The organism is Bacillus sonorensis NBRC 101234 = KCTC 13918, assembly GCF_001592005.1.
In the GTDB taxonomy this organism is placed as follows: domain Bacteria; phylum Bacillota; class Bacilli; order Bacillales; family Bacillaceae; genus Bacillus; species Bacillus sonorensis.
Genome location: NZ_BCVZ01000017.1, coordinates 1 through 94,084, shown reverse-complemented (window position 1 = coordinate 94,084; position 94,084 = coordinate 1). Strand labels below are relative to the sequence as shown.

Here is a 94,084-nt window from a genome sequence, read left to right as displayed (position 1 = left end):
GGGGGTTTGTCGACACGCTGAAAGAGACAACCTAAACGGGTTGTCTCTTTTTGCGTTTACGCCTGGAACGATAAAGATGCCTCGGCAGAAACGGCGGCAGTCCAGACGTCTTTTGCATAGCGTCCTTCTGCTTGCAGATTGGAGAGCCAGTTTTGCGCCTCTCCTCTGCTTGCCCGATATACGTTTTCATATGCCTCGCACAGAGTACGCTCGACGTCCGGAGCCATTCGCGCGCCGTCTCCGCAAATATATAAGCGGGCACCTTTATCCAGGAGATGAATCAGCATTTCTGCGTCTTCCTTCATCAGATCCTGAACATATGTTTTCGGCCGGCCTTCCAGCCGCGAAAATGCAGTGTGCAGCTGTACGATCCCATCCCGCTCTGCTTTTTCTAATTCATCGCGATATAGATAATCCTCTTCCGGATGACGGCAGCCAAAATACAAATGGGCTTCGCCAAGCGTTGCCCCAGCTTCTTTTTGGACGCGGCGCGCCTGCAGAAAGCCGCGGTATGGTGCGACTCCCGTTCCTGGTCCGACCATGATGACCGGTGTTTCTGGATCATCCGGCAGTCTGAAGCCTGAAGAAGGCTTGCGGATAAAACAAGAAAGGCTGTCCCCCGGGTTGAGCTCCGCCAGATAATTTGATGCCACCCCGCGGTATTGGCCCCGTCCGCTCAGCGCCGGACCGCTCACAACCGCTACTGTGATGCTCGTCTTTTGTCCGTTTTGCCGAGGCGAGCATGAAATGGAATAGTATCTCGGCTTCAATGCAGGCAGGAGCGCCAAAAATCGGGCAAACGGCAGCTCACAGGCCGGATATTGCTCAAGCAGGTCAAGCATTGTCAAACGTTTCTGCAAAACCTGTGCTTTATAGGCCTCATCTTCCAACAGTTCTTCAAGCTCCCGCTTATGAGGCGGACACACCGTGTGGGCGGCCAGTTCACGAAGCTGGGTTCTCGTAGCCGGTTCCTGCAGTTCAACGCTGTTTTGGAACAGAGCTCTGAGATTGACCGGACGATCTAATGGCAAATGGGCGGCAGGGCGTTCTCCGCTGATCAGCACGTGTTCATTTCCGCTCAGGCCAAACCGCTTGAAAACCCGGCCGATCAGCGCCCTGCTGTTTTGCGGAAGCACACCGAGATGATCTCCTTCTGTATATGCAGCTCCTTCCGGTAAAGAGATGTCAATATGCCGTGTGCTTCTTCCGCTGTTTCCTCTCTGAAGTTCACGGTTGTCTAAGACATGCGCCGTAAACGCCTCATACGTTTTGACAAGGGGCGAGGCGGCCGGTGCGCTGATAAATTCGACGGAAAGCGCTTGTCTGTCAGCTTCCTGCTGCCGCTGCTCATCTAGAGAAAATGCTTTTCTTAAATTGGGCCACAGACCGTTTTGCCAAGCCTCAAAACTGCCTTCAAAATCATCGTTGGCGTCTCCTTCTCCAAGCTTGTGGAGCCTGCTGGCGCCTTTTTTCTCCAATGCGCTGTCAATCAGACGGGGAATCCGCTGGTAGGTGCTGGCCCAGCTGCTGTTCCCGCAGCCAAATACGGCATATTTGACGCCGTTTAAGTCTTTTTCATGATCCTGTTCAAGCCAATCGACGAATTCCTTTGCACGATCGGGCGGATGTCCGTTGTAAGAGGCGGTTACGATCAGCACCGCCCCTTCCTTCGGAATGCTGCCCTTATATTGATCAAGCTCGGCCGTTCTGGTTTGATAGCCTTGCAAAAGCGCTTCGTCTGCCAGCTGTCTTGCTGCATCTTCGGCTGTTCCCAGGTTCGAGCCGTATAGGACGAGCAGCGGAGTGCCGTGCCCATGCTCGGCGGCTTGCTGTGAATGGCCATCCTTTACGGCAGCGGTTTGTTTTTCTTGATGACCGGCCGCCATCATCGGCATGCTCTCTTTTCTCGGCCTTACCCGCATCGTAAAGTTTTCCGGTTTTATCGTAAGCGATTCTTTTATTTTCAGTTGATAATTCGTATGGTCTTCAAGTTCAAAATACTGAAGGATCATCCCGAGAACCATTGTCGCTTCATGAAGCGCGAACTGCATGCCGATGCAGGCGCGCTGGCCGTTTCCGAACGGTTTGTACGCGTTTTGCGGAATGCCGTCCATTTGTTCAAACCGCTCAGGCCGGAATGATTCAGCGTCATCTCCCCAGACGCTTCGATCCCTGTGCAGTTTTGGGATCAGAACTGATACGCTTTGCCCTTTTGGAATCAGGTATTTGCCGCCGATCACCGTTTCTTCCTTCGCATACAAGGAAAAAGAAGGTGCCGTCGGCCAAAGCCTCAGCGATTCGTTCAAAATCATCCGGATATATTTGAGCTGCTGAACCTGTTGATATGAAGGCACGGGATCTGTGAGCACCCGGTCAGCTTCTTCATAAGCCTTTTTAAGCACCCGGGGATGCTTAAGGAGAAAATAAAGGGCGAATGATAGTAAACCGCTCGTCGTCTCGTGCCCCGCGATCAAAAACGTGATGATCTGATAGCGGATGTTTTTATCATCGAGTTTTTCGCCGGTTTCAGGGTCCTTCGCATGAAGCATGAGGGACAGCAGATCGTTTCCGTTCCCGCCGCCGGTTTGTTTGCGTTCGGCGATGATCCTGTCGACAAGTGAAAACATCGATTCAACGTCATGGTTAAACTGCCGCCTTGTTTTGATCATCAGCCTATCTTGCAGCTCGAAGCGCTTCGTCTGTCTCATCGCTTCATTCAAACCGCGAACCATGCTCTCGATGAACGGATGCTGCCCATCCCGGTAAAAACTGTTAAAACGGTAGTTGAAGCCGCATAAGCCGATGGTATCCAAAGTGAGACGCGTCATATCATCCGGAACATCGATGCTTTCATTCTGATTAAGGCGGAGCCATTTTTGAATAAGCTGAACCGCAATATCCTGCATCATCGAGTGGTAGCCTTTCATCGCCTTTTGGCTGAAGCTCGGCAGAAGAATGTTGTGGGCTTTCCGCCAGTTGGGTTCATGCGTCCAGCTTGTGAACAGTCCGTCTCCGCTAAAATCGCGAACCTTCAAAAGCCCTTTCCCCATGTTTTTATCAAACCGGGATTCATCACAGACCTCTGACACCAGTTCATGGCTTGAAACAAAAACACCGATCGTCTCTGCAAACTTAAATTGAAAAATAGGTCCGAATTCATCCGCGATTTTCCAGAGCGATTGAGACACCTTGGTTTTATCAAGCAATGGAAGATTGCCGAGAGGGCCGAATGTTTTCGGGATTGGAATCGAGTTTAGCTTGTTCATCAAAATCATCCTTTCTATTGATCGAAGATCGGCATCAATTGTGGCGTTTAACGGCATGCCAAGAGCGTTCTCCAATTTCTTCCATCAAGCCGGAAGGGTCTTCAATTTCTTTGGCTTTGACCAGTTTTTGAATATGAACGAATGCTCCAAAAACAATCGCTGTCAAGATGTGTGACGGCAACGGGTGAATCATGTTTGCCTCCTTGCCTTTTTCAAAAAATAAATAGACAAAATCTAAAAGTTCATTCAGGACTTCCCGGCTCGTTTCCGTCAAATAGTGTGAAGTTTTGTTAATTTCCAGGAAGTAAAGCGCATGGATATTCTCCTGCGAAAACTCGTAAAGACAGCGGAAAATATGGTGAAATTGGCTGCGAACACTCTGATGCCAGGGGTAGCCTTTCTTTACCTTTTCTGTAAAACGCCTCACACTGTCCTGAAACAGTACATTGACAAGAGCCTCTTTGCTGTCAAAGTAGCGGTAAATGGTGCCTGCCCCGACGTTTGCTTTTTTTGCAATCATCGGAATGGTTGTGGCATCAAAGCCGCGGTCTGCAAAAAGGACGAGTGAAGCTTCAATGATTTTGTTATACTTGCTTTCCTGCTCCATTTATTTCGACCTCCGAAAGGTAGGAATGAACATTCATTCCGCAAACGTCTATGCCATTCAATTTTGACAGATGCTCTCAAAATTCCTTTTTTAATATAAATTTTTTTGAATAAAAAACAAAATGGGGAAAAACTGCCCATGTCGGTTCACAGTCCAAAATACACAAAAATCGCCTATCTGCTTAACGATTCAATGATCCTCATTTGATAGTATTCTTATATATTATTTTTTATGACTCAGGGTTGCTTGCCCAAACGGCGGCCATCAGCGGACGTCCGAGTTTTTCAAACCCTGACACATTTTGCTGTATAGCTCTGCCGAGAGATGCCTGTGAGATGTTCGATATATGCGGCCCCGCCCTTACAGCGACAGTGCGAAGATTCCATCCTTTTCGGCTTGATGCCACGATGCCTTCTGTGTATACTTTCGTTTTTTTTTGCATGTCGCCTTTCTGCAAAGTCCGCACGAATGGCATGCGTTTTATATTTCCGGAAAACAGACAATAACAGCACCATAACCGGCGCAAAAGCAGCAAAAAAAGAGCTGATTGAACATCAGCTCCCGGTCCATCAAACTATTTTGCCTTTTTCACGGTTGTTTTTCTCTCTTTGCTCATATTTCCTGCCTGGTCTTTCGCTGTGACTGATAATACGGTATTTGCCTTTTGCTTTTTTATTTTAATGGAGAAATCGCCTTTTTTATTCGCTTTGCCGGTGCCGATGGTTTTCTTGCCGGCTTTGACGATGATATTGGCATTCGCTTCAGCTTTACCTTTTACGGCCGTACTATTGCTTGACACGGTATACACTTTCGGTGCGGAAGGCGGGGTTTTGTCTATAACGGTTATTTTCGCCGTTTTGCTGGTGTTGCCCGCTTTGTCTTTTGCGGTCACACTGATGGTCGTTCCCGCTTTTTGCTTGGCGATCTTGAGACGGTATTCCCCTTTGCCGTTCGCTTTGGCCGAGCCGATCGTTTTTCCTTTTACCTTTGCCGTGACCTGTGCGCCCGCTTCGGTTTTGCCCTTGATTTCTTTGCTATTATCAGAGACCGGATTGATTTTAGGCGCATGCGGCGGAATCACGTCGGCGACCGTGATTTTGACTTCACTGCTTTCCCTGTAGGCATCCGCTGATGCGGTGGCATACAAAATCGTGTATTCTTTTTGTTTGGCGATTTTGGCTTTGAATGCTCCTGAAGCATCCGCTTTCGCTGATCCGATGATGTTTTTTGACTTATTTTTTATGTTGACTGTATAGCCTGCCGGCGCTGTCCCCTTCACATAGACATCCTTGTTGGTGACGCGCTTGACAGACGGTTTTTTCGGCCCTTTTTCCACGACGGCCCGAAGCGATGCCTCAGCTTGATGGCCTGTTGCAACGACATGGAGAACATGGTTCGCTGCCTGAGCCGGGATTTTTACCGAAAAGGCTCCTGATTTGCCCGCCGTTCCCGTTCCCAGCACTTTGCTTCCGCTGATCACTTTAACCGTTGATCCGCTTTTCGCGGTACCTTTGACAGCTCGATCATGGTCTAAAATCGGATTGACCTTCAATTTCAGCTCTAAAACACTTACCGCATGGTACGCATTCAATCTTCCCCATCCCGAGACAAAGTCATATCCTGGTGCCGGAGGCTCAGGCTCCATTCCATCGTCAAAATCAGAGCCCGGATTGTCCTGTTCCTCAAATGAGACATCAGCAGCCGTCTCCGTCAGCAGCTTTTCCACTTCCTTTGGTTTTAAAGACGGTTTTTCTGACAAAAGAAGTCCCGCAACGGCGGCAACGTGCGGCGCAGCCATTGATGTACCGCTCATATACGTCACATTTCCATCAGGAACAAGGCTTGGAATATCGGTTCCTGGTGCTACCATATCGAGTCCTTTTCCATAGTTGGAGTAGTCGGAGACAAGGTCAATCTGATTGGTCGCACCTACGGATAAAGCGTATTTTGAAGACGCCGGATATGATATTTCTGAAAGGCCGTCATTCCCGCTTGCAGCAACGACCGTCACATTCTTGTCCGCGGCATATTTCAGGGCGTATTCGATCACCCGGCTGTACGGTCCTCCAAGACTCAGATTGATCACTTTGGCTCCGTGGTCAACGGCATATATGATCCCGTATGCGATCTGCTCTGTGTCTCCGCCGCCTGAAGAATCCAGCACTTTCACCGGGAGAATTTTTGCGTGTGCATTGATGCCTGCCATTGAGTAGTGATTATCAGCCGCCGCTGCGATGATGCCTGACACATGTGTGCCGTGTCCGTTATCATCGATCGCATTTGTGTTGCGGCCGATGTAGTTGTAGCCTTCCTCATGTTTGACAACTCCGTTTAAGTCTGCAAGCGTATGATCGACACCGGTATCGACAACCGCTATGACCGTTTCGTTTAACGTTTTTCCATTCAGCAGTTTTTGAAGTTTTTCAAATTGGATGTCGGCGTTTGCGGCCCGGTCTTTGCCATTGTTTTTCAGCGACCATTGATAGGAGTACTGGCTATCGGCCGATAGTGCCCGATATTGGCGGACCTGTTCGACGAACTCCACCTCAGGAAGTCTGGACAGCTTGTCGGCAGCTGCTTTATATTTCTTTGCGGCGGCCTTGTATCCGTCTGAATCATGCCGGTCCAGTTCCAGCACATACATGTTTTCCAAAGCTGCTTTGCTTTTTTTGATGGAGTCGACGGATTCCGCGCCAAATGCCTTAGCTTTAGCTGCAAAGGAACTCAGTTTTTTGCCGTCTTTTAATTTCACAATATAGCGGTTTTCAGGTGCCGCTGATATGTTTGAATCTGTCAAACCGGCTTTTGCGAAAAGCGCTGATACTTTGCTGCCGGCTGTGTTTGCAATATCGATTTCTTCAGCTGTTTCATCAAGCTGTTTTTTTAAAGATTCGGGTACCGTTTCGCGTGCTGCCGAGTAAAGGCTGGTGATTGCTTTTTGATCTTCTTTTGTGATCGTGTATGTGCTTGACGATCCGTTTTTGGCGACATCGCCAAACAGTTTTTTCAACTGCACTAGATCGCGGTATACACCATTGCGCAGCGATTTGTCGAAGATCATTTTCGCACTTATGAAAGGAGCGGCTTTATAGTATAGAGAAGAGAGAGATTTCCCTTTTTCCGTTTTCGAGAGGACACCATCTCTAATCGTTCTTAAATCTTGCAGAATGCTTTTTCCGTTTTCCCTTTCGGAAACGCTTAATTCCGCAGGGCAATCCTCTTCAGCCTGCTGATCTGATGGCGGAAGGGTGACGCCTTCATAGCTGATGGTGTAAGAAACATCTGTATTTGACGTATTGTCGGTTTCCTCGTCATTGTGATTTTCCACTTTTACGTAGTAAGGTCCTTTCCAGGCAACCGGAAAATCAATGATTCCAGGATTTTTTTCGTATGAAAAGCCGTTGTACCGATCAAAAGTATGTCCCTCGGTTGCATTTTCCAAACTGGAGTAAATTGAAATATTCAATTCTTGATCTGATTGAAGCTTGAACCGAAAATGCGTAAAATCCGCAACATCTTTTTCAGAAGGTTCAACTTTATACCAGTGTGCTTCCTCATTGTTTTTAAATGCTGCTTTTACAGGGCTTGCGATCGTCAGCGCCGTCTCATCAACGGGTGCGTCAGCCGCAGCACCGGCTTTCACAATAGGAAGCTGGCCAAAAATCAAGGCGAACATGAGAATGAAAATAATAGAACCGCTAATTTTCCTTTTTTTCATAAAATACCTCCGCCAAATATAGTAAAAACGTTTACTTCGCTATTAAACCATGTTTATCAGTTGATTGGAATACTTTTCTTCTAAAAACAAAAATATGATATTTAAGCATCAACTTCATGATTTTTGCAATAGAAAAACCCTCTTATTTTGAGAGGGTTTTGTCATGGATCGTTCTCATTTCACTGCCGTAATGCAGCAATAATTTTTGTACATATGTACATTGATTTCCCGAAAGCGATTTTTTTCAAGCAGATCCCTGATCTGTTCTTCTGTATATAAAGTAAAATCTTTCGTTTTTTTTGATAATTTTATTTGTTCTTTGAGATGGACGGAAAGATATAATGTTCCGTCAATTTGCAAAACGCGGTAAATTTCTTTTAACGCCTGTCGGGCGTCCGTCCAAAAATAAACCGTATGCACGGAAAAAACCTTATGAAACGAGCGGTCGGCAAACGGTATGTTTTCGGCGCGGCCGTACTTAATCTCCGCTTTTCCTTCTTCTCTTAAACGCTCAGTCCGGCGCAGACTTTGTTTTATCATGCTTTTGGATGAATCAATTCCGCAAGCCCTTCCGCTTTCCAGCTTTTCCGCTATCCGGCTGAGAGCCGCTCCGCCGCCCGTTCCGATTTCAAGGATACGGTCATACGGCTGGATGTCCAATAACTGAATCGTCCATTCGTTTATATCATGATTTCCGGTTTCCATATAAGAAGCAACCCATTTTGATAAAATGCCTCTCGGACTCCGCAATTGTTTTCCAAGCCATTGTTCAAACACGTCAAAACACCTGCTTTAGTTCTTATTAGCCCGATTTTGATTTATGCAGTCAAGGACAAAACCGGAGGCAAAAACGGGCCCTTCTCCAATCATATCGGCCGTTAAACCGGGGATTAAAAGGAAATCGAAAAAATAAACCGGCTAAAAGGCCCGTGCCATAACTAGACGGCCTTTGCTATGAAAATGTTTCGCCTTAAAAAAAGAGTGGACAGGAGCCGCTTTTTGCTATGTGGTTGATTCGCCCTTTCCATTATCGTATAAGCGCATAGAATGTAGGGAACTTTCGTGAAAAGGTGGTGCTATTTATGGGCTTTGGCTATGGCGGTTTCGGCCGCTGGGGAGGCTGCTGCGGATATGGCTACGGCGGCGGCTACGGCGGTTTCGGTTATGGCGGCGGCTTCGCGCTTGTCGTGGTTCTTTTCATTCTTTTGATTATCATCGGCGCTAGCTACGTCTACTAACACAGCAGGAGGAGGAGTGTTCAGCCCTCCTCTTTTTATCTAGCCTCTAACATCCCGTTTTTAGAAGAACCATCCTATGAAAAGAAGCAGAAAACAATTGTTTTCTGCTTCTCTCTAATAATACCAGTATGGCGGCCAATAGCCGATTTGGCGCGCCTGAACCATTCTTTGGCGGCGGTACGGATTGCCGTAGCCATGCTTAAAGGAATGGGGCATTGAAGTATACCCGTGGCCGATAAAAGGCATTCTGCCATCTTTCTGCATATTCATCACCTGCACTTCTTGATTGCATTTGATTTATCGTATGCAGACAATCGCCGATTGGGACCTGTTAAGACCGGCTAAACCTGGTCCTTCTCCAGTGTGTAATGCGCCAATAATTCCTTTCTGTACATCATCATGATCATCTCCTCCTTTAATGTGTAATTTGGCCGGGGTTAACGCTGGCTGTTCATATAAAGATATTGTAGCTGGCGATCCCTCATTTCATTGTACAGCTGTTCGATCTCGTATTCTCGTTCGTATTCTTCCGGACTTTTAAATCGTTTTTGAATGGTCAATGTTAAGAAGAATAAATTAATTGTCATACCGCTCACCTCCTTTCAAGTTCGCTTTTACAAAAATAGCCCGCAGATTATTTGACAAACCTGCGGGCGCAAACAAAAACCGCCAGATAAAAACGTGTGTGTCTTTATCTTGCGGGAGGAGCAGCGTATTGTTTTCACTTCCCAACGTTTTCAGAGTGCTGTCAAAGCATCGGTTAAGGAAGGGCACAATGTCTCCCACAGGTTGAATGAATCATGATATTCACAGAGTCTAGTGTATGTAGCGATTGCATTTTTCATGTTCATCAACCTCCTTTGCTTTTTGTTTACTTTGTAAGTATATCCATCAAATTCCTGATTGTAAACCGCTTTTTCAAAAAATGGACACTTTTTTTCGTCTCATAAAAAAAACAGAGAACCGCTGATCCCGGTCCTCTGTTTATGATTCTTCCATTTCATCCAATTGTTTTTTATATTTGAGCGAGCGCTTCACACAAAAGAAGGCTGCCGCTAAAAACCCGCATGTCGCGAGCATCATCATCGTTTTTTGATCCATCCCAAGCCCTTCGTTAGGGATGACGGTGCCAATATATAAAAATGCGCTGACACTGAGAAGTGTAAAAGCGAATTGTTTATAGTCTTCCATCAAAGATTTAACCTTTTTCTTGCGCATGTCATGATCACCTGCCAGATTCATAATGGATATGAATTAGAATAACATAGTTTGACAGTTGACCAGACATGTAAATTCAGCCAATTTATGCGAGCGAATCAAGCGCTTCTTTTAAATCTTCCAATAGATCATCAATATCTTCGATGCCGACAGAAATGCGGATCAACCCATCTGTGATGCCGAGCTGAAGCCTGCGGTCGCGCGGAATCGATGCGTGGGTCATCCGCGCCGGCACCGAAATCAGGCTTTCAACGGCACCCAGACTTTCAGCGATGGTAAACAGCTTCAGTCTTCCCAGCACAAGGTCAACATTTTCTTCCTTGCCGATATCGAAGGAAATCATCCCGCCGAATCCCGTGCTTTGCTGTTTGGCGAGCTCATGGCCGGGATGGGATGGAGAGCCTGGATAATACACTTTTTCTACGGCATGATGGCCTTCCAAAAACGCGGCGATTTTGCGGGCGTTTTGTTCATGCGCTTCCATTCTCAGGCCGAGCGTTTTCATGCCTCTCATCAATAGCCAGGAGTCTTGCGGACCAAGGATGCCGCCTGTGGAATTTTGAATAAAGTGAAGCTCTTCCCCAAGCTCTTTCGTAGCGGTGACCACAAGTCCGCCGACGACATCACTGTGCCCTCCCAAATACTTCGTCGCACTGTGAAGCACGATGTCGGCTCCAAAGGAAAGCGGATTCTGGAAATACGGTGTATAGAACGTATTATCGACGATCAGCAAGAGACCGTGCTTTTTCGCCGTTTCAGAGACTTTTTTCAGATCGGTGATTTTCAAAAGCGGATTTGTCGGGGTTTCAACATAAATCGCTTTCGTGTTCGGCTTTATCGCTTTTTCGATGTCTCCGATGCTGCTCGTATCGCTGAAGGTCGCTTCAATGCCGATGCGGTTCATCACCTTGGTCATCACCCGGTATGTGCCGCCATAGACATCATCAGTCAAAATGATATGGTCGCCGCTGTTAAACAGCATCATAACCGCCGTGACAGCGGCCATTCCGGAGCCGAAGGCATAGCCTGCCGCTCCTCCTTCAAGATCAGCGATCAAAGATTCAAGGGCTGTCCTCGTCGGATTCCCTGTTCGTGAATATTCATATCCAGTATGCTGTCCGGCCCGCGGCTGTTTATAGGTGCTGACCTGGTAAATCGGAACGGAAACCGCGCCTGTTTGTTCATCTCCTGTAATACCGCCGTGAATCATCTTCGTTTTTTGCTTCATTTTATATTCCCCCTTCATATATTTTCTTGCTTAAATAGCGATCGCTGCCATCCGGGAAAACGGTCACAATGTTTGTTCCTTCCTTAGCTTTTTCAGCTTCTTTCAATGCCGCGAATAAAGCGGCGCCTGATGAGCTTCCGATCAGCAGTCCTTCCTTTTCAGCGGCCTCCTTTACGAGCCGGAACGCATCATCATCGGAAACGGTATAAATCTCATCAAAATGGCTTTGATCCATATATTCGGGAATAAACTCCATCCCGATGCCTTCGGTTTTGTGGGCGTGGACCTCTCCACCGTTTAATATGGAGCCTTCCGGTTCGACAATGACCGTTTTAATCGCCGGATTTCTTTCTTTCAAAAACCGGGCGGTTCCTGCAAATGTGCCGCCTGATCCGGCCCCTGCGACAAACACGTCTACCTGTCCGTCAAGGTCATTCCAAATTTCCGGACCGAGCGTTTTATAGTAAGTCAATGGATTTACTTGGTTTTTAAACTGCAAAACGCAATAAGAATCGGGCGTCTCCTTCTCCAGTTCAAGCGCCTTTTCAATCGCGCCTTTCATCCCAGCGCTTCTCGGCGTATTGACAATTGTTGCTCCCAAGGCTTTCATGATGGCCTGCTTTTCCATGCTGAAATGCTCCGGCACGCAAAAAACAGGAGTGATGCCGTGCTTTCTGGCAGCCAGCGCCAAGCCGATGCCGGTATTGCCTGCCGTCGCTTCGATCACCGTGCCCCCGGGTGTAAGCTTTCCCGAACTGAGCGCTTCGTCAATCAGCATCTCTCCCAACCGGTCTTTAATGCTTCCGCCCGGATTCATCATTTCGAGCTTTGCATATATGTTGACGCCTTTTGGCTGCTGGATATTCAGCAGCTGCAAAAGAGGCGTTTCTCCGATTAACTGTGTGATATCAGTCACCACATTCATGTTTCCTTCCTCCTTTAAGAGGTGCAAAACAGAGAGGGCGCGCCCCCCTGTTTTATTTGATTTGTTTGATCATGCGGAGCACAAGCTCTGTCGAATGTTTCGCAGCCTGCTCCAAAAATTTGTCAAATGATATCTCTGATTCTTTTCCGGCAATATCAGAAAGCGCTCTGATGACAACGAAAGGAATATCAAACTGATGGCAGACCTGGGCGACGGCAGCCGCTTCCATTTCAACGGCGCAGAGGTCTTTAAACTTGCCGCGAATGAAGGCCACACGTTCAGGATCGCTCATAAAGGAATCCCCGGTCGCTATTGTTCCTTTGACAACTTGAAAAGTCCCGAGATCAGACGCTTCCGCTTCCGCCGTCTTTACCAATTTGTCATCAGCGCGAAAAGCGGCTGGCAGATTTGGAACCTGTCCATACTCATACTCGAAGGCCGTCACGTCGACATCATGGTGGCGGACTTCAGTGGAAATGACGATGTCCCCCACATTAAGCGAGTGATGGAAGCCTCCGGCTGAACCGGTGTTAATGACAACATCGGGCTTAAAGCGGTCGAGCAGGATCGTCGTGCTCATGGCGGCATTGACTTTGCCGATGCCTGATTTTAAAAGCACAACCTCTTTTCCTTCATAGGTTCCGCTAGTAAATTCACAGTTTGCGATCACTTCCCGGTTTGTCTGCTCCAATTTGCTGCGCAGGATCGTGACTTCTTCTTCCATTGCTCCGATAACTGCTATCTTCATATCATAACTTCCCTTCAAATTTACAATTTTGCCGCTTCCATTACCCAGACAAAATCATTATGCTTTTGAAAGGCAACCCTGAATTGTTCTGAGGCGAAGATGGTTTCCATCTCGGAAATCGTCGGATAATGTTCCGTTTCAAGGTCCTCCGCCAATTGGCTAAAACTTCTGTTTTTTGCATTCTTAATGGCGGACATATGGGAATCGCGGTCCTTGAACACGGTATCAGCAAACACTATTTTACCATGCTCTGCAAGCATATTTCCATATCGCCTGATGGCTTCGCGCTTTTCCTCATTTGTCAAGTGATGAAAGGCGTATGAGCTGACAATCGTATCAGGAGAAAATGGCGGAGATGGGAAATCGAGAAAATCCCCGTCAGCAATTTCCGCGTCTTCCGTCAGCTTGTTTGCGGCGATATCTCTCATCGCTTGTGAAGGTTCAATGCCGTATACTTGTTTTCCGGCGGCGATGAGTTTTGCGGTCAGATTGCCTGTGCCGACGCCGAATTCGATCACCTTGTTCCCGGAACGCTTCACAACATCATCCAAAATGGCGTCATAGTTCCGGAATACGTCTTTATATTGAAGGTCATGCCCGACTACTGTATCATCATAAGAATTTGCCCAGTTCTCAAATAAAGAAATGAACTCTCTTCCCATTTATCGTCACTCTCCATTTATTTTTACAATTCCTATAAGTATAGTATGATTAAAAACTTAATTAGTTCTTATCCTAACATAAGTTCTTGATTTTTGATACAAAAAAGCCCTGGTGATATTTCCCTTGTCACACGGCTGCTTCTCTGTTTTAATTAGGATTGACTTGAACGAATGGAGGATTGGTTTATGAAATTTGAGCTTGACCTCATCAACGATAAAATCGAATTTTTTGAAGCCCAGACGATAGAGGAGCTTGAAAAGAAAGTCAATCAGCAGATCGAAAACAATCAGGCTCTTCTTCTCAGGGTTCACTCCGTTTCCCATCAGACGGCGGTTATCGATGGACGGATCATGTACAGCGCTGTCGTCCTTTTTAAAGCATAAAAAAAGCGGCCGGTTTCAATCACCGCCGCTTTTTCGTTTATTTTAGCTTTTCAACCTTTGTCGGTTTCCATCCTTTTCCATCAACCCATGTGATGGCCACTTGATATTTCACACCGCTGTCCTTCGTTCGAATCGTTCCTTTTGCATCTTGAGGACTGCCGTTGTTTCCGAGCCAGATCACCGTCATGTTGTCTTTGGAAACGCCTGTTGCGTAAGAGATCGCTTCAAGCATTTCCCCCCAGTCCTGGGATGAAGAATCATATGTTGCCGTATGCTCTCCGGTTTGTTTGGTGCCGACAGGCTTCCAGTCCGGATTGATGATCGTTTTTTCAACGTTGGCGCTGGAGCCGCCTTCAGTAATTTTTGCCCCTTCGAACGGATCATCTGATTTTGACTGATCCTCGTCTGAAGCTTTTTCTTTGTCTGAATCGCTGCTTTCTTTGTCATCTGACTCTGTTTTTCCTTTATCCTTGTCCTTGATGTCCTCGTCTGATGTCTGTTTTTTGTCATTCGAAGCAGGGGCTTCCGTCGTTTGTTCGGAATCGTTTTTTGAGACATCCTGCTGCGCTTGTTCTTTCGGGCTGTTCATCATCAGACTGCTGGCAACAACAACGATTAAAACCAATACAATGCCTATTAAAATGTTAAGCACAAGATTTGCTTTCCTGCGCTTATCACGGTTTTCAAATCGAGATTCCCTTGTTTCGCTCAATTCTTTGCACTCCTTTTTCCCTCTTGCCTCGCTTCCTATTTTATCATCACGTGAGGCATTCTTCTATGTCTGGTTCTTTTCAATTTCATATACTTTTTTAACAATATCATAAAATGCAGCATTTGTCGCAGCCTTGCCTTCCGGCGTGTCCATGTGGACGACGGCGAGCGCGTATTTTGGCTTGTCCGCCGGAAAATAACCGGCAAACCATTTATGATAGAGAGTTTTGTGATCCTTTGTCGTCCTGTCTGTCTGCGCCGTCCCCGATTTTCCGGCTACATCATATGGAAGGTCGCTGAAGCGTCTGCCTGTCCCTTTTTCAGATGTCACGACTTTTCTGAGCAGTTTTTGCAGTTTCTGTGCGGTGTAATGATCAATCGTTTTCCCCGGCAGCTCCTGATCTTTAAACGAAGCCATCAATGTACCGTTTTTGTATTCGATCTCGTCTGCGATTTTGACCTGTTTTTTCTCGCCGCCCCTGGCAATGGTCGCCATCATATTCGCGATTTCCAAAGGGGTGAGCCTGACGTTTTTTTGGCCGATGGCCGTTTGCGCAACCGCTTTTTTGACTTTTTTATCTTGTTCATCCCCCCAGATTGCCCCGGATACTTCATGGTAAAACTGCTTGAAATCCCGCTGGTGGTAAAGTCGTCCTTCCCAGCCGACCCGTCCTGTTAGTCCGAGCTTTTCCGCTGTATCCTCGATGATTGAGCCGTTCTTCTTGATCAGCTGATCCGCCAGGCTCGTGAATGTGTAATTGCAGCTTTCGGCAAAGCCGTCTTCCATATTCAGCCTCCCTTTGTCATCCCCCGGCTCACCGTAAAGGTTCAAGTTGCAGTTGAACGTTTTGGACGGGTGATCAAGGCCGTTTTCTATCGCCGCAGCCGCGATCACGGTTTTAAAAACAGAGCCGGGATACATCGGGGTCAGCATATAATTCTGCCTCGTTTTTTGTGAGGCCATATTTAAATCAGGCTTGCTGGCAATTGCCAAAACGCTGCTGTTTTCGATATCAAGGAGAACTGCGCCGCCCTTTTTCAGATGATGATCGTCCAGGATTTCTTCAAGCGATTGCTGGATCGTCTTATCGATCGTTGTTTTGACTTGCAGCGGATAGAACGGATTCGCATCTGCCGTATACTTGACGTCCATTCCGAACAAAGGGTTTCCCAATCCGTCAACATGATATAAAAGTTTTGTATCTTGTTCGGGCAGCAGGAATTCATCAAATGTCCGTTCAAGGCCGAAGGTGCCGATTTTCGTGCTGATGGACAGGCCGTCTTTATGCGGGTATTTTTTCCGAAGCAGCTCCGGATCCTGATTTGTCATGCCTATCGTATGTGAAGCTAGTCTGTTTTTTTCTGTTTCTTCTATGTATACGCCGTATATTCCCGGATATTTCAGTTTATTGATTTTTTCGAGCGCCGTTTTGGAAAATAGACCTTTGTCATTTTTCGTGAGAATCACGGGTTTTTTTGCCTTATCAAGGCTATGATTAAGCTCTTCTTTTGACATATGTAAAATGGCGGCTGCTTCCTCAATCGGCCATGATTGTTTTTTCAAAAACGGAAACAGCACGATGGCCGGCTTTTGGCTGACTGACAGCGGTTTTGCGCTGCGATCCAAAAAAGATCCTCTCCCGTCAGAAATCTGAACCTCCTCCGTGCGCTGTTTCACGCTTTCCTGAATTAAGTTCACATTCCATTTGGAAAAGGATTCGGTGAAAAACAATTGAATTTCCGCCAACCTGATGAGCAGAAACAAAAGTGCAGCCGACATCAAAATTGATATCCATTTCATGCGCTTGCGTAATTTCATGATAAAAAACACCTCATCCACATTGTGGACGAGGTGTTCGTCTGCTAAACAAACTTTATGAAATTTTCACAATTTTTACAAGCATTTCTCCGCCCGGTGTCTGCACGGTGACTTCATCTCCCACCTGTTTGCCGATCAGGCTTTTGGCGATTGGAGAATCATTGGAGATTTTCCCTTCAAACGGATCGGCCTCCGCACTTCCCACGATTGTGTAGGATTCTTCCTCTCCGTCGGGAAGCTCTTTAAATGTAACTGTTTTTCCAAGAGTGACGATGTTTGAATTTTCCCCGTCATCCTCGATGATCTTTGCGTTGCGAATCATATTGTCAAGCGCTGTGATGCGCCCTTCTACAAAGGCCTGCTCTTCTTTTGCTGAATCATACTCAGAGTTTTCAGAGAGATCGCCGAAGCTTCTTGCGACTTTGATGCGCTCAACAACCTCTTTGCGTTTAACCGTTTTCAAATACTCAAGTTCTTCTTCCAGTTTTTGTTTCCCTTTTTCTGTCATAGGAAAAACTTTCTCTTGTGCCATGTTCCTTCACTCCTTCTAGTTGGTCCCTCATCACTTGTATGTGAGAGTATAGACTTGAATATACAAGAATGAGGACAACCCATGTCCCCTTCTTCTCTCCCATATTTGTAAAGTATGTTGTAAACCGGATGGAAGGCTCCGGTAAATCGTGCTTATACAGTTAAAGAAGGGCTCAAGCGAGATCCCTTCAATTTCTATACATAATATGGTCAGAGTTGTCTTTGTCTATGCTATGTTATTATAAAATCGCGTTTTGTTCAAGAATTGTTTGTATTTTTGTAACCATCAAATCAATGGCGACGCGATTTTGTCCGCCTTCCGGAATTATGATATCAGCATAGCGTTTTGTCGGCTCGACAAATTGATTGTGCATCGGTCTGACGACGGAAATGTACTGTTCGATGACAGAATCAATCGAACGTCCTCTTTCTTTAATGTCGCGAAGCATTCTTCTGATAATACGAAGATCGGCATCTGTATCGACGTACAGCTTGATGTCCATCAAATCACGGAGCCTTTCATCCTCAAGAACGAGGATTCCTTCCAAAATAATAACATCTTTTGGCTCAACATGCACGACTTCTTCTGAACGCGTATGCAGCTTGTAATCATAGATCGGCTTTTTAATCGGCCGGTATTCGAGCAATTCGTTTAAATGCTCGATCAAATAGTCATTATCAAATGCAAGCGGGTGGTCATAGTTCGTATTCAGCCTTTCTTCAAAAGGCAGATGGCTCTGGTCTTTATAATACAAATCCTGCTCAAGCATTAAAATGGAGTGGCCTTTGAACTGTTCATAAATCGATCTGGTCACGCTTGTCTTTCCAGATCCAGAGCCTCCCGCTATTCCAATGACTACCGGTTTCTTTCCCATGCCATTACTGCCCCTTTCTCATCATGTTGCTTGGATAGATCTTCTTGTCCACTTTAAATTTGACGATTTGCAGGGGATGGCGGGCTGCATCTAACACATTGCCTTTTTCGTCCCAAATCGTTTCAATCTTAGTTGTGAAATTTTCAATTTCCGGGCCGAAAAATTCGACTTCATCTCCGGTTTTAAAAAAGTTTCGCTGCTGGAGCGTAACCATTTTTGTTTCTTCATCATAATCCAGCACGAGTCCGACAAAATCGTATGTTGTCTTTTTGCCGTGCACGCCGAACATTTGCTCTTCATATCCCGGCGTTCCTTCAAAGAAAGCAGGGGCCGTGTCTCTGTTTGCGCATTTGTCAAGCTCTTTCAGCCATTCTTCCTTGATGGTAAAACCGTCGGGATCTGCGCAATAGGCATCGATCACTTTTCGGTACACGCTGACGACTGTTGCAATATAGTGGATCGATTTCATCCGCCCTTCGATTTTTAAGCTGTCGATTCCCATTTCAATCATTTGCGGAATCGATTCGATCAGCTTCAAATCCTTTGGGCTCATGGCAAACGGCGCATCGTCTTCTCCATAAAGCGGCAGCGCGTTCGCTCCGTCCGTCTGATACAAGTCATAATCCCAGCGGCATGACTGGCAGCAGCCTCCGCGGTTTGAATCCCTCGCCGTCATGTGATTGCTCAGGACGCATCGTCCGGAGTATGCGATACACATCGCACCGTGGATGAAGGTTTCGATTTCGATATCTACTTTATCTTTCATTTCCCTGATTTCAAGCGCGCTTGTTTCACGTGCAAGCACGACTCGTTCCAACCCTTCTTCCTTCCAGAATTGGACGGCTTTCCAGTTTGACAGGGACTGTTGGGTGCTGAGGTGCACCTCAAGCTTCGGAGCGACCCTCCGGCATGTTTCAATGATCAGCGGATCGGCCACGATAATGCCGGATACGCCCGCCCCTTGCAAATCTCGTAAATAGTCATCAAGGCCGTCGATATTTTCTTCGTGAGCAAAAATATTTGTTGTAACATAAATTTTCGCTCCATACCGATTTGCAAATTCGACGCCTTCAGCCATTTCTTCAATTGAAAAGTTATCTGCGTTGGAGCGGAGTCCATATTCGCGACCGCCGATAAACACAGCGTCTGCTCCGTAGTGGACGGCGATTTTCAGCTTTTCCAAATTGCCCGCCGGCGCGAGAAGTTCAGGTTTTTTCGTGATGACGCGTTTTCCATTGATGATTTTGGAAATTTTATCTTGAACTGCAGTCATGGTTACCCTCCTTTTTAGTATACTGTCTCTTTGAAAAAGAATCCGGTATCGATGCTGCGGTTTACGGGCTGCAGGTCTTCGATCCGCTCAATCCATTGTTCTTTTTTATCTTCATACGCTTCCCTGTCCGTGATGCAAAGATCGATGGCCTCGCGGTACATGGCTGTAACCTGTACAAGATAGTCCGCGGATTTTAAAATCCCGTCGATTTTGAACGAATCGATTCCGGCATCGATTAAATCTTCGAGCTCGTCAATGATGCATACATCATTCGGGCTCATGATGTGCGTGCCGTTTTCATCCTCGAATATCGGATATTTATTGCCGCGTTCTTTGTCATGAAGGTACATGCCTTTTTCTTTTTTCTTGCCTTCGATATCCATGACCTTGCCCTGGTATTCAAAATAGTTGCCGATCAATGAACGTTTTGACTGGAACATGCAAGTCATCCCGTGTACCTGGATTTCGATTTCAACTTCGGCTTTCTCTTTTATTTCGATCATGCTGTCCATGTTGAGCTCTCTCGCCAATACCGCGCGCTTTGCTCCCTTGCGTCCCCAATAATTGCATGAATGGTGATTGGTTGCGGTTGTTTCCGTATTCCAGTGAAGCGGCATGTTTGGCGCGGATTCCCTCGCAGCCATTAGTACCGCGGGATCGCCGAATACGACCGCATCGGCGCCGGCCTCTTTTAAAAATGAAAGATAATCGTTCAATTCAGGTACTTTATCATTATGGAAAATCGCGTTCATCGCGACATACACTTTGGCGCCTTCCCCATGGGCCTGAAGGATCGCTTCCTTTACATCCGCTCTTGAAAATTCCCCGGCCAAGCGCAAACCGTACCTTTGCTCACCGATGATAAACGCATCAGCCCCGGCTTTTGCCAAAGGCTTAATATCGCTGACCGCCGTCGGTGTCACAAGCAGTTCAGGTTTTTTCATATCCGTTTCACCTCTTTTTTGCTAACGGCCAAGCCATCTCCTACCGGCAAAATCGTTGTTTCATAATCCGGATGCTCCATTAGCCAATGATTGTAATCATCTATTTTTGAGACAAGCTTTTTGATCCGTTTGCTTTCTATTTGACTGTGATCTCCGGCGACAAGTCCTTTGAAAAGGACGTTATCTGTAAAAATGATGCCATCGTCTGCCAGCATCTGTTCGTATAAGCTGAAAAATTTCTGGTACTGTCCTTTTGCAGCATCAATAAACAGCGCGTCATAGGGCGCCATCGATTGTACGGCGGCAGACGCTTCAAGCGCATCGCCGAAGAAAACGTGGATTCTGTTTTCAAGCTGGAAGGACTGAATGTTTTGAATGGCCTCATGATACCTATTTTCGTCGCGCTCGATCGTAAAAATTTCTGCTTCAGGGAGTTTCAGCGCCATTCGAATCGCCGAGTAGCCGATGGCGGTACCGATTTCAAGAATTTTTTTCGGATTTTTGAGCGACAGAAGCTGAAGCAGCGCTTCAATTCCGGTCGGTTCCATAATGGGCACCCCATGCGCCTCAGCATAGGCCTCAAGCTTCATAATTTCTTCCGGCCGCGGCTTTTGAAGCCGTTCCAAATAGCCGGTTAGTTCTTCGTGTCCGATCTTCACAGGCAGATGAGCCTCCCTTTCATAAAAAGAGCTTTAGGTCAGATGTGAGAACTCTCCTAAAGCAGTGAATGTGTTTTCTCTAATAAACAACCCGATATATTTTACCATAAAACCTTTGCTTTTGCGAATAAAAGGAGAGTAATTTTTTACTCTCCTTGACTGGCCGTCCAGGCTTTACTCGCTCTGGCCGTTTGTAATATATTTCGATTTTGCTTTATTATGCTCTTTCAGCGTTTTTGTAAAAACGACTTCTCCGTTTTTCTTGGCAAGGAAATAAACATATTCCGTTTTATCCGGATTTAATGCCGCTTCCCACGATGTTTCCCCTGCATTTGCAATCGGCCCTGGCGGAAGTCCCGTATTTGTGTACGTATTGTAGGGAGATTTCGCCTCAAGGTCTTTATATACGACGCGGTTTTTATGTTTTCCGAGCGCGTAGAGCACGGTCGGATCCGTCTGCAGCGGCATTTTTTTGCCTAAACGGTTATGGAACACACTGGAAATTTTGTGACGATCCGCTTTTTCAGTCGCTTCTTCTTCAATTAATGATGCCAATGTGAGCGTTTTGTGAACAGACATGTTTTTGCCCTTCATCTGTGACTGATATTTTCCGGCCACCTTATCGGTCTGTTTGATCATCGCTTCGATGATGGTTTCCAGTTTTGTCTGCGGATCATAAAAAGGGTATGTCGCAGGATAGAGATACCCCTCCAGCGGATGCTTGATGTTTTTGTTTAGCACATCATCCGTGATCAGCTTCGGATATTTCTTTTTCAGTTGGTTGATAAACCCTTTGTCATCAAGCTTTTTCATGATGTCCTTATTCGAATAATTGGTTTGGCCTGCGATAATGTCGGCGATTTCACTAAGCTGACGGCCCTCTGGAATGATGATTTTAAAGGCCGGTACATGTGAAGTGCTTGTCAGCTTCTCGATCAATTCAGCCGGCCCCATCGACTGGCTGAGCTGAAAGTTTCCCGCTTGAAAGCCTTCGGCATGCTTGAATTTTACATAGGCGATAAACACTTTTTCATTTTTAATTAAATCTTGTTTTTTCAGTTTGGCAGCGATCGTTGAAATCGTCGAACCTTTCGGGATATACACGTTGACCGCTTTTTCGCTGTTTTTATTGACCGGCTCAAGTGCGGATTTTACATAAAGCGATGCACCGCCTGCAATCAAAATGATCAGCGCTGCCGCAACAGCCGCCCAAAATTTGATTTTATGATTAAGGAGTTTTTTGATAAACGGTTTCTTAGTCTGATCTTCAAACATTTATGTCCTCCTCTCCTCCCATGCTATATACTACATGATTCGTTTTCATTCGGCAATTTATTACAAAAGGATTTCATAAAAAAAAGCCGCCGTGCGGCGGCTTTTTTATTCTTCGTCTTCCTCTTCATCCGCTAAAAACGTATTCAGCGTCTCTTCGATCATCTCCCATTCTTCCTCGGTTTCGATCGGCATCAACTCGCCGTCTTCGCCGTTTTCGTTCGGGATGAAGCTTGATGCGTGAATTTCAATTTCTTCTTCATCCTGTGCTTCAACCGGATAATATAGGACATATGATTTATTAAATTGATCGCTGTCAAATGTGAAGAGTACCTCACAAAGCTGTTCATTTCCTTTATCGTCTACAATCGTAATGTTTTTTTCACCATGTTCCATTTGATCACCTCATTAGTTTAGGCTGTCGAGATACCCTTGCAGGATCATCACGGCTGCCATTTTATCGATTACTTTTTTTCGTTTTTGCCTGCTGACGTCAGCTGAAATCAGCATCTTTTCGGCCGCCATCGTCGAGAGCCGTTCGTCCCAGAGCACGACGGGAATATGAAACGCGTCTTCAAGCACTTCCGCAAACTTCTGACTGGCTTCTCCTCTTGGACCGACGGAACCGTTCATATTTTTGGGAAAACCGAGTACAATTTTATCTATTGTATAGTCTTTCATTAACTCAGCCAAGCGGTTCAGACCGTAGTCGCCGCCCGCTTCGTCGATTTTAATCGTTTCAATTCCCTGAGCCGTCCAGCCCATTTCATCGCTCAGCGCAACGCCGAGCGTTTTTGACCCTAAATCCAGACCTAGTATTCGCATTCTTTTTTACGCCTCTTTATGCTGTTCTAAGTACGATTTAACCAATTCCTCGATTATCTCGTCTCTTTCTATTTTCCGAATCAAATTGCGTGCATCTCGATGCCTTGGAATATAAGCGGGATCACCTGATAGCAAGTATCCGACAATCTGGTTGATCGGGTTGTAGCCTTTTTCCTGAAGCGCGTCATGGACGGTAATCAGCACTTCATTTACATTCGTCTCCATTGAATCGTCGGAAAAGTTGAATTTCATCGTCTTATCAAATGAGCTCACCGTTTTGCACCTCTTTCCCAAATTCGCAGGCAAAGTTTTCAGCCTGAGTATCCTTCTCCTATGATCATTCTACACTACATCGGCTTTTTATAAAACGGATTTCACCCATTCTTCTGCAGAAGATAAAGCTTCTTCCAATTTTTCAGGCTGTTTTCCGCCGGCTTGGGCCATGTCAGGACGGCCGCCTCCGCCTCCGCCGCACGCTTCTGCAACTTGTTTGACGATTTTTCCGGCGTGAAAACCCCGCTCTATTAAATCTTTTGTAACTCCGGCGGAAATATTCACTTTTTCGTTTTGTACTGCACCGAGTACAATGACGGCAGATCCTAATTTCACCTTCAGTTCATCAACCATCGTCCGGAGGTGATTCATGTCTTTCGCATTTACTTGTTCTGCAAGCAGTTTGATTCCGCCGATGTCTTTCACTTTTTCCAAAATCTCTCCGGCCTCTTTATTGCCGAGCTTGGCGAGCAGGGATTCGTTTTCTCGTTGCGCCTCTTTTACATCTGCTTGAAGCGATTCGATCCGTTTCGGTACTTCTTTCACATTGGTTTTCAGCATATCTGCAGCATGTTCGAGAAGCTCAAGCTTCGCGTTCATTTCCTGATATGCGCCTTGTCCGGTTACTGCTTCGATGCGGCGTGTGCCGGCGCCGATTCCTGATTCGGAAACGATTTTGAAAAGGCCGATTTCAGCCGTGTTTTTGACATGGCAGCCTCCGCACAGTTCGAGGCTGTAGTCGCCGACTTGGACAACGCGGACAATGTCTCCGTATTTTTCGCCGAATAATGCCATGGCACCCATCGCTTTTGCTTCATCGATCGGTTTTAAGTCAATCTCGACCGGAATCGAATCCCAAATTTTCTCGTTCACAATTGTTTCGATCTGTGCCAGCTCTTCTTTTGTGACTTGTCCGAAATGTGAAAAGTCAAAGCGGAGACGGCTGTCGGATACGAGCGATCCGGCTTGGTTGACATGCGTTCCGAGCACATCTTTTAATGCCTGGTGTAAAAGGTGTGTCGCCGTGTGATTTTTAATGATGTCTTTTCTGAGGCGCTCTGTCACTTCAGCGGCCACGATCATGCCGTTTCGAACCGCTCCGCTTTCAACGATGCCCTCATGGAGATGCTGGCCATTGGGCGCTTTCTTTACATCTGTGATGCGGATGGCGGCTTCCTCGCTTCTCAGCCAGCCTTTGTCGCCGATTTGTCCGCCGCTTTCGGCGTAGAACGGCGTCTTCTCCAATATCAGCTGGACTTTGCTTCCTTCATGCACCTCATCGGTAAGCTCGCCATCCTGTAGGATCTCGGCGACTTTCGTGTCTGTTTTCAGCGTTGTATAGCCGACGAATTCGCTTTCCGTCTTGATATCGCGGAGTGCGCCGCCTTGAACCTGCATGCTGCCGACATCCTGGCGCGCCTGGCGGGCCCGTTCGCGCTGCTTGTCCATTTCGCGTTCAAAGCCTTCATGATCGACCTTCATGCCTTCATCTTCAGCGTACTCTTCAGTCAGTTCGACAGGGAATCCGTACGTATCATAAAGCTTAAAGACATCTGCGCCGGAAATTATGCCGTTTCCTTTTTCTTTCTCTTTTTGAATGACGGCAGACAGAATCGCCAAACCTTCATTCAGCGTTTCATGGAAACGTTCTTCCTCCGTTTTGACAACCTTGGCGATAAATTCCGTTTTTTCTTTGACTTCGGAATAAAAAGCGGCCATGATATCCGCTACGACAGGAACGAGTTCATACATAAACGGCCGGTTGATATTAATGGCCTTTGCATAGCGTACGGCGCGGCGAAGCAGCCTTCTGATGACATAGCCGCGGCCCTCGTTTGACGGAAGCGCTCCATCGCCTACTGCAAATGCCACCGTCCGAACATGGTCGGCGATCACCTTGAAGGCGACATCCTTTTCACTGGCTGTTCCGTAGGATTCTCCTGAAATCGATTCGGTCGCTTTAATGATCGGCATAAACAAATCTGTATCATAGTTTGTTTTGGCGTCTTGAATAACGGATACCATCCGTTCAAGCCCCATTCCCGTATCAATATTTTTCTTCGGAAGAGGTGTGTACGTCCCGTCGGGATTGTGGTTGAACTCGGAAAACACGAGATTCCAGATTTCCAGGTAGCGTTCATTTTCTCCGCCCGGATACAGTTCGGGATCCGCCGGATCGCTACCATAGGCTTCGCCGCGGTCATAGAAAATCTCCGTATTCGGTCCGCTCGGTCCTTCCCCGATATCCCAGAAGTTCCCTTCAAGTCTGATGATCCGCTCTTCCGGAATGCCGATTTTTTTCGCCCACAGGTCGTAGGCTTCCTCGTCTTCGGGATGCACGGTAACGGATAAGCGCTCCGGATCGAAACCGATCCATTTTTTGTCGGTTAAAAATTCCCACGCCCACTCGATCGCTTCTTCTTTGAAATAATCGCCGATCGAAAAATTGCCCAGCATTTCAAAAAATGTATGGTGCCGCGCTGTTTTTCCGACGTTTTCAATATCGTTTGTCCGGATTGATTTTTGCGCATTGCAGATGCGCGGATTTTCCGGCACCACCCGTCCGTCAAAATATTTTTTCAGCGTCGCGACTCCGCTGTTAATCCATAGCAGTGATGGATCTTCATGCGGAATAAGAGAGGCGCTCGGTTCGACGGAATGCCCCTTTTCTTTAAAGAAATCTAAAAACATTTGACGCACTTCTGCGGATGATAATGTCTTCACCTTTATTCCTCCTTTAATTGATCACATGCAATATAAAAAGCCCCCGCCCTATGCAAACCCGCGTATGCACAGGGACGAGAGCTCCTCTCGCGGTACCACCCTGATTATGGACAAGATTCGTCCATCACCTTGATATCCGTGTAACGCCGGATAAAGACGGCAGGATTTCGCCTGCACTCAGGACTAGCTTCTACTGCTCTTCTGCTGAAGCTCTTTCAGCCTAAAGGAGCTTCTCTCTGGTAAACAGGGCTTCAGTATACTCGGATCCGTCAGTCGAGATACGTATGTATGTCTATTTCGAAATTATAGACAACGAAAAGGGGAATGTCAATCTTCTCTGGGATCAGGCTTTCCTTGCAGCTAAAAAATGGGTGAACATGACCTTTAAAACGGCCATCACCGGAACCGCGAGAATCATGCCGATGATGCCGGCCAATTCGCCCCCGGCAAGAAGACCGAGCATAATGACGACAGGGTGCATGTGCAGGCTTTTTCCGACAACAAGCGGACCAAGAATATTGCTTTCGATAAACTGCAAAATCAGGATCGTGATGATCACAACAATGATAAGATTCGTCGACAAAGCCGCCGCAACCATAACGGCCGGAACCGCCCCGATGATGGGGCCGAAATACGGGATAACGTTTGTCGCTCCAATAATTAGGCCGAGTATCAGCGGATAAGGAAGTTCGAAAAACCAAAATGACAGGCAGGCCCCCAAGCCGATGACCATGCATACAAAAAGCTGCCCCCTGATGTAGTCTCCCAGCGAATCGTCCACATCCCGCAAGAATGCGCTGCCTCTGTTTCTCCAAGAGGCCGGCGTTATATACCAGACCGCCTTTTTCATCGTGTCGATATCTTTCACCATATAAAAAACGAGAAAGGGAATAATGATTGCAACAAGCATATAGTCGAAGACAAAACGGATGCTTGTGATCGTCCGCTCCACCCAGCTTCCCACAAACTCTTCTGTCTGATTGACGAACCGGTCGATTCGATCATGCATGCCATCAGGCCAGCTATTTGTATGATCATGCAATTTATCAAGCATGCCTTCGTATGACGCGGCCAGAATGGGAATGCCTTCAGACAGCTCTGTCAGCTGTTGAATAAAGATGGGAATGCCTTTGTATAACCCATAGCCGAGCCCTCCAAAAAACAGGAGATAAATGATTAATATGCTCAACGTTCTCGGCACGCCCGCCTGATGAATTTTTTCAACGATAGGCAGAAGCAGATAAGTGATAAAAACCGCAATCGCCAAAGGGATCAGAATCGACTTCAGCAGCAGGGATACCGGCTCCCAAATCATTCTGAGCTGCAAAAAGATATAAATGGTTAAAAAAGAGAGCATCAAAATTGAGATCCACATCAAAAGCTGCAGCGGTTTTTTCAGCATGTTTTTCACCCCCTGTTAGCTTTTGATTTCTCGGGTGAATTATTCCGAAGGAGGTAAAAAAGGACACCCTTTAAAACAAGGGTATCCTTCACCGTTAAAACATTCTCCTGACGCGTCTTCTGAGCTTTCTCATGTTCCGTCTGTTCAGCATGTCGTTTTGCGACATCATCCGGTACATTAAAGCTCCTGCTCCTAAAGAAATGAGAGAAGTCATTGTCCGATTCAAATCTCTAACCTCCATTCAAAGGTTAATCGTACGTTCATCATCCGTAAACAAATCGTCAAGACTGCTCAATGTTCCGTCTTCTTCCACCTGATGGGTTGAGATTTTTCCTTTCGACAGGGTCAGCTCAATGAAGCATCCCCAGCAATAATATTGATTCACACCGATTTTGCCGATGTTTTTGCTTTTGCAATTCGGGCAAATGAGCATTCGAACACACCTCTTCTTCAATTCAAGACGATTGTGCTTCTGCCTACTTCAAGCGGTTCCCCTGATGGCTGGACATGCTTTTTGTCGCCTGACAGGTCGGCAAAAAAACCGTCTGAGAGTTCATATGCTACGATTATGCCCGAGTCGGAAGAAAAGTATACATCTTCCAGTATTCCCAGTGTATCACCTGCGCCGTTCTTAACCATTTTTTGTTTGAGCTGGTCATATGAAAAGCTTTGTTTTGGGATTTGCATCGGCTTAAATTCGGAAAAATCAACATATATGCCGTCACTTTTAATCTCAGTGACAGAGGGAAGCGGAAGAAGCGAACGATGGTGGTAGAACCGCCGTTTTTCTTCCATGACAAATCCGAGACATGTCCCTTCCTGGGAAAAACAAATATCTGTAACCACCCCAAGCAAAGAAAACGACCGCCTGTCGTAAACATTGAGCCCTTCCAGCTCGTTGCATGTTCTCAAAGTGTGATCAACCACCTTTTTCAGAACAGTCTTATGTTCTGCCTTTGGGATGGGACTCATACGATGAAATGGATTCCATGGAAACGACTTATTCCGCCTCTTTTTCCATAAAGTCAAAAGGTGTGATGCCTTCCATACCGATGTTGGCGTCATACACGCTGAAAGGCAGTTCTTTTTGGAGCGCCAGCAGCTCCTCGTCCTCTTCATGTACCGCCTGATGCAGCCTTCTCTGCAAAGATGTCTGCCTTTCAGAGGATTCTCTATTTTTTATGCCCCATTCAAGCGCTTCCTCTTCACCGCACAAAATGAGAAATTTTTTGCTTCTTGTAATGGCCGTATAAAGCAAATTTCTTCTCAGCATCCGGTAATAGCTTTTGACGACGGGAAGAATGACAATCGGAAATTCGCTGCCCTGCGATTTGTGAATCGAACAGCAGTAAGCATGTGTAAACTGATTGAAATCTTTTTTTGTAATTGTGATCTCGTTGCCGTCAAAAGAAACGACAGCCATGTCTTCTTTTTCCGTATTTTCCTTCGCGTAAAAAATAGAAACAATTTCGCCCATATCACCGTTGAACACATGATGCTCAGGCTGATTGACAAGCTGGAGCACCTTGTCGCCCGTCCTGTAGACGACATCCCCGTACTTTAGCTCCCTGCCTTTTGGTTTTGGCGGATTGAGGATGTCCTGCAAAAGCGCATTTAATTCATTGATTCCCGCCGGCCCCCTGTACATCGGGGCAAGCACTTGAATGTCCCGGGCGGAATAGCCCTTTTGCAATGCGTTTTTGACGACTTTTTCAACCACTTCTTTAATTTGCTGCTGACGGCAGCGGATAAATGAGCGGTCTTTAGTCGGGGCCGTCAAATTTTCCGGCAGCCTCCCCTTTTTCATATCATGCGCCAATTCCACGATTGAAGAGCCTTCTGCCTGCCGGTAAATATCGGTTAATCTGACCGAGGGAATGAGATTTGATGCAAGGAGATCCCTGAGCACCTGTCCCGGTCCGACAGACGGGAGCTGGTCTTCATCTCCCACCATGATAACCTGAATCCGGTTTGGAATCGCTTTGAATAATTGGTTGGCAAGCCATATATCAAGCATGCTCGTCTCATCGACAATCAGCAGCCGCCCATCGATCGGGTTATCTTCGTCATGTGTAAAACCTTCCGCTCCGTTCCAGCCGAGGAGCCTGTGGATCGTCACAGCGGGAAGACCCGTCGATTCGCTCATCCGCTTGGCCGCTCTGCCCGTCGGCGCAGCCAGTACAAACGGAAAGGTTTCATCCTTTTTATAATCAGCCGGATTTAAACTTAAACCGTGCAGCTCGCTGTACAATTCGACGATTCCCCTGATGACTGTCGTTTTTCCCGTGCCGGGTCCTCCGGTCAAAAGCAGCATCGGGGACATCAGCGCTTTTTGAATGGCTTCTTTTTGGCTTGGCGCGTATTGGACTTGCATTCGTTCTTCAAGCTCGCCTAAAGCAAGCAAAAATTCCGATTCGGGAAACTGGTCATCGTATTCGGTTTGTTCCGCGATCGTCTGGACTCTTTTGGCAAAGCTTTGTTCAGCATAGTAAAGCGACGGATAATAGCACCTGTCGTCTTCAATAAACAGATCTTTCTGTTCACCTAGGGAAATGATCGCATCCGCCACATCCATTTCCGTGACTTTTTCTTCGTCAGACGACTGGTTCAGCAGCTTCTGCGTCTCGATAATGAGCTGTTTTGTTTCTATGTAAGTATGCCCTTCCTGAAGGCATGTCGCTTCAACCGTATATAAAATCGCCGCTTTGATCCGTTCCGCATGCCTGCCGGAAATCCCCATTCTGCCGCCGAGTTCATCCGCTTTAATAAAGCCGATTCCTTCGACATCCTTGACGAGCTGATACGGATTTTCACGGATTTTATCCAGCGTTTCCGATTCATATACTTGATAAATTTTCATGGACAGCTGCGGCCCGAAGCCAAACTCGCTCAAGGAAATCATGATCTGCTCAAGCCCCTGATGCTGCTGAAGAAGAGCGGCAAGCTTATCCGCTTTTTTCTTTGAAAGCTTTGGCACATCATAAAGCACGGAAGCGTCTCCCAAAATCTTGTTGATCGCGCCTTCCCCGAGCTTTTTGACGATTTCTTCCGCCGTTTTTTTGCCGATGCCTTCAAATAGGTCGCTCGACAAATATTGGATGACGCCTTCTTTTGTCGTCGGAACTTCTTTTTTAAAATGATCTGCTTGAAATTGCAGGCCAAACTTCGGATGGGAGGCGGTTTTTCCGTAGAAAGTATACGTTTCATCTTCAAAGATTGCCGGAAAGTACCCTGTGACAGAAACGGTTTTTTCATCAAATGATTCAGATGTTTCCTGAACCTTCACTTTCAGTACGGTATAGAGGTTTGTTTCATTATGATAGATGACGGCCGTTACCGTTCCTTTCAGAAAGGATGCTTCTTCCATTTGAATTTGGTCAGGATGTTGATGTTTCACTGTAGTCCTCCCTCCTTTAAGCTCCGCCTTATGCGTGCAGGGGCATCAAGCTTCTTCAAGCAGCTCTTTTGCCCGGACGCTCAGTAAATGGTCCGGCTGAATCTCGATTGCTTTATTCAGCATGGCAAGCGCCTTTTCCCGGTTTTCCTGATAAGCGTAAGCCACGCCTAAATTATAATAAGCATCGGCATGTGTCGGATCAAGCTCGGTTACTTTGGAAAACTGGGCGATCGCTTCATCCAGCATGCCTTCATTGGCAAGGCACATCCCATATTGAAAACGCGCTTCATAATCGGCATCATTCAGCTCGGCCGCCCTTTGCAAGTACGGCATGGCAAGCTTTGGCTGCTCAAGCTTCATCAGCGAGGTCCCAAGCATATAAAACAAGTCGCTGTTTTCCATCCCCGTCCGGTATGCTTTTTCAAACATATCCTTCGCCTCTTGGTAGCGTTCCTTCATCACGTATACATTTCCCGCTCCATAATAAGCCGCTCCGGCTTTATCATCAAGGCTGACGGCCCTTTCATAAAACGCGAGCGCCCGATCCAATTCGCCGACCGCCGAGAGCAGATTTGCAAAATTGATGTATGGGACGGCATCCCCGCTGTTTTCATCAATCGCCTTTGTAAAAGCTTCTGCCGCTTTTTCAAAATCTCCTTTTTGCATGGCGTCAATTCCGATTTGATTGTAGTCCAAAAGCTTTCTCCCTTTCGTGCTCGATTTTAAAAAGGCCATCGACAAAGTCGACAGCCGCCAAGCTCCAGGCGCACGCCCGGAGCCTTGTTCTTTTATACATACCAAAGCTTTTGCCCGTCTTTGAATACATCGTCAATCGTACCGCCCCCGAGGCACTCTTCTCCTCTGTAAAAGACAACCGCTTGTCCAGGCGTCACGGCGCGGACAGGCTCTTTAAAAACGACTTCCGCTTCGCCGTTTCCGGTCATTCTGACAGCGACTTCATGATCGGCTTGCCGGTACCGGAACTTAGCCGTGCAAGAAAGCTCCTCTTCATCTCCGAAGACGCCGCCGTGTACAAAGCTGACATTCGTCGCCGTGATTTTATCTGAGTAAAGCAGCGGATTGTCAAAGCCCTGATCAACATACAAAATGTTTTGTTCAAGGTCTTTTCCGACGACAAACCAAGGCTCTCCGCTTCCGCCGATGCCAAGGCCGTGCCTCTGCCCGATCGTGTAGTACATCAAACCGTCGTGCGTGCCTTTGACTTCGCCTTCCATCGTCCGCATTTCGCCCGGCTGCGCTGGGAGATATTGGCTGAGGAAGTTTTTGAAATTCCGTTCGCCGATAAAACAGATGCCTGTGCTGTCTTTTTTCGTTGCCGTAGCAAGACCCGCTTCCTTGGCTATTTCGCGGACGCGGCTTTTTTGCATATCGCCGATCGGAAACAGCACCTTGCTCAGCTGCTCTTCTGTCAGCTGATTTAAGAAATAGGTTTGATCTTTATTTTCATCAAGCCCCCTCAACATTTTCACTCGTTCGCCGGTGTGGTCGACCCTCGCATAGTGGCCAGTGGCGAGGTAATCCGCGCCAAGGGACAAAGCATGCTCCAAAAAAGCTTTAAATTTAATTTCTTTATTGCACATCACATCGGGATTCGGCGTTCTTCCCGCTTTATATTCATCGAGAAAATATTGAAAAACCTTTTCCCAATATTGCTTTTCAAAATTCACCGCATAATATGGGATGCCGATCTGGTTGCACACTTTAATGACATCTTCATAATCTTCCGTCGCGGTGCAAAAGCCGTTTTCATCCGTGTCATCCCAGTTTTTCATAAAAATTCCGATGACATCATAGCCTTGCTCTTTCAGCAGCAAGGCTGCCACAGATGAATCAACGCCACCGGACATTCCGACGACCACCCGTGTATCTTCAGGCCGCTTCGCCATTTTCATCAACTCCAATAAATCAATTCATTACGTATCCTTCACAGATCATAACATCATTTCCAGGCGGGATGCGAATCTTTAGCTCGCGCTCATTACACGGAAGCCGCCGAACCAAGGCGCTTCACGATGCTGGCAAGTTCCTTCGCCGCGCGTTTCACCTGCTCCTCTGTATTGCCCAAGCCGAAGCTGATGCGAATGGATGAGGTCAGCTGATCTGCGTGTTCGCCGAACATGGCGGAGAGAACATGTGAAGGAAGAACCGATCCGGCGGTGCAGGCTGATCCGCTCGACACTGCAATGCCGGCCATATCCAAGTTTACAAGCAGCGACTCGACGGAAATGCCGGGGAAGTACAAATTCAAAATATGCGGGAGTCCTTCATTAAGACTACCGTTTACTTCAAAGCGGACGGCTTCGTTTTCAAGCGTTTCGATGATCATTGCTTTGAACCGGCGGTAAAGGGCCGTTTTTTCATCTCTCTCCTGCTTTAAAAGAGAAACGGCTTCACTCAGCCCCGCGATTCCCGGTACATTTTCCGTTCCGGCCCGGCGTTTCCGCTCCTGTTCGCCTCCGACAAGAATCTGTTTGAGCTTCACCTTTTCATTGACATATAAAAAGCCTGTCCCCTTCGGTCCATTCAATTTATGCCCGGAAACAGACATCATATCGATATGGATTTCCTTTACATCAATCGGCAAAAAGCCAAACGCCTGAACGGCATCTGTATGGAACAAAGCCTGATGGTCTTTTAAAAGCGCTCCGATTTCCGCAATCGGCTGAAGCGTTCCCACTTCATTATTTCCGTACATCACCGTTACAAGGATGGTATCATCGCGCAGCGCAGCTTCGACCTGCCCGGCGGAAATCCGGCCGCTTTGATCAACGTCAAGGTATGTCACGTCAAAACCCATGTCCTCCAGCCGGCTGCACGGATTCAGCACGGCGTGATGCTCGATCTTCGTTGTGATAATGTGGCGGCCTTTGTCCTTATTCGCCAGCGCGCTTCCCACAATCGCCATATTGTCGGCTTCCGTTCCGCCGCTCGTAAAAACGATTTCATTCGGATGCGCTCCGATTTCTTCAGCAATCAGCGCCCTCGCGTCATCAACCCATTTCCGGCTCTCTCTGCCGAAGGAATGAATGCTTGAAGGATTGCCGAAGTTTTCTGTTAAGTAAGGCAGCATTTTTTCGACTACGCGCGGGTCAGTCGGAGAAGTCGCTGCATGGTCTAAATAAATCCGTTCCATCCTACATTACACCTCAATTTTAAATGTAAAACATATAAGCTTCTTGATCGCCGTCCGTATAGCTTGCCAAATCTTCAAGCGTCGTGGAATCAAGCACTTCCTTGACGGCGTCGCGGATCTTAATCCACAGCTCGCGCTTTGCAGGCTCTTCATTTTCAAGCACTTCCACGGGGCTGATGGGCCCTTCCAGTACGCGGATAATATCGCCGGCCGTGATGGAAGCGGGCTCATCGCCGAGAATATAGCCGCCGTAAGCGCCGCGGATGCTTTTTACAAGCCCTGCATTCCGCAAAGGCGAAACAAGCTGTTCCAAATAATGTTCTGATAAATCGTTTGTCTGGGCAATGCTTTTTAAAGATGTCGGGCCTTCCCCATGCTTTTTCGCAAGCTCGATCATAATCGTCAGCCCGTATCTGCCTTTAGTTGATATTTTCAAAATAAACACCTCTAACCTATAAAAAATCATGCCTTCAGGACGAAGGTACCCGCCGTTTCTCACAGGACGTGAGAGCCTTAGCCGGGCTCCATTCCGAGACGCGGCCGGCGGGGATTTCCGCTGGCGTCTAGCCTGAGAGAAGTCGTGCATTCGTCCGTTTTTTCATTCAGGATCGTGATCCAGCTGTAGTATGCCGACAAGCCTTTTTGCTTGTCCGTCTGATAGATTACAGGTTATTATAGCACACTTTATATAAACTTTCATTTTCCGCCCATATATTCAGCTTGCCATATTCATTTCTTTTCTAATCGTCTTTTTTCCGTTACTCTATAAAAAGAATACATTCAGGAGAGATTGATCATGAAACCATTGGCATTTCGAATGCGTCCGACAAAAATAGAAGAGGTACTCGGCCAGGACCATCTCGTGGGAGAAGGTAAAATCATACACAGGATGGTGGAAGCAAAACACCTTTCATCCATGATCCTATACGGGCCTCCCGGCATCGGGAAGACATCGATCGCAACAGCCATTGCCGGAAGTACAAGCATCGCCTTCCGGAAGCTGAACGCGGTGATCAACAATAAAAAGGACATGGAAGCCGTTGCCGCAGAGGCGAAAATGTCCGGCCAGGTGATTTTAATATTGGATGAGGTGCACCGGCTTGATAAAGGCAAACAGGATTTCCTCCTTCCGTATTTGGAAAACGGAATGATCATCATGATCGGTGCGACGACGGCAAACCCGTACCACGCGATTAACCCGGCGATCAGGAGCAGAACGCAAATTTTCGAGTTGCACCCTTTGAGCCCGGAGCAAATCAAAACGGCCATTCAACGGGCGCTTCACGACGAACACAGAGGTTTAGGTTCTTATCATATTGAAATTGATGAGGCGGCGCTTGACCATTTCGCGGCAGGCTGCGGCGGAGATGTCCGGTCGGCATTGAATGCTTTGGAGCTTGCCGTGCTGTCGACTAAAGAAAATGAAGATGGAATCATCCATATTACGGTTGAGACCGCGGAAGAATGTCTGCAGAAAAAAAGCTTTGCCCATGACAAGGACGGCGACGCCCATTATGACGTGATTTCCGCCTTTCAAAAATCGATCAGGGGATCTGATGTAAACGCAGCTCTCCATTATTTGGCGCGGCTGATTGAAGGCGGTGATTTGGAAAGCCTTGCACGGCGGCTTCTCGTCATCGCCTATGAAGATATTGGACTGGCGAGCCCGCAGGCCGGAGGAAGAACGCTTCAAGCGATTCAAGCGGCAGAGCGAATCGGATTTCCCGAAGCGCGCATTCCTTTGGCAAACGCGGTGATCGAGCTTTGTCTGTCGCCAAAATCGAATTCGGCCATCCTTGCCGTTGACCAGGCTTTGGCAGACGTCCGTTCGGGGAAAATCGGCGATGTGCCGAAACATTTAAAAGACGCCCACTACAAAGGGGCGGCAGAGCTTGGCAGAGGCGCAGAGTATAAATATCCGCATGATTATGAGAACGGCTGGGTCGAGCAGCAATACCTGCCCGATCCTTTAAAAAACAAAGTATATTACCAGCCGAAGCAGACGGGGAAATTCGAATTGGCGCTAAAGCAAATATATGACAAGCTGATGAAGAAAAAATAACAAACGGCCTGTCCCTTTTAACCGGGGAGACAGGCCGTTTGTTTTTCAGCTTTCATTCTGAGTTTATAAAAATACGCCACCATTTCGTGTTCATGCTTGATGGACGGCTCCATTTTCAACAGGCGGCGCTGTCCCGTTCTTCTGTCGATCATTCCGAGCATTCTGACGAGGACTTGTTCAGATGACAGCGTTTGATCAATGCTGTTTGCAAAATATTCGTTAAGCGTATTTTAAAAAATATCCGTCCCCGTTTGCCTCTTGCAATGCTTCATCGTGAATCCGCCTGTTTACCAGCACATCTTCCACACCCCTCACTCTTTCGAATCGGGACTCTATTTCGGCCGTTTTATTTATCGCTGCAAGCGTGCACATGCTGAATATATCTTTCCCGTCTACAGTAATAAAAGCCCTTCCCATTTGATCATGAGCATTCCGATATGCCGTGACGTGAAAGTGCACCCGATTTTTTAGGGTCGCGCAGATCAGCTGATCCAACTGCTGTTTAGCTTTGCTCCATCTTCTTGCCAAACGGCCCTCCATGACACAAAAAAAGGCAGCTGCTGCTGTCCTTTTTGCTTATTTATCTTTCACCCGTTTAATTGGAATATCTTTCAAAAGCTCCATGATGACATGGCCGCCCATGATTAAACCGGCGACAGACGGAACAAATGCATTTGATGACGGCGGCATCTGCGCTTTGCGGATTTTCGCCTCATCATTCCCGACGACTTTGCGCACATCTTCACGGATGACGATTGGGCTTTCGTCAGAAAAAACGACTTTAATGCCCTTTGTAATGCCTTCTTTTCGCAGCCTTGTCCGAATCACTTTTGCAATCGGATCTGTATGCGTTTTGGAAATATCGGCGACTTGAAATCTCGTCGGGTCCGTCTTATTAGCGGCACCCATGCTTGATATGATCTTGATGTTCCGCTTAAGGCACTCCTTCATCAAATGAATCTTATAATGAATCGTGTCTGAGGCGTCAATCACATAATCCGGTTCATAAGCAAAAAACTGCTCATACGTTTCTTCCGTATAAAACATCTTCAAGGCGATGCATTCACATTCCGGATTAATATCCGCAATCCGCGCTTTCATTAGATCGACCTTCGGCTGGCCGACCGTTGAAAGCAAAGCCGGAAGCTGGCGGTTTACATTCGTTATGTCAACATCGTCTTTATCGACCATCACGATTCTGCCGACTCCTGAACGGGCGAGCGCTTCCGCTGCGAACGAACCGACCCCGCCGATTCCCAGAACGGCAACCGTGCTGTTTTTTAAAATATTCAATCCTTCTTTACCAATCGCTAATTCATTACGTGAAAACTGATGTAACAAGAATCTCACTCCATCTTTATATACAGTCACCGATAGTATCTTATCATAATCGGGGGATTAAACAAGCTGTTTCTGTTTGATTTTCATTCATATTTTTTGTTTGGCCTCATAGAGTATCCTAAGTATGGCCTAAAACCGTCCGATACTTCCACTCCGTTTCAAAGACGCAAAAAAAGTCCCGATTGTGCCGTTGTCGTATTCCTTCGTTTTGATCCCGCTCTCGGCAGGTGGGTGTTCTGTTCCAAACTTTGCAAGTCCTCCACGCTTCGGAATGAAAAGAGGCATTTACTCCGTTTGAAAACAACGAACTCCCAAGTAAAAAAATGTTCGGTCAAAACTAGGTGTACAACAAACACATCAGGACTTTATTTGTTAAAAATAATATCATACGTCCCTTTGATTTTCAATGGGATGTACAGCCGTATATTTTACAATTTACTGTCGAACTTTGCGTTTAACTGCAAGGTGCAGCTCTTCAAGCTGGGCGCTGTCCACTTCACTTGGAGCTTCCATCAACAGACAGCTTGCACTCGCCGTTTTCGGGAAGGCGATCGTATCTCTTAGGTTGGTGCGGCCGCTGAGAAGCATGACAAGCCGGTCGAGTCCGAGGGCGATTCCTCCGTGCGGCGGAGCCCCGTATTCAAACGCCTCAAGCAAGAAGCCGAACTGCTCTTGCGCCTCTTCCTCGTTTAAACCGAGAAGCGCAAACATTTTTTCCTGAACGTCTTTTTCAAAAATACGGATCGATCCGCCGCCAAGCTCATAGCCGTTTAAGACAAGGTCATAGGCCTGCGCTTTCATTTTTTCAGGTTTCGTTTCAATCAGATCAAGATCTTCTCTGACAGGCATTGTGAACGGATGGTGCGCAGCATAGAAACGCCCTTCTTCAGCATCGTACTCGAGCAGCGGCCAATCGATGACCCATAAAAAGTTGAACAGGCTTTCATCGATTAGATTCAATTCTTTGCCGAGCTTTAAGCGCAGCGCCCCAAGAGCATCGTTCGCAACCTCAAGCCGGTCAGCCACAAAAAGCAGCAAATCCCCGTCACGGGCGTCAAGCGCTTTGACAAGCGCTTCCTGCTTCCCATCTTGGAAAAACTTCGCGATCGGACCTTTAAGACCGTCCGCTTCAGTTTTCAGCCAAGCCAGCCCTTTCGCGCCATAGTTCGCGGCAAACTCGCCGAGCGCATCGATATCCTTGCGCGAATATTCTGCAGCCGCTCCTTTTACATTAATCGCTTTAACCGCGCCCCCGTTTGCCACGGCTGACGCAAACACTTTAAAATCGGAATCCTTCACAACTTCCGACACATCGGTCAACAGCATCCCAAAGCGTGTGTCCGGTTTGTCAGAGCCGTAAAGGTTCATCGCATCTTCGTAAGACATCCGCGGCAGCGGCAGTGAAATTTCAATTCCCTGTGTTTCACGGAGCACCCGGGCCATCATCTCTTCAGCCAGCTTCATGATGTCTTCCTGACTCATAAACGACATTTCAATATCGATCTGCGTAAATTCCGGCTGGCGGTCCGCCCGTAAATCTTCGTCCCTGAAGCAGCGGGCAATTTGATAGTAGCGGTCAATGCCGGACACCATCAAGAGCTGCTTGAATAGCTGGGGAGACTGCGGCAGAGCATAAAATTCCCCTTCATGAACGCGGCTCGGTACGAGATAATCGCGCGCTCCTTCAGGCGTTTTTTTGGTCAATACAGGTGTTTCGATATCGAGAAATCCATTGTCATCCAAAAAGCGGCGGACGGATTTCGTGACGTTATGCCGCATCTCCAGTGTGCTGAACATCGCCGGACGGCGCAGGTCGAGATAGCGGTACTTCAGACGCAGATCTTCAGACACTTCAGAAGCCTGGTCGCTGATCGCAAAAGGAGGCGTTTTGGCCGCGCTCAGCACGGTTACTGACTCCACATGAATTTCGATTTTCCCGGTTTTCAGATTCTGGTTGACTGTGCCTTCTTCACGAGCAACGACTTTGCCGGTGATATCGAGCACGTATTCGCTGCGGATCGTTTCAGCCGTTTCCAGCGCCTCTTTGGAAAGATCGGGATTAAAGACAACCTGGACGATGCCGGATCGGTCTCTTAAATCGATAAAAATCAAACCTCCGAGGTCGCGTCTTTTTTGAACCCATCCTTTTAATACGACGGTTTCTCCAATCGCCTTCTCTGTAATTTCGCCACAATAATACGTTCGTCCAAACAAAGCGTTCCTCTCCTTTACCTTTCAGTATGTGCTTTCATATAACGGATAAATTCATCAAGCTTGACTTCCTGCTGCTCTCCCGTTTCCGCGTCTTTGACATTGATTTTATTCTGGCTCAGTTCATCATCACCTAAAATCGCAATATACTTGGCATTGAGACGGTCGGCGGCTTTAAACTGGCCTTTCATTTTTTTACATTCATAATCGATTTCAGCGGAAAGTCCTTCTTCCCTCAGCTTGTAGAGCAGGGACACGGAAAAGTCCTTAGCCTTTTCGCCCAGCGTCACAATATAGCAGTCGATTCCTTGATCAATGGCAAGCTTCACATTTTCGGCGTCAAGCGCTGCGAGCAGACGTTCAATGCTCATCGCAAAGCCGATGCCAGGCGCTTTCGGTCCGCCGATTTCCTCGGTTAGGCCGTCATACCGCCCGCCGCCCGCCAGCGTCGTAATGGCGCCGAAGCCTTCCGCATCACTCATGATTTCGAAAGCCGTATGGTTGTAGTAGTCAAGCCCTCTGACAAGATTCGGATCAACTTCAAACGAAATTCCAATGTCTGTTAAGTACTGCTGCACTTTTGAAAAATATGCTTTAGACTCTTCATTTAAATACTCAAGAATGGAAGGAGCAGATTTCAGCAGCTCATGGTCTCTGTCCTTTTTGCAGTCCAAAATCCTGAGCGGGTTTTGCTGAAGCCGTTTTTGGCAGTCTCCGCAAAACTCATCAATCCTCGGTTCAAAGTGGCGGATCAGCGCCTCTCTGTGCGCAGCTCTGCTCGTTTTGTCGCCAAGACTGTTAATGACAAGCTTTATATTTTTCAACCCCGCTTTTCGATATACGCTCATCGCCAGCGCAATGACTTCCGCATCAATCGCCGGATCGCTTGAACCGATCGCTTCGATGCCGAATTGGTAGAATTGGCGGTAGCGCCCGGTCTGGGGCCGTTCATATCGGAACATTGGGCCGATATAATAAAGCTTTGTCGGCTGGGTTGGGTTTGCGAACAATTTGTTTTCAACAAAAGAGCGTACGGCAGAAGCCGTGCCTTCGGGACGGAGCGTCAGGCTTCTCCCTTTTTTATCAGCAAAGGTATACATTTCTTTTTGGACGATATCCGTCGATTCTCCTACACCCCGGGAGAATAATTCCGTATGTTCAAAAATCGGCGTTCTGATTTCTTGATAGTGATATGCATGACATGTCTCTCTCGCAATGTTTTCGACATATTGCCAGCGCTCTGATTCACCGGGGAGAATATCCTGGGTTCCCCTTGGAATATTAAATGCCATTTGTAAAGCCTCCTCATTTTCATACCATTTTCTCATCTGAAAAATAGAAAAAACCCCCGATCCTACTATAAAACCAATAGTAGGGACGAGAGTTATACCCGTGGTGCCACCCTAGTTGAAACTTTGACAAGTTCCCGCTTTCACACCTTTAACGCAGGTTACGTCCTCCGCCTAATCACTCGGAAACAGAGCTTTCAGCGGGAAACCTTCGGAGTGTTCATTCGGATAAGATACCGTGCAGACCGCTTTCAGCCCAGGGCGGTTCCTCTCTATTCACGTACTCTTACCTACTATTCTCCATCTTCAGTTCAAACTCATATGTACACTAATTTATATTATAATACGAGGGTTACGTTTTCATGTCAACCCTAATTGCGATTGTTTTTATTCTTCATTGACTCTTTTGATGAGAGGCCGAGTTCTGTCGCTGTTTCTTCGAGGTAGCCGATGTGCTCTGGGTCAGAATGGTCTTTAAGGTGCAAATTCGCTTCTTGTTCGTGAATCGCCTTACCCATACTTTTATTATACCTCATATTTCAACATCCTTTTGAATGATTTTTTATATAGTATGAACAAATCATTTTGATTTTATTAAAAAAACAACAAGGAATATACGATATAAAGGAAGAAGTATTGTTCTCAAGTTTTTTCAAGAGAGGAGGAGATGAAAAATCAGCATGAAGAAAAACGCAATCTTGATATTATCGATGATCCTCATCGCTCAAGCAGCCTTTTATACATCATCAAATACAGCTTCTGCAGCCATAGGGGAAGCCGTAGTCGCCACCGACACAATCAATGTCAGAAGCGGCCCCGGACTGAGCCACGGAATTGTCAGCGTCATCAAGCGGGATGAAACCTATCCGATTCTCGGGGAAAAAGGGGATTGGGTTCAAATCCAGCTGGGCGGCGGACAAAAAGGCTGGGTTGTGTCCTGGCTCATTAAGAAAAATGATCAAATCTCCGGCGGATCTCAATCTTCCGGATCTGCCAACGGACAAGTGACTTCAGCCGCAACAGACTTGAGAATCAGAAAAGGGCCGGGCACTTCATATGGAGTCAGCGGTACATTCCCTAAAGGCGAACAGGCTTCTATCCTAAAGACTGATGGTAACTGGATCAAGATTTCCTATCAAAACACAACCGGCTGGGTTCATTCCGATTACGTCACGGGCGGGGCTTCCGGTAAGACAGCGGCTAAATCATCTTCAAACAGCACGTCTGCCAAGACTGGAGCCGTCGGCGTATCGACCCTCAATGTCAGAAGTTCAGCTTCCCACCAAGCGAGAATCATCGCTTCGCTCAACCGAAATACAACCGTGACGATTTTAAACGAACAGCACGGATGGTATGAAATCGAGTTCAACGGACAAAAAGGCTGGGTCGCAAGCCACTATATTGTGTCGAATAATGAACAAAAAGCCGAATCCAAGGAAACCGGCAGCCGGTCAGGCTCAGGCCGGGAAGTGACCATTGTTTACGATGGCACGAATCTCAGAAGCGAGCCTTCGACTTCATCGCCGATCGTCAAACGCGCACAGAAAGGCGAATCTTATTCAATCAGCCGAACAAAAAGCGATTGGTATGAAATTGCGCTGTCCAATGGCCAATCGGCATACATCGCAAGCTGGGTCGTTCAAACGTCTGCATCATCCGGCACGGATGAATCAAGCAGTTCAGAACCGCCTTTATCAAAGCCGTCCGGTTCGAGCGGTTCGATCAAAAACAAAACGGTTGTCATTGATGCCGGACATGGCGGACATGACAGCGGAACAATCGGCACACAGGGAACGCTTGAAAAAAGGCTGACCATTAAAACAGCTAGACTGCTCGCGGCAAAATTGAAAGCAGACGGAGTCAACGTTTATATGACCCGGAATGACGATTCTTTCGTCAGCTTGCAGTCGCGTGTTGCGACCTCCCATTATCGTAATGCCGACGCTTTTATCAGCATTCACTATGATAGTTTTGCAAATGCCTCTGTCAGAGGGAATACGGCCTATTATTACAGTCCGTCCAAAGACAGGGAGCTTGCCGCAGATGTCCAGTCCGAAATCGAAAAGCAGTCGCCTCTGCCAAGCCGTGGCGTTTTATTTGGGGATTATTTTGTACTGAGGGAAAACAACCGGCCTGCCGCGCTGTTTGAACTCGGATACTTAAGCCATCCCCAGGAAGAAGCGGTCGTAAGCACGAATGCTTATCGCGAAAGAGTGACTGATGGAATCAGAAGCGGACTTGAGAACTATTTCAAATAAAAAAAGCTGCCTTTTCAGGCAGCTTTTTTTATGCTTTTGAATCCATGATAAAGGTGACCGGGCCGGAATTGGTCAATTTGACATCCATCATTTCCCCAAACCTGCCCGTTTCGACAGACACGCCTTTTGCGCGAAGAAGGCCGTTCCATTCTTCATACAATTGAAGCGCCATATTCGGTTTGGCCGCTTTTGTAAAATTCGGCCGGCGCCCCTTTTTTGTATCTCCATATAACGTGAATTGAGAGACCGACAAAACAGAGCCCCCCACATCCAATAGTGAAAGATTCATTTTTTCGCCTTCGTCTTCAAAAATACGGAGGTTGACGAGCTTTTCCGCCAAATATGCGGCATCTTCGCTCGTATCCTCATGGGTCACGCCGACAAGGACCATCAAGCCGAGGCCGATTTCGCCGACAATTTCGCCGCCGACTGAGACGCTTGCATCTGTGACGCGCTGAACAACTAATTTCATGACGCTTTCCCCCTAATTCATCACCCTGCGTACTGAATAAATATCTCTGATTTGCTTAATCCGTTCGACTACTTTGTGCAAATGATTGATATTTTGGATGAAAATGGCCATATGGATGGTGGCCACTTTGTTGCGGTCCGATTTTCCGGAGACGGATGAAATATTCGTTTTCGTTTCATTGACTGCTTGAAGCACTTCATTGAGCAAGCCGCGGCGATCATAGCCCAATATTTCAATTTCGACATTATATTCTTTTCTCCGCTGCGTTTGCGGCTCATGCTCCCATTCCACCGGAATCAGCCGGTCCAGCGCTTCACTTGTCAAAACATTCGGGCAGTCCTCGCGGTGAACGGATACACCCCGGCCTTTTGTAATGAAACCAACAATCGGATCGCCAGGGACGGGGTTGCAGCATTTTGAAAGGCGGATGAGAAGGTTTTCAACGCCTTTCACCCGAACGCCGGCTTCCCGTCTTTTACCTTGGTACGGCTTCGTTTCAGCCGTGACTTCCTGAATGGTTTTCACCTGTTCTTCCTGATCCCGCATTTTCCGTTCTTTTTCCGTCAGCCGGTTGGCGACCTGAGCCGCTGTAATGCCGTTATAGCCGACGGCCGCATACATGTCTTCTTCATTAGAGAAGTTAAACTTATCGGCCACTTTTTGCAGATTCTCGGGAGTCAGCACGTCTTTCACATCAAAATCGAGATTTTTAATCTCTTTTTCGACAAGCTCCCGGCCTTTTTCAACGTTCTCTTCCCTGCGCTGCTTTTTGAAGAACTGGCGGATCTTATGCTTCGCCTGGGACGTCTGTGCCAGGTTGATCCAGTCCTGGCTCGGACCGTATGAATGCTTGGACGTCAAAATTTCAACAATATCTCCTGTGCGCAGCTTATAGTCAAGGGTGACCATCTTGCCGTTCACCTTGGCGCCGATTGTTTTATTGCCGATTTCCGAATGAATCCTGTATGAAAAATCGATCGGTACTGAACCTGACGGAAGCTCGATCACGTCCCCTTTTGGCGTGAAGACGAACACCATATCAGAAAACAAATCGATTTTAAGGGATTCCATAAACTCTTCGGCATCGCTTGATTCATTTTGAAATTCCAAAATCTCGCGGAACCAGGACAGTTTTTTCTCAAAGCTTGCGTCCTCATTGACGCTCTTGCCCTCTTTATACGCCCAGTGAGCCGCAATCCCGTATTCAGCGATCTCATGCATTTCAAACGTCCTGATCTGGACTTCAAGCGGATCACCTTTCGGACCGATGACAGTCGTATGAAGAGACTGATACATGTTCGGCTTCGGCATTGCGATATAATCCTTGAACCTGCCGGGCATCGGCTTCCAGCACGTATGAATAATCCCGAGCACAGCATAGCAGTCCTTAATGCTGTTGACTAAGATGCGCACGGCGAGCAAGTCATAGATTTCGTTGAACTGCTTATTTTGCATCGCCATTTTTCTGTATATGCTGTATATATGCTTTGGACGCCCTGAGAAATCAGCTTTAATATTGACCTCTTCAACGCGGTTTTTTACTTCATTTACGACTTCTTGAACGTATAATTCCCTTTCGGCCCGCTTTTTCTTCATTAAATTGACAATCCGGTAATACTGCTGCGGATTTAAATACCGTAAAGCGGTGTCCTCAAGCTCCCATTTTATTTTGGAAATCCCAAGGCGATGTGCCAGCGGAGCGAAAATTTCCAGCGTCTCATTCGAGATTCTCCGCTGTTTTTCCTGCGGCAAATGCTTCAGCGTCCTCATATTGTGAAGGCGGTCAGCCAGTTTGATCAATATGACGCGGATGTCCTGAGCCATAGCCACAAACATTTTCCGATGATTCTCCGCCTGCTGTTCTTCCTGTGATTTATATTTAATTTTCCCCAGCTTCGTGACGCCGTCGACAAGCATAGCGACTTCTTCGTTAAACGCTTCTTTTAAATCTTCAAGCGTTACGCTTGTATCTTCAACAACATCGTGGAGAAACCCTCCCGCTATCGTTGCAGGGTCCATTTCCAAATCGACCAGAATACCCGCCACCTGGATCGGATGGATAATGTACGGCTCACCCGATTTGCGGTATTGTTCGCGATGTGCGTCTTCCGCATACTGGTAAGCTTTTTTTATAAAAGCAACATGTTCATCGGAAAGGTAAGCTTTCGCCTTTTCAATGACTTGCTCAGCAGTTAATACTTGTTCGTTCGCCATGGAATCACCTTTTTTATAATTGAAAAACTGTATTGTAATTATTATCAAGAAAAATGTCACAGATGTAAAGAGAAGAAACTGAAAAGAACACAACGGCATACAACATTTTTTTTAATAGGAAAAAAAGCACCCGCGTTTATGAGTGCTTTTTATAGTATAAAATTTGTTTAGTATTGCATCAAGGTTAAAATATCATATCCGTCAAGTTTGCTTCTGCCTTCAAGATATGTCAGCTCAATCAAGAAAGCGATTCCGGCAACAACACCGCCGAGCTCTTCAACAAGCTTGATCGTCGCTTCAATTGTTCCCCCTGTTGCCAGAAGGTCGTCTGTGATCAAGACGCGCTGCCCCGGCAAAATGGCATCTTTATGGATCGTCAGTACATCTTTTCCATATTCCAAACCATAGTCGACTTTAATCACTTCACGGGGAAGTTTCCCTTCTTTGCGGACAGGCGCAAATCCTACGCCGAGAGCGTATGCGACAGGGCAGCCGATGATAAAGCCGCGTGCTTCCGGTCCGACGACGAGATCAATTTGCTTTTCTTTCGCATAAGTCACAATTTGATCAGTCGCGTAGCGATAGACTTCTCCTTTATCCATTAATGTTGTAATATCTTTAAATTGTACGCCTTCCTTCGGGTAATCCGGTACAATCGTTACATATTTCTTCAAATCCATCTGTTTCATGTCCTCCTCATACTTTCGTAAGCTTCAGAACTCTCATCCATCCGCTTACTCAGCCACTGTTTAAGCTCATCCGCCGAAGAATATAAAAGCTTTTGCTCCAATTCAATCAGGCGCTGTTTTTTCCGGTAGGTTTCAGAATCTGTCAAATCCCGTTTTGCGGCACCATACACAACAGATAAAACACCATTCTCTATTGTAACAAAACCGAGCTCAAAAAACACCTTTGTCATAAAATCAATTGTGTCTTTTGTCCAGCCCTTATGCTTGGCCAGCTCTGCGCCGTATTTGACCAAGTCGAAGGAACCTCTCTTCAGAAGAAAAGCATAGTACCATTTAAAATAGTCCCTTGTCGGGAAAGTTGAGAAAAAGTGGTCATCCGTTTGAGTGAAAATTAAATAAATCCGCTCAAGCCGCTTTCCGTTTATTACATGGTCGAATATGTCAATCGACTGCGGCGTATCAATGAAAACCGCATAGCGATTATGTAGATCGATTCGAACTGCATCTTCTTCCCCGCGAATCAGAATCAGCTCATCCCGAAGACCGGTACCCGCCAGTTTTGCTCTGGATTCCTCTCGAAAACAAATGAATACGCGTTTTTCCGGGTCCAGTTTCAGGATTTGTTCTTCCCATGTCCGCTTTCCTCTAAAATCAAACAGCTGCCATTCTTTCACAGCCGCATCTTTTATCATCAGCTGCGGTTTTTTTCTGTTGTTCCATTCATTGATCGACAATTCGCCCACAAGAGAAATCTTTGCTCCGGGAACGACGCTCTCTTCGATTTCGCCTTTATAAAAGCCGATGCAGTCCAGCTTCGCCTGACCGTCGGCCAGCATGAGCTTCAGATGATTCTGATTGGCGCCGATTTTTCTCGCTTCCTCAATTTCGACGTCTTCGACAAGCACAAACGGCTTTGGATTTCCCGTGCCAAATGGAGCCAGCATGTTCATTTCGGCAATGCTGTCAACCGTTATATCCTCCAATCGGCAGCAAAGATCAACCTCCTGTACGGGAATGAAATCTTCCTCTGTTAACACAGCTTCGGCCTGCCTGTTGATTCTTTCTCTTAAGGCGCCGACGTCATCCTGATTCAGCGTCATCCCGGCAGCCATCGGATGGCCGCCGAAGTGGGGAAGGATATCCCGGCATTCTGAAAGGTTTTGAAACAGGTCAAAGCCTTTGATGCTTCGTGCTGATCCTTTGGCGATCCCTTTTTCTTCATCAATTCCAAGCACGATGGCCGGCCGGTAAAACCGTTCGACAAGCTTGGAAGCGACGATTCCGACCACTCCGGGGTTCCAGCCGGGCCTGGCCGCAACGATCACAGGCTGGTCAAGCCCCTGCTCCTCTATCATTTCAACCGCTTCCTCTGTGATCTGGTTGACGATTTTTTGGCGCTCTTTATTCAGGCTGTTGATTTCCTCGGCCAGCTCGATCGCTTCTGTTTCGTCCTCAGTATTCAACAGATGAACGGCCGGGTCAGCCTGGTCAATCCTGCCGACTGCATTAATGCGTGGAGCAATTTGAAAACCGATCGTTTCTTCATTCGCGTTTTGAATCTCCGCACCCGCTATCTTGGTCAGCGCGATTAAACCAGGACGCTTTGTTTTCCTGAACTGCGCCATTCCAAGCTTGGCGATGTGCCTGTTTTCATCATGAAGAGGTACGAGATCGGCAATCGTACCGATGGCGCATAAGTCGAGCAGCTCCTCTGGAACGTCCCCGCTAAGGGCATGGGCAAGCTTAAAAGCCACCCCGACTCCCGCCAGTTCTTTAAAAGGGTAGCTGCAGCCGGGCTGCTTCGGATGGATGATCGCATACGCGTCAGGCAATACCGGACCGGGCTCGTGGTGGTCTGTAATAATCAGATCGATGCCGAGCTCCTTGGCGACATCTGCTTCATGTACGCCGGCAATCCCAGTATCCACAGTGATGATCAACGAATATCCCTGATCTTTTATTTGACGGAATGCCGCTTCATTAGGGCCGTAGCCTTCTTTAAAACGGTCGGGTATATAGAAATCGACTTGTGCTGAAAATTTTTTTAAAGTCTGCAAAAGAACGGTCGTGCTTGTCACACCGTCCGCATCATAATCACCATAAATCATGATATGTTCATGTTCTGAAATAGCCTGTTCGATTCGCCGAACTGCTTTTTCCATATCTTTAAGCAGATATGGGTCATGAAAACCGACATCCTTGCCGTGCAAAAACGAAGCTGCTTGATCAGCTGTATCGCAGCCTCTCATGACAAGCAATGAGGCGGCAAGGGGAGTGATACCCAATTGTCCGGAGAGCGACTCCACCTTTTCTTTGTCGGGTGTTTGCACATCCCAACGCATTTTTGACGCTAACATAAATTCACCCCTCAACCACCCTATTATACTAGAGTGAGCTGAGGGGATTCAATTTATTTTGATCCATTCATTCAGATGGATCAGGCGATCCCGGCAGGTTTGTCTCTGCTTCCGGTTTTTTTGCCCGCTCTTCTTTTCTAAGCGCCCTGACTTCTTTCTTCAGCCTCATCACCTGAAAGGCGCCGGCAGAGCCGATGATGAGCGCCCCCATCAGCACAGAAGCCAAAATCACGAGAATCAGAGGCCATTCAGCTGTTCCGAAAAGAAAATCGACCTTTACAGGCTCTACATTGATGACCGCGAAAATAGCGACGATCAGTGTAAATATAAGTGCGGCAATTAATGTCCATTGTTTGTTCATCATATGTCACCTCAATTCACGTAGCTGTCAAACATTTTTTCCCGTCATGCTCCAATTCTAAACAAAAAAGCATTCCATAGAAAGAGGAAGAAAAAAAGATTTGCGCGGCTCCCGCGAAAAAGGACACCGGCAAAAAGAGAACGCTTTCAATCGTTTCCTTCTTTTGCCGTCAGCTTTTCCCTGATCAGGCGGCTCAGCTCTTTTCTTTCACCGGACATCACAAGGGTATCTCCTTCATTGACCACCGTTTCTGAGTCAGGGGTCATCATGTTGTTGTCATGGCCTGTTTTGGCGACTGCTATGACGGTAACGCCATAGTTTTCGCCAATTCCGATGCTTCCGATCGATTGCCGGGCGGCCGATGCCCCAGTTTCTATTGTAAACCACTCGATCGCCAGCTCATCAATGGCAGCCTCGACATATTCCTGCGCCTTTGGCTTATATGCCACTCCGCCGAGAATCGCTGATATTTGCCTTGCTTCATCACCATCAAAACGAACGGCTGAGACATATTCCTCTTCATCATCTTCATTAAAATGATACAGCTCTCTCATTCCGTCATCATGAAGAACGATGGTTATCTTTTCAGCGCTGCGCGTGAACATTTCAACCTTTCTGCCGATGCCCGGAAGCTCAGACTCGCGCATTCTCATAAAAGTCCACCTCATCCTCTTCAATCTTTTTTACACACACATCATTGAAGTCCAGTCATTATAGCAAAAGTCAATTTTAAGATCAATGAGACATAGAAAAGACTGCCCGGCGTAGGGGCAGTCCTGATGTATTATACTTCTTCCGGTTTTTGTTTAGGCTTTTTAAATTCGCGGCCCTTCCACACAAGCCAGATTTGGGCTGCGATGTAAAGCGATGAATATACGCCGCTTAAAAGACCGACCAAGAGCGCAACGGAGAAGTTCGTGATTGACGCTGCGCCAAAAATGAGAAGCGCAATGACAACGATGACGACGGTCAGCACCGTATTAATCGAACGCGTGAACGTCTGCTGCAAGCTTAGGTTCACAATATGCGACAAGTCGCTGAAGTTTTTCGGTTTGCGCTTTTTCACGTGCTCTCTGATTCTGTCAAATGTAACGATCGTATCATTGATCGAATAACCGATGATCGTCAGCACTGCGGCAATGAAGGTAATATCCACCTCTAGCCTTGTCAGGCTGAAGACGGCAATGATGAAAAACGCGTCATACAGCAAGGAGGCGATGGCCGCAATCGCCATTTTGTATTCGAAGCGGATTGAGACGTACAAAATAATCCCGATGGACGCGACGATCACCGCATACAGCGCGTTTCTCGCCAGCTCCTTCCCGACAGTCGGCGACACGGTGCTTACATTCGGTTCGCTTCCGTATTTGTCTTTAAAATAGTCTTTCACTTCGGCAATTTTTTTCTGATTCGGAACTCCGACAAACCTTGCGACACCATGATTATCCTTTTCTCCTGAAAGGAGAATCGAATCCGGTGCCAGCCCGACCTGTTCAAAATCCTTTTCAAGCTGCTCGGTTGACAGTTTGTGGTCGCTTTGCACTTCAATTCTTGAACCGCTTGAGAAATCAATGCCGAGGTTCAGCCTGAACATTAGCAGGACGACAAGACCCGCTGCCAAGAGAATGCCCGAAAATGCGAAAAACCATTTGCGTTTGCTGACAAAATCCCATTTATCAAACCGCGTCGGCGGCTCTGTATGTTCATTTGTTTTGCTGATATCCAAAATGTCTTTTTTGCGAACGCCGAACCAGCCTTTTTTCCTGTCGAGCCAGCGGCTTTCCACAAGAAGTCCGAGCAAAAACCTCGATAGAAATACAGCCGTTATAAAGCTTGTCAAAATCGAAAGAATTAGCATTATCGCAAACCCTCTGACAGAGCTCGTACCAAAGATGAACAGAACGATTCCGGCAATTATCGTTGTAATATTCGCGTCAAAAATCGTCGCAAACGATCTTCTGTTACCGGACCTGAAAGCCGAACGAACCGATTTTCCGAGCTTGATCTCTTCTTTTATCCGTTCATAGGTAATGATATTGGCGTCGACAGCCATACCTACACCGAGGATAAGCGCAGCGATCCCCGGAAGCGTCAGAACGGCATTCATCCAGTCAAAGATCTGCAGGGTAATATAAATGTAGACTGACAGTGTAACGATCGCAATAAAACCAGGCAGGCGGTAATAAAATAACATGAACAAGAAAATAATAGCGATACCGACGATTCCCGCAAACACCGTATCATGCAAAGCCTGCTCGCCGAACTGCGCACCGACTGATGTCGAGTACTTTTCGACCAATTTGACAGGAAGTGCTCCGGCATTCAAAATGTTTGCCATGTCCTTGGCTTCCTGAACCGTGAAATTCCCTTCGATCATAACGTCAGAGGTATTGAGCACCTGGCTGACGTTTGGCGCGGAAATGTATTTGTGATCCGCTTTTTTTGACTCCCTTTGATAGGAATCGCCTTTTTTGTAATCAAGCCAGATGACCAGCTGGTTATTCGGTTTCATATCAAGGACTTTCTTCGTCACTTCTCCGAATTTATCCGCATCCTTGAGCTTGATCGTAACGATCGGTTCATTCGTATCCGGCTTAAATGCCTGCTTAGCGCCGTTTTCCACGAGGTCTGCTCCGTTCAGAAGCTCCCTGTCATTCGTGTCCCTGAAAGAAAGCTGCGCCTGTGTGGACAAAATTTCGCGCGCCCTGTTCTGATTGTGTACGCCAGCCAGCTGAACCCTGATCCGGTTGTTTCCTTCAATTTGGATGTTCGGTTCGCTTACGCCGAGAACGTTCGCCCTTCTGTTTAGCGCCTCAACCGTGCTGACGAGGACATCCTTGTTGATTTTATCGCCTTTTTTGGCAGGGTGAACCTCATACAAAACCTCAAAGCCGCCTTGAAGGTCAAGGCCTAGGCTGATGTTTTCGGCAGCCGGCTTCGTCAAAATTCCAAGTCCCGTACCGATCAATAGAACGGTAAGGAAAAACGCAATCAAGCGTCCTTTTTTCATTATGTATTTCCTCCTTAAATCAACCCAAAAAATCGACGGTTACTTCAGCAGCTCATCGAGCATATCCTGCCCTTCTTTGCTGTCGAGTAAATTAGACGTTTTAAACGATTCTACGGTTGCATAGTTCATAAATTCGCCAATTTTCACAGATAAAATGTCAGCGGCCAGCTGATGAATTTGGACATTTTTCCGATTCTTCCATTTCTTATTCAATAAGTATGACCATAATTCCTCTATTTCAATATCATCATAGCCGAGGATCATAAACTCTTCCAGCTTGCTTTTAAGAAAGGGTTTTAAATGGTCCTTATACATATCAGCCGGATGTTTGTCCATGCTAAGCCACGCTCCTTTCAGATTTTTTCAGAGAGACTTGTCATGCTTGGACGATGTATGCGCATATCTTATTGTATATGATTACAGGTTGTTTGAGAAGGCAGGGGACTTTAGAAATGACCAAGCAGACGTTTTTAAAAGGAACGCTCATTTTAATAGCGGCGGGTTTGATGACGAGAGTGCTCGGCTTTATCAACCGGATTGTCATCGCAAGATTCATCGGCGAGGAAGGCGTCGGTCTTTATATGATGGCGGCTCCGACTTTTTTCCTCGCGGTGACCATTACCCAATTCGGCCTTCCCGTCGCTATCAGCAAGCTCGTGGCAGAGGCCGAAGCCAGGGGCGATCACCGGAAAATGAAGCAGATTTTGGTGATATCGCTCGCGGTTACGGGCGGGCTCAGCATGCTCATCACCCCGGTGTTTCTCATGTATGCGCCGCTGATGGCCGATACGCTTTTTACGGACGAAAGAACGCTTTACCCGCTTTTGGCGGTCACGCCGGTCGTCCCTATCATCGCCGTTTCGAGCGTGCTGCGGGGCTATTTTCAAGGAAAGCAAAATATGCGGCCGCTGGCTGTTTCACAAGTGCTTGAGCAAATTGTCCGCATCTCGCTCGTCGCCGTCTGTACCACGGCGTTTCTGCCGCTCGGAATCGAGTATGCGGCGGCCGGGGCAATGCTGTCTTCCGTATTTGGCGAACTCGCCTCCCTTGTTTATTTGTTTATCGCTTTTAAATACAAAAAGAAAATCCGCATACGGAAACGTTTTTTTCAATCGTTAAAAACGGGGCGGCGTACGTTTTTTGAGCTGATGAGCGTCTCGCTTCCGACGACAGGCAGCCGGTTTATCGGCAACCTCTCCTGGTTCTTTGAACCGATTGTCGTCGCCCAGAGCCTCGCCATCGCCGGCATCGCCGCTTCAGCCGCAACACGCCAGTACGGCGAGCTGACCGGGTTTGCCATGACGCTTCTCACCCTTCCAAGCTTCATTACCTATTCTTTATCAACAGCGCTTGTTCCTGCCATCAGCGAAGGAATTGAGCAGAGGAAGATACAAGTCGTCGAATACAGGCTCGAACAGGCGATGAGGCTTTGCCTTTTAAGCGGAGGCATTTCGGCTGTGATTTTGTTTTCCTACGCGGATGAGCTTGTCAGCGTGATGTACGGATCGTCAAATGCCGCCATCTATGTCAAGGTCATGGCTCCATTCTTTTTATTTTATTATTTCCAAGGACCTCTGCAGGCGGTTTTGCAGGCCTTAAACCTGGCCGGCGCGGCCATGATGAACAGCCTGGTCGGAGCGGTTGTAAAAACGGGGCTGATTTTCGCGCTTGCTTCAAGACCTTCGCTCGGCATCATGGGGGCGGCGCTGGCCATCGTCACCGGAATGATCCTCGTCACACTGCTGCATGCGGCGACCGTCAGCAAAGTGCTCCCCATCAGCATCAATCTGAGGGAATATATGATGTCCTTTGCTGTCATTTTCATATCCGGCTGGATAAGCTTTTGGATGAAGCGGCACCTTTTTCTTGATCAGGCTGAACCGATGCGCCTAGTCTTCTGCGTCTTGCTTACGGGCTGCCTGTACATGGTTCTATTGATCGCGTTCAGACTTATTAAAAAAGAGGAAATCCAGCGCTTTCCTCTGTTCGGCCGCTGGATTTCGTAATTTTGACTATGATTTGTATTCATCTTTTATATCAACAAAAAAAGAGCCTTTATGATACGTGCAGAAAGAAATCTTGGAAAGGCTGGGATACCCCTTTTTTTCAAGCATTTGTTCAAGCCATTTTTGATCTTTTCCGATTCGCTGCAGGTGTTCTTCCTGAATGGTTCCGTCAATGATCAACGGCAGTTCGATCTGATGATTTGTATGATCTTTTGTAAAAACGGAAAGCTCTCCTGTCGGCTCCAAAATCGCATACGATACATCAGCAATCCGTTCAATGTTTTTTTCCCTCAGCTGTGTCAGCAGGTCGTCAAAGTTGTAGCGCTGGGTTCTCATTGCATGTTCGTCGACTTTTCCGCGGTCTATAATAATGGTCGGCTTTCCATCGAGGATTTGGCGGATTTTTTGGTTCTTCAACGATAAATACGCAAAAATAACTTGAATCAAGGTCAAAACAAGAATCGGCACGATCGTTTTGAAAATATGGTCATTAACATTTTCAATAGCCAGAACCGCGATTTCGGCCATCATGATAAACACGACGAGATCCAGTATGCTTAACTCTCCGATTTCCCTCTTTCCCATTAAACGAAACAGGACAAAGATGAGAACATACAAAAAGACCGTCCGAAACACCAGAGTGAGAATTTCCTCCAAAACGGCCGCCTCCTTCTTCTGAATATATCTGTCATAGCCTTTGTTAAAATCATGCTTTTATGTACAAAAAGCATGGAAGGGCTTAGTCTATTTCCTGGTATGCCGGAATACATTTAAAAAGACGAGCCCATCCATTTTCAGAAAGGAGGAATGTGATGAACGAGCCAAAACAAGTCGGCAAAGGAATCCTGTACAGCTTGGTCGTCATCTTTGCCCTCATGTTTGCAGGAAGCCTGCTGGTGTCTCTTTTATTAACGATGACATCATTATCAGAAAGCTCATTCAACTGGTTCATTACCGCCATATCTTTTATCACCCTGTTCATCGGCGGATTTATTTCGGGAGGAAAAGCAAAGGAAAAGGGATGGCTGATCGGGGGGCTGACAGCCCTGTGTTTCTCGCTTACCGTGCTTCTGTTTCAATATCTCGGCTTCGGTGAAGCCTTCAACCTCAAACAGGTGCTGTACCACGCCGGATTTATGGGCGTCAGCATGCTGGGCGGGGTATTCGGGGTCAATCTCCAGGGAGGCCGCGCCTAATAGAATCTGCCAAACAAAAAAGAAGGGAGCGGAAAAATCCGCTCCCTTCTTTTCGCTTATGTATAAGCTTTTCGTCACTATTCGGCTGACGCCTCTCTAATTGCGCGGCGGTCGAATGTCAAACGGGTATTATCACCGGTTTTGATCACAACTTTGTTTTCGTCAAGCGAATCGACGATACCGTGCAAGCCGCCGATCGTTACGACCTTATCTCCTTTTTTCAGCTCCTCCTGCATTTGGCGGACAGCTTTCTGCTGCTTTTGCTGCGGACGGATCAACAGGAAATAAAGAACCGCAAACATTAAAATAATCGGAAGTAATGTTCCAAGCATCTCCATTATTTTTTCACCCCTTTCAAATGGTTTGAATCGCTTTCTTCGTTTATGTGTCAGAAACTTTTAGCATTCGGTTTATTAAACCCATAGCGCTCAAAAAACTCTTCCCGGAAATCACCTAAACGATCTTCACGAATGGCCTCTCTGACTTGCCCCATTAATTTTAACAGAAAATAAAGATTATGATAAGAAGTTAGGTGAATTCCAAACGTTTCATTGCAGCGGATCAAATGTCTGATATACGCCCGTGAATAGTTGCGGCACGTATAGCAGTCGCAATGTTCGTCAATTGGCCTGAAATCCCTTTCATACTTGGCATTTTTGACGACGAGACGCCCTTCGCTTGTCATGAGCGTTCCGTTGCGCGCGATTCTGGTCGGCAGCACGCAGTCAAACATGTCCACTCCGCGGATCGCACCGTCAATGAGGGAATCAGGCGAGCCCACTCCCATCAAATACCGAGGTTTATCCGCAGGAAGCAAAGGCATCGTAAATTCCAGTACCCTGTTCATCACGTCCTTCGGTTCACCCACAGATAGTCCACCTATAGCATATCCCGGGAAATCCAGTGAAATCAAGTCTTTTGCGCTTTGTTTTCGCAAATCTTCATATTCGCCGCCCTGCACGATTCCGAACAGCCCCTGTTCATCAGGGCGTTTATGGGCGGCAAGGCATCTCTCTGCCCAGCGGCTCGTCCGTTCAACAGATTTTTTCATATAATCGTACTCCGCAGGATAAGGAGGGCACTCGTCAAAAGCCATCATGATATCAGATCCGAGAGCGTTTTGAATATCCATCGCCTTCTCTGGAGATAAAAACAATTTGTCCCCATTTAAATGATTGCGGAAATGAACGCCTTCCTCTTCAATCTTGCGGAATTCGCTCAAAGAAAATACCTGGAAGCCTCCCGAATCGGTCAAAATCGCGCGATCCCAATTCATAAACTTGTGAAGGCCGCCCGCTTCTTTGACGATCTCGTGGCCCGGTCTGAGCCAAAGGTGGTACGTATTGCTCAAAATAATGCCGGCGCCCATTTCTTTCAGCTCTTCAGGCGCCATTGTCTTGACCGTTGCGAGCGTTCCCACCGGCATAAACGCCGGGGTTTCGAATGAGCCGTGGGGTGTGTGCACTTTCCCCAGCCTTGCTCCTGTTTGTTTACATGCTTTTATGAACTCATAGCGTATCGGTTGCTGCGACAAAAGATGAGCCCTCCATTCGTTTTAAAAATTTATTGAATCAACATTGCATCTCCAAAACTGAAAAACCGGTATTCGTGTTCAACGGCGGTTCGATAGGCGGAAAGGATGTGCTCCCTTCCCGCAAGCGCGCTGACAAGCATGATAAGCGAGGATTTCGGCAGATGAAAGTTCGTAACCATCCCGTCTATCGCCTTGAACGTATAGCCCGGATAAATAAAAATAGACGTCCAGCCTCTCGCTTCCCTGAAACGGCCGTCATTCTCAGAAGCGATCGTTTCCAGGGTTCTCGTCGAAGTCGTGCCGACGGAAATGATCCGCCCCCCGCTATCTTTGACGCGGTTAAGAATCGCGGCCGTTTCTTCCGTCATTTCATAAAACTCGGCATGCATATCATGCTCTTCCACATGTTCCGCGCTGACAGGCCGGAATGTTCCGAGTCCGACATGAAGGGTGATAAATGCAATCTCCACGCCTTTTTGTTTGAGCGCTTCAAGTATTTCTTCCGTAAAATGCAGCCCGGCCGTAGGCGCAGCCGCTGATCCTTGTTTCTTGGAATATACCGTCTGGTAGCGCTCCTTATCATCGAGCTGTTCTTTGATATAAGGAGGCAGCGGCATTTCGCCGAGGGATTCAAGCACCTCGTAGAAAATCCCTTCATAGCGGAACTCGATTTTTCTTCCGCCGTGGTCGAGCTCTTCTGTGCAGACTGCTGTAAGACGTCCGTCACCGAACGTAAGAACGGTGCCCCGCTTCACCCGCTTGGCAGGTTTGACGAGCGTCTCCCAGATGTCGCCTTCCTCCTGTTTTAACAGGAGCACTTCGACCTTGGCACCTGTCTCTTCTTTAATGCCGAATAAGCGTGCAGGGAGAACCCGCGTATCGTTCAGCACGAGACAGTCGCCCGCCTGCATAAAATCAATGATGTGCTTAAAGGTGCTGTGGGTGATGTCCCCCGTTTGTTTATTAAGCACCATCAGCCGGGAAGCGTCCCGTTCTTTAAGCGGAACCTGGGCAATCAGACGCTCCGGCAGGTCAAAATCAAATAATTCTACTTTCATGTTTTTCACCTTATTCTATCTGTATACTTTGATCTTACTTCATCCGTCCGAAGATTGAGAACAGCACGGACAGGATGATACTGATGACAATACACGTGACAACCGGAAAGAAAAATGTCACATTCCCTTTTTTTACAAAAATGTCTCCCGGCAGTTTGCCGATGACTTGCATGAATAAACCGACGGCAAAAATGACAGCGCCTAAAAGCATCAGCATCTTTGGAAAGTCAGTCATGGCTTTGGAACCTCCATTTTAAAATGGCTGTAAACATCAGGGGTTACAATGCGTCCCCGCGGCGTCCTTTGAATAAAGCCGATCTGGAGAAGATAAGGCTCATACACATCTTCAATCGTATGGGATTCCTCGCCGATCGTGGCGGAAATCGTATCGATGCCGACGGGGCCGCCGCCAAATTTTTCAATCATGCCCAATAAAAGCTTACGGTCAATATGGTCGAGCCCGAGTCTGTCCACTTGAAGGCGCTCAAGCGCATCAACCGCTACCTCTTCCGTAATGGAGCTGTTGCCAAGCACCTGGGCAAAATCTCTGACCCGCCTTAAGAGTCTGTTGGCAATTCGCGGTGTGCCCCTTGACCGTCTTGCGATTTCCCGGGCGGAGAGCGGGTCAATATCAACTTCAAACAGCTCTGCCGTTCTGACGACGATGTTTGACAGCTCGTCCTGGTTATAATACTCAAGCCTTGACAAAACGCCAAACCTGTCTCTGAGCGGCGCCGTCAAAAGCCCTACTCTTGTAGTTGCGCCGACGAGCGTGAAAGGCGGAAGATCCAGCCTGACGGAGCGGGCTGACGGACCTTTTCCGATGACGATATCAAGGCAGAAATCTTCCATCGCCGGATACAGGACTTCTTCGATCGAGCGGTGCAGACGGTGGATTTCGTCAATAAATAATACGTCTCCCGGCTCAAGCGCCGTCAGAATCGCCGCCAAATCGCCGGGGCGTTCGATCGCGGGCCCCGATGTCGTGCGGATGTTTACACCCATTTCATTGGCGATGATTGCGGCAAGCGTCGTTTTCCCCAATCCGGGAGGGCCGTATAAGAGGACATGGTCCAATGTCTCCTCCCTCATTTTCGCAGCTTCGATGAAGATTCTGAGGTTATCTTTGACCTTTTCCTGGCCGATGTACTGAGCGAGCTTTTGCGGCCGCAAACTCTGCTCAATCGCTGATTCATGGTTGTCTAGTTCACTTGATACAAGCCGATCATCCATGAACATCACCTTACTTTAATAGTTTTTGCAGTGCTTTTTTGACATATTGATCCGTTGAGAGCGCCTCTTCTTTTTTCAAGTGAGGCAGCACTTTTTTAATTTCGCGGTCAGAGTAGCCGAGCGCGCTTAAAGCTTCAAGCGCTTCCTCGAGCGCGGTTGAAGCTTCATGCGCCTGCTCCCGCTCCTCATGGTTGAACAGGCTCGCCGCCATTGTTGGGACGGCATCCGCCAATTTTCCTTTCAAGTCGAGAATGATCTGTCTGGCTGTTTTTTTGCCCACACCGGGGAATTTGACCAGAAATGCTTCGTCCTCATTTTCAATCGCTTCAATAACCGCCCCGGGATCGCCGGAAGCAAGGATGGCAAGCGCTCCTTTCGGGCCGATTCCCGTCACATCAAGCAGTTTTGCAAACAGCATTCTTTCTTCCCTTGCCGAAAATCCGTACAGGGAAGACGCGTCTTCTTTTATGTAATGGTATGTATAAATTGTTTCTTTGCTTTTTTCTTTATAAATAAATGGATTCGGGGTAAAGACCTGGTATCCGATTCCGCCGTTTTCAATCACGATATACTGGGGCGATACATATTCAATGGTCCCCTTAACAAATTCGATCAACGTTCATTCACCTCTTTGACTGCTCTTCATTGTAACATAAAACAGGCAAAGCTAGAATGAAAAAGTTAACATATGTTCGCTCAGCAGCAAACGCACGTACCGATGATCAAATCTTTTTTACACTTAAAAAAAGACATAACTGCGTCATGTCTTCATATCCTTCAAATGATGCCGGTTTCCGGACGATTTTACTGCCTCAATGACATGTTCAAATTCCTTTTTCGTACGGTATGGAATGCCTTTCTTGAGATCATCGGCCATCCGGCTTTCAAGGCGTTTTATATCAATCTGGAAAAAGGATTGAATCGGTTCAGATAAAATTCCCGGGCGTCCGTGAAACGTCGAAATAACGCCGTCTTCCGTCACGCCGATATAGCCGTTTGTTTTGCTGAGAGGAGAGATGTCATCGACCTGCTTGCGAAACAACATGAAATTCTTTTTATGATCAATAAGCTGCCATCCTTTGTAAGCGACTTTGAAATCCTCCACTTTGCCAATGGTGACTTCCCGGTTTTCAATTCCAACATCACCGTCCAAATACACTTTTTCAAACTGAATGTGAACTTTAGCCGGCTTTTTATCGGGGGCCGGTTCGGCTGCGGCAGCACTCTGCTGAAAGCTGAAAACGGCAGCCAGAGACAAGCTGCAAAGCAGTAAAAACCCGTTTTTCTTCCTCACTTTTCGGCTGTTCATCAATATCACCTTCTTTTTGCCTTCACGATTTTACTCATAGTGTGACCAACGCCGTTGGAAATTAACCATTTCCCGCAGTTTCTCATATGAAAATGAGCGAATGCCGCCGCCGGAGGCCGCAGTTTTTTGATGAGACAATCGCTTTACAATCCGTTTACAATTATTACTTTTTTTAGCGATTCATATTGTTTCAGGCATTTAGGATGCAAAATCGTCCAATCTCATGTATAAACAACATTATAGAGATTCTTTAAGAGCCCTTAAAAAGAAGGTGAACTCAGGCGTGACAAAGGCAAAAACTTATGCAGAAGCCGTTATATATAACACGAAAAAAAGATTTAACAAGCTTGTCAAAAAGCCCGATGAAATAGAACTCATCGGGAAAGGACGAAGCGCTTATGTGTTTAAGCTGACCGATCAGGGGAGGGAAATGGCGCTGAAGGTCTTTTTTCCCGAGTTTAGAAAAACCGCTGAAAAAGAAGCGGAAATATACAAAAAGCTGTCCGATTCTTCTTATTATCCCGATATTTATGAGACGGGACATTCGTATATTCTAATGGAATATATTCAAGGACATACATTTTATGAGTGTCTCAATAAAGGGATCCCCATTCAGGATGACATGATCAAGGAGGTGGACCGCGCGTTAAACGACGCGCGGCGCAGGGGGCTGAATCCGTCTGACATCCATCTGCGCAATCTGATACTGACGCCTTCCGGGCAAATAAAAGTCATCGATGTCGCCAGATTTTTGCAAACGAAAGAATGCACACAGTGGGATGACTTAAAAACAGCTTATCAAATTTTTTATAAAAAAAACGGATTCCCGCAAAAGCTCCCTAAATTATGGATGGAAATGATCTCTTTTCTTTATAAAAGAAGCTGGCTGCAAAAACAATGGGCCGCCAGAAAAAACAAATTTCTTTCTTAAAAGCCGGAAGTCGAAGATAAAAACGCATTTTTTATGAAACCCCGCAGCCATTTGTGCCGTATACCTTTTGTGAAAGGAGAGGCGGGATTGCGAAAAAAGAAGAAAAACAAACAAAGTGATGACAAGTGGGATTTTTTCTCCTTTGTGGATCTGATTGAGCCTTTGTTTTATTTGCTGAGGTGGGCTGTCAGAGGGATTGTAAAAATCATCAACTAATCAAAAAACACTCGTGTGATGCGAGTGTTTTTTGATTCACTGGGCGATGATGAAAAGGACAAACGCCGCGATATAAAACAAAAATGCCCCGGCCATGAATCCCACCGGCCTTTTGGACAAGTCAAGCGCCCCTTTTAAGCCGTTATTTAACATCATATAAAAAAACGTTGCGAAAGCGGCTCCGAGCGCGAGCATTGAAATGATCAAGAAAATGAAAGCCATTTTACATCCTCTTTTTATCGGCAGATCGGCGTCAGTGACTTTACATGATTTTTCAATCGCCAGTAAAATTCTAAAAATAAACTTGAATACTTCACTCAATAAGAGCATGTCCATAAAAAAATCCCCTCCTATACGAAGGGGTTTCTCTTAATGCTCTTTCAAGCTCGCCAGCGGCACTTCCTGTTCATTTTCAGGCTGGCCGAGCGGATAAATTCGGGCGGTTTCATTCTGCTGATCGACATGCTGAATATAAATTTGCTTGCCGTTGTAAGTGACATCAACCATCACCGGAGATTCTACGATTTCCTGAGCGCGCTGTGTATTCATCATGGCATCCTCCTTTAGGTTTTATCCATAATGTGCACACCATGCCGCTATCGTATTCTTTATGACTGCGTTTTTTTGCAGATCAGCGGATTTTAACATATAAAGGCAGGTCGGTATGTCCCATTTCACGCACATAGACAAACAGGTTGCCTTTGTGGTGAATCTCATGGCCGATCGCAAACTGAATAAGCTGTTCAGCGGTCACTTTCATGCCAAATGTCGTCGTCAGGTCGATTTCACGCTCCAATTCATCATCAGTAAAAGATTCGAGCAGCTGGTTCGTTTTCTCGGTATACGTTTTCGCAAGATCGGCAAGGCTTGTGTCCGGCACTTCCGCCTTCTGTTTGAACGCGCCGGCGTTCCCTTCCTTGGCCGTTAAAGCAAACTTATAAAAAGAATCGAGAATATGAACAGCCAATTCTTTCGCAGACATTGACGTTTCAGTCGGTTTGTAATCCAGATGTTTTTCGTCAATTTTTTGAATCAGTTCTTCCGTCACTGTGCGGTGTGATAAAAATTCCTGAATGATGCTGTTTTTGCGTGCCATTTTCGAATTCCCCCTTTTTGATGTGGCAGATCAATCATAGAATAACATGTTTTTCCTCAGGAATGATAAAAAAAGCTTGCGCCTTAACATTTGTCTTCCAATACCTTTCGAACCGCACGGACATATCGATAAAACTTCCGTGTTTTTGTATCTTCTCTTTCTTTGTAGGAAAAATCTTCAAAAAAATCTTCTCTTTGCGCCGTGCTGATTTCCAGCTGCACGCTTAAACCGGTTTGGCTTTCGTTGTTGATATTCTCGGAATCTGTTCCGGCAAATTTGCCGTCCACTTTCACCAGCTCTGCTGAAAAGTCTGATTTTTTAAGAGATCTGACAATGGCTTTTGCCAGCCTTCTGTCCGTCCCGCCGACCAAGGTATGCGGGCGGTCTCCCGAATAACCGTGGAACGCGATCGTATAGCGGTGTTCTTTTATTTTTTGCATTGCCAGAGGCTCATCAAAATTTGTGCTTGTAATGTGCAGATCCGAATTGTTTTCAGCTTTTCTCCCTTCAAATAAATACGTTGAAAAATCATCGTTAAAAGCGCGGACAAGCTCGCTGACCCCCCCTTCAATTCTTCCTCCGTGGGGAGAAAAAATGAGACAGTCGCTTCCGGCTTCTTCATGATAGTCGATATTATAGCTGTCTTTCTCATGCGCTTTCAGTTCCTCAAAACTGGTATACCTGTCGCCGGCTTGGCGCTGATATTCATATCTGGACGTTTTTTCCGCCCACCTGTATACGCCGTTAATCATCACGGCTGCGATCACCAAGTAGATGAACACCTTCTTCTTCATGTTTTTCTTCCCCTTTTGCATCTTATCTTACAGGTATAGGCATGTCCGCCACGCCTGTCTGTTATATGCTTTTTTTGCTTTTTTGTGACACAGTTATTTTACGCTTTCCATATTACGCATTCAATTATGAATAAGTTTGATAAAAAATAAAAATTTTAAGTTTTTTATTAAAACACTACTTTTTCAATAGATTGAAAGATATATAAATGTTAAGAAGAAAAGCCGATAGGAAAATGTCCAGAAGGAAGCAGTTTTTTTCTAAAAACGCATGTGCCCTGAAGCGAATCCGTTTTTCCAGAAAAGGGGTATACGGTTTGATAAAAAAAGATGCCAAACTGAGATCATCGATATATCATGGCGTATTTCATTTTTCATCTCCTTCTGTTATCCTATTACCTGATGATAAAAGAGCAGGTGAATAATATGATAGAACCAGAATATGAAACAAAAGGGTATGATTTGACAATTGTTTACGACTACAATCAATATCCGGATATGCATCATGGCCGCTGTGACAATTGTGATTACACGCTCTTTAAAAGTTCTGTAAAAAACGGCCAATTTTTGCGGGAATGCCGGCGCTGCGGCATGAAAAAAAGCATTTAGTCAAAAGGTGCATATGTAGAAAAATGTCGACAAGGCTGTTGCAGCTTTGCCGACAAACCAAGGTCAACGGTCTTAGTTGTTTTCTTTCTGTGAAATCGTTCCGGTAATTGAATTAGCGATCTTTCCACCCAGCTCGGAATTCAGGCTGTTGATATTTTGGATATAATCGTTGATGATATTTTGAATGGCTTGGTTCATCTCCGTATTTTCGCTGTTTGTCAAATCAGCTTCGCTTAAATTGATGTTACTGTTCTCCTTTACCAATTCAAAAATGGATTGCCCAAAGCCGGAAATCAGATGGTTGACTTTTTCAATGACTTGAGCCGTCTCAGCGTCCAGCTGGCCTGCATTCAGCGATAGTCCTTGTTTTTCGTTTTCATGCTTTTCAGCCATTTGTTATATCCCCCTTTCATTTTGCCAAGTCTTCTTCATTACTATATGATCAAAAAAAAATCTTGTCTCCGCAGCAGATTGAGACGGCCTCTAAATGTGTGAAAACATAAGAAAGGACGCCCCCTTGCAATGGCGTCCCTTTTTTTAGTGAACGTTTGTATATACTTCCTGAACGTCATCATCATCTTCAAGCGCATCAACGAGTTTTTCGATTTTTTCCTGAACCGCTTCATCAACTTCGGCATATGTTTGCGGAATCATCGTGATTTCTGCTGTAGCCGCCTGATACCCCCGTTCTTCAAGCCCCTTTTTGACACCCTCAAATTGTTCCGGTTCTGTATAAATCTCAAACAGCTCATCGCTCGTTTCAAGCTCGTCTGCGCCTAAATCAATGACCTCCAGCATGAATTCCTCTTCGTCTGTCTCAAGCTCTTCACGCTCGATGACAATGTATCCTTTCCGGTTGAACATATAAGAAACGCAGCCCGTTTCTCCAAGGCTTCCGCCGTTTTTGCTGAATGCGGTTCTGACGTTTGTCGCTATCCGGTTTTTATTATCTGTTAAACATTTGACCATGACAGCCACACCGGCAGGACCGTAGCCTTCATATGTAATTTCCTCATAATTGCTGCCGTCCTGGTTTCCGGCCGCTTTTTTGATGGCCCGGTCAATATTGTCGTTCGGCATGTTTGCATTTTTGGCTTTGTCGATGACGAGGCGCAAGCTTGCGTTTGATTCCGGGTCAGGTCCGCCCTCCCTTGCCGCAACATAAATTTCTTTGGCAAGCTTCATAAAGATTTTGCCTCGTTTTGCATCCTGAGCATTTTTGCGTCTCTGAATGTTTTTCCATTTAGAATGGCCAGCCATATCTTTCTACCTCCAAAAAAATTCTCGTCTCTATGTATCACTTTATACGTTTCGGGCCGCTTTTGTAAAGAAAATGGCAAAATTGCCGGGATTACGCCCGGCAATTTCGGCTTATTGGTTCCGCAAGCGGTTCAGATTATTGTTTGTAGCGTCCCCGCGGTCTCTTACATTTTGAGGATCGTCATTCATTTCCCGAAGCCTTGTGAATGTGCCGTCGTCAGCAGCAATTTGAACTCTGCGGTTACCCGCAAAATCCTTGGCTGTTTTTCGAATTTGTCTTTTATCATCATCTGTCAGCCTTCTGTCGGCGCGCACCGCGATGATTACCGTCTCATCGGTCACAACGGCCTGGCTTTCATTAATATGATCCATTTTATTAACGCGCTCGGTAATATTTCTTGAGATTTTGCGGTTTTGCGGTCTATCATATCCCGTGTTAGCCGTATTGACCAGATGGTTATGATAGTTCATATCTCCCCTGCTGTACGTTCCGTCTCCTGTCGGAACCCGATCGTCATTTGCTACGTTTGTTGTGCCGTTTCTTCCGTTCATGTTTTCAAGCATATCCGTTACAGGGCCGTCACCGGCATCACGATCTGCGTTATTTGAATAATATCCGATTGGACGGGTATTGTTTCTCGTATCTGCAGCATCGTTATAGCCGCATGCTGAAAGACCAGCCGTTAAAAGTAAAATGCCTGAGAACACTTTCAGCTTCTTATCCAATGGTAGAACCCCCCGTGAAAACCGCTGATTTTTGAGCATCATGCTCTTTTTTAGGATGTGCGGGATCCGGGGAGATACCCTTGACAGTTATAGACAATGGAAGCGAACATTTTTGGGTATGAAGCGTTTTGAAAAAAGCAACATTAAAAAAAGGAACGATGTTTCATCGTCCCGTGTCACATCAGTCTTCGTCTTCTTCAGGTCTGTTAAACATTTGACCGCCTGACGGCTGCTGCTGGCCGTATCCTCCCATGCCGTAAGGGCTGCCCATTTGCGGCATTTGTCCATATGGCGCGCCGCCTGGATATCCGCCTTTAAAATCAGGTCCGCATCCGCAGTCATCATCACCATGCCCCATGTTTGGCTTACCCGCATGCCCGGCATTAGGCGGTGCATATCCAGGGTATGCCTGGTTAGGGTACGGCGCCTGAGCCTGCATAAAGGCCGGTGCCGTAATCGGCTGTTGATGGTATGGATATTGATGATGGCCTGCATTATCATGCCCCATATTATCGTAGTCCATATCATCGTCATCGTCTCCGTCATATTCAGCCGGAGATACATAGCCAGGATGATGCATGTGGTGCATATGGTGCATATAAGGCATATGAGCAGGGTAAGGATACCATGGATAGCATAAACCTGAACCCGGCAATACAGGGGAAACAGGAATTAAACATCCGGGATAAAATGGATAATGGTGAGGATGAGGATGATATGAAACGGGAGCTACATTCGGCACTCCGTGAAACTGTTTGTTTTCCTCACCTGCTCCGCCTGTTTGCGGCGGCTGCGGAATGTTCGGATAATTGACGTTTTCCATATTACTCTCCTCCTTATTTGTCCATGGAAAATGCAAATTTGGCGTTTTCTCTTGATGTTCATAAGGTGTTGGAGGTACGAACGGCTGATGGAGCTGATTTACGCTATGATATAGATTGGAAATGTCGCCTTCGGGCAGCCCCGGCTGGCCTAAATTGGGGACAGGCGGAACATAAGGAGTCGAAGGCTTTTCTTTTGGCTTTGTATCTTCAATGTCGATCTTCCCTTTAGGCTTTTCGTTTGCAAAAGGATGCTCCTGTTTTTTTGGAAACTCCGTTTTTTTTGGAAGTTCCGTTTTTTTGGGCAATTCCTTCTTTTTAGGCGGCTCCTTCCGCATATTGAGCTGTTCTTCTTTTTTGACCGGCACTCCCCCTGACGGCACTTTTATTTTCATTCCGGGCATGATGAGATCGGGGTTGCTCAGCTGAGAATTCAGTTTTTTCAGTTCCTGAAAGTCAACATTGTATCGTTCTGCAATTTTTTCTAGAGAGTCGCCCTTTTGGACAATATGGATTTTCAACGTTTTCCCCTCCTATGCAAAAACGTGAACGAACGCATTAGAATAACAAATATGTTTCCTCACAAATTTATGCGGCGGCAGGAGGGGTTATGATAAAAACTTGTTCTTTTTGTTAACTGATGCCGAGCATCCTGTTAAGAGAGGCGACGGCATCTTTTGCAACGGCTTCTTCGACCTTTATGACGCCTGCCGGTTCACCTTTATCAATCTGCTCCAAAGACCATAATAAATGAGGCAGATCGATTCGGTTCATCGTCAAACATGGACACATATCCGGATTGAGAGATTCGATTTGTTTGTCAGGATGTCTCTTGATGATTCTTTGCACAAGATTCATCTCTGTCCCAATCGCCCATTTGCTTCCCGGCTCCGCTTTACTGATGGTATCAATGATTTTTTTTGTCGACCCGCTGAAATCGCTGAGCATCACGACCTCGTGTGTGCATTCCGGGTGCACAATGACATTGATGCCGGGATCGCGTTCTTTTACATTTTTGATATTGCTGACGGTAAATTTTTCATGGACTGAGCAATGCCCTTTCCATAGAATGACCTTCACATCTTGAAGATCACCATCATACAGCAGCTCTTCTTCAATAGGGTCCCATACCGCCATCCGGCTGAGGGGAATGCCGAGATCATACGCAGTATTGCGTCCGAGATGCTGATCGGGAAGAAATAAAATCCTCTCCTTTTGCGTGAGCGCCCATGTCAGAATGTGTTTCGCATTTGACGATGTGACCGCCGCTCCCCCGTTTCTGCCGGTAAAAGCTTTAATCTCGGCGGTTGAATTCACATATGTCAGCGGAATAATCGTGTCGCCGAATCGTTTTGTCAGCTCTTCCCACGCCCGGTTTGTTTGCCGCATATTGGCCATGTCGGCCATTGAACACCCCGCTCTCATATCAGGCAAAACGACGACCTGTTCTTTTGCCGTCAGCATATCTGCGGTTTCCGCCATAAAGTGTACGCCGCAAAACACAATGTATTCTGCTTTTTTATTTTGCTGGGCCACTTGGGCGAGCTGGAGCGAATCCCCTGTTGCATCCGCAAATTGGATGACTTCGTCTTTTTGATAATGATGACCGGGGATAAACAGCTTTTCCCCGTATTTTTTTTTGATTCGCCGAATCCTTTCCTTCATGTCTTCTTCGGCGAGCTTTTTATAATACTCGGGCATCATGCTTCCGTTCGTATGATTGATCAAGTTTACAATAGACATCTGTTACCTCTCCAATCCGATCATTTTGTTCAAATTGACATTCATGCTAAAATCAACGGCCTTTGCCGAATGTGTTAAATAGCCTAGAGAAATATAATCAACCCCCGTCCCCCTGTACGCCGGCAGGTTTTCGAACGATATGCCGCCAGAGGCTTCCGTTATAATGCCGGGAGGCGTCATATCCGAAAATCGCCGAACCGTCTCCGGAGGACAGTTGTCAAACATAATGATATCGGCCCCTGCTTCGACCGCCTCTGCGAGCTCTTTCTCAGACTCGATTTCCACTTCAATCTTGACCATGTGCCCACAGGCTGCCCGCGCTTTTTCCACCGCTTTTCCGATTGAACCGCAGGCCGCAATATGGTTATCCTTGATCATGATGCCGCCGTCCAGTCCAAAACGGTGGTTAAAGCCTCCTCCTATTTTGACGGCGTATTTTTCAAGCATGCGGAGGCCGGGAGTCGTCTTCCTTGTATCGCATATCCTGATATCGGGATCATTTAGCCGCATCACCGACCGCTTCGTCAGCGTGGCGATTCCCGACATTCGTTGGATGAGGTTCAGAACGACCCGTTCACCTGTCAAAAGGGAAGCCGCAGGACCTTTGAGGCGGGCGATCACTTCTCCTGTTGCAACAGGTTCACCATCTTTTTTATTGATGTCAACGGCGATTTTTTGATCGATCAGGGCGAATCCTTCCTTTATGACCATCGCCCCTGCAAACACGCCGTTTTCCTTGGCAGAAATGGCAGCCTCGCATATATGGTCTTCACTAAAAACGGCCTGTGAAGTGAGATCTCCCCAGCCGATGTCTTCTTTGAAAAAATGTTCAAGCATGTGCTTAAGCATGAGCTGCTGCATGATTCACAATCCCTTCGTTGTGTCTTATCGCGATCCGTCCTTTTGAATGGACGATTTGTTTTCCTTTCCAGTTTGCATCATCTCTTGCAGGAAAATCTGAACGGAAATGCCCCCCCCTGCTTTCTGTCCGAAGAAGAGCTGAGTCTGTCATCAGCTTGGCCGTCTGCCACGAATGCGCCAATTCAAGCTCTGCTTTTGTGATATCCTTCACATTTATACGCTGAACCGGCATCTCTTCAAGCCAATTTCTCACATTCCGCAGTTCGGCTTCTGAGCGGATCATTGAAACATGAGCCGTCATGTTTTTCTGGATGTCCTCCAAGCTGCATTCAGGGACGGAAAATACAATCTCTTCCGGTTTTGGCGCTTTTCCGCTGAGGGGCATTCTGTGTTTCATTGTTTGTATCCGTTCTGCCGCTCTTTTTCCGTAAACAAGACATTCCAGAAGAGAATTGCTTGCCAGCCGGTTGGCACCGTGAAATCCCGTACATGCCGCTTCCCCGACGACATAAAGATGTGGAACGGCCGTTTCTCCCCACCTGTTGACAGATACCCCGCCCATTAAAAAGTGCATCCCCGGCGATACGGGAAGCCGCCCTTGTTCGATTGAGATTCCCGCTTTATCACAGAGACTAGAAATCGTCGGAAACCGCTGGGTAAAGTCCGGTATGCTCGTGATATCCAAAAATATACGGCTCCCGGCTTTCTGTTTATGATGAATCGCTCTTGATACAATGTCGCGGGGCGCCAAATCCTTCATAGGATGCACCCCTTCCATGACCCTCTTTCCGTTTTCATCTATCAGGACGGCGCCTTCCCCGCGCACAGCCTCTGAAACAAGACCGAGGGCAAGCCCTTTCTTCACGAGAAGTGTGGGGTGAAACTGAACAAACTCCAAATCGGTCAGTTCGGCCCCGGCTCGGTATGCAAGTGAAAGCCCGTCGCTTGTCACCGAGCGGTCATTCGTATGCATTTGAAAAAGGTTTCCGCATCCTCCCGTAGCCAGCACAACACCATCCGCTTTTCTCAAGCGAACCTCTCCCGTGCTATCTTTTGTCCAGACGCCCGCACAGCAGCCATTTTCGATCCATAAATCAGCAGCGGCTTCATACTCCTTCAGCACGACATTCGAACCGAGCTTGTCGGCTAAATGACGAATCAGCATTCTTCCTGTCGCATCTCCGCCGGCATGCAAAATCCGGTTGGCCGAGTGCGCCCCCTCTTTTCCAAGCCTGAGGCGCCCTTGCTGGTCTTTGTCAAATGGGAACGCTTGGCTGATCAGCTCATGAACGAGCCGATGTCCGTCAACAATGGCATCATTGACCGTTTCTACATGATTGTGGCCGCAGCCGGCGTATAATGTATCCTCTGCATGCTGAACAATGGAGTCCTCCGGCATTATAGACGTGGCAATACCGCCTTGAGCAAGTGTCGAATTGCTGTCATGCACAGATTCTTTCGTAATAACAATGACTTCATATGAAGGCGGCATTGCCGCAGCAAAAGACAGCGCAGCCGCTCCGGCTCCGACGACAATAATGGTCTGACATGACATGATGATTCCCCCTGTGAATTTACATGTGTCTTGACACCTATATTTACATATAGATAAAATAAACTCAAGTATTTTTTACAGAATGGGAGTCTAAACATGGTGATTTATCTTGACTATGCAGCGGCAACCCCTGTCTTACGGGAGGCCGTTCAAGCGTTTCAAAAGCTCAGCACTGAAGTTTACGGCAATTCAAGCAGCCTGCATGATGCGGGCGGAACATCGGAAAGCATTTTGCATTACTGCCGTATGAAGCTGGCAGAGATGATGTCAGGTGAGGCAGAAGGTATTTATTTTACGAGCGGGGGTACGGAGTCTAATTTCTTGGCCGTCCAATCGATCTTGAAAGGCCTCCCTTCAGGGAAACGCCATTTTTTAATGACGGAAATGGAGCATCAATCCATGCATATTTTGAAGCGGTATCTGGCGGAGCTGGGCTATGAGGTTGGCGTGATGAAACCCGATGCTTCCGGGATCATCACAACCGATATTTTAAAACGGCACCTCCGCCCTGATACTGGGCTTGTTTCGATCCAGCACGCCAATTCAGAAACAGGAGTCATCCAGCCGCTCGCCGAATTGTCCGCCTTTTTGCATGAACGGGATGTCCTTCTGCATAGCGACGCCGTTCAGACATTTGCCAAAATTCCCGTCAGCGTTGAACAGCTTGGTGTCGACGCTTTATCTGTGTCAAGCCATAAAGTCTACGGACCTAAAGGCACTGGCGCTGTTTATATCCGCCCTGGCGTAAACTGGAAACCGGCCTATCCAGGCACACTGCATGAGAACGGCTTTCGAAGCGGAACCGTCAACGTACCTGGAATCGGCGCTTTTATCACAGCAGCAGAACGGACGGTCAGCGGCATGGACGCCGTTTTGGAAAAACACCAAAAGCTGCGCTCGTATTTTTTCCGCGGTTTACGGGAGCGGCGGCTTCCGATTTCCTCTGCGGTCCCGGATTCGCCTCAGCTTCAAGTGCTTCCGCATATTTTGGGTTGTTTTTTTCATTCCTATGAAGGACAATATGTTATGCTGGAATGTAACAGGCGGGGAATTTGTATTTCAACGGGGAGCGCGTGTTCCGCCGGCTATCATGAGCCGTCAAACACGATGAAGGCCCTTCGCATCCAAAGGGAACAGGCTCTTCAATTCATCCGCATTTCCTTCGGATCTGACACATCCAAAGAACACATCGATCAATTGTTGGATGTATTTGAAGCTATGAATCATGAGAAAGGAGACCATCGGATTGACAGACGGAGTAAAACTCACGGGAAGTGAGCGCCGCGAACGGCTGCTCGCTTGGCTGAAAGAATCAGAGGCGCCTCTAACCGGCGGCGAGCTGGCGAAAAAAGCTGCGGTTTCAAGACAGGTGATTGTGCAGGATATTTCTTTATTAAAAGCCAAAAATGAACCGATTATAGCCACAAGCCAAGGATATATGTATTTGCGGACGCAAACGGCCGATAAACAGCCGGTCAAGCGCATCATCGCCTGCGATCACGAACCCGGCAGAACGGAAGAAGAGCTGAACATGATTGTCGATTTTGGAGTGACGGTTCAAGATGTCACGATCGAGCATCCCGTATACGGTGATCTAACTGCATCGATCAGAGTTAGCACGAGAAAGGAAGTCTCCGATTTTGTGAAAAAAATCTCGTCCACAAAAGCCGCTTACCTGTCACAGCTGACAAACGGCATACACCTTCACACCCTGGTGGCAGATGATGAAGAGAAAATTGACCAAGTTTGTGACGCTCTGAAAAAAGCGGGCATCTTAATTCCCGAATAAGGCAAAAACAAAAGGTCCTCTGCCATGACGGCAAAGGACCTTTTTCATTATATTGTATACGCATAGTAAGTCCCGAGCATCTTTACTTTGCAGCCCAATGCTTCAAGCTCTGCTGCAGCACCAGGGATCAAAACCTCGTCTAACGCCATTTCAATATCAATAATAAAAAAATAATTTCCAAGCCCGGTTTTTGTCGGCCTGGATTCAATTTTGGAAAGATTCAAATTTCTCCAGGCAAACGCGGACAGCACTTGATGAAGCGCCCCTGATCTGTCTGAAGGAAGCGTCACCATCAATGTGGTCTTCGGTCTTGCTGCCAATTCGGGATTGACTTGAATGGAAGTATGTTGATCCGGATGGAGCATCACAAATCTGGTATGATTATGTTCATAATCATGAATATCCCGTTTTACAATGTCTAATTCATATGTTTTCGCCGCCATTTCATTGGCGATCACCGCGATGTTTTTTCCAGGGTTTTCGCTTACATATTTTGCAGCGGCTCCCGTTGAAGTGGCATATTCAAACGGAACAGACTCAAACTGGCCGTGCAAAAATTTATGGCACTGCGCAATCGCATGTGAATGGGAATAAATTTTCTCGATATCCTCCCATTCTTCTTTTCTCGAAGGATGGACAAGCAAATGCTGGCGGATCGGCGCCGTGATTTCCCCGACAATATAAAGCGGCTGTTCATGTATCAAATAATCGATTGTCAGGTTGACCGATCCTTCGATCGCATTTTCCAGGGGAACGACAGCCAGATCGATTTCACCGTTCATGGCTGCGTCCATGCAGGCAGGTATTGTATTATATGCTTGCTGATTGGCGTCTGCGAAACAAGAGCAGACGGCCAAATGGGTAAATGTAGCTTCTGGACCTAAATAACCGACTTTCATATTCATAGTATATACACTTCTCTCCCTTAAGCGCCCGAACCTAGTATTTCGACCTTTTCTACGAATTCCAGCTTTCTTAATTTGTTCATCAGCAAATCAACATTTCCGACCATTCCCCTCGTACTGACGGATAATGTGACATTCGCCCTTCCCTGTAGGGGGATGGTCTGGTGAATCGACAGAACGTTGCAGCCCGATTCGGCGACGACCTGAAGCAGGTGGGACAATGTGCCCGAACGGTCTTCCAAATGAAAAAAAAGCGTAATGATTTGTTCCTTGACCATTGTATAAAAAGGAAACACCGCATCCCTGTACTTGTAAAAAGCACTTCTGCTCAAATCGACTTTTTGGACGGCTTCAGCTACAGATTCGGCTTTCTTCCGTTCGATCAGCTTTTTAACCTCAAGCGTTTTCCGCATCGCTTCAGGCAGTACGTCTTCCCTGACAAGATAAAAGGTCTCCTCTTTCACTGACTTTTCTCTCCTTTTAAAAAACCCTGTATCCTAAAAAAGCGTTCTAACAGTTAACATGCGGAGAGTCTGCAATGGCAAACTCTCCGGCATGATCAGTCAATGAATTCAAATTCAAACTCCATGAGACGGATGATATCCCCGTCTTTTGCTCCCCGCGCGCGCAAGGCGTCATCAACGCCCATTCCGCGAAGCTGTCTGGCAAACCGCTTGACAGATTCGTCCCTTGAAAAATCAGTCATTTTAAATAAGCGTTCTAGCTTGGCCCCCGTCAGAACGAAGGTGCCGTCAGGGTCACGTGTAATTTCAAATGGCGCCTCTTCCTCTTCCAATTTGTACATGACTCTGTTTTCGGTGAGTTCTTCCTCATCGTAAAGAGGAAATTCCGGTGTTGTTTCCAGGCGGTCGGCGATTTCAAACAGCAGATCCCGCAATCCTTGTTTTGTAATCGCGCTGATCGGAAAAACGGGATGATCATCTGTCAGCTTTTCTTTAAACGCCTTGAGATTTTCTTCCGCCTCAGGCATGTCCATTTTATTGGCGACAATGATCTGCGGCCGTTCGGTCAACCTGAGATTATACTGCTCAAGCTCCTTGTTGATTGTCACATAATCCTCATAAGGATCACGTCCCTCAAGGCCGGACATGTCAATCACATGAACAATGACACGCGTTCTCTCGATATGTCTGAGGAATTGATGGCCGAGGCCAACGCCCTCATGAGCCCCTTCGATCAGTCCCGGCAGATCGGCCATCACGAAGCTGCGGCCGTCATCGGTCTCAACCATCCCCAGATTCGGGGCGAGCGTCGTAAAGTGGTAATCGGCGATTTTGGGCTTTGCCGAAGAAACGACAGACAAAAGCGTTGATTTTCCGACGCTCGGAAAACCGACAAGCCCGACATCGGCTAAAACCTTCAACTCAAGAACGACATAGCGCTCTTTGCCCGGTTCGCCGTTTTCTGAAAGCTGAGGAGCCGGATTTGCTGGCGTGGCAAACCGCGTATTCCCACGGCCGCCGCGGCCGCCCTTAGCAATGACGGCTTCCTGTCCATGCTCTGTTAAATCGGCGATGACCTGTTTTGTATCATCATCAATGACAACGGTGCCCGGCGGAACTTTAACGACCATATCATCCGCATTTCTGCCATGCTGATTTTTGGACATTCCGTGCTCTCCGCGCGGCGCCTTAAAATGCCTTTGATATCTAAAATCCATCAGTGTGCTCAGGCCTTCGTCGACTTTAAAAACAACATCTCCGCCTTTTCCGCCGTCTCCGCCTGCGGGGCCGCCTTTAGGCACATATTTTTCGCGGCGGAAAGCGACCATTCCATTGCCTCCGTCTCCGCCTTTAACATATACTTTTACCTGATCAACAAACATAATGTCCTCCGTTCTATTCCTTCAAAAACCGCATGACTTGATATGGATTTCAGCAAGACATTCCCGATCTGAAACATCAAGCCGCTTGATTTGATAAAAATCTTCATCTGATTGGTGTAATTCTTCAAAACCGGTCAGCTTTGTGAAGACGCCGTGAAAGTCCAGGTAGATGACGAGACTGCCGTCAGGCCCATCCGTCTGGAGCGTAAAGGTTAAATGATTCTCACTGCCTTCGGAAACGGAGTCGTCAAAAATCCGGAACAGCTTTCTGGCGAGAATCACAAGTTTCTCATCATAGGCAGAAAGGTCCCTGACTTCCCCGATCACCTCATATTCAAGAGTCAGTGAATGAGCCGTCCAGTTAAATGTAAGCAAATCATAAGCAAAACGCGGTATTTTCAGGTTTGAAAGCTTTGATTCATGCTGAGCTTCTATGACCACTTCGTCAATGATTTCAAACACGCGGTCATATTTCTTTAATGTTAGGTTTCCTTTAATCAATTGAAGTTTATTCATCCAGTCGTGTCTTGAATGGCTGAGTAAGTGGATGAGCTCATGGGTCAAAGCCGTATCATCCATATTCTTTTCTCGTTTTTTCGAAATTTCTTCCATTTTGGCACTCCCAATCGTTTGGTCTCTCTTTTAGGAGTCTGATTCGGTTTGTACTTTGAATTATAACAGAGAAGGCTGTATAAATGAAACACGTTTATCGCTTTAAGCGAAGCAGAATCAGAGCGGGATCCGGCTTTTGCTGCGGCGGTCGCCATCTGCCGGACAGTGTTTTTGCGTTTTAAATGGGAAATGGTGGTCTATGTAAAAAACTCCGGTCAAGAACGACCGGAGTTTCGTTTAAAGGTTAGGCTACAGGATATACGCTCACTTTTTTGCGGTCACGGCCGAAACGTTCGAATTTAACAGTTCCGTCGATTTTCGCAAATAGAGTGTCATCTCCGCCGCGGCCCACGTTTTCACCTGGGTAAATTTTTGTTCCGCGTTGACGGTAAAGGATGGAACCGCCTGTTACGAATTGACCGTCAGCACGTTTAGCACCAAGGCGCTTTGCCTCAGAGTCACGTCCGTTCTTTGTTGAACCTACTCCTTTTTTAGAAGCGAAAAACTGAAGATCTAGTCTAAGCATGTAACTCACCTCCTATATTCTTTTCTCGGTTACTTTTAGGTAACCTTTGTAGTCCCGTTCGATGGTTTGCAGGGAAACGAGCATGCCTTCAAGAAGCAGCTGGGCTTTCTCCCTCGCTTCCTGATCCGTCTCATCGGGGAATGCAAAAGACAAAAATCCTCCATCTTCCCCAAGATCCAGAACCGGGTCAATGCCTGTCAGCTTGATGACCGCATTGATGGCCCCGATGGCAACAGCCGATGCTCCTGCACAAACGAGATCCTGTCCATGTTCAGCAAAATTCGCGTGCCCCGACATTTCAAAGGACAAAATGTCTTTGTTCGATCGGGATCTTGTAATCGTTGCTTGAATCATATCCTACACGCCTTAAGCGTTGATTTTTTCAATGACAACTTTTGTGTAAGGCTGACGATGACCTTGTTTTTTGTGTTGGTTTTTCTTCGGCTTGTACTTAAACACGGTAATTTTTTTAGCGCGGCCTTGTTTTTCAACCTTGCCTGTTACCGTAGCACCTTCAACCGTCGGGTTGCCAACTTTTACGTTTTCACCGCCGACAAACAATACATTGTCAAAAGTAACTGTTTCGCCAGCTTCAGCAGCAAGCTTTTCAACGTATACTGTTTGACCTTCTTCAACTTTGATTTGTTTTCCGCCTGTTTGAATAATTGCGTACATCTCTGCACCTCCTAATAAACTAAGACTCGCCAGTCACAGGGGGCTTAAGAAAGCACTTAACACCTGTGCTGAGCGGTTGTAGCACGGGTGCTACATCCATAACATTAAAAAATATATCAAAATTAGAGCCGAATGTCAATGAGTTTCTCAATAAACCAAAAGAAGCTCTTCCATTGAAGATGTTGTTCGCTTATCGGCAAAATAGGCGTGAAGAACTTCATTTTCATCAAGCTGGCTCAGTTTTGCCCCGTCTTTCTCGACGATGATCGGGTGCTTGCAGCCTCTTTTGAACATCAGCATCACATCGTATATCTGTTCATCTGCGCAAACGGTAAGCGGCGAAAGCCGGCGGACTTCCCGCTCTTTCCCGTAATAGCGCTCAAGCAGAAAACGGATATGGGCGTAATGCCTGTTTCTGTATTCCTGATAAAGGGAGACGGCCAGAAAAACGAGCAGCACCCAGGCGCTCAGCTGCATAGGAGAAATCGCTAACACCGCAATGATACATACAGCGCAAAAGAAACACGATACCGACAGGCTCAGTTGCTGTGCTTTTTGATACGGAACATATTTCGAAAAGAGCAGAAACAGCAATTTCCCCCCATCAAGCGGCCAGACAGGGAACAAATTAATAAGCAGGATCGTCATGTTGTAAAATGTGAACATGTCAAACATTTTCGGTTCAATCAGCGAATTGGCTGACAAAAGCCAGACTGCGAATTGAAGCCAGATATGCTGGACCGGGCCCGCCGCAATGACGGCAAGCTCTTCTTTCAATGGTCTGTTGCCATGCTCGTCAACCTCAAGCGTTCCCCCAAACGGAAGCAAAAAAATGCGTTTGATTCTCCATGAAAAATAAACGGCGGCGGCGGCATGGCCGAGCTCGTGGATCAAAATAATGATCATTAAACAAAATAATGCTTTTACATGCCCGGTCATTAAACCGAGCGCCATCACAAGCCATAGCAATGGATGAATATGAAGCTTTGTGATGAGCTCTGTCCATCTATTCACCAAATGATATCACCTGTATCGGATCGACAAATTCCTCTCCTTGTTTGATCGCAAAATAATAGACGCCTTTATGGTCTTTATTTTGCTGAATCGTTCCGAGCTTGGCTCCTTTGTCGACAAAATCGTATAAAGCGACATTCGCTTTTTTCAGCTGGCCGTAGTAAGTATGGCTGTTGTCAGCATGCTGAATGACAACGGTCAGTCCAGTTTCTGGGCTTTTTTCCACTTCAACGACATAGCCCTCTTTCATGCTTTCAATCGTTTCGCTTTCCGTTTCCACTTTAATTCCCTCACCGGAAAATTTTTCCTGAACTTTCCCCATCGCAGGGGTGACAAGCCCCTGGTTTACCTCTAATTGATCAGTCTGTTTGCCGTTTTTCGGCTGAAATAGGGAAATCGGGTGTCCGAACGTTGATTGATACCAATGCTCAAGGGCCGCAAACTGAAATTCTTCTGAGAAAACCTGTCCGATCACGGGTTTTATCTGTTTTACAGGTTCAAATTGGCCTTTGTAGGCAATGGCAGAAACAAGAACGAGACACGCTGACAGGAGGCATTTTATGATGAGCGCATCGGCTTTCACAAGCGGATGCTTTCCATTGATCAGAGTTGAACTCCCCTTATATGGGGGAAACTCTTCAGGTTTATCCTCTGAAAAGGCTGTCCAGGCGGGCGGCTTTGTTCTATCAAAGCGGTCTGCCCCGTTTCCCGGCGTTTTCCGTCTTTTTTTCGCCATTCTTTTGCGAATTTCATCTGCTCTGTGACTCATCACCCTCATCCTTTACATTCAGGTTGGTTTGTACATGATATGTCTTGTCCATCATATTTATACCGATAACATTGACATGAAACCAAAAGGGTTTATATAATAAAAGCGAAACCTTTTGGTTCTATTTTTTTTGACGGAGGTATTACCAATGACAGAACAAAACAATCGTGTGCCTGATATACATAAAAGGGTGACTTTTGATGCACCGATTCAAAACGTATGGAAGGCGGTGGCCACGAGCGAAGGAATATCAGTCTGGTTCATGCCGAACGATTTTCAGCCTGAAATCGGATATGAATTTACCCTGCAGTCGCCGTTTGGTCCATCACCGTGCAAAGTGATTGAGCTTGAAGCCCCGCATCGCCTCGCCTTCAGCTGGGATACATCAGGCTGGGTCGTGACATTTGAATTAAAAGAAACAGACGGCGGCAAAACAGAGTTTACTCTGATTCACTCCGGATGGGGAGAGCCTGAAGAAATCAATCCAAAAGCGGGACAAAGTCAGTCGTCTGTCCGGGACACAATGAACAACGGCTGGGAAGCGATCGTCAACAAAAAGCTTCGTCAGGCTGTTGAAAACTAGTGTCTTCATCAGCGCAAAAACAACATGATGTGTTTCGGGCGGTCGCTGATCCAACGCGGAGAAAACTGCTGAAGCTTCTCGCTGATCGGGAAATGCCCATTACCGATATCAGCAGCCATTTCCCGATGACCCGGACAGCCGTCTCCAAGCATCTGCGGATTTTGTCTGATGCACGGCTTGTGAGTGAACGAAAGTCGGGAAGAGAAAAACTGTACACGCTTCACCCCGAACCGCTGATTGAATTGCAAGAATGGCTCTCCTATTTCGAACGGTATTGGGATAACAAGCTCTCCATGCTGAAGCATTATGTGGAGAATGAAGATGCGGAATGAAATTCTATTAAAAAAAGCAATCTCATCACCTGAGATTGCTTTTTGCATTACGAGCGAACGCCAAAAAACGATTTGATTCTTGCAAATACGCCTTTATTTTCTTCTTCAAACGACTGTAAAGGCACGGACTCGCCGAGAACGCGGCGGGCGATGTTCCGGTATGCGATTGAAGCCTTATTATTGGGATCCATGACAACCGGCTCTCCGTTGTTGGATGCTTTGATGACATCATCATCATCAGCGACGATGCCGATCAATTCGATTGATAAATGCTGGATCACTTCATCAACGTCAAGAGTATCGCCGTTTTTCATTAAATGGTTGCGAATCCGATTGACGATCAGACGGGGCGGTTCAATGTTTTCTTCTTTTTCAAGAAGACCGATAATCCGATCGGCATCACGAACGGCGGAAATTTCCGGTGTCGTGACAACGATGGCTTTGTCTGCGCCCGAAACCGCATTTTTATATCCCTGTTCGATTCCTGCCGGACAGTCGATGATGATATAATCAAAATCCTGCTTCAGCTGCTGGATTAATTTGACCATTTGCTCAGGCAGAACCGCCGATTTATCGCTCGTCTGTGCCGCCGGAAGCAAATATAGCAGATCATCAAAACGTTTATCTTTCACAAGCGCCTGATGGATTTTGCATCTTTCTTCCACAACATCCACCAGATCATAGATAATTCTATTTTCAAGGCCCATGACGACATCCAGGTTGCGCAATCCAATATCTGTATCAACAAGACATACACGCTTTCCCAAAATGGCAAGGGCGGTGCCAAGATTCGCGGATGTCGTCGTTTTTCCTACTCCGCCTTTCCCCGAGGTTATTACGATAGCTTCACCCAACTTTACATTCCTCCCTCAAGCCTTGTTAAACTAGGTCTTAAATGAGCCAATTGTTGAAGGCGGTCAATGACCATATTCTCTTCTTCGTCTAAATAAGCACATTCCATGTCGTTCCCTTCTTGGATGTGGTCTGGGGAGCGGTTGAGCACATGATTGATGCGCAATTGAGTCGGTCTCATGTCCGAAGCCGCAATAACAGCTCGTTTATTTCCATTAAAACCAGCGTGGGCAATCCCTCTTAATGAGCCGAGAACAAAAATATTGCCTCCGGCCTTCACCATTCCTCCCGGGTTCACATCCCCTATCAGAAGCAAATCGCCCTCTGTTTCAAGCACTTGTCCCGAGCGGACGATTTTAGCGACAGAAACGATTTCGCTTTCTTTTTTTAAGCGGTCTGCTTCTTTTTTGGTCATGACTTCACTTTCAATGGAGTGGATAAACAGATTCTGCTTCTCAGTGATCACTTCTGTCAGCTTTGCTTCTTGCTCCTCTGTCACATAGCGGTAGCCAAGCTTAATGAGAACGCTGATTTTCTGGCCTTTCCCATCCATATAATGTTCGAGTGACAGCATATCCTGAAGACCGTACAATAATTCTTCAAAAGAGCATGTGTCATCAAGATGAAGCGTCAGTCCATTTTTCGTTCCTTTAATTGTTACATATTGCTGCTTTTGGGTCTTCACGGTGTTCACCTCAACATCATACTCATTTCGACATCGGCTTGATAAAATCCTTTTTTTACTCTTCCCGAAGCTCTTTCTTTAGACTGGTAAAAAACACTTTAAACGGGTAAATGAGCAAAATCCCCGCAACAGCGTTTAATCCGAGCGTAGGAAGCAGCCTTCCCAGTACAAATTGATAGAACGGCATGATCTCCGGGCGAATCAGCGTCTGCACGCCGTATTGGTAAAATTCAAGCACAGAGACGGCAAGCACCGCTATAAAGATGACGACAAGAGCGTTTGTCTGCAACACTTTAAACGCCTTTGACGTTAAATAGCAAATACCGGCAAATCCGAACATATACACACCTAATAGGTCAGTGTAGTTAATATCATATAACAGTCCGAAAATAAATCCATATGTAATGGCGTACGGCTGATTGACATAGGCCGTCATAAAAACCAGGACAAGCAGCAGAAAACGGGGAATCAGCTGCTGGTCATCGCTTGTAAAGGGCAGCCTGATGAAATCGGCATAGACGCTTTCAGATGACAAAACAAACATCATGATGACAGGAAGAAGGAAACGTTTCACGAACCTTCCTCCTTCTCATCCATCTTGTCTACATCGACCGTATCCAGCGTCCGGTCAACGACGATTACATTATCAAGGTTATATAAATCAGCAGCCGGCTTCACGTAAGCGATTTTCGTCAAACCGTAGGAATCCGGTTCGACCTCTGTCACCTTTCCGATCGTCAAGCCTTTCGGAAAAACTCCGCCTGCCCCGGAGGTTTCGACAAGGTCGCCTTTTTTGACTTCCCTTTCTTCATCAGGCTCAATAATTTCCATTGACAGCGCCTTTTTATCGGCGTCATAACCATTAATAATGCCGTTTACGGTTTTCTTGCCTTTATCAGCCGAGATGACGGTGGAAATTCGATTGTTTCTGTCTGTTGCGCTTAAAAGCTGAACAGTGGAAGTGAAGTTATTCACTTTCGTGCTTTTGATTTTTCCGATCAGGTTGCCGTTTTCGTCCGTGACGGCCATATCCTTTTCAACGCCGTGCTTTGAGCCTTTGTTAATGGTAATCAGATTCCACCATTCATACTTGTCGGGATTTCTCGCGATGACAGTAGCCAAAATCGGATTGTAATCTCTGATCGACTTCAAATGGCCGAGTTCTTTGCGAAGAGACTTGTTTTCATTTTCAAGCTCCTGCAGTTTTGCTTCATATTGCGTTTGGCCGTCAAGTTTCTTCCGAAGGCGCTCATTTTCATTATAAGTGTTTTTTAAGTCTTCTATATTTTCAAAGAAGCCCGCGAAAAACTGGGCGGGCGTATGAAAAATGTTTTGGAATACACCAGTTGTATCGCCAATGAATTTTTCGGGCCAAGTTGCATTACGGTCGTTCTTCAACGAAAATCCAATCATTGCCACCAAAATGATGATACAAAGGAGTAAAAGCATCAACCGTTTATTCGTAAAAAACTGCGGCATGATTATACACCTCTTCTATTCCCTGTGTCCTTAATTTTTCCCTTTAAATAGATGAATTTGTTCAAGTGCTTTTCCTGTTCCGATCGCTACACAGTCAAGAGGGTCTTCCGCAATTAAAACCGGCATTTTCGTTTCTTCGCTGATGACTTTGTCAAGGTGGCGAAGAAGCGCGCCGCCGCCCGTCAGGACGATTCCCCGGTCCATAATGTCAGCCGCAAGTTCAGGCGGGGTTTTTTCAAGCGTGTTTTTTACGGCGTCAACAATTGCGGACACCGTATCACGCAGCGCCGCAGTAATTTCTTTCTCAGTGATTTCGATTGTTTTCGGCAGCCCTGTCAAAAGATCCCGGCCGCGGATTTCCATGCTTTCTCCGTTTTCGGTGGCTTCGGCCGAGCCGATTTCAAGTTTGATAGCTTCAGCTGTACGATCACCGATCATCAAGTTATACGTTTTTCTGATATAAGAGATGATCGCTTCATCCATTTCATCCCCCGCTACCCGGATAGACTGGGATGTCACAATCCCGCCAAGGGAGATAATCGCGACTTCGGTCGTACCGCCGCCGATGTCAACAACCATGCTGCCGGTCGGCTCCCAAACAGGAAGGTTCGCGCCGATGGCTGCGGCAAACGGCTCTTCAATCGGATATGCATCACGAGCGCCCGCCTGGCGTGTGGCATCGATAACCGCGCGCTGTTCTACAGCCGTAATCCCTGAAGGTACACAAACCATCACATACGGTTTTCTTGCAAACAAGCCTTTGTTTTTCACAGCTTTGCTGATATAATGCTTCATCATCGTCGCCGTCGTTTCATAATCGGCGATGACTCCGTCTTTCATCGGGCGGAGGGCAACGATATTGCCGGGAGTCCGTCCGATCATATTTTTCGCATCATTTCCCACTGCGACAATTTGCTTTGTATCCGTTTGGAGCGCAACAACTGAAGGCTCCCTGACGACAATTCCTTTTCCTTTCACAAAAACAAGCGTATTCGCCGTTCCCAAATCTATTCCAAGGTCTCTCGCACCAATTCCAAACATTTGTATGTATCTTCCTTTCTTAAAACGAAATTCCTAAGCAAAAACCCATAAATTCTATTATAGCTTAATTTAATGAAAAAAAAAGTGTTACAAATAGCCTTTTTCTTTTAAGCTCACAAATTTTTGATCGCCGATGACAATGTGATCGAGCAATTCGATTCCGATCAGCTGTCCGCATTCATTGAGACGCCTTGTTACATCAATATCTTCACTGCTTGGGGTCGGATCTCCAGAAGGGTGGTTGTGCACGCAGATGAAAGAAGCGGCAGACCGCTTTAAGGCCTCCTTAAATACTTCCCGCGGGTGAACAATGGAGGAATTCAAGCTTCCGATAAAAACCGTGCGCTTATGAATCACCTGGTTTTTAGAATTCAGATAAAGGCAAACGAAGTGTTCCTGAGACAAAAACCTCATATCTTCCATCAGCAAATTGGCAGCATCCTCAGGAAAACGGATCACATAACGCTCTTCATATACAAGCTGGTGGATCCGCCGTCCCAGCTCGAGAGCCGCCAATATTTGAACGGCTTTTGCGCGGCCGATGCCGGAGATGCTGGAAAGCTCTTCAGCCGAGGCTTCTTTCAGCAGACGCAGACCGTCAAACGTCTGAAGAAGGCGGTTTGACAGCTGCAGGACCGATTCTTTTTTTGTCCCGGTCCTTAAAAGAATCGCCAGCAGTTCGTGGTTCGACAGGCTTTCGGCGCCTATGTTCAGCAGCCGTTCGCGCGGCCTTTCATCCTCCGGAAAATCTCTTAATTTCATTGGCATGTCGCTTATGGTAAACCCTCCCTGTGATTCCCCTTCCCGTTCGGTTTATCAATAGGAGTTCAGACCAAATCGCTTCAGCATTCTCATCGTTTTTGAAATCGGCAGCCCCACGACGGAATAATAATCTCCCTTTATATGTTTGACAAAGAGCGCGCCTTTTCCCTGTATGCCATAGGCGCCCGCTTTATCAAACGGTTCGCCTGTATCGATATAGGCGCTGATTTCTTTTTCGTCAAGGGGCCAGAACGTGACTTCGGTCTCTTCAAAAAATGTTTCGCATTTGCTGTTTGACTTGATGCAGACACCCGTAAGCACAGAATGGGTCTGACCGGAAAGCATTTTAAGCATTCTTTCCGCTTCCTCGGCATCTTTCGGTTTGCCGAGACAGACGCCTTCAAAACAAACAATGGTGTCGGCCCCAAGCACGACAGCATCAGGATATTGGTCGGCTACTACCCGCACTTTTTGTTCCGCCAACCATTTGACGTTTTCTGCGGGGGAAAAGTTTCGATTTAATTTTTCTTCTGCATCGCTGACAACGATGCTGTATGGTATTTGCAAAAGATTGAGGAGTTCCTTTCTGCGGGGTGATTGCGAAGCTAAAATCAGCGGTTGTGTCATCAGTAGCCATCCTTTCATGGGTTTTTGCTATCAGAAAAAAGATACTTGTTTATCCTACCAAAAGAACGGCTCAGCCACAATTTCAGAAAAGTAACTTTTTGATGACAAAAAGCGAAAAATAAAAAAACCAGCGCATCGGCTGGTTCCTGATTACTTGATTTGGCTGAGCAATAGCTGCTGGCTTTTCCAGCCGTTCGTTGCAGTCGGTTTTTCCAGCAGGTCCACGGCTTTCAGTATGCCCTCTTTCACCTTTTTAGAGTCGCCTTCCGGTTGGATTCCATCAATTTCCGCTTTGAGATCGGCGATGTTTTTTTCGGTCACCTCTGCGCCGAGAATCGCCTTGGCTGACAGCTCCGCCGCTTCTTTAAAGGCCGGTGATAAGCCTGAATCAAGCGAAAATGACAGCTCTTTTCCGCCCCATGCTTCAAAATCGTGATCAATCAATATCTGCCCGAGCTGTGAGGTCATCTGCTTCTCTCCGGCGATGCCGGCGATGACATAATATCCGTCATCTTTTGCCAGCGGAACGGCGGCATAGCCCTTTTCCACGATCTGAGACGCCAAGGTTTCCGCCCCTTCCTTTGAAGAGAATTTGCCCGCTTGAACGGCAAAGGCTTTAAGATCGGCACCTGCTTCGCTGACTGCTTTTTCTCCCCCATCGCTTCCTGTCGTGTCGCCGGCTTTGGCGGTTTTGCCGCCTCCCTCATCCGCACCGAGGCTTGCTGATGCCGGCACTTCTTCTTGATTTGATGCGAGATTAAGAGCAAACACACCGAGGCCTGTACCGAGCAAAACGGCGAATATAATGGTCACTGCAAAACGCTTAAAAGGGTAAGAGAACGATTTTTTCGCCTTTTGATAGACTTTGCCTTCATTTTTCTTTTTGTAGGGCGCCACCACTTTGGGATCATCTTGAAACACGTCTTCTTCCTCATCAGGCGGAGCCCATGTAAACTCGTCGTCTGTTTCGGGTTTGCTGTTTTCTTTGGAAGCCGACACTTCCTGCTCGGCCTTTCGCTTTTCTTCCCAATTCGAAAAAGTGAGTTTCTTTTCTTGATTTTTTTTCGGCGCCTCTTTCTCAGTTCCGTATATCGTCTCTTCTTTCCCGTTGATCATCACTTTAAGCGGATCTTCTTTCCCAATGTTCCGGGGCGAATTTCTCTTGCTTTTCCGTTTTTTCATATGTACTTCCCTCGCTTTCCGTTTTTGATTTTATGATAAGCATGCAGGAAAAAACGATTCTATTAGAGGGAAGCCAGAAGGAAGGAGGAGATCCCCTAAAGGCCTGTCCCTCTTATTGTCCACACTTTATCACAGCCTGCAAAAAAAAGAACAAGACTTTTGTCGTCTCGTTCAAAAAGGTTTCGTCAAATTTTTCATCATATCATCTGAATGTATAAGCCGATCAGCGGGTCGCCATAAAAATAGCCTGTCAATGTTCCGATCAAAATGGCGGGCGCAAATGGCAATGGCTCTCTTCGTTTTAGCTTCCCAACCAGCATCGCCGCGAAACCCATCACCATTCCGGCAGCCGCAGACAGAACGAATACGAGCAAAATCTGGCGAACCCCGAGGACGATGCCAAGAACGGCAAACAGCTTTACATCTCCCCCGCCGATGCCGCCTTTCGTCATCACAGCCGCAACAAGCGGCAGCAGACAACCGGCAATCGCTCCAGTTAAGCTTGAATGCCAAGGCTCAAGCGGGAACAGGATGCGCCCGGCGGCAAAAACAGGCAGAAAAAAACAAAGGACGGCATCAGGTATGACCATATACATCACATCTGAGACAAACACGATAAGCAATAAAGAAATGAGGAAAAGCGCGATGACAAGCTCTCCGGGATCGCCAATCCTTAAATAGGCAAAGGCAAACAGCAATGCCGCCGCAAGCTCAACGGCCGGATACACGATGGAAACAGGCCGTTTGCATCCCCTGCATTTTCCCCTCTGCAATATATAGGACAACACCGGAATCAGTTCAAGAAAAGTGAGCGGGCGGCAGCAGTCAGGGCAGGCGGAGCGGGGAGCGATCAAAGAGGTGTTCTCGGGTATGCGGCGGCCGGCCACATTAAAAAAAGAACCGAGCACTAAACCGAATATAAATAAATACATCAATAGACATCAGCCTCTCGCATGATTTGCCGGCCTGAATCTGAAAGGGCCGGAGGCTATAAGTTTAGCAAACCGGGGAAAGACGCGCTTTTCTTAAAATCTAAAAATGCGCTCCCAGCCGGGGGCTGAAAACGCATTTTTTGCCCTTTATTCTTTTAGTGCCGACCTGACGGCGGAAATGAAGTAAAGCGAACCCGTGATGATCACAAGTGCTTTTTCGTCCGCTGCTTTTTCGTCGATCAGCCGGAAAACGGAAGCGATGTTTTCATCATACGTTTTACAGCGGGCATGGCATTGTTCATACAGCTTTTGGGCGGATTCGGCTCTCGGAAAATCAAAGGATGTAAAATGAACCGAAGACGCAAACGTCTCCAATTTGCGGATCATGTCCTGATATGGCTTATCTTTTAATGCACTAAAACAAACATGGATGTTTCGCTCCCCAAAATGAGCGGCAATCGTCTCAGCCAGCCTGTCGACGCCTTCCTTGTTATGGGCGCCGTCAATAAACGTAAGCGGTTTTTCGAGCACTTTTTCAAAACGTCCGGCCCATGCCGCTTTTTTCAAACCGGCACGAAGCTCCTCAGAACGAATGGCAGCATGTTGTTCAGCGGCGAGCCATTCAACGGCCAGAATCGCCAAGGACGCATTTTGCCGCTGATGGGTTCCCATCAGACCGGTTTCCATCTTTTCATACTGATGCCCCGGCGTCCTCAGCGAAAACTGCTCCCCATCCGGCAATGAACGCTCCCCGTATATGTCGCAATGTTCATAAAGGGATATGAAGGAAGATCCGCTTTCAGCCGCTTTCCGTTTGATGACCTCTGCCGCTTCATGCTGATGAACGGCTGTTAAAACGGGAACGCCGCACTTGATGATCCCGGCTTTTTCAGCTGCGATTTCCTCGAGGGTTTCTCCTAAAATGGCGGTGTGGTCATGACCGATGGTCGTGATGACCGTCAAAATCGGGTCTACGACATTGGTCGAATCGAGACGGCCGCCAAGGCCGGTTTCAAAAATCACAAAATCTGTCTTGCGGTATTTGGCAAAATATAAAAATGCGCATGCTGTAATAATTTCAAATTCCGTAGCCGCCCCGTATTCGGTTTTTTCAAGCTCGAGCACGAGCGGTGCGATTTCATTAAAAAGCGCCGTCCACTCCTCATCCGAAATCGGAATGCCGTCTACGCTGATCCGCTCATTAAAGGTGATGATATAAGGAGAAGTGAACGTGCCTGCCGTATACCCGGCTTCATTTAGTATCGAACGGATAAAAGCGATCGTTGAGCCTTTTCCATTCGTTCCGGCCACATGTATGGCTTTGATCTTCTTCTCCGGGCGGTCAAGCGCGTCGAGCAGCTTTTCCATTCGCCCGAGTCCCGGTTTTATCCCAAATTTAAGCCTTCCGTTAACCCAGCTGAGCGCTTCATCAAAAGTACTGAACAAGGCTATTCCTTCCCTTCAATAATGAAGGTGTTTCCCAGCCTGATGAAGACTGAAAAACACCTCATTTTCATTTTCTAGTTTTTCAATTCAGCGATTCGTTTTTCTACAGCTTCGCGTTTTGCCGTATAATCCGCTTCTTTCGCCCGTTCTTCGTCGATAACGTGCTGAGGCGCTTTTTTCATAAAGCCTTCATTGCTCAATTTTTTCTGAACCCGTTCTACTTCTTTCGTCAGCTTGTCGAGTTCTTTTTGAAGGCGGCTGATTTCTTCATCGATGTTGATCAGGCCCTCAAGCGGCAAAATCAATTCCGCGCCTGATACAACGGCGGTCATCGCTTTATCAATCGTCTTGATGTCCGTACCGATTTGAAGCACGCTCGGGTTCGTAAAACGTTCCACATATGAGCGGTTTTCTTCAAGACGTTCTGCGACATCAGGAGTGCTTGTGTTAATATAGAGCTCGATTTGTTTGCTGAGCGGCGTATTGACTTCGCTGCGGATGTTCCGCACAGCGCGGATCACCTCAACGAGAAGCTTCATGTCGGCCGCGGCTTTGTTGTCGGTATATTCTTTGACGGCTTCAGGCCACTTCGCGACCGTGATCGATTCGCCTTGATGAGGAAGGTGCTGCCAAATTTCTTCTGTCAAGAATGGCATGAACGGGTGCAGGAGCCGCATCGTTTGATCCAAAACATACGCCAAAATGGAACGTGTCGTCTTTTTAGCCGCTTCATCATCGCCATAAAGCGGAAGTTTGGCCATTTCAATGTACCAATCGCAGAAATCGTCCCAAATAAAGTTGTATAAATGGCGGCCGACTTCTCCGAATTCATATTTGTCAGCGAGCTGTGTCACCGTTTCGATCGTCTCGTTTAATCTTGTTAAAATCCATTTATCAGCAACCGATTTTTCACCTGATAAATCAAGCTCTTCATACGTCATGCCGTCCATGTTCATTAATGCAAACCTTGAAGCATTCCAGATTTTGTTTGCAAAATTCCATGTTGATTCAACTTTTTCAAAGCTGAAGCGCAAGTCCTGTCCAGGCGAGCTTCCGGTCGCAAGAAAATAGCGGAGCGAATCGGCGCCGTACTTGTCGATTACATCCATAGGATCGACTCCGTTTCCGAGCGATTTGCTCATCTTGCGGCCTTGATCATCGCGGATCAGTCCATGGATCAAGACGTCTTTAAACGGACGCTCTCCAGTGAACTCGATGCCTTGGAAAATCATTCTGGACACCCAGAAGAAAATGATGTCATAGCCTGTGACCAGGACGTTTGTCGGATAGTAGCGTTTGAAATCTTCCGTGTCAACGTCAGGCCAGCCCATTGTCGAAAACGGCCACAGAGCCGAACTGAACCATGTATCAAGAACATCTTTGTCCTGCTCCCAGTTTTCGGCATCCTCCGGCGCTTCAACGCCAACATAGATTTCGCCCGTTTCTTTATGATACCAGGCCGGAATTCGATGACCCCACCACAGCTGGCGGGAAATGCACCAGTCGCGGATATTTTCCATCCAGTGTAGATAGGTTTTTTCAAAACGGTCTGGAACGAAATTGACTTTCCCTTCACTTTTTTGCAATTCGATTGCCGCATCGGCAAGCGGCTGCATTTGCACGAACCATTGCGTTGAAAGATAAGGCTCAACGACGGCGCCGCTGCGCTCGCTGTGGCCGACGGAATGCGTATGCTCTTCGATTTTGAACAACACGCCCTGTTCTTGAAGATCTTTGACAATCGCTTTACGGCACTCAAAACGGTCCATGCCTTTGTATTGAAGGGCATTGTCATTCATCGTACCGTCTTCATTCATGACGAGAATCCGCTCGAGATTGTGGCGGTTACCGATTTCAAAGTCGTTCGGATCGTGTGCCGGCGTGATTTTAACGGCGCCTGAACCGAATTCCATATCGACGTAGTCGTCACCGACAATCGGAATTTCTCTTCCCGTAATAGGCAGAATCACTGTTTTTCCGATTAAGTGTTTGTACCGTTCATCTTCCGGATGAACCGCTACGGCTGTGTCTCCGAGCATTGTTTCCGGACGGGTCGTCGCGATTTCAATCGAGCCTGAGCCGTCTTTGAGCGGATAGCGCATATGGTAGAACGCGCCTTGAACATCCTTATAGATGACTTCTATGTCGGATAGAGCCGTTTTTGTGGCCGGATCCCAGTTGATGATATATTCTCCGCGGTAAATCAGCCCTTTTTCATAAAGCTTGACAAAGACTTCGCGCACCGCTTTTGAGAGCCCGTCATCAAGGGTAAACCGCTCTCTCGAATAATCGAGGCCGAGGCCGAGTTTTGCCCATTGGCTGCGGATGAAATCAGCGTATTCCTCTTTCCATTTCCACGTTTCCTCGAGAAATTTTTCCCGTCCAAGATCATAGCGGGTTTTTCCTTCTTCGCGGAGTTTGGCTTCAACCTTTGCCTGCGTCGCGATGCCGGCATGGTCCATGCCCGGCAGCCAAAGCACATCATAGCCCTGCATCCGCTTCATTCTTGTCACGATATCCTGCAGCGTCGAATCCCAGGCATGGCCCAAATGCAGCTTTCCTGTTACATTCGGCGGCGGAATGACAACAGTATACGGCTCTTTTTCAGGATCGTTTTTGGCTTCAAAAAATTTGCCGTTCACCCAATATTCATATCTGTCTTTTTCAATTGTAGCCGGGTCATATTTTGTCGGCATCGTCAGTTCTTGTTTATCCATTTTCAAACCTCCAGCGTATAAACGGCTGATCAATAGAAAAGAGTCCTCTTTATCCTGTAAAAGGACGAAGAGAACTCTCTCGCGGTACCACCTTTTTTCATGAATGCCAAACAGGCATTCACGCACTTAAATGGGATAACGGGGCTTTCCCGAATTTCTCTACTCTAGTTCAAGAAATTGCGCTCCTGGGCGACCTTCCAAAAAAGACTGGCTGGAAAACCTTTCAGCAGGCGGCTTCCCTCTCTGTAAGCGTCTGTTTTTGTACTCTTCCCATTCAAAGCGGGTGATCATTGACTTTTCAGCACGTACTTTTTCTTGTTCTTATATTACTAAATCTTTTTTTATTTCGTCAATCATCTTTTCCGTTTTTCTCTCGTTTTATACGAGATTGGGCCATGCACATGAGCTTATTTTTCTCATATGATGCTGTAACGAAAAGGAGAGGAGGCATAAGGTGCGAAAAAAATTCAACACATACTCACTTCAGCCGTGGCTAAAACAAATCCGACTTGTCGCTGTCCAGGTCGTCCTCCCGATTACGGTCTTTCAAGGCATTCGAACCATAATCTTTCCAACGACATTTGACGTTCTCCTCTTGGGCATTCTCATTTTCCTTGCATGCGCCTTTCACCTTGACTGGATATAAAACCGGCTGCAAGCAAAAAAGTCCGCATCATGTTGATGGGGACTCTGTTTCTTCCTGGAGCTTGCGGTTTTCCTCTGTTTCATGAATATTCATCACAAGCGGTTCCGCATTTTTCATTTGCCAATACGCCTTCAGCAGTCTTGCGCATTCTTCTTTCTCCCCGAAGCGGTTCCCGGTCTGGTAGCGCTTCAGCACGGAAAAGACGGGTGCCGGATATGCCATATAGCTTAAAAATAAGCTGATTTCCTCCTCCCGCAAAGGATAGGCTTTGTGATACGCATAAAACCAGTTCACACATTCCGGACATATGACGGGATTCGTCTTGAACGTTCTTGTAAAAAATACGATCAGGTCATTTGCAGGCGGTGCATATCCCGCTTTTTCAAAATTGGCAAAATAGCCTGTTCCCATATCATTATAGAGAAAATGATGAACCGATAATTGCCCGTGATTTAAGACGAGTCTGGAAGACTCTTTATCTTTGATGGCTTCATGCCAATCATCAAGGCGTTCAAGCGCAAAGTCGACGGCCGATATCGTCTCTCTGTAATACATCGCCGCCTGAAGCTGAAAGGGAGACATATACCATTCTTTTTCAGCCGCGGCGACAATCTCTTCATATCTTTGTTTTTGCGCTTCCCACTTTCGTTTTGTCCGTTCATAGTGCCCGATGATATCCTCTTTCCTCAATCGAGTCTCTTTTTCGGTTCTTTGGTGAAGAAGGGCGATTTCTCGAAATAAATATTCATGCTTTTGATCACGTTCTTCCTCTTTTTCAAGAGCAAGCCATGGCATCAAATAGCAGAAATCGGCGCCCGCCCCGGTCAAAAATTCCCCGGCCCGATTCCTGTAAACGGGGACGAAATTTCTGTAGCCTTTCTCCTCAAGCAAGATCATCTGGTCAGTAAAACGGGTGTTCCTTGAAGCCTCCAGCTTTTTCATGGCAAACACGCCGTGGTCCGTGTATACCTTCCACACTTTTCGGCTGACAGGCTCAATATATTGAGCGGCAAGGCCGTATTCTTTTAATACAGGCTGAATGTCTTCCATTCCGTTCACCACGCATTAGGCATGGCTGTTATGGTAGTCGGGAATATAAAGGATTTGTCCTTCTTTTATTTCCTCATCAAGAGAAAGGGAATTCATCCGGATGAGCTGCTGGGCATTAATGCCGTAACGTTCGCACAGAAGATCGATTGTATCATGTTGCTGAACGATGCACATTCTCATTCGCGTAAACTCCTCCTCTCCCTGTTTTGTAAATAGCTTCGTTAAATAAAGCGCATTGTCGTTCTCCTTGACTGATCCGTCCGCCTCATCGCCTTCTCCGCTTTCATCCCTTTCTTTTTCAGGTTCTTCCTGCTCATGAAATGAGTATTCCGGAATTTCAATCGAATGGCTTGGTTCAGACTCTTCTTCAGCTGCTTCCTGCTTCACTTCAATTTCAAAGGACTGTGGTTCCCTCTCATCCTGTTCCTCTTCATCCTGCAAAATGTGGGGAACCCCGTAGAACGGCGCTTCTTTTGTTTCTTCATGGCCGGGGTAAGTTCTGTAAAGCGGTTCAGGCTCTTCGCTTTCTTTCATTGCTATTTCCGCTCTTTT

99 protein-coding genes, 1 other RNA gene, 1 pseudogene and 3 other annotated features are annotated in these 94,084 nt (G+C 46.8%); of the genes and pseudogenes, 13 read left to right on the top strand and 88 right to left on the bottom strand.

Features of this window, described 5'->3' with window-relative positions; all coding sequences use genetic code 11:
* Positions 1–56: 56 nt before the first annotated feature.
* From BTR1S_RS16750 to BTR1S_RS16730, 5 genes are all read right to left on the bottom strand, one after another.
* The gene (locus BTR1S_RS16750; protein WP_006637765.1) at positions 57–3,266 is read right to left on the bottom strand and encodes a bifunctional cytochrome P450/NADPH--P450 reductase; all 3,210 of its coding nucleotides are present in this window, start codon (positions 3,264–3,266) and stop codon (positions 57–59) included.
* A gap of 34 nt (positions 3,267–3,300) precedes the next feature.
* Entirely contained in the window at positions 3,301–3,873 is a 573-nt protein-coding gene (locus tag BTR1S_RS16745) for a TetR/AcrR family transcriptional regulator (protein WP_029419272.1), read from the bottom strand.
* A 229-nt stretch (positions 3,874–4,102) separates the two neighbouring features.
* Positions 4,103–4,315: a hypothetical protein gene (locus BTR1S_RS16740; protein WP_155910169.1), complete on the bottom strand. Its 213-nt coding sequence runs from the start codon at positions 4,313–4,315 to the stop codon at positions 4,103–4,105.
* 132 nt (positions 4,316–4,447) lie between these two features.
* Complete coding sequence (locus BTR1S_RS16735) at positions 4,448–7,591, bottom strand: S8 family peptidase (RefSeq protein ID WP_006637768.1); 3,144 nt, start codon at positions 7,589–7,591, stop codon at positions 4,448–4,450.
* A gap of 174 nt (positions 7,592–7,765) precedes the next feature.
* The gene (locus tag BTR1S_RS16730) at positions 7,766–8,368 is read right to left on the bottom strand and encodes a class I SAM-dependent methyltransferase (RefSeq protein WP_029419270.1); all 603 of its coding nucleotides are present in this window, start codon (positions 8,366–8,368) and stop codon (positions 7,766–7,768) included.
* 305 nt (positions 8,369–8,673) lie between these two features.
* On the opposite strand from BTR1S_RS16730, the gene BTR1S_RS16725 reads away from it, so the two are divergent.
* Entirely contained in the window at positions 8,674–8,829 is a 156-nt protein-coding gene (locus tag BTR1S_RS16725; RefSeq protein ID WP_006637770.1) for a YjcZ family sporulation protein, read from the top strand.
* Between the two features lie 114 nt (positions 8,830–8,943).
* On the opposite strand, the gene BTR1S_RS22595 is transcribed toward BTR1S_RS16725, so the two are convergent.
* The 7 genes from BTR1S_RS22595 to BTR1S_RS16695 form a co-directional block, all read right to left on the bottom strand.
* Positions 8,944–9,093, bottom strand: coding sequence for a hypothetical protein (locus BTR1S_RS22595; protein ID WP_236835522.1), 150 nt, complete (start codon positions 9,091–9,093; stop codon positions 8,944–8,946).
* A gap of 173 nt (positions 9,094–9,266) precedes the next feature.
* The gene (locus BTR1S_RS22130; RefSeq protein ID WP_006637772.1) at positions 9,267–9,416 is read right to left on the bottom strand and encodes a YrzI family small protein; all 150 of its coding nucleotides are present in this window, start codon (positions 9,414–9,416) and stop codon (positions 9,267–9,269) included.
* Positions 9,417–9,813: 397 nt separating this feature from the next.
* The gene (locus BTR1S_RS16715; RefSeq protein ID WP_006637774.1) at positions 9,814–10,047 is read right to left on the bottom strand and encodes a YrhC family protein; all 234 of its coding nucleotides are present in this window, start codon (positions 10,045–10,047) and stop codon (positions 9,814–9,816) included.
* Positions 10,048–10,132: 85 nt separating this feature from the next.
* On the bottom strand, positions 10,133–11,275 hold the full coding sequence (locus tag BTR1S_RS16710) for a bifunctional cystathionine gamma-lyase/homocysteine desulfhydrase (protein WP_006637775.1): 1,143 nt from the start codon (positions 11,273–11,275) through the stop codon (positions 10,133–10,135).
* A gap of 1 nt (position 11,276) precedes the next feature.
* Positions 11,277–12,200 carry a PLP-dependent cysteine synthase family protein gene (locus BTR1S_RS16705; RefSeq protein WP_029419269.1) on the bottom strand — a complete coding sequence of 308 codons (924 nt, stop codon included), beginning with the start codon at positions 12,198–12,200 and terminating at the stop codon, positions 11,277–11,279.
* Positions 12,201–12,252: 52 nt separating this feature from the next.
* Positions 12,253–12,948, bottom strand: a complete 696-nt coding sequence (gene mtnN, locus BTR1S_RS16700; protein WP_006637777.1) for a 5'-methylthioadenosine/S-adenosylhomocysteine nucleosidase — start codon at positions 12,946–12,948, stop codon at positions 12,253–12,255.
* A 20-nt stretch (positions 12,949–12,968) separates the two neighbouring features.
* Positions 12,969–13,610: a class I SAM-dependent DNA methyltransferase gene (locus BTR1S_RS16695; RefSeq protein WP_006637778.1), complete on the bottom strand. Its 642-nt coding sequence runs from the start codon at positions 13,608–13,610 to the stop codon at positions 12,969–12,971.
* Between the two features lie 186 nt (positions 13,611–13,796).
* On the opposite strand from BTR1S_RS16695, the gene BTR1S_RS16690 reads away from it, so the two are divergent.
* The gene (locus BTR1S_RS16690) at positions 13,797–13,994 is read left to right on the top strand and encodes a DUF2536 family protein (protein WP_006637779.1); all 198 of its coding nucleotides are present in this window, start codon (positions 13,797–13,799) and stop codon (positions 13,992–13,994) included.
* 37 nt (positions 13,995–14,031) lie between these two features.
* Here BTR1S_RS16690 and BTR1S_RS16685 read toward each other — a convergent pair whose 3' ends face one another.
* The 21 genes from BTR1S_RS16685 to cymR all read right to left on the bottom strand — a co-directional run bounded on the left by BTR1S_RS16685 (position 14,032) and on the right by cymR (position 34,289).
* The gene (locus tag BTR1S_RS16685) at positions 14,032–14,706 is read right to left on the bottom strand and encodes a YrrS family protein (protein WP_006637780.1); all 675 of its coding nucleotides are present in this window, start codon (positions 14,704–14,706) and stop codon (positions 14,032–14,034) included.
* A gap of 63 nt (positions 14,707–14,769) precedes the next feature.
* Positions 14,770–16,524, bottom strand: coding sequence for a peptidoglycan D,D-transpeptidase FtsI family protein (locus BTR1S_RS16680; RefSeq protein WP_029419268.1), 1,755 nt, complete (start codon positions 16,522–16,524; stop codon positions 14,770–14,772).
* Positions 16,525–16,579: 55 nt separating this feature from the next.
* A complete protein-coding gene (gene greA / locus BTR1S_RS16675; RefSeq protein ID WP_006637782.1) occupies positions 16,580–17,056 on the bottom strand; it encodes a transcription elongation factor GreA in 477 nt (158 codons plus the stop codon).
* A 238-nt stretch (positions 17,057–17,294) separates the two neighbouring features.
* The gene (gene udk / locus BTR1S_RS16670) at positions 17,295–17,930 is read right to left on the bottom strand and encodes a uridine kinase (protein WP_006637783.1); all 636 of its coding nucleotides are present in this window, start codon (positions 17,928–17,930) and stop codon (positions 17,295–17,297) included.
* 4 nt (positions 17,931–17,934) lie between these two features.
* Entirely contained in the window at positions 17,935–19,203 is a 1,269-nt protein-coding gene (locus BTR1S_RS16665; protein WP_029419267.1) for a peptidase U32 family protein, read from the bottom strand.
* Between the two features lie 14 nt (positions 19,204–19,217).
* Positions 19,218–20,147: a peptidase U32 family protein gene (locus tag BTR1S_RS16660; RefSeq protein WP_006637785.1), complete on the bottom strand. Its 930-nt coding sequence runs from the start codon at positions 20,145–20,147 to the stop codon at positions 19,218–19,220.
* The gene (locus BTR1S_RS16655) at positions 20,144–20,806 is read right to left on the bottom strand and encodes an O-methyltransferase (RefSeq protein ID WP_029419266.1); all 663 of its coding nucleotides are present in this window, start codon (positions 20,804–20,806) and stop codon (positions 20,144–20,146) included. Before BTR1S_RS16655 ends, BTR1S_RS16660 begins: the two co-directional genes overlap by 4 nt.
* Before the next feature lie 174 nt (positions 20,807–20,980).
* Positions 20,981–22,081, bottom strand: coding sequence for an endolytic transglycosylase MltG (mltG, locus tag BTR1S_RS16650; protein ID WP_006637787.1), 1,101 nt, complete (start codon positions 22,079–22,081; stop codon positions 20,981–20,983).
* A gap of 105 nt (positions 22,082–22,186) precedes the next feature.
* Positions 22,187–22,474, bottom strand: a complete 288-nt coding sequence (locus tag BTR1S_RS16645; protein WP_006637788.1) for a DUF1292 domain-containing protein — start codon at positions 22,472–22,474, stop codon at positions 22,187–22,189.
* 12 nt (positions 22,475–22,486) lie between these two features.
* Positions 22,487–22,903 carry a Holliday junction resolvase RuvX gene (ruvX, locus tag BTR1S_RS16640; RefSeq protein WP_006637789.1) on the bottom strand — a complete coding sequence of 139 codons (417 nt, stop codon included), beginning with the start codon at positions 22,901–22,903 and terminating at the stop codon, positions 22,487–22,489.
* Between the two features lie 6 nt (positions 22,904–22,909).
* The gene (locus BTR1S_RS16635; RefSeq protein ID WP_003183920.1) at positions 22,910–23,176 is read right to left on the bottom strand and encodes an IreB family regulatory phosphoprotein; all 267 of its coding nucleotides are present in this window, start codon (positions 23,174–23,176) and stop codon (positions 22,910–22,912) included.
* An 87-nt stretch (positions 23,177–23,263) separates the two neighbouring features.
* The gene (alaS, locus tag BTR1S_RS16630; protein WP_029419265.1) at positions 23,264–25,900 is read right to left on the bottom strand and encodes an alanine--tRNA ligase; all 2,637 of its coding nucleotides are present in this window, start codon (positions 25,898–25,900) and stop codon (positions 23,264–23,266) included.
* Positions 25,901–26,243: 343 nt separating this feature from the next.
* Entirely contained in the window at positions 26,244–27,302 is a 1,059-nt protein-coding gene (locus BTR1S_RS16625) for an AI-2E family transporter (protein WP_006637791.1), read from the bottom strand.
* A 94-nt stretch (positions 27,303–27,396) separates the two neighbouring features.
* The gene (locus BTR1S_RS22125) at positions 27,397–27,528 is read right to left on the bottom strand and encodes a DUF3918 family protein (protein ID WP_006637792.1); all 132 of its coding nucleotides are present in this window, start codon (positions 27,526–27,528) and stop codon (positions 27,397–27,399) included.
* A gap of 15 nt (positions 27,529–27,543) precedes the next feature.
* A complete protein-coding gene (locus BTR1S_RS16620) occupies positions 27,544–27,735 on the bottom strand; it encodes a YrzR-like zinc ribbon domain (protein WP_006637793.1) in 192 nt (63 codons plus the stop codon).
* Between the two features lie 17 nt (positions 27,736–27,752).
* Positions 27,753–28,214 carry a PRC-barrel domain-containing protein gene (locus BTR1S_RS16615; RefSeq protein ID WP_006637794.1) on the bottom strand — a complete coding sequence of 154 codons (462 nt, stop codon included), beginning with the start codon at positions 28,212–28,214 and terminating at the stop codon, positions 27,753–27,755.
* A gap of 88 nt (positions 28,215–28,302) precedes the next feature.
* Positions 28,303–30,669: an SF1B family DNA helicase RecD2 gene (recD2, locus tag BTR1S_RS16610; protein ID WP_034326475.1), complete on the bottom strand. Its 2,367-nt coding sequence runs from the start codon at positions 30,667–30,669 to the stop codon at positions 28,303–28,305.
* A gap of 75 nt (positions 30,670–30,744) precedes the next feature.
* Positions 30,745–31,365, bottom strand: a complete 621-nt coding sequence (locus tag BTR1S_RS16605) for a tetratricopeptide repeat protein (protein WP_373870185.1) — start codon at positions 31,363–31,365, stop codon at positions 30,745–30,747.
* A gap of 122 nt (positions 31,366–31,487) precedes the next feature.
* On the bottom strand, positions 31,488–32,606 hold the full coding sequence (gene mnmA / locus BTR1S_RS16600) for a tRNA 2-thiouridine(34) synthase MnmA (protein WP_006637797.1): 1,119 nt from the start codon (positions 32,604–32,606) through the stop codon (positions 31,488–31,490).
* 92 nt (positions 32,607–32,698) lie between these two features.
* Positions 32,699–33,853 (bottom strand): cysteine desulfurase family protein, encoded by a 1,155-nt coding sequence (locus BTR1S_RS16595; protein WP_006637798.1) that lies wholly within the window; start codon positions 33,851–33,853, stop codon positions 32,699–32,701.
* A gap of 19 nt (positions 33,854–33,872) precedes the next feature.
* Entirely contained in the window at positions 33,873–34,289 is a 417-nt protein-coding gene (gene cymR, locus BTR1S_RS16590; protein ID WP_006637799.1) for a cysteine metabolism transcriptional regulator CymR, read from the bottom strand.
* Positions 34,290–34,649: 360 nt separating this feature from the next.
* On the opposite strand from cymR, the gene BTR1S_RS16585 reads away from it, so the two are divergent.
* On the top strand, positions 34,650–35,915 hold the full coding sequence (locus tag BTR1S_RS16585; protein WP_006637800.1) for a replication-associated recombination protein A: 1,266 nt from the start codon (positions 34,650–34,652) through the stop codon (positions 35,913–35,915).
* 17 nt (positions 35,916–35,932) lie between these two features.
* On the opposite strand, the pseudogene BTR1S_RS23775 reads toward BTR1S_RS16585, so the two are convergent.
* From BTR1S_RS23775 to BTR1S_RS22880, 6 genes and pseudogenes are all read right to left on the bottom strand, one after another.
* Positions 35,933–36,455 (bottom strand): annotated as a pseudogene (locus BTR1S_RS23775) (SF0329 family protein).
* Between the two features lie 36 nt (positions 36,456–36,491).
* Positions 36,492–37,256, bottom strand: coding sequence for a tRNA threonylcarbamoyladenosine dehydratase (locus BTR1S_RS16575; RefSeq protein ID WP_006637801.1), 765 nt, complete (start codon positions 37,254–37,256; stop codon positions 36,492–36,494).
* 171 nt (positions 37,257–37,427) lie between these two features.
* A non-coding RNA gene (ssrS, locus tag BTR1S_RS16570) (6S RNA) lies at positions 37,428–37,623 on the bottom strand.
* Between the two features lie 68 nt (positions 37,624–37,691).
* Positions 37,692–39,470: an aspartate--tRNA ligase gene (aspS, locus tag BTR1S_RS16565; protein ID WP_006637802.1), complete on the bottom strand. Its 1,779-nt coding sequence runs from the start codon at positions 39,468–39,470 to the stop codon at positions 37,692–37,694.
* Between the two features lie 14 nt (positions 39,471–39,484).
* A complete protein-coding gene (gene hisS, locus BTR1S_RS16560) occupies positions 39,485–40,759 on the bottom strand; it encodes a histidine--tRNA ligase (protein WP_029419264.1) in 1,275 nt (424 codons plus the stop codon).
* Positions 40,760–40,837: 78 nt separating this feature from the next.
* Positions 40,838–41,072: a binding site (T-box leader), on the bottom strand.
* 55 nt (positions 41,073–41,127) lie between these two features.
* Positions 41,128–41,292, bottom strand: coding sequence for a YrzK family protein (locus BTR1S_RS22880; protein WP_162148099.1), 165 nt, complete (start codon positions 41,290–41,292; stop codon positions 41,128–41,130).
* Positions 41,293–41,436: 144 nt separating this feature from the next.
* Between BTR1S_RS22880 and BTR1S_RS16555 the strand changes: the two genes are divergently transcribed.
* Positions 41,437–43,014, top strand: a complete 1,578-nt coding sequence (locus BTR1S_RS16555; protein ID WP_029419263.1) for an N-acetylmuramoyl-L-alanine amidase family protein — start codon at positions 41,437–41,439, stop codon at positions 43,012–43,014.
* A 28-nt stretch (positions 43,015–43,042) separates the two neighbouring features.
* Here BTR1S_RS16555 and dtd read toward each other — a convergent pair whose 3' ends face one another.
* The 8 genes from dtd to comN form a co-directional block, all read right to left on the bottom strand.
* Entirely contained in the window at positions 43,043–43,486 is a 444-nt protein-coding gene (dtd, locus tag BTR1S_RS16550; RefSeq protein ID WP_029419262.1) for a D-aminoacyl-tRNA deacylase, read from the bottom strand.
* A gap of 12 nt (positions 43,487–43,498) precedes the next feature.
* Positions 43,499–45,700, bottom strand: coding sequence for a RelA/SpoT family protein (locus tag BTR1S_RS16545; RefSeq protein WP_006637807.1), 2,202 nt, complete (start codon positions 45,698–45,700; stop codon positions 43,499–43,501).
* Between the two features lie 167 nt (positions 45,701–45,867).
* On the bottom strand, positions 45,868–46,380 hold the full coding sequence (locus BTR1S_RS16540; RefSeq protein ID WP_006637808.1) for an adenine phosphoribosyltransferase: 513 nt from the start codon (positions 46,378–46,380) through the stop codon (positions 45,868–45,870).
* Positions 46,381–46,385: 5 nt separating this feature from the next.
* Positions 46,386–48,746 carry a single-stranded-DNA-specific exonuclease RecJ gene (gene recJ, locus BTR1S_RS16535; protein WP_006637809.1) on the bottom strand — a complete coding sequence of 787 codons (2,361 nt, stop codon included), beginning with the start codon at positions 48,744–48,746 and terminating at the stop codon, positions 46,386–46,388.
* 67 nt (positions 48,747–48,813) lie between these two features.
* Positions 48,814–49,107, bottom strand: a complete 294-nt coding sequence (locus BTR1S_RS16530) for a LapA family protein (protein ID WP_006637810.1) — start codon at positions 49,105–49,107, stop codon at positions 48,814–48,816.
* 146 nt (positions 49,108–49,253) lie between these two features.
* A complete protein-coding gene (locus BTR1S_RS16525) occupies positions 49,254–49,760 on the bottom strand; it encodes a cation:proton antiporter regulatory subunit (RefSeq protein ID WP_029419261.1) in 507 nt (168 codons plus the stop codon).
* A gap of 131 nt (positions 49,761–49,891) precedes the next feature.
* Complete coding sequence (secDF, locus tag BTR1S_RS16520) at positions 49,892–52,117, bottom strand: protein translocase subunit SecDF (RefSeq protein ID WP_006637812.1); 2,226 nt, start codon at positions 52,115–52,117, stop codon at positions 49,892–49,894.
* A 39-nt stretch (positions 52,118–52,156) separates the two neighbouring features.
* On the bottom strand, positions 52,157–52,453 hold the full coding sequence (gene comN / locus BTR1S_RS16515; protein ID WP_006637813.1) for a post-transcriptional regulator ComN: 297 nt from the start codon (positions 52,451–52,453) through the stop codon (positions 52,157–52,159).
* Positions 52,454–52,569: 116 nt separating this feature from the next.
* Here comN and spoVB point away from each other — a divergent pair, with 116 nt between their 5' ends.
* Complete coding sequence (gene spoVB, locus BTR1S_RS16510; RefSeq protein WP_006637814.1) at positions 52,570–54,123, top strand: stage V sporulation protein B; 1,554 nt, start codon at positions 52,570–52,572, stop codon at positions 54,121–54,123.
* Positions 54,124–54,129: 6 nt separating this feature from the next.
* Here spoVB and BTR1S_RS16505 read toward each other — a convergent pair whose 3' ends face one another.
* Complete coding sequence (locus BTR1S_RS16505) at positions 54,130–54,780, bottom strand: DUF421 domain-containing protein (protein ID WP_006637815.1); 651 nt, start codon at positions 54,778–54,780, stop codon at positions 54,130–54,132.
* 155 nt (positions 54,781–54,935) lie between these two features.
* On the opposite strand from BTR1S_RS16505, the gene BTR1S_RS16500 reads away from it, so the two are divergent.
* Complete coding sequence (locus BTR1S_RS16500) at positions 54,936–55,319, top strand: TIGR04086 family membrane protein (protein WP_006637816.1); 384 nt, start codon at positions 54,936–54,938, stop codon at positions 55,317–55,319.
* A 77-nt stretch (positions 55,320–55,396) separates the two neighbouring features.
* On the opposite strand, the gene yajC is transcribed toward BTR1S_RS16500, so the two are convergent.
* From yajC to BTR1S_RS16465, 7 genes are all read right to left on the bottom strand, one after another.
* Positions 55,397–55,660: a preprotein translocase subunit YajC gene (gene yajC, locus BTR1S_RS16495; protein WP_087962507.1), complete on the bottom strand. Its 264-nt coding sequence runs from the start codon at positions 55,658–55,660 to the stop codon at positions 55,397–55,399.
* A 47-nt stretch (positions 55,661–55,707) separates the two neighbouring features.
* Complete coding sequence (tgt, locus tag BTR1S_RS16490) at positions 55,708–56,853, bottom strand: tRNA guanosine(34) transglycosylase Tgt (protein WP_029419260.1); 1,146 nt, start codon at positions 56,851–56,853, stop codon at positions 55,708–55,710.
* 29 nt (positions 56,854–56,882) lie between these two features.
* Positions 56,883–57,911 (bottom strand): tRNA preQ1(34) S-adenosylmethionine ribosyltransferase-isomerase QueA, encoded by a 1,029-nt coding sequence (queA, locus tag BTR1S_RS16485; RefSeq protein ID WP_006637819.1) that lies wholly within the window; start codon positions 57,909–57,911, stop codon positions 56,883–56,885.
* Between the two features lie 34 nt (positions 57,912–57,945).
* Positions 57,946–58,146, bottom strand: a complete 201-nt coding sequence (locus BTR1S_RS16480) for a DUF2905 domain-containing protein (RefSeq protein WP_006637820.1) — start codon at positions 58,144–58,146, stop codon at positions 57,946–57,948.
* On the bottom strand, positions 58,143–59,144 hold the full coding sequence (gene ruvB, locus BTR1S_RS16475; protein ID WP_006637821.1) for a Holliday junction branch migration DNA helicase RuvB: 1,002 nt from the start codon (positions 59,142–59,144) through the stop codon (positions 58,143–58,145). The genes BTR1S_RS16480 and ruvB overlap by 4 nt, the downstream gene beginning before the upstream one ends.
* A gap of 10 nt (positions 59,145–59,154) precedes the next feature.
* Positions 59,155–59,760 (bottom strand): Holliday junction branch migration protein RuvA, encoded by a 606-nt coding sequence (ruvA, locus tag BTR1S_RS16470; protein WP_006637822.1) that lies wholly within the window; start codon positions 59,758–59,760, stop codon positions 59,155–59,157.
* Positions 59,761–59,904: 144 nt separating this feature from the next.
* A complete protein-coding gene (locus tag BTR1S_RS16465) occupies positions 59,905–60,453 on the bottom strand; it encodes a BofC C-terminal domain-containing protein (protein WP_006637823.1) in 549 nt (182 codons plus the stop codon).
* A 223-nt stretch (positions 60,454–60,676) separates the two neighbouring features.
* Between BTR1S_RS16465 and BTR1S_RS16460 the strand changes: the two genes are divergently transcribed.
* Complete coding sequence (locus BTR1S_RS16460; protein ID WP_006637824.1) at positions 60,677–61,384, top strand: protein kinase domain-containing protein; 708 nt, start codon at positions 60,677–60,679, stop codon at positions 61,382–61,384.
* 252 nt (positions 61,385–61,636) lie between these two features.
* On the opposite strand, the gene BTR1S_RS23380 is transcribed toward BTR1S_RS16460, so the two are convergent.
* The 4 genes from BTR1S_RS23380 to BTR1S_RS16440 form a co-directional block, all read right to left on the bottom strand.
* Positions 61,637–61,936, bottom strand: coding sequence for a hypothetical protein (locus tag BTR1S_RS23380; protein ID WP_006637825.1), 300 nt, complete (start codon positions 61,934–61,936; stop codon positions 61,637–61,639).
* A 33-nt stretch (positions 61,937–61,969) separates the two neighbouring features.
* Positions 61,970–62,149: a small acid-soluble spore protein H gene (locus BTR1S_RS16450; protein ID WP_006637826.1), complete on the bottom strand. Its 180-nt coding sequence runs from the start codon at positions 62,147–62,149 to the stop codon at positions 61,970–61,972.
* A gap of 82 nt (positions 62,150–62,231) precedes the next feature.
* Positions 62,232–62,696, bottom strand: a complete 465-nt coding sequence (locus tag BTR1S_RS16445; RefSeq protein ID WP_006637827.1) for a DinB family protein — start codon at positions 62,694–62,696, stop codon at positions 62,232–62,234.
* Between the two features lie 83 nt (positions 62,697–62,779).
* Entirely contained in the window at positions 62,780–63,490 is a 711-nt protein-coding gene (locus BTR1S_RS16440) for a poly-gamma-glutamate hydrolase family protein (RefSeq protein ID WP_006637828.1), read from the bottom strand.
* Positions 63,491–63,913: 423 nt separating this feature from the next.
* On the opposite strand from BTR1S_RS16440, the gene BTR1S_RS16430 reads away from it, so the two are divergent.
* On the top strand, positions 63,914–64,096 hold the full coding sequence (locus BTR1S_RS16430) for a DUF8096 family protein (RefSeq protein WP_006637830.1): 183 nt from the start codon (positions 63,914–63,916) through the stop codon (positions 64,094–64,096).
* A 72-nt stretch (positions 64,097–64,168) separates the two neighbouring features.
* On the opposite strand, the gene BTR1S_RS16425 is transcribed toward BTR1S_RS16430, so the two are convergent.
* The 7 genes from BTR1S_RS16425 to nadB all read right to left on the bottom strand — a co-directional run bounded on the left by BTR1S_RS16425 (position 64,169) and on the right by nadB (position 71,062).
* The gene (locus BTR1S_RS16425; protein WP_006637831.1) at positions 64,169–64,489 is read right to left on the bottom strand and encodes a hypothetical protein; all 321 of its coding nucleotides are present in this window, start codon (positions 64,487–64,489) and stop codon (positions 64,169–64,171) included.
* 144 nt (positions 64,490–64,633) lie between these two features.
* Positions 64,634–65,356 (bottom strand): YebC/PmpR family DNA-binding transcriptional regulator, encoded by a 723-nt coding sequence (locus BTR1S_RS16420; RefSeq protein ID WP_029419256.1) that lies wholly within the window; start codon positions 65,354–65,356, stop codon positions 64,634–64,636.
* 111 nt (positions 65,357–65,467) lie between these two features.
* Complete coding sequence (locus BTR1S_RS16415) at positions 65,468–66,082, bottom strand: YhcN/YlaJ family sporulation lipoprotein (RefSeq protein WP_029419255.1); 615 nt, start codon at positions 66,080–66,082, stop codon at positions 65,468–65,470.
* A 181-nt stretch (positions 66,083–66,263) separates the two neighbouring features.
* A complete protein-coding gene (gene safA / locus BTR1S_RS16410) occupies positions 66,264–67,424 on the bottom strand; it encodes a SafA/ExsA family spore coat assembly protein (RefSeq protein ID WP_006637834.1) in 1,161 nt (386 codons plus the stop codon).
* A 112-nt stretch (positions 67,425–67,536) separates the two neighbouring features.
* Entirely contained in the window at positions 67,537–68,646 is a 1,110-nt protein-coding gene (gene nadA / locus BTR1S_RS16405; RefSeq protein WP_029419254.1) for a quinolinate synthase NadA, read from the bottom strand.
* A 3-nt stretch (positions 68,647–68,649) separates the two neighbouring features.
* A complete protein-coding gene (gene nadC, locus BTR1S_RS16400) occupies positions 68,650–69,507 on the bottom strand; it encodes a carboxylating nicotinate-nucleotide diphosphorylase (RefSeq protein WP_006637836.1) in 858 nt (285 codons plus the stop codon).
* A complete protein-coding gene (gene nadB, locus BTR1S_RS16395) occupies positions 69,488–71,062 on the bottom strand; it encodes an L-aspartate oxidase (protein ID WP_029419253.1) in 1,575 nt (524 codons plus the stop codon). Before nadB ends, nadC begins: the two co-directional genes overlap by 20 nt.
* Before the next feature lie 99 nt (positions 71,063–71,161).
* On the opposite strand from nadB, the gene BTR1S_RS16390 reads away from it, so the two are divergent.
* Entirely contained in the window at positions 71,162–72,340 is a 1,179-nt protein-coding gene (locus BTR1S_RS16390; protein WP_006637838.1) for an IscS subfamily cysteine desulfurase, read from the top strand.
* Positions 72,309–72,851, top strand: coding sequence for a transcription repressor NadR (locus tag BTR1S_RS16385; RefSeq protein ID WP_006637839.1), 543 nt, complete (start codon positions 72,309–72,311; stop codon positions 72,849–72,851). Before BTR1S_RS16390 ends, BTR1S_RS16385 begins: the two co-directional genes overlap by 32 nt.
* Positions 72,852–72,898: 47 nt before the next feature.
* Here the strand turns inward: BTR1S_RS16385 and pheA are convergent, their stop codons facing one another.
* From pheA to BTR1S_RS16340, 9 genes are all read right to left on the bottom strand, one after another.
* Positions 72,899–73,750 carry a prephenate dehydratase gene (gene pheA, locus BTR1S_RS16380; RefSeq protein WP_006637840.1) on the bottom strand — a complete coding sequence of 284 codons (852 nt, stop codon included), beginning with the start codon at positions 73,748–73,750 and terminating at the stop codon, positions 72,899–72,901.
* 26 nt (positions 73,751–73,776) lie between these two features.
* Entirely contained in the window at positions 73,777–74,220 is a 444-nt protein-coding gene (thrR, locus tag BTR1S_RS16375; protein WP_006637841.1) for a transcriptional regulator ThrR, read from the bottom strand.
* 95 nt (positions 74,221–74,315) lie between these two features.
* Positions 74,316–75,602, bottom strand: a complete 1,287-nt coding sequence (gene obgE, locus BTR1S_RS16370) for a GTPase ObgE (RefSeq protein ID WP_006637842.1) — start codon at positions 75,600–75,602, stop codon at positions 74,316–74,318.
* Between the two features lie 21 nt (positions 75,603–75,623).
* Complete coding sequence (locus BTR1S_RS16365; RefSeq protein ID WP_006637843.1) at positions 75,624–76,214, bottom strand: sporulation initiation phosphotransferase B; 591 nt, start codon at positions 76,212–76,214, stop codon at positions 75,624–75,626.
* Between the two features lie 244 nt (positions 76,215–76,458).
* Entirely contained in the window at positions 76,459–76,740 is a 282-nt protein-coding gene (gene rpmA, locus BTR1S_RS16360) for a 50S ribosomal protein L27 (RefSeq protein WP_006637844.1), read from the bottom strand.
* A 12-nt stretch (positions 76,741–76,752) separates the two neighbouring features.
* Positions 76,753–77,094, bottom strand: coding sequence for a ribosomal-processing cysteine protease Prp (locus BTR1S_RS16355; RefSeq protein WP_029419252.1), 342 nt, complete (start codon positions 77,092–77,094; stop codon positions 76,753–76,755).
* 12 nt (positions 77,095–77,106) lie between these two features.
* Entirely contained in the window at positions 77,107–77,415 is a 309-nt protein-coding gene (rplU, locus tag BTR1S_RS16350; RefSeq protein ID WP_006637846.1) for a 50S ribosomal protein L21, read from the bottom strand.
* A gap of 12 nt (positions 77,416–77,427) precedes the next feature.
* Positions 77,428–77,503, bottom strand: a sequence feature (ribosomal protein L21 leader region).
* A 59-nt stretch (positions 77,504–77,562) separates the two neighbouring features.
* Positions 77,563–78,429: a M50 family metallopeptidase gene (locus tag BTR1S_RS16345; protein WP_029419251.1), complete on the bottom strand. Its 867-nt coding sequence runs from the start codon at positions 78,427–78,429 to the stop codon at positions 77,563–77,565.
* Positions 78,422–79,198 (bottom strand): peptidoglycan DD-metalloendopeptidase family protein, encoded by a 777-nt coding sequence (locus tag BTR1S_RS16340; RefSeq protein WP_006637848.1) that lies wholly within the window; start codon positions 79,196–79,198, stop codon positions 78,422–78,424. Before BTR1S_RS16340 ends, BTR1S_RS16345 begins: the two co-directional genes overlap by 8 nt.
* A gap of 148 nt (positions 79,199–79,346) precedes the next feature.
* Between BTR1S_RS16340 and BTR1S_RS16335 the strand changes: the two genes are divergently transcribed.
* Both BTR1S_RS16335 and BTR1S_RS16330 read left to right on the top strand, forming a co-directional pair.
* The gene (locus BTR1S_RS16335; protein ID WP_029419250.1) at positions 79,347–79,781 is read left to right on the top strand and encodes an SRPBCC family protein; all 435 of its coding nucleotides are present in this window, start codon (positions 79,347–79,349) and stop codon (positions 79,779–79,781) included.
* Complete coding sequence (locus BTR1S_RS16330) at positions 79,781–80,113, top strand: ArsR/SmtB family transcription factor (protein WP_006637850.1); 333 nt, start codon at positions 79,781–79,783, stop codon at positions 80,111–80,113. The genes BTR1S_RS16335 and BTR1S_RS16330 overlap by 1 nt, the downstream gene beginning before the upstream one ends.
* A 47-nt stretch (positions 80,114–80,160) precedes the next feature.
* On the opposite strand, the gene minD is transcribed toward BTR1S_RS16330, so the two are convergent.
* The 11 genes from minD to BTR1S_RS16275 all read right to left on the bottom strand — a co-directional run bounded on the left by minD (position 80,161) and on the right by BTR1S_RS16275 (position 91,836).
* On the bottom strand, positions 80,161–80,967 hold the full coding sequence (minD, locus tag BTR1S_RS16325) for a septum site-determining protein MinD (RefSeq protein ID WP_006637851.1): 807 nt from the start codon (positions 80,965–80,967) through the stop codon (positions 80,161–80,163).
* A gap of 2 nt (positions 80,968–80,969) precedes the next feature.
* On the bottom strand, positions 80,970–81,650 hold the full coding sequence (minC, locus tag BTR1S_RS16320) for a septum site-determining protein MinC (RefSeq protein ID WP_006637852.1): 681 nt from the start codon (positions 81,648–81,650) through the stop codon (positions 80,970–80,972).
* 55 nt (positions 81,651–81,705) lie between these two features.
* Positions 81,706–82,224, bottom strand: a complete 519-nt coding sequence (gene mreD, locus BTR1S_RS16315) for a rod shape-determining protein MreD (RefSeq protein WP_006637853.1) — start codon at positions 82,222–82,224, stop codon at positions 81,706–81,708.
* Positions 82,221–83,129 carry a rod shape-determining protein MreC gene (gene mreC / locus BTR1S_RS16310; RefSeq protein ID WP_006637854.1) on the bottom strand — a complete coding sequence of 303 codons (909 nt, stop codon included), beginning with the start codon at positions 83,127–83,129 and terminating at the stop codon, positions 82,221–82,223. The genes mreD and mreC overlap by 4 nt, the downstream gene beginning before the upstream one ends.
* A gap of 30 nt (positions 83,130–83,159) precedes the next feature.
* The gene (locus tag BTR1S_RS16305; RefSeq protein ID WP_006637855.1) at positions 83,160–84,170 is read right to left on the bottom strand and encodes a rod shape-determining protein; all 1,011 of its coding nucleotides are present in this window, start codon (positions 84,168–84,170) and stop codon (positions 83,160–83,162) included.
* A gap of 87 nt (positions 84,171–84,257) precedes the next feature.
* The gene (radC, locus tag BTR1S_RS16300; RefSeq protein WP_006637856.1) at positions 84,258–84,932 is read right to left on the bottom strand and encodes a RadC family protein; all 675 of its coding nucleotides are present in this window, start codon (positions 84,930–84,932) and stop codon (positions 84,258–84,260) included.
* Positions 84,933–84,986: 54 nt separating this feature from the next.
* Positions 84,987–85,559: a Maf family protein gene (locus BTR1S_RS16295; protein ID WP_006637857.1), complete on the bottom strand. Its 573-nt coding sequence runs from the start codon at positions 85,557–85,559 to the stop codon at positions 84,987–84,989.
* Positions 85,560–85,709: 150 nt separating this feature from the next.
* Positions 85,710–86,741, bottom strand: coding sequence for an SPOR domain-containing protein (locus tag BTR1S_RS16290; protein ID WP_029419248.1), 1,032 nt, complete (start codon positions 86,739–86,741; stop codon positions 85,710–85,712).
* A gap of 197 nt (positions 86,742–86,938) precedes the next feature.
* Positions 86,939–87,673 carry a prepilin peptidase gene (locus tag BTR1S_RS16285; protein ID WP_034326386.1) on the bottom strand — a complete coding sequence of 245 codons (735 nt, stop codon included), beginning with the start codon at positions 87,671–87,673 and terminating at the stop codon, positions 86,939–86,941.
* Positions 87,674–87,820: 147 nt separating this feature from the next.
* The gene (locus BTR1S_RS16280; protein WP_006637860.1) at positions 87,821–89,119 is read right to left on the bottom strand and encodes a bifunctional folylpolyglutamate synthase/dihydrofolate synthase; all 1,299 of its coding nucleotides are present in this window, start codon (positions 89,117–89,119) and stop codon (positions 87,821–87,823) included.
* A gap of 74 nt (positions 89,120–89,193) precedes the next feature.
* Positions 89,194–91,836 (bottom strand): valine--tRNA ligase, encoded by a 2,643-nt coding sequence (locus BTR1S_RS16275; RefSeq protein WP_029419246.1) that lies wholly within the window; start codon positions 91,834–91,836, stop codon positions 89,194–89,196.
* Positions 91,837–91,893: 57 nt separating this feature from the next.
* Positions 91,894–92,123: a binding site (T-box leader), on the bottom strand.
* 167 nt (positions 92,124–92,290) lie between these two features.
* On the opposite strand from BTR1S_RS16275, the gene BTR1S_RS16270 reads away from it, so the two are divergent.
* Positions 92,291–92,482, top strand: coding sequence for a YszA family small membrane protein (locus tag BTR1S_RS16270; protein WP_006637862.1), 192 nt, complete (start codon positions 92,291–92,293; stop codon positions 92,480–92,482).
* 27 nt (positions 92,483–92,509) lie between these two features.
* Here BTR1S_RS16270 and ysxE read toward each other — a convergent pair whose 3' ends face one another.
* Both ysxE and BTR1S_RS16260 read right to left on the bottom strand, forming a co-directional pair.
* Positions 92,510–93,532, bottom strand: a complete 1,023-nt coding sequence (ysxE, locus tag BTR1S_RS16265) for a spore coat protein YsxE (RefSeq protein WP_029419245.1) — start codon at positions 93,530–93,532, stop codon at positions 92,510–92,512.
* Positions 93,533–93,547: 15 nt separating this feature from the next.
* Positions 93,548–94,084 (bottom strand): LysM peptidoglycan-binding domain-containing protein (locus tag BTR1S_RS16260; protein ID WP_156483222.1); only part of this gene is annotated, 537 nt, incomplete at its 5' end.

Bases quoted from the DNA above. Each gene is read 5' to 3' on its own strand.
- udk (WP_006637783.1), bottom strand. From the start codon at position 17,930: ATGGGAAAGAAACCGGTAGTCATTGGAATAGCGGGAGGCTCTGGATCT.
- BTR1S_RS16530 (WP_006637810.1), bottom strand. From the start codon at position 49,107: ATGAACAAACAATGGACATTAATTGCCGCACTTATATTTACACTGATC.
- BTR1S_RS16710 (WP_006637775.1), bottom strand. From the start codon at position 11,275: ATGAAGCAAAAAACGAAGATGATTCACGGCGGTATTACAGGAGATGAA.
- pheA (WP_006637840.1), bottom strand. From the start codon at position 73,750: ATGAAAGTCGGTTATTTAGGTCCAGAAGCTACATTTACCCATTTGGCC.
- mtnN (WP_006637777.1), bottom strand. From the start codon at position 12,948: ATGAAGATAGCAGTTATCGGAGCAATGGAAGAAGAAGTCACGATCCTG.
- mltG (WP_006637787.1), bottom strand. From the start codon at position 22,081: ATGTTTGAAGATCAGACTAAGAAACCGTTTATCAAAAAACTCCTTAAT.
- BTR1S_RS16725 (WP_006637770.1), top strand. From the start codon at position 8,674: ATGGGCTTTGGCTATGGCGGTTTCGGCCGCTGGGGAGGCTGCTGCGGA.
- BTR1S_RS16540 (WP_006637808.1), bottom strand. From the start codon at position 46,380: ATGGATTTGAAGAAATATGTAACGATTGTACCGGATTACCCGAAGGAA.
- rplU (WP_006637846.1), bottom strand. From the start codon at position 77,415: ATGTACGCAATTATTCAAACAGGCGGAAAACAAATCAAAGTTGAAGAA.
- recD2 (WP_034326475.1), bottom strand. From the start codon at position 30,669: ATGGAAGAAGCATCCTTTCTGAAAGGAACGGTAACGGCCGTCATCTAT.
- BTR1S_RS16740 (WP_155910169.1), bottom strand. From the start codon at position 4,315: ATGCAAAAAAAAACGAAAGTATACACAGAAGGCATCGTGGCATCAAGC.
- BTR1S_RS22880 (WP_162148099.1), bottom strand. From the start codon at position 41,292: ATGAGGTATAATAAAAGTATGGGTAAGGCGATTCACGAACAAGAAGCG.
- BTR1S_RS16605 (WP_373870185.1), bottom strand. From the start codon at position 31,365: ATGCAAAAAGGAGATTTTGAAAAAGCGGCAGAAGCTTTTACAAAGGCG.
- BTR1S_RS16705 (WP_029419269.1), bottom strand. From the start codon at position 12,200: ATGAATGTGGTGACTGATATCACACAGTTAATCGGAGAAACGCCTCTT.
- BTR1S_RS16355 (WP_029419252.1), bottom strand. From the start codon at position 77,094: ATGATTCAAGCAACGATTACAAGATCCCGATCGAACAAAGACATTTTG.
- BTR1S_RS22130 (WP_006637772.1), bottom strand. From the start codon at position 9,416: ATGACAATTAATTTATTCTTCTTAACATTGACCATTCAAAAACGATTT.
- ruvX (WP_006637789.1), bottom strand. From the start codon at position 22,903: ATGCGAATACTAGGTCTGGATTTAGGGTCAAAAACGCTCGGCGTTGCG.
- BTR1S_RS16420 (WP_029419256.1), bottom strand. From the start codon at position 65,356: ATGGCTGGCCATTCTAAATGGAAAAACATTCAGAGACGCAAAAATGCT.
- BTR1S_RS16285 (WP_034326386.1), bottom strand. From the start codon at position 87,673: ATGTATTTATTTATATTCGGTTTAGTGCTCGGTTCTTTTTTTAATGTG.
- BTR1S_RS16595 (WP_006637798.1), bottom strand. From the start codon at position 33,853: ATGGAACGGATTTATTTAGACCATGCAGCGACTTCTCCGACTGACCCG.
- BTR1S_RS16585 (WP_006637800.1), top strand. From the start codon at position 34,650: ATGAAACCATTGGCATTTCGAATGCGTCCGACAAAAATAGAAGAGGTA.
- spoVB (WP_006637814.1), top strand. From the start codon at position 52,570: ATGACCAAGCAGACGTTTTTAAAAGGAACGCTCATTTTAATAGCGGCG.
- ruvB (WP_006637821.1), bottom strand. From the start codon at position 59,144: ATGGATGATCGGCTTGTATCAAGTGAACTAGACAACCATGAATCAGCG.
- comN (WP_006637813.1), bottom strand. From the start codon at position 52,453: ATGGACAAACATCCGGCTGATATGTATAAGGACCATTTAAAACCCTTT.
- greA (WP_006637782.1), bottom strand. From the start codon at position 17,056: ATGGCACAAGAGAAAGTTTTTCCTATGACAGAAAAAGGGAAACAAAAA.
- BTR1S_RS16460 (WP_006637824.1), top strand. From the start codon at position 60,677: ATGTATAAACAACATTATAGAGATTCTTTAAGAGCCCTTAAAAAGAAG.
- nadB (WP_029419253.1), bottom strand. From the start codon at position 71,062: ATGTCATGTCAGACCATTATTGTCGTCGGAGCCGGAGCGGCTGCGCTG.
- BTR1S_RS16425 (WP_006637831.1), bottom strand. From the start codon at position 64,489: ATGGCTGAAAAGCATGAAAACGAAAAACAAGGACTATCGCTGAATGCA.
- hisS (WP_029419264.1), bottom strand. From the start codon at position 40,759: ATGGCATTTAATATTCCAAGGGGAACCCAGGATATTCTCCCCGGTGAA.
- BTR1S_RS16365 (WP_006637843.1), bottom strand. From the start codon at position 76,214: ATGGAAGAAATTTCGAAAAAACGAGAAAAGAATATGGATGATACGGCT.
- BTR1S_RS16450 (WP_006637826.1), bottom strand. From the start codon at position 62,149: ATGAATACACAGCGCGCTCAGGAAATCGTAGAATCTCCGGTGATGGTT.
- BTR1S_RS16625 (WP_006637791.1), bottom strand. From the start codon at position 27,302: ATGCTGAAAAAACCGCTGCAGCTTTTGATGTGGATCTCAATTTTGATG.
- rpmA (WP_006637844.1), bottom strand. From the start codon at position 76,740: ATGCTTAGACTAGATCTTCAGTTTTTCGCTTCTAAAAAAGGAGTAGGT.
- BTR1S_RS16745 (WP_029419272.1), bottom strand. From the start codon at position 3,873: ATGGAGCAGGAAAGCAAGTATAACAAAATCATTGAAGCTTCACTCGTC.
- mreC (WP_006637854.1), bottom strand. From the start codon at position 83,129: ATGCCGCAGTTTTTTACGAATAAACGGTTGATGCTTTTACTCCTTTGT.
- BTR1S_RS16715 (WP_006637774.1), bottom strand. From the start codon at position 10,047: ATGCGCAAGAAAAAGGTTAAATCTTTGATGGAAGACTATAAACAATTC.
- BTR1S_RS16480 (WP_006637820.1), bottom strand. From the start codon at position 58,146: ATGACTGACTTTCCAAAGATGCTGATGCTTTTAGGCGCTGTCATTTTT.
- BTR1S_RS22595 (WP_236835522.1), bottom strand. From the start codon at position 9,093: ATGCAGAAAGATGGCAGAATGCCTTTTATCGGCCACGGGTATACTTCA.
- ysxE (WP_029419245.1), bottom strand. From the start codon at position 93,532: ATGGAAGACATTCAGCCTGTATTAAAAGAATACGGCCTTGCCGCTCAA.
- BTR1S_RS16440 (WP_006637828.1), bottom strand. From the start codon at position 63,490: ATGAAGAAGAAGGTGTTCATCTACTTGGTGATCGCAGCCGTGATGATT.
- BTR1S_RS16275 (WP_029419246.1), bottom strand. From the start codon at position 91,836: ATGGATAAACAAGAACTGACGATGCCGACAAAATATGACCCGGCTACA.
- BTR1S_RS16645 (WP_006637788.1), bottom strand. From the start codon at position 22,474: ATGGAACATGGTGAAAAAAACATTACGATTGTAGACGATAAAGGAAAT.
- BTR1S_RS16335 (WP_029419250.1), top strand. From the start codon at position 79,347: ATGACAGAACAAAACAATCGTGTGCCTGATATACATAAAAGGGTGACT.
- dtd (WP_029419262.1), bottom strand. From the start codon at position 43,486: ATGAAATTAGTTGTTCAGCGCGTCACAGATGCAAGCGTCTCAGTCGGC.
- BTR1S_RS16735 (WP_006637768.1), bottom strand. From the start codon at position 7,591: ATGAAAAAAAGGAAAATTAGCGGTTCTATTATTTTCATTCTCATGTTC.
- BTR1S_RS16500 (WP_006637816.1), top strand. From the start codon at position 54,936: ATGAACGAGCCAAAACAAGTCGGCAAAGGAATCCTGTACAGCTTGGTC.
- BTR1S_RS16525 (WP_029419261.1), bottom strand. From the start codon at position 49,760: ATGAGAATGCGCGAGTCTGAGCTTCCGGGCATCGGCAGAAAGGTTGAA.
- BTR1S_RS16305 (WP_006637855.1), bottom strand. From the start codon at position 84,170: ATGTTTGGAATTGGTGCGAGAGACCTTGGAATAGATTTGGGAACGGCG.
- secDF (WP_006637812.1), bottom strand. From the start codon at position 52,117: ATGAAAAAAGGACGCTTGATTGCGTTTTTCCTTACCGTTCTATTGATC.
- BTR1S_RS16620 (WP_006637793.1), bottom strand. From the start codon at position 27,735: ATGCTCATTTGCCCGAATTGCAAAAGCAAAAACATCGGCAAAATCGGT.
- BTR1S_RS16290 (WP_029419248.1), bottom strand. From the start codon at position 86,741: ATGAAAAAACGGAAAAGCAAGAGAAATTCGCCCCGGAACATTGGGAAA.
- BTR1S_RS16680 (WP_029419268.1), bottom strand. From the start codon at position 16,524: ATGAAATTACGCAAGCGCATGAAATGGATATCAATTTTGATGTCGGCT.
- recJ (WP_006637809.1), bottom strand. From the start codon at position 48,746: ATGTTAGCGTCAAAAATGCGTTGGGATGTGCAAACACCCGACAAAGAA.
- BTR1S_RS16340 (WP_006637848.1), bottom strand. From the start codon at position 79,198: ATGAGTCACAGAGCAGATGAAATTCGCAAAAGAATGGCGAAAAAAAGA.
- BTR1S_RS16545 (WP_006637807.1), bottom strand. From the start codon at position 45,700: ATGGCGAACGAACAAGTATTAACTGCTGAGCAAGTCATTGAAAAGGCG.
- BTR1S_RS16750 (WP_006637765.1), bottom strand. From the start codon at position 3,266: ATGAACAAGCTAAACTCGATTCCAATCCCGAAAACATTCGGCCCTCTC.
- obgE (WP_006637842.1), bottom strand. From the start codon at position 75,602: ATGTTTGTTGATCAGGTAAAAGTATATGTTAAAGGCGGAGACGGAGGC.
- queA (WP_006637819.1), bottom strand. From the start codon at position 57,911: ATGAAAGTAGAATTATTTGATTTTGACCTGCCGGAGCGTCTGATTGCC.
- BTR1S_RS16555 (WP_029419263.1), top strand. From the start codon at position 41,437: ATGAAGAAAAACGCAATCTTGATATTATCGATGATCCTCATCGCTCAA.
- BTR1S_RS16430 (WP_006637830.1), top strand. From the start codon at position 63,914: ATGATAGAACCAGAATATGAAACAAAAGGGTATGATTTGACAATTGTT.
- mnmA (WP_006637797.1), bottom strand. From the start codon at position 32,606: ATGGCGAAGCGGCCTGAAGATACACGGGTGGTCGTCGGAATGTCCGGT.
- BTR1S_RS16295 (WP_006637857.1), bottom strand. From the start codon at position 85,559: ATGACACAACCGCTGATTTTAGCTTCGCAATCACCCCGCAGAAAGGAA.
- BTR1S_RS16660 (WP_006637785.1), bottom strand. From the start codon at position 20,147: ATGAAAAAACCTGAACTGCTTGTGACACCGACGGCGGTCAGCGATATT.
- BTR1S_RS16690 (WP_006637779.1), top strand. From the start codon at position 13,797: ATGAAATTTGAGCTTGACCTCATCAACGATAAAATCGAATTTTTTGAA.
- BTR1S_RS16695 (WP_006637778.1), bottom strand. From the start codon at position 13,610: ATGGGAAGAGAGTTCATTTCTTTATTTGAGAACTGGGCAAATTCTTAT.
- nadC (WP_006637836.1), bottom strand. From the start codon at position 69,507: ATGCAGCAGCTCATGCTTAAGCACATGCTTGAACATTTTTTCAAAGAA.
- BTR1S_RS16465 (WP_006637823.1), bottom strand. From the start codon at position 60,453: ATGAACAGCCGAAAAGTGAGGAAGAAAAACGGGTTTTTACTGCTTTGC.
- BTR1S_RS16445 (WP_006637827.1), bottom strand. From the start codon at position 62,696: ATGGCACGCAAAAACAGCATCATTCAGGAATTTTTATCACACCGCACA.
- BTR1S_RS16665 (WP_029419267.1), bottom strand. From the start codon at position 19,203: ATGACTGCAGTTCAAGATAAAATTTCCAAAATCATCAATGGAAAACGC.
- nadA (WP_029419254.1), bottom strand. From the start codon at position 68,646: ATGTCTATTGTAAACTTGATCAATCATACGAACGGAAGCATGATGCCC.
- radC (WP_006637856.1), bottom strand. From the start codon at position 84,932: ATGAAATTAAGAGATTTTCCGGAGGATGAAAGGCCGCGCGAACGGCTG.
- BTR1S_RS23380 (WP_006637825.1), bottom strand. From the start codon at position 61,936: ATGGACATGCTCTTATTGAGTGAAGTATTCAAGTTTATTTTTAGAATT.